Annotated in this window: 92 protein-coding genes, 3 tRNA genes and 1 pseudogene (2 of these 96 cut by a window edge); 44 read left to right on the top strand and 52 right to left on the bottom strand. The window is 54.0% G+C overall.

What is annotated here, in order from left to right; translation table 11 throughout:
* On the top strand, positions 1-222 hold the 3' portion of the coding sequence (locus tag IEX01_RS13055) for a capsule polysaccharide biogenesis protein (protein ID WP_024559977.1). 969 nt of this gene lie to the left of the window's left edge; only the last 222 of its 1,191 coding nucleotides appear in the window; the start codon falls outside the window, past its left edge; it ends in the stop codon at positions 220-222.
* Here IEX01_RS13055 and IEX01_RS13050 read toward each other — a convergent pair.
* The 6 genes from IEX01_RS13050 to IEX01_RS13025 all read right to left on the bottom strand — a co-directional run bounded on the left by IEX01_RS13050 (position 219) and on the right by IEX01_RS13025 (position 9,165).
* On the bottom strand, positions 219-1,442 hold the full coding sequence (locus IEX01_RS13050) for an accessory Sec system protein Asp2 (RefSeq protein WP_188724000.1): 1,224 nt from the start codon (positions 1,440-1,442) through the stop codon (positions 219-221). The two genes, IEX01_RS13055 and IEX01_RS13050, sit on opposite strands and share 4 nt — an antisense overlap.
* A gap of 60 nt (positions 1,443-1,502) precedes the next feature.
* Positions 1,503-5,231, bottom strand: coding sequence for a CDP-glycerol glycerophosphotransferase family protein (locus IEX01_RS13045; RefSeq protein WP_229701852.1), 3,729 nt, complete (start codon positions 5,229-5,231; stop codon positions 1,503-1,505).
* Between the two features lie 48 nt (positions 5,232-5,279).
* Entirely contained in the window at positions 5,280-6,419 is a 1,140-nt protein-coding gene (locus IEX01_RS13040) for a stealth family protein (protein ID WP_188723999.1), read from the bottom strand.
* 19 nt (positions 6,420-6,438) lie between these two features.
* Positions 6,439-7,104: an ABC transporter ATP-binding protein gene (locus IEX01_RS13035; RefSeq protein WP_188723998.1), complete on the bottom strand. Its 666-nt coding sequence runs from the start codon at positions 7,102-7,104 to the stop codon at positions 6,439-6,441.
* Positions 7,101-7,877, bottom strand: a complete 777-nt coding sequence (locus IEX01_RS13030; RefSeq protein ID WP_024559972.1) for an ABC transporter permease — start codon at positions 7,875-7,877, stop codon at positions 7,101-7,103. The genes IEX01_RS13035 and IEX01_RS13030 overlap by 4 nt, the downstream gene beginning before the upstream one ends.
* A gap of 382 nt (positions 7,878-8,259) precedes the next feature.
* The gene (locus IEX01_RS13025) at positions 8,260-9,165 is read right to left on the bottom strand and encodes a LysR family transcriptional regulator (RefSeq protein ID WP_024556405.1); all 906 of its coding nucleotides are present in this window, start codon (positions 9,163-9,165) and stop codon (positions 8,260-8,262) included.
* A gap of 118 nt (positions 9,166-9,283) precedes the next feature.
* Between IEX01_RS13025 and IEX01_RS13020 the strand changes: the two genes are divergently transcribed.
* Positions 9,284-10,285: a zinc-binding alcohol dehydrogenase family protein gene (locus tag IEX01_RS13020; RefSeq protein WP_024556406.1), complete on the top strand. Its 1,002-nt coding sequence runs from the start codon at positions 9,284-9,286 to the stop codon at positions 10,283-10,285.
* Between the two features lie 108 nt (positions 10,286-10,393).
* Here the strand turns inward: IEX01_RS13020 and nadR are convergent, their stop codons facing one another.
* From nadR to serB, 3 genes are all read right to left on the bottom strand, one after another.
* A complete protein-coding gene (gene nadR / locus IEX01_RS13015; protein WP_024556407.1) occupies positions 10,394-11,626 on the bottom strand; it encodes a multifunctional transcriptional regulator/nicotinamide-nucleotide adenylyltransferase/ribosylnicotinamide kinase NadR in 1,233 nt (410 codons plus the stop codon).
* 105 nt (positions 11,627-11,731) lie between these two features.
* Positions 11,732-13,114, bottom strand: coding sequence for a DNA repair protein RadA (radA, locus tag IEX01_RS13010; RefSeq protein WP_024556408.1), 1,383 nt, complete (start codon positions 13,112-13,114; stop codon positions 11,732-11,734).
* 11 nt (positions 13,115-13,125) lie between these two features.
* On the bottom strand, positions 13,126-14,097 hold the full coding sequence (gene serB / locus IEX01_RS13005) for a phosphoserine phosphatase (RefSeq protein WP_024556409.1): 972 nt from the start codon (positions 14,095-14,097) through the stop codon (positions 13,126-13,128).
* Positions 14,098-14,203: 106 nt separating this feature from the next.
* On the opposite strand from serB, the gene IEX01_RS13000 reads away from it, so the two are divergent.
* Both IEX01_RS13000 and lplA read left to right on the top strand, forming a co-directional pair.
* Positions 14,204-14,866 (top strand): YtjB family periplasmic protein, encoded by a 663-nt coding sequence (locus IEX01_RS13000; protein WP_024556410.1) that lies wholly within the window; start codon positions 14,204-14,206, stop codon positions 14,864-14,866.
* 75 nt (positions 14,867-14,941) lie between these two features.
* The gene (gene lplA, locus IEX01_RS12995; RefSeq protein ID WP_188723997.1) at positions 14,942-15,958 is read left to right on the top strand and encodes a lipoate--protein ligase; all 1,017 of its coding nucleotides are present in this window, start codon (positions 14,942-14,944) and stop codon (positions 15,956-15,958) included.
* A 179-nt stretch (positions 15,959-16,137) separates the two neighbouring features.
* On the opposite strand, the gene deoD is transcribed toward lplA, so the two are convergent.
* From deoD to IEX01_RS12935, 12 genes are all read right to left on the bottom strand, one after another.
* On the bottom strand, positions 16,138-16,857 hold the full coding sequence (gene deoD / locus IEX01_RS12990) for a purine-nucleoside phosphorylase (RefSeq protein WP_004857662.1): 720 nt from the start codon (positions 16,855-16,857) through the stop codon (positions 16,138-16,140).
* A gap of 59 nt (positions 16,858-16,916) precedes the next feature.
* Positions 16,917-18,140, bottom strand: a complete 1,224-nt coding sequence (gene deoB, locus IEX01_RS12985) for a phosphopentomutase (protein WP_024556412.1) — start codon at positions 18,138-18,140, stop codon at positions 16,917-16,919.
* A 52-nt stretch (positions 18,141-18,192) separates the two neighbouring features.
* Entirely contained in the window at positions 18,193-19,515 is a 1,323-nt protein-coding gene (gene deoA, locus IEX01_RS12980; protein ID WP_024559968.1) for a thymidine phosphorylase, read from the bottom strand.
* A 55-nt stretch (positions 19,516-19,570) separates the two neighbouring features.
* Positions 19,571-20,350 carry a deoxyribose-phosphate aldolase gene (gene deoC / locus IEX01_RS12975; RefSeq protein ID WP_048887749.1) on the bottom strand — a complete coding sequence of 260 codons (780 nt, stop codon included), beginning with the start codon at positions 20,348-20,350 and terminating at the stop codon, positions 19,571-19,573.
* Positions 20,351-20,781: 431 nt separating this feature from the next.
* Positions 20,782-21,564 carry a TatD family hydrolase gene (locus IEX01_RS12970; RefSeq protein WP_024559967.1) on the bottom strand — a complete coding sequence of 261 codons (783 nt, stop codon included), beginning with the start codon at positions 21,562-21,564 and terminating at the stop codon, positions 20,782-20,784.
* Complete coding sequence (locus IEX01_RS12965; RefSeq protein ID WP_024559516.1) at positions 21,561-22,628, bottom strand: patatin-like phospholipase family protein; 1,068 nt, start codon at positions 22,626-22,628, stop codon at positions 21,561-21,563. Before IEX01_RS12965 ends, IEX01_RS12970 begins: the two co-directional genes overlap by 4 nt.
* A gap of 110 nt (positions 22,629-22,738) precedes the next feature.
* The gene (locus tag IEX01_RS12960) at positions 22,739-22,900 is read right to left on the bottom strand and encodes a DUF1328 domain-containing protein (RefSeq protein WP_002437547.1); all 162 of its coding nucleotides are present in this window, start codon (positions 22,898-22,900) and stop codon (positions 22,739-22,741) included.
* Positions 22,901-23,027: 127 nt separating this feature from the next.
* The gene (gene osmY, locus IEX01_RS12955; RefSeq protein WP_188723996.1) at positions 23,028-23,642 is read right to left on the bottom strand and encodes a molecular chaperone OsmY; all 615 of its coding nucleotides are present in this window, start codon (positions 23,640-23,642) and stop codon (positions 23,028-23,030) included.
* Positions 23,643-24,070: 428 nt separating this feature from the next.
* The gene (gene prfC, locus IEX01_RS12950; RefSeq protein ID WP_188723995.1) at positions 24,071-25,660 is read right to left on the bottom strand and encodes a peptide chain release factor 3; all 1,590 of its coding nucleotides are present in this window, start codon (positions 25,658-25,660) and stop codon (positions 24,071-24,073) included.
* Positions 25,661-25,754: 94 nt separating this feature from the next.
* Positions 25,755-26,432, bottom strand: a complete 678-nt coding sequence (gene yjjG / locus IEX01_RS12945) for a pyrimidine 5'-nucleotidase (RefSeq protein ID WP_188723994.1) — start codon at positions 26,430-26,432, stop codon at positions 25,755-25,757.
* A 21-nt stretch (positions 26,433-26,453) separates the two neighbouring features.
* Positions 26,454-26,897, bottom strand: coding sequence for a ribosomal protein S18-alanine N-acetyltransferase (gene rimI / locus IEX01_RS12940; protein ID WP_024559512.1), 444 nt, complete (start codon positions 26,895-26,897; stop codon positions 26,454-26,456).
* Entirely contained in the window at positions 26,866-27,276 is a 411-nt protein-coding gene (locus IEX01_RS12935; protein WP_024559964.1) for a DNA polymerase III subunit psi, read from the bottom strand. Before IEX01_RS12935 ends, rimI begins: the two co-directional genes overlap by 32 nt.
* Positions 27,277-27,381: 105 nt before the next feature.
* Between IEX01_RS12935 and rsmC the strand changes: the two genes are divergently transcribed.
* From rsmC to IEX01_RS12915, 4 genes are all read left to right on the top strand, one after another.
* Positions 27,382-28,410 (top strand): 16S rRNA (guanine(1207)-N(2))-methyltransferase RsmC, encoded by a 1,029-nt coding sequence (gene rsmC / locus IEX01_RS12930; RefSeq protein WP_024559510.1) that lies wholly within the window; start codon positions 27,382-27,384, stop codon positions 28,408-28,410.
* A gap of 131 nt (positions 28,411-28,541) precedes the next feature.
* Positions 28,542-28,628 (top strand) — tRNA-Leu (locus IEX01_RS12925).
* Positions 28,629-28,655: 27 nt separating this feature from the next.
* Positions 28,656-28,741, top strand: a tRNA-Leu gene (locus tag IEX01_RS12920).
* Positions 28,742-28,771: 30 nt separating this feature from the next.
* Positions 28,772-28,857, top strand: a tRNA-Leu gene (locus tag IEX01_RS12915).
* 52 nt (positions 28,858-28,909) lie between these two features.
* Here IEX01_RS12915 and IEX01_RS12910 read toward each other — a convergent pair.
* Positions 28,910-29,182: a DUF1435 domain-containing protein gene (locus IEX01_RS12910; protein WP_048887750.1), complete on the bottom strand. Its 273-nt coding sequence runs from the start codon at positions 29,180-29,182 to the stop codon at positions 28,910-28,912.
* 210 nt (positions 29,183-29,392) lie between these two features.
* On the opposite strand from IEX01_RS12910, the gene IEX01_RS12905 reads away from it, so the two are divergent.
* Both IEX01_RS12905 and fhuF read left to right on the top strand, forming a co-directional pair.
* Positions 29,393-30,457, top strand: coding sequence for a diguanylate cyclase (locus IEX01_RS12905; protein WP_188723993.1), 1,065 nt, complete (start codon positions 29,393-29,395; stop codon positions 30,455-30,457).
* Between the two features lie 129 nt (positions 30,458-30,586).
* The gene (gene fhuF, locus IEX01_RS12900) at positions 30,587-31,375 is read left to right on the top strand and encodes a siderophore-iron reductase FhuF (protein ID WP_188723992.1); all 789 of its coding nucleotides are present in this window, start codon (positions 30,587-30,589) and stop codon (positions 31,373-31,375) included.
* Between the two features lie 29 nt (positions 31,376-31,404).
* Here fhuF and IEX01_RS12895 read toward each other — a convergent pair whose 3' ends face one another.
* A complete protein-coding gene (locus IEX01_RS12895) occupies positions 31,405-32,757 on the bottom strand; it encodes a PTS sugar transporter subunit IIC (RefSeq protein WP_024559506.1) in 1,353 nt (450 codons plus the stop codon).
* 13 nt (positions 32,758-32,770) lie between these two features.
* Positions 32,771-33,076 (bottom strand): PTS sugar transporter subunit IIB, encoded by a 306-nt coding sequence (locus IEX01_RS12890; protein ID WP_024559505.1) that lies wholly within the window; start codon positions 33,074-33,076, stop codon positions 32,771-32,773.
* Between the two features lie 213 nt (positions 33,077-33,289).
* On the opposite strand from IEX01_RS12890, the gene IEX01_RS12885 reads away from it, so the two are divergent.
* Positions 33,290-33,748 carry a YbaK/EbsC family protein gene (locus IEX01_RS12885; RefSeq protein ID WP_024559962.1) on the top strand — a complete coding sequence of 153 codons (459 nt, stop codon included), beginning with the start codon at positions 33,290-33,292 and terminating at the stop codon, positions 33,746-33,748.
* 104 nt (positions 33,749-33,852) lie between these two features.
* Here the strand turns inward: IEX01_RS12885 and bglJ are convergent, their stop codons facing one another.
* The 4 genes from bglJ to pobA all read right to left on the bottom strand — a co-directional run bounded on the left by bglJ (position 33,853) and on the right by pobA (position 37,671).
* Positions 33,853-34,506, bottom strand: coding sequence for a DNA-binding transcriptional activator BglJ (gene bglJ / locus IEX01_RS12880; protein WP_024559961.1), 654 nt, complete (start codon positions 34,504-34,506; stop codon positions 33,853-33,855).
* Entirely contained in the window at positions 34,482-35,189 is a 708-nt protein-coding gene (locus IEX01_RS12875) for a helix-turn-helix domain-containing protein (protein WP_024559502.1), read from the bottom strand. Before IEX01_RS12875 ends, bglJ begins: the two co-directional genes overlap by 25 nt.
* A gap of 356 nt (positions 35,190-35,545) precedes the next feature.
* Complete coding sequence (locus IEX01_RS12870) at positions 35,546-36,436, bottom strand: helix-turn-helix domain-containing protein (protein ID WP_024559960.1); 891 nt, start codon at positions 36,434-36,436, stop codon at positions 35,546-35,548.
* A 50-nt stretch (positions 36,437-36,486) separates the two neighbouring features.
* Complete coding sequence (gene pobA, locus IEX01_RS12865; RefSeq protein WP_188723991.1) at positions 36,487-37,671, bottom strand: 4-hydroxybenzoate 3-monooxygenase; 1,185 nt, start codon at positions 37,669-37,671, stop codon at positions 36,487-36,489.
* Positions 37,672-37,967: 296 nt separating this feature from the next.
* Between pobA and IEX01_RS12860 the strand changes: the two genes are divergently transcribed.
* From IEX01_RS12860 to IEX01_RS12805, 13 genes are all read left to right on the top strand, one after another.
* Entirely contained in the window at positions 37,968-38,744 is a 777-nt protein-coding gene (locus IEX01_RS12860; RefSeq protein WP_024559378.1) for a threonine/serine exporter family protein, read from the top strand.
* Complete coding sequence (locus tag IEX01_RS12855) at positions 38,735-39,208, top strand: threonine/serine exporter (RefSeq protein WP_048887754.1); 474 nt, start codon at positions 38,735-38,737, stop codon at positions 39,206-39,208. The genes IEX01_RS12860 and IEX01_RS12855 overlap by 10 nt, the downstream gene beginning before the upstream one ends.
* A 112-nt stretch (positions 39,209-39,320) precedes the next feature.
* Positions 39,321-39,962, top strand: a complete 642-nt coding sequence (locus IEX01_RS12850; RefSeq protein WP_024559380.1) for a TetR/AcrR family transcriptional regulator — start codon at positions 39,321-39,323, stop codon at positions 39,960-39,962.
* 44 nt (positions 39,963-40,006) lie between these two features.
* Positions 40,007-40,462, top strand: a complete 456-nt coding sequence (locus IEX01_RS12845; RefSeq protein ID WP_024559381.1) for a MarR family winged helix-turn-helix transcriptional regulator — start codon at positions 40,007-40,009, stop codon at positions 40,460-40,462.
* Between the two features lie 98 nt (positions 40,463-40,560).
* Positions 40,561-40,989, top strand: a complete 429-nt coding sequence (locus IEX01_RS12840; RefSeq protein WP_024559382.1) for an organic hydroperoxide resistance protein — start codon at positions 40,561-40,563, stop codon at positions 40,987-40,989.
* Between the two features lie 210 nt (positions 40,990-41,199).
* Positions 41,200-41,745 (top strand): primosomal protein DnaT, encoded by a 546-nt coding sequence (gene dnaT, locus IEX01_RS12835; protein WP_024559957.1) that lies wholly within the window; start codon positions 41,200-41,202, stop codon positions 41,743-41,745.
* A 2-nt stretch (positions 41,746-41,747) separates the two neighbouring features.
* Positions 41,748-42,485 carry a replicative helicase loader DnaC gene (gene dnaC, locus IEX01_RS12830; RefSeq protein WP_024559384.1) on the top strand — a complete coding sequence of 246 codons (738 nt, stop codon included), beginning with the start codon at positions 41,748-41,750 and terminating at the stop codon, positions 42,483-42,485.
* Between the two features lie 40 nt (positions 42,486-42,525).
* Positions 42,526-42,651, top strand: coding sequence for a hypothetical protein (locus IEX01_RS21710; protein WP_268237270.1), 126 nt, complete (start codon positions 42,526-42,528; stop codon positions 42,649-42,651).
* 132 nt (positions 42,652-42,783) lie between these two features.
* Positions 42,784-43,293 (top strand): YjjA family protein, encoded by a 510-nt coding sequence (locus IEX01_RS12825; protein WP_024559385.1) that lies wholly within the window; start codon positions 42,784-42,786, stop codon positions 43,291-43,293.
* A 322-nt stretch (positions 43,294-43,615) separates the two neighbouring features.
* The gene (gene opgB, locus IEX01_RS12820; protein WP_188723989.1) at positions 43,616-45,904 is read left to right on the top strand and encodes a phosphatidylglycerol--membrane-oligosaccharide glycerophosphotransferase; all 2,289 of its coding nucleotides are present in this window, start codon (positions 43,616-43,618) and stop codon (positions 45,902-45,904) included.
* A 102-nt stretch (positions 45,905-46,006) separates the two neighbouring features.
* Complete coding sequence (dsdA, locus tag IEX01_RS12815; protein WP_188723988.1) at positions 46,007-47,323, top strand: D-serine ammonia-lyase; 1,317 nt, start codon at positions 46,007-46,009, stop codon at positions 47,321-47,323.
* A gap of 114 nt (positions 47,324-47,437) precedes the next feature.
* Positions 47,438-48,256: a DeoR/GlpR family DNA-binding transcription regulator gene (locus tag IEX01_RS12810; protein WP_188723987.1), complete on the top strand. Its 819-nt coding sequence runs from the start codon at positions 47,438-47,440 to the stop codon at positions 48,254-48,256.
* Complete coding sequence (locus tag IEX01_RS12805) at positions 48,222-48,608, top strand: VOC family protein (RefSeq protein WP_024559389.1); 387 nt, start codon at positions 48,222-48,224, stop codon at positions 48,606-48,608. Before IEX01_RS12810 ends, IEX01_RS12805 begins: the two co-directional genes overlap by 35 nt.
* Before the next feature lie 56 nt (positions 48,609-48,664).
* Here the strand turns inward: IEX01_RS12805 and IEX01_RS12800 are convergent, their stop codons facing one another.
* The 6 genes from IEX01_RS12800 to betC form a co-directional block, all read right to left on the bottom strand.
* On the bottom strand, positions 48,665-49,879 hold the full coding sequence (locus IEX01_RS12800; protein WP_229701851.1) for a YsnF/AvaK domain-containing protein: 1,215 nt from the start codon (positions 49,877-49,879) through the stop codon (positions 48,665-48,667).
* A gap of 41 nt (positions 49,880-49,920) precedes the next feature.
* Entirely contained in the window at positions 49,921-50,331 is a 411-nt protein-coding gene (locus tag IEX01_RS12795; protein WP_024559391.1) for a YsnF/AvaK domain-containing protein, read from the bottom strand.
* Positions 50,332-50,730: 399 nt separating this feature from the next.
* The gene (gene tsr / locus IEX01_RS12790; RefSeq protein WP_029591313.1) at positions 50,731-52,398 is read right to left on the bottom strand and encodes a methyl-accepting chemotaxis protein; all 1,668 of its coding nucleotides are present in this window, start codon (positions 52,396-52,398) and stop codon (positions 50,731-50,733) included.
* Positions 52,399-52,516: 118 nt separating this feature from the next.
* A complete protein-coding gene (locus tag IEX01_RS12785) occupies positions 52,517-53,059 on the bottom strand; it encodes a hypothetical protein (RefSeq protein WP_048887758.1) in 543 nt (180 codons plus the stop codon).
* 147 nt (positions 53,060-53,206) lie between these two features.
* The gene (gene choX, locus IEX01_RS12780) at positions 53,207-54,154 is read right to left on the bottom strand and encodes a choline ABC transporter substrate-binding protein (RefSeq protein ID WP_200864106.1); all 948 of its coding nucleotides are present in this window, start codon (positions 54,152-54,154) and stop codon (positions 53,207-53,209) included.
* Positions 54,154-55,698 carry a choline-sulfatase gene (betC, locus tag IEX01_RS12775; protein WP_188723986.1) on the bottom strand — a complete coding sequence of 515 codons (1,545 nt, stop codon included), beginning with the start codon at positions 55,696-55,698 and terminating at the stop codon, positions 54,154-54,156. Before betC ends, choX begins: the two co-directional genes overlap by 1 nt.
* 98 nt (positions 55,699-55,796) lie before the next feature.
* Here betC and IEX01_RS12770 point away from each other — a divergent pair, with 98 nt between their 5' ends.
* The 9 genes from IEX01_RS12770 to IEX01_RS12730 all read left to right on the top strand — a co-directional run bounded on the left by IEX01_RS12770 (position 55,797) and on the right by IEX01_RS12730 (position 65,483).
* The gene (locus tag IEX01_RS12770; RefSeq protein WP_024559396.1) at positions 55,797-56,729 is read left to right on the top strand and encodes a LysR substrate-binding domain-containing protein; all 933 of its coding nucleotides are present in this window, start codon (positions 55,797-55,799) and stop codon (positions 56,727-56,729) included.
* 99 nt (positions 56,730-56,828) lie between these two features.
* Positions 56,829-57,665: an ATP-binding cassette domain-containing protein gene (locus IEX01_RS12765; protein ID WP_024559397.1), complete on the top strand. Its 837-nt coding sequence runs from the start codon at positions 56,829-56,831 to the stop codon at positions 57,663-57,665.
* Positions 57,666-57,672: 7 nt separating this feature from the next.
* Entirely contained in the window at positions 57,673-58,503 is an 831-nt protein-coding gene (locus IEX01_RS12760) for an ABC transporter permease (protein ID WP_024559398.1), read from the top strand.
* A 2-nt stretch (positions 58,504-58,505) separates the two neighbouring features.
* Positions 58,506-59,741 carry an anaerobic sulfatase maturase gene (locus IEX01_RS12755; RefSeq protein WP_024559399.1) on the top strand — a complete coding sequence of 412 codons (1,236 nt, stop codon included), beginning with the start codon at positions 58,506-58,508 and terminating at the stop codon, positions 59,739-59,741.
* Positions 59,742-59,858: 117 nt separating this feature from the next.
* Entirely contained in the window at positions 59,859-61,553 is a 1,695-nt protein-coding gene (locus IEX01_RS12750) for an ABC transporter substrate-binding protein (RefSeq protein WP_188723985.1), read from the top strand.
* A 57-nt stretch (positions 61,554-61,610) separates the two neighbouring features.
* Positions 61,611-62,570, top strand: a complete 960-nt coding sequence (locus IEX01_RS12745) for an ABC transporter permease (protein ID WP_028019942.1) — start codon at positions 61,611-61,613, stop codon at positions 62,568-62,570.
* On the top strand, positions 62,570-63,517 hold the full coding sequence (opp4C, locus tag IEX01_RS12740) for an oligopeptide ABC transporter permease (RefSeq protein ID WP_188723984.1): 948 nt from the start codon (positions 62,570-62,572) through the stop codon (positions 63,515-63,517). Before IEX01_RS12745 ends, opp4C begins: the two co-directional genes overlap by 1 nt.
* Positions 63,514-64,518: an ABC transporter ATP-binding protein gene (locus IEX01_RS12735; protein WP_029591320.1), complete on the top strand. Its 1,005-nt coding sequence runs from the start codon at positions 63,514-63,516 to the stop codon at positions 64,516-64,518. The genes opp4C and IEX01_RS12735 overlap by 4 nt, the downstream gene beginning before the upstream one ends.
* Positions 64,515-65,483: an ABC transporter ATP-binding protein gene (locus IEX01_RS12730; RefSeq protein ID WP_024556524.1), complete on the top strand. Its 969-nt coding sequence runs from the start codon at positions 64,515-64,517 to the stop codon at positions 65,481-65,483. Before IEX01_RS12735 ends, IEX01_RS12730 begins: the two co-directional genes overlap by 4 nt.
* 46 nt (positions 65,484-65,529) lie before the next feature.
* Here IEX01_RS12730 and IEX01_RS12725 read toward each other — a convergent pair whose 3' ends face one another.
* From IEX01_RS12725 to IEX01_RS12695, 7 genes are all read right to left on the bottom strand, one after another.
* Entirely contained in the window at positions 65,530-66,471 is a 942-nt protein-coding gene (locus tag IEX01_RS12725) for an oligopeptide/dipeptide ABC transporter ATP-binding protein (RefSeq protein ID WP_188723983.1), read from the bottom strand.
* On the bottom strand, positions 66,464-67,450 hold the full coding sequence (locus tag IEX01_RS12720) for an ABC transporter ATP-binding protein (protein WP_188723982.1): 987 nt from the start codon (positions 67,448-67,450) through the stop codon (positions 66,464-66,466). Before IEX01_RS12720 ends, IEX01_RS12725 begins: the two co-directional genes overlap by 8 nt.
* On the bottom strand, positions 67,450-68,343 hold the full coding sequence (ddpC, locus tag IEX01_RS12715; RefSeq protein ID WP_024556527.1) for a D,D-dipeptide ABC transporter permease: 894 nt from the start codon (positions 68,341-68,343) through the stop codon (positions 67,450-67,452). The genes IEX01_RS12720 and ddpC overlap by 1 nt, the downstream gene beginning before the upstream one ends.
* Positions 68,340-69,362, bottom strand: a complete 1,023-nt coding sequence (locus tag IEX01_RS12710) for an ABC transporter permease (RefSeq protein ID WP_024556528.1) — start codon at positions 69,360-69,362, stop codon at positions 68,340-68,342. Before IEX01_RS12710 ends, ddpC begins: the two co-directional genes overlap by 4 nt.
* Positions 69,363-69,407: 45 nt before the next feature.
* Positions 69,408-70,868 (bottom strand): ABC transporter substrate-binding protein, encoded by a 1,461-nt coding sequence (locus tag IEX01_RS12705; RefSeq protein WP_229701854.1) that lies wholly within the window; start codon positions 70,866-70,868, stop codon positions 69,408-69,410.
* A 116-nt stretch (positions 70,869-70,984) separates the two neighbouring features.
* Positions 70,985-71,569: a D-alanyl-D-alanine dipeptidase gene (ddpX, locus tag IEX01_RS12700; protein WP_024559735.1), complete on the bottom strand. Its 585-nt coding sequence runs from the start codon at positions 71,567-71,569 to the stop codon at positions 70,985-70,987.
* A 14-nt stretch (positions 71,570-71,583) separates the two neighbouring features.
* Positions 71,584-72,450, bottom strand: a complete 867-nt coding sequence (locus IEX01_RS12695) for a MurR/RpiR family transcriptional regulator (RefSeq protein ID WP_188723981.1) — start codon at positions 72,448-72,450, stop codon at positions 71,584-71,586.
* Between the two features lie 410 nt (positions 72,451-72,860).
* Between IEX01_RS12695 and symE the strand changes: the two genes are divergently transcribed.
* The 8 genes from symE to IEX01_RS12655 all read left to right on the top strand — a co-directional run bounded on the left by symE (position 72,861) and on the right by IEX01_RS12655 (position 82,369).
* On the top strand, positions 72,861-73,205 hold the full coding sequence (gene symE, locus IEX01_RS12690) for an endoribonuclease SymE (RefSeq protein WP_029697670.1): 345 nt from the start codon (positions 72,861-72,863) through the stop codon (positions 73,203-73,205).
* A 131-nt stretch (positions 73,206-73,336) separates the two neighbouring features.
* The gene (locus IEX01_RS12685; protein ID WP_024556533.1) at positions 73,337-74,137 is read left to right on the top strand and encodes a hypothetical protein; all 801 of its coding nucleotides are present in this window, start codon (positions 73,337-73,339) and stop codon (positions 74,135-74,137) included.
* Between the two features lie 142 nt (positions 74,138-74,279).
* Positions 74,280-76,073: a DUF262 domain-containing protein gene (locus IEX01_RS12680; RefSeq protein ID WP_188723980.1), complete on the top strand. Its 1,794-nt coding sequence runs from the start codon at positions 74,280-74,282 to the stop codon at positions 76,071-76,073.
* 220 nt (positions 76,074-76,293) lie between these two features.
* A complete protein-coding gene (locus tag IEX01_RS12675; protein WP_024556534.1) occupies positions 76,294-77,574 on the top strand; it encodes a DUF445 domain-containing protein in 1,281 nt (426 codons plus the stop codon).
* A 352-nt stretch (positions 77,575-77,926) separates the two neighbouring features.
* The gene (locus IEX01_RS12670; protein WP_024556535.1) at positions 77,927-78,922 is read left to right on the top strand and encodes an autoinducer 2 ABC transporter substrate-binding protein; all 996 of its coding nucleotides are present in this window, start codon (positions 77,927-77,929) and stop codon (positions 78,920-78,922) included.
* Between the two features lie 48 nt (positions 78,923-78,970).
* Positions 78,971-80,455 (top strand): sugar ABC transporter ATP-binding protein, encoded by a 1,485-nt coding sequence (locus IEX01_RS12665; protein ID WP_188723979.1) that lies wholly within the window; start codon positions 78,971-78,973, stop codon positions 80,453-80,455.
* Positions 80,448-81,419, top strand: a complete 972-nt coding sequence (locus IEX01_RS12660) for an ABC transporter permease (protein WP_188723978.1) — start codon at positions 80,448-80,450, stop codon at positions 81,417-81,419. The genes IEX01_RS12665 and IEX01_RS12660 overlap by 8 nt, the downstream gene beginning before the upstream one ends.
* Entirely contained in the window at positions 81,416-82,369 is a 954-nt protein-coding gene (locus tag IEX01_RS12655) for an ABC transporter permease (RefSeq protein WP_024556538.1), read from the top strand. The genes IEX01_RS12660 and IEX01_RS12655 overlap by 4 nt, the downstream gene beginning before the upstream one ends.
* A 64-nt stretch (positions 82,370-82,433) precedes the next feature.
* Here IEX01_RS12655 and IEX01_RS12650 read toward each other — a convergent pair whose 3' ends face one another.
* From IEX01_RS12650 to IEX01_RS12635, 4 genes are all read right to left on the bottom strand, one after another.
* On the bottom strand, positions 82,434-83,345 hold the full coding sequence (locus IEX01_RS12650) for a restriction endonuclease (RefSeq protein WP_188723977.1): 912 nt from the start codon (positions 83,343-83,345) through the stop codon (positions 82,434-82,436).
* A gap of 610 nt (positions 83,346-83,955) precedes the next feature.
* Entirely contained in the window at positions 83,956-84,993 is a 1,038-nt protein-coding gene (locus IEX01_RS12645) for a hypothetical protein (RefSeq protein ID WP_188723976.1), read from the bottom strand.
* Between the two features lie 108 nt (positions 84,994-85,101).
* Positions 85,102-85,878: an ABC transporter substrate-binding protein gene (locus IEX01_RS12640; protein WP_024559729.1), complete on the bottom strand. Its 777-nt coding sequence runs from the start codon at positions 85,876-85,878 to the stop codon at positions 85,102-85,104.
* A gap of 14 nt (positions 85,879-85,892) precedes the next feature.
* The gene (locus tag IEX01_RS12635) at positions 85,893-87,071 is read right to left on the bottom strand and encodes a M20 aminoacylase family protein (RefSeq protein ID WP_188723975.1); all 1,179 of its coding nucleotides are present in this window, start codon (positions 87,069-87,071) and stop codon (positions 85,893-85,895) included.
* A gap of 881 nt (positions 87,072-87,952) precedes the next feature.
* Here IEX01_RS12635 and IEX01_RS12630 point away from each other — a divergent pair.
* Positions 87,953-88,897 carry a hypothetical protein gene (locus IEX01_RS12630; RefSeq protein WP_024556543.1) on the top strand — a complete coding sequence of 315 codons (945 nt, stop codon included), beginning with the start codon at positions 87,953-87,955 and terminating at the stop codon, positions 88,895-88,897.
* Positions 88,894-89,166 carry a hypothetical protein gene (locus IEX01_RS12625; RefSeq protein ID WP_024556544.1) on the top strand — a complete coding sequence of 91 codons (273 nt, stop codon included), beginning with the start codon at positions 88,894-88,896 and terminating at the stop codon, positions 89,164-89,166. The genes IEX01_RS12630 and IEX01_RS12625 overlap by 4 nt, the downstream gene beginning before the upstream one ends.
* An 11-nt stretch (positions 89,167-89,177) precedes the next feature.
* Here IEX01_RS12625 and IEX01_RS12620 read toward each other — a convergent pair whose 3' ends face one another.
* Entirely contained in the window at positions 89,178-89,525 is a 348-nt protein-coding gene (locus IEX01_RS12620; RefSeq protein ID WP_188723974.1) for a helix-turn-helix domain-containing protein, read from the bottom strand.
* Positions 89,526-89,560: 35 nt separating this feature from the next.
* Between IEX01_RS12620 and IEX01_RS12615 the strand changes: the two are divergent.
* A pseudogene (locus IEX01_RS12615) lies at positions 89,561-90,605 on the top strand (IS3 family transposase).
* A gap of 196 nt (positions 90,606-90,801) precedes the next feature.
* Here IEX01_RS12615 and IEX01_RS12610 read toward each other — a convergent pair.
* The 6 genes from IEX01_RS12610 to IEX01_RS12585 form a co-directional block, all read right to left on the bottom strand.
* On the bottom strand, positions 90,802-92,919 hold the full coding sequence (locus tag IEX01_RS12610; RefSeq protein WP_188723973.1) for an ATP-dependent helicase: 2,118 nt from the start codon (positions 92,917-92,919) through the stop codon (positions 90,802-90,804).
* Positions 92,916-99,257 (bottom strand): DEAD/DEAH box helicase family protein, encoded by a 6,342-nt coding sequence (locus IEX01_RS12605; protein ID WP_188723972.1) that lies wholly within the window; start codon positions 99,255-99,257, stop codon positions 92,916-92,918. The genes IEX01_RS12610 and IEX01_RS12605 overlap by 4 nt, the downstream gene beginning before the upstream one ends.
* On the bottom strand, positions 99,257-104,179 hold the full coding sequence (locus tag IEX01_RS12600) for a DNA methyltransferase family protein (RefSeq protein WP_188723971.1): 4,923 nt from the start codon (positions 104,177-104,179) through the stop codon (positions 99,257-99,259). Before IEX01_RS12600 ends, IEX01_RS12605 begins: the two co-directional genes overlap by 1 nt.
* Before the next feature lie 2 nt (positions 104,180-104,181).
* Positions 104,182-107,040: a DEAD/DEAH box helicase gene (locus IEX01_RS12595; RefSeq protein ID WP_188723970.1), complete on the bottom strand. Its 2,859-nt coding sequence runs from the start codon at positions 107,038-107,040 to the stop codon at positions 104,182-104,184.
* Between the two features lie 224 nt (positions 107,041-107,264).
* Entirely contained in the window at positions 107,265-113,591 is a 6,327-nt protein-coding gene (locus IEX01_RS12590; RefSeq protein WP_188723969.1) for a motility-regulating DEAH-box RNA helicase, read from the bottom strand.
* Positions 113,591-115,343, bottom strand: partial view of an STY4851/ECs_5259 family protein gene (locus tag IEX01_RS12585; RefSeq protein WP_188723968.1) — the 3' portion only. The gene runs 1,607 nt beyond the window's last position; 1,753 of the gene's 3,360 nt are visible here — the last part of the coding sequence; its start codon lies beyond the right edge, outside the window; it ends in the stop codon at positions 113,591-113,593. Before IEX01_RS12585 ends, IEX01_RS12590 begins: the two co-directional genes overlap by 1 nt.

Below are 115,343 nucleotides of genomic sequence, written 5' to 3'. Positions count from 1 at the left end.
AGTACTGCGGGTATCTCTGCGTTGGTACATAAAAAACCCCTGAAGGTCATGGGCCGCGCAATGTATAACATAGACGGCTTAACCTTTCAGGGGCACCTGGACGCGTTCTGGACGTCAGACTTCAAACCCGACGGCGAACTGTTTTGCAAGTTTCACGCTTATTTGAAAACAAGCACACAGATAAATGCGGTTTTTTATAGCAAGTCACGTTGGCCTTATTAACTTTTCTTCCATAAATAAACATGGCCATTTTGACTGTACACGTCAATAGATTCACTTGAAGCAAGTATTTTGTTATCTGCGCCTGCATCTACCTCTAACGCTTTACGGGCATAGTGCTCCTGACAAGTGATATCTAAAAGAATACGATACCGACCCGCGGGAAGCTCTTGTACATTAAGCCCTTGAAATTTTGCAGTGCAAAACCAGCCTTTATCATAATTGACGAAACCTTCTGCGTATAGCTGTCTGGTTAAAATGGAACGATGAGCTTTAGCTATCCGGAACACCTCTTCAAGTCCTTCATTTTTAAATATTAAATCAATTTCAATATCCTGGTATTCACCGCAACTTACCCCTTTAAGCACAGCTATTCCTTCAGGAAAAATTAACGTATCCATAACAGCTATCTTCTTTAAAATAGCGACAGGCTGCGGCTTTACCGGACGTGACACTAAAGTATTATCGGCAATTAGCTCGCAATAACCATAGTGAGGAACGGCCCCCTGGGATAAGGAGTAAAAAATACCCAGCAATAGCGGCACATGATACGAGGTGACTTGATTATGCTCCCTTATCAACTGAGAGGTAGCCATCAACAGGTTAAAATTACGATATTTTCTGAAGCCGTCAAGATAAGGTTTTATCTCTTTTTCATATTGATAGTCCGCCTCGGATGTCAATAAATAGATGTTTTTTTCTATAGATCCATCATCACGTAACAACTGGGGCAATAATGTATCCAGCACAAAGATAGAATTTTCATTTTCTGGATCTGCCATGTGTTTGAAAACGAGGGGCCATTCTCGCTTTGCAAAAGTACCAATATGAAATTGTGGTACAGTTGAAACAATATTTATGAAGTGATATTTAAGGCCATAATACAATGCCGCAGTGCCACCTTTTGAAAAACCAGCTAGTGTACAACATGAACGATCGAGGCCATAACGCGCCAACATACTTTCAATAAAAGTAATAACGGCTTGCTCTATACTGTAGTTCATATTCTGACAAAGGTAATAAGCGCAGCAATCATTAAAGTCATCTTTAATCCATACAACATGAGCCGGGCAATCCTGTAAGGCATTCTCAAAATCATAAGTAAACATGCTGGCACTGCCGAACCCACAAAAAACAAATATTATATGCTGCGTATCATATTTTCTTTGCTTATACTTATACTTAATCTGAACTCCGTTTATTACTTCTTTTTGTTCCACCATATCAATCCCTCAAAAAAAACAGACGCAAATAAGCGCCTGTTTTTGACAATAACATTACTTTTATTCAACGGATTGCTTCAATGAAAGCTCGCTTAATAACTTTAAACTTTGCAATGTCTCAGCGGCATTTTCTGGGAGATTTTGTGGATAGTGACGTAATAAACTTAGCCAACAATTATAGGCTTCATCCCAGTGTTCGCTTAGCTGAGCCAGCTCGCATCTTAACATCCACGCTTTTTGGGTGTACCGGCTTATCTTGTGACGAATCACCGTCAGCGCCTGATTAAAACGGCCAGCATCTTTAAGTGCGTTGGCATAGATGAGATAAAATTCATCATCTGGCTTATCGGTTTTTTCAAAAAGCATAAATACTTCCGCTATCTTATTTAATGCAAGACAGGCTTGGGCATAAATTTTCACTAAGCCAGCACTGTTTTTTATTTCACTCTTCAGATTTTGATAATCATTATAAATCTCACCATATTTTTCTGTATGAAGAAGCGCCATGAAATAATAATATACGTGCTCATCTGGCAAGTGAGTTATATCGGAGCAAGCCTTATTTAACTGCGTAATGATTTTTTCCCAGTTCTGCCTCAGGAAAGCCAGTCGGGCAATTTTTAAGCGGCACTGTGGATCGTTTTCAATATATTGCTCGTAAGTTGCCAGACAACGATGCGCATCGTTTAGCTTATTCATTTGCTGATAGCAGTAGGAAAGCGTAATCAAAAGCTTGTTGTCCAGGCTCTCTTGCGAAGTGACATCAACGTCCTGCTCCTTAACATATGCAACCGCTTCTTGCCATTGTTTCCTGGCCAGGAGCAAACAAAAGCGAGCGTAGCTGAAACCCGTTACCGGCTGGGATTTTTTACATAGCGCTTCCAGTGCGGAAATCTGACCACTACGATAAAGGCTGTAACAATAACGGGCATTGTCGGCATGCGCCTGACCTGCCTCTTGCCAGTAAAACGCGGCCTGCTGCCAGTGATGCTCCGCCATTTCCAGCAGAGCCATGCTTGCCAATAACACCGGATGGGATTGTTTCGGATACCGCTCCTGCCACCGACAGATGGTATTGTGTGCATCAATCAGTTTGCCTTGCTTGCGCTGAGCTTCTGTAAGACCAGCATAACCCTGCGCCTCTTCTTCCTGAGTAAGCGCAAGCGTCAGATAAGCTTGCCAACGCTGTTCTGCAAGCGCCCAGCGGCGGGCCTCTGCAGCCTGCATCGCATATTGCTGATAAATTTCCGCATCTGCGAAGCCAGTGGGTAAAGGCTTATCCAGCGAAGCAATAGCCTGATAAGTACGTTCACAGTTAAAGCCATCGCGGAAAGGAAACGTTTCGCTGATACGCTTCAGAATTTTAGCGGAAGGTACCGCGTTATTTTTCAAGAGGGTATTAAGCTCTTTAAAAAGCTCTTTTTCAGATTCCACTACCGGGCCAAAGCCATGCTTCCGATAATCAAAATAGCCTTTCGAATAAATGTGCGCACCGCTAAAACATTCCTTCGCATCAAACTGATAATAAATTACCGGCTTGTTTTGTACCGCCATCTCAAATGCGACTGACGAGTAGTCGGTCACCATTAGCGAGGCTCGCTTGAAAAGATTCTGAATCGAACCCTGTGCATGGGTAATAATTTCTATGTAATCAGGCACCTGAAACTGTGACAAATAAGGCTGAATATTAGCATGGGGGAAAAATGCCACTTTAAAATCATATTTTTCCGCAAATTTTTGCAGTAAGGGTGAATGTAAAACGTTGTACCAGCACTGCGCGAACTGAGTTTGCATAAATAATGGGTTGAGCGCCCTCTCTTCCCCATCACCCACCACTGGCCCAACAATAGTCTGCCGCCAGGTTGGCATAATAATTATCAACCGTTCTTTATTATCATTAACAATCAATTTATCGTGGCGTGGGAAACCTGTCAGCACGACTTCCTTTTTAGTGTAATAATAGCGGCTGCCATCTTCATGGATTGACTGGTATTCATAAGGCGATGCAGTGACAAAACAGTTAATATCCTCCTTACTATTAAGCCAGCCAGAGATATCATCTTTAGTTACGCCATGTTGCAAAAAGATGTAGTGCTTACCGGCTAACATCTTAGGGCCCAACAAATTGGTAACGTAGCGATTAGCGTGAGAGCTAATAACTTTACTACAGGACCCAAGCGCAAGCTTATGCTCCTGGGAGCCAAACTCCAGTAGTTTAAAACCTTCCTGTTCGAGTCGAGACCAGTCGTGTGACGACTTTTGCAAGACAAAAAAGATTTTCTGTTGAGGATAATTGTCGCGCACATAACGATAAAGATGTTCAGCATTGTCATCCGCCTGGGTATCCCTATCCATAAAGATCCATGCCTGATGATACTCTTTTTTCGTTTCGTAACGTGGTTTAAGGCTAGCAAAATGTTGAACGATATTAGTAACCTTTATGCCCTCCTTATTCTGTTTTCCACCTAATGAAAGACGTGTAGGCAGCTGACAAACTTTAATATTAATTACTTGAGCATCACCAAGTTCTACCCATAAACGTCGCTCAAAGATTAATGTTTCATCCATAAAATCGTGGCGAATGGTTTTGGCGTAAGCCGGGATAACATCCCGGCCATCCAATGAGATTTGCTCAAGTGCTACAGATTTGGTGAAATACCTAAGTTGCGCCATATGCTTAAAAGCATCATATTTTTCAATATAAACAATTTGAGCATCAGGTTGTTGTTCTTTGAAAAAAGCAAGCATGGCAATCTTGTGAAAAAACCACGCACCTGCCAACTCGAAATCAAGAATCTCTTTCTTATCAAGAAAGGTGAATATTTCTTTTAATTTATTAATGAACGCTGTTTTTTCTGCATGGCTTAAAAAGGCCGCTTTTTCACTGTGATTGAGCAGATGCTTAACGTACCATACCATTTCATAAAGCACAGTTCGCTGAATATAGACGGGAACATATCCTTTAGCCTCTTTAAACTTTCGCAACATATCCAGATAGCCAAATTCGGGAACGTTAAGAAAACGCTCTGGTTTGGTCCATGAGGTATCCAGTGTAGAAGTACCGTCTTCACGCTTGCGGTAATAATATTTGCTATCCTTCAGAAAACCTACAGAACCGCCTTTAAGATTCAAAAGATAATTAGCAATGAAATGGCCATCTTCAAAGTTAGGTTTAACTCGGTTATCAAACATTAAATTATTGCTAGCGATCTCCTCGGTTTTGAAAAACGCCGTGCTGGCAGAAAGCTGCACTTCCTTTTCCAAACTATTGAGCGAAATAAGATGATTACCGTTTTTAAAACGATAAGCTAAAGGATGATTGTCTCTAAAAATACTTTTAGATTCAATATAAAAAATAATATTACAACCTAAGAGCTTTATGTCTTTGTCATTATTATTATTGATAAAATTATCAACGTTATAAAAATAATTGCAATCCAGAAAATCGTCCGGATCAATAAAAGTCACCCATTCACTTTTAACGTGCTGTAAGCCAAGATTTCTGGCGCACGACTGCCCAGCATTCTCCTGGTAGAGATAGGTAATGTTAGCAGGGTATTTTTTTTGCCATTTCTTTATAATGAAAGCAGAATCATCAGTTGAGCCGTCATCTACCATCACCAGATGAATATGCTTTTTGAAATTCAGTTTCTGCCTGACAATACTGGCAAAAAAATCATCCAGATAGCGGCCTACGTTATAGACTGCAGAGACGACGGTATATTGATAATGGCCTTCTACTTTCTTGACGTAGACTTTACCAAGCTTTCTCAGCTGGTTGGCGGCCATATCACTAAAAAACAGCCCAGGTTTTTAATTAGCTTCCGTAGCTTTCCTTTAAACATACTTCTTTTTTCCATTTCCATAATAGCTATTTAAAAATTTCTCAAGTAAAGCGTGATGATTGGCTAAAGCATTCTTCGATGAAGAAAAGTCGTTAGCACAAAAAGAGTGTGGTGAACTACCGTTCATTTTTGATTTAAGCAAAGCTTCATAATGTGTTCTGGCAGAGGGCGAGCGAATATTAAAATAATGACAAATATCCCGCTGCGGCGTTGCTAATCCTTTAATGTACGCCAGCCATGGCACCAAAAAGGTCGCCAGATTAAGATCGTTGTTAGTTCTGAATTTTGATGAAGTAAATGCGGCGATCTCATCATCATATTCTTTCCAGGCGAGAGTAAACATGCTTTTACGTAGCGGTACATAGGTATGGACCAGAGGAGAATCAATGGCCAACCCGTAGCGAGCCATAAGTAACTCTACCGCTTTGCATGAAGCAGAGAGAGTAGGTGTATTTATCCCTTTGCGCGCCATTGCCCTAAGGCTTTTATCTGCTAAAAATAATGAAGCATGGCCATTTCCTTTGAAAAAATGGCTCGCCGGCAATGGACGTGCAACGAAAACATCGTCATTAAAATAGATAAAATGTTCGGCAAGCCCTGGAATATTATGTAAATGCGCCTCGATAACATGTGAATTAAAAGTGGGTAACAATTCTTTTGAGATAATATCCCGGTGATCGATAACTTTTACCTTTTCAGAAACATCAAGCGCCTCAGGAATTTGATTATCGGTGACGATAAAAACTCTCCTTACCCAAGGCATGAATGTAATGACGCTATTAATGGCAAAAATTATTTCATTATTATTGTTATAGCGAGCCGGGTCAAAATCATACTGCGTGCCATCTCCATGCAGATGTCGCTGATAATAATAGAACTTTTCTTTCCAGACTGGATCTTTATCATTTACCCACGTGAATACCACATCTATTGGCAAATCGACCTGAATTTTACGCTCTATATTCAGATCGTTTTCAATAAGAATGGCTTCCTCTCCAATCGAGCATCTTATTTCATTTAATACCAACGGATATTTGCGATTAAAATAATCGCGAAAAAAAAGCCCCGGAGAAGACAAAAGCCTCCGCGTTTTTCGATAAAGCGATGCATTAAGCTTTCGACTACTATCCATAATAATTCGTAGCCTCGTTCTATAAGTGCTCTTGTTCTTTATATTTATTTAGGGCTTCATCGATATCCTCATAAAGTTCCACCAGGTTATCCCTTCCAAGCAGAATGGCAATATCACAATATTGCTTAAGTGAATTGAGATTATGGGACACCATAATAAAACTGGATTCCTGATGCCGCTCATTAAAGACGGCATCACACTTCATCCGAAACCTCGCATCCCCAAAAGACGTCACTTCATCGACCAGATAATAGTCAAATTTAAACGCCATGCTCAGTCCAAAACTGAGCCGGGAACGCATGCCGGACGAATAGGTTCTAATAGGCATATCAAAGTAGTTGCCAAGCTCAGCAAACTCCTCGACAAAAGCCACCTTCTCTTTCAGCTCCGCTTTACTGGCGTAGAGGCGAGCCACAAATTTTACGTTTTCTCGCCCTGTCAGGCTTCCCTGAAAACCGCCGGAAAGCCCCACCGGCCAGGAGATTGAGCGTTGGGAAACAATGCGCCCACAGTCAGGCTTATCAATACCGCCTATCATGCGCAATAAAGTGGATTTACCTGCCCCGTTGCGGCCAATCAGCGCCACACTTTTCCCGGCGGGCAGTTCAAGGTTGAGATCTTTAAATACATAGTGCCTGCCGTTCGGCACGCGATAAGACTTGGTGAGGTTTTCAATTTTAATCATGAGGTCAACATCGCCTCTTCACGGCTGCGGTAAAGCAGTAGTCCAACAAACAGTACAATCAGCGTGCTAAAAGCGAGATAAGCGAGGCTTGCGCCCTCGCTCTGGTAGTTAATAGCCAGCGACTCGCGGGCAAGCTCCACCACATGAAGCAACGGGTTCCAGAGAAGCCAGCCCCAATACTCTTCAGGCACCGAATTCAGCGGAAACATAATGCAGGAGATGAAATAAAGCGGCTTGATAATAACAGGAAGAAATTTTTCCATTTCTGGAAAAGCATTACCCACGACCATGACGATTAACCCCAGGCCGAAAGAGAAGACAACCAGCAGAAATCCTACGGTGCAAAGCTCAATAAGATTAATTTTATCAATAACTTCCCCGTTCAGCAGCAACAACGCCATTAACAGAAAATACACCATGGTATAAATAAATGTTTCAAGAACAGCGCGTGCAATGACAGTATCGACAGGCTTTACCGGGCGATAGTTGAATAACCCCTGGTTTGCCTCAAAAGCATTAATGGACCGCGTGGCGATGTTGCTGAACAAGAAATAGGGAATGAGCCCGTTAAGCAAGAAAACGGGGAAAGAAATATCGGACATTGCCCGTTGCATCACATAGTCAAAAACAACCCATAGTACGAACAAATGCAGGACGGGCTCCAGCAATGCCCAACAGTAGCCGAGTCGGTATTTACCGAAACGGGTTTTAATCTCACGCAAAAATAGCGCAATCACTGTTGATTTCTGAATGTGAAATCCTTTTCTTATCATAAACATAATCCGTATTTAAGAAGGGCCACGCAGGCTACCGCACAGGCAATGACGCATCCGCCACCGCCTGCAGGCAATGAATTAAGTCAATTTTTCGTTAAGAGGAGTAAAACTGCGCCTGAGGAGTTATGCTGCATTGCGCAACATTCATAAATAAAAAATATAACCCATGGGGTTATATTGATTCACGCAATATTCATTTCCGCTATGCGGGCAAAAAGATAACGCTAATCCTTTATTCAGGCAATAACTAAGAAGAGTCTTATTCACCTGAATGATTAATAATAAACAAAGCAGAATATAACCCTGGCAAAAAAATATAAACACCAAGCCATGGCGTATTTATTTATCAGGATCTGCCTTTTTCTATCCCCTATTAAAATTAACTATTTATTTCCATATAAAAATGCCTTACTTCATCGGAGCGCAGGACAAAATCTATATAACGCATTAATGCCGGCGAATTGAGCTTACGCCCTGGATAGATAAGCCAGAGATCGTTGCCCGCGACCTGCCACTGCGGCAGTACAGGCGTCAGCAGCCCCTTCTCAAGGTTATCTTCCAGTAAGAAAGCGGGAAGTAACGTTATGCCCGCTCCGGCAATGGCGCTGCCGCGGGCATAAAGCAGGTTATCGGTCTGGTGAGCGGGGTTCAGCAGGCAGAGATAGTCTTCGTTTTCTCGCTGAAACAGCCATTGCGACCAGGCTTTATGCACAATGCAGCGGTGTTCAACCAACTGGCTCGGGTGGGTAATCGGCGCGTAGCGAGCCAGATAATCGGGCGAGGCGAGCAGATAGCGCGGGCAGTGGCCAATCATCCGCCCCACCAGCGAGGAGTCCTGCGGCTTACCGGTCCGTAAGGCCACATCGAACCCCTCTTCCACCAGATCCAGCACGTCATCCGAAACGCACACGTCCAGCGAAACATCAGGATAGCGGGCCTGAAACTGCGCGTTCATGTGCGCCAGCAGCGTAGCGCCAATTCCCGCCGGACAAGTGATGCGCAGCCTGCCGCTTGGGTTATCGCGCAGGCGCTGCACCGCCAGTTCCGCCCGTTCGCTTGCCGCCAGCATCTCACGACAGTGCACCAGATAATGCTCGCCCGCGAAAGTCAGGTTGAGCTTGCGGGTGGTTCGGTTGAGCAGCCGCAGCCCTATCTGGCTTTCAAGCTGACTGATGCGCTGGCTGACGCTCGACTTAGGCAGCCCCGCTTTGGCAGCCGCTGCGGTAAAACTGCCGGTTTCCGCCACCAGGGCAAACAGGGCCATATCCTGCAGCTGTTTAAACATAATTGTTCATCCTGTATGAACACTTCGTTCGGGATTGTCCATCTTATCACCCGCATCGTCGGCGCGTAGTCTACATTCATCAAGTCACGTACTTCACCGTCTCTATGAGGAGTTCCTTATGTCTGTTAAATCCATTGCCGTTAACCCGCAGGATCCGAAAAGCTTTATTGAAATCACCTCCGGGATGCCGCAACCTGGCGACTACGATCTGCTGGTTGAAGTAAAAGCGGTATCCATCAACCCGGTGGATACGAAGGTTCACGCCGGTCTGCAAAAAAATGGCCTGCAGGAACCGCGCGTGCTGGGGTGGGATGCCAGCGGCATCGTGAAAGCCGTGGGCAGCAAAGTGAACGGTTTCAAAACCGGCGACGAAGTCTATTACGCAGGCGATATTACGCGCCCCGGCAGCAATACGACGCATCAGCTGATTGATGCTCGCATCGTGGGGCATAAACCGGGCACGCTGGACTGGGCGGCTGCCGCATCCATCCCCTTAACCGCGCTGACAGCCTGGGAAGGGTTGTTTGAACGCCTGAACATTCAGGACGCGGCGGAGGATAAAACGCTGCTGATTATCGGCGGCGCAGGCGGCGTGGGTTCGCTCGCCATTCCCTTTGCCCGTCACCACAGCAAAGTAAAAATCATCGCCACCGCCTCACGCGAAGATTCCGCGCAGTGGTGTCGCGACCGCGGCGCCGATCTGGTGGTGAACTATCACGATCTGCCGGGCGAGCTGGCGAAACATGAGATTAAGTTCGTCGATTATATCTTTATCCTCAACGATACTGACGGCCACTGGGAGGCAGTAAGCCAGCTGATCGCGCCGCAGGGCCATATCTGCACCATTGTTGAAAACAAACATCCGTTAAATCAGGATGCGCTAAAATCGAAATCCGCAGCGCTGCACTGGGAGTTTATGTATACCCGCAGCATGTACCAGACCGCCGATATGGCGCGCCAGGGCGAGATTTTAGATAACGTCGCGAAGCTTGTGGATGAGGGTGTGGTGGAAAGCGCGCTGAGCGAAACGCTGCACGGGCTTAGCGTGGAAAGCATCGCCGAAGCGCATGCGAAAGTGCTCGAAGGCCATATGCGCGGCAAGGTCGTGGTGGCGTTTTAAGGTTCAAAAAATAAGAGCCCGCCCTGTTTAAAAGGCGGGCTCTATTTTCAGATGGCGGGTGATGCTTCGCTTACCCGCCACAGGAAAGCCGGACGGCGTAAAGCGCCGCTATACTTGCTCACCCATGAGCTGCTTAACCAGTTCGACGCAGCGCAGAAAACGGGCGTCATAATCCGCTTCTTCAACATGCACAAAATCGACATTGTTCGCTTCCAGCATCGACACCAGCATGGTCTGAAACTCCTTACGGTCTACCGAACTGCCAAGGCTTCTTAACCCATCGGCCACCCACGGAGTGTTGTTTTCCAGCAGGATAACCAGGTCGAAGCGGTACTCGTCTATCAGCGCCTGCACAAAGGGGTGCTCCCTCCCCTCATATTTCTTACAGAACGCCTGCGTGGTGACGAAATCCGTGTCGACAAACGCCACCTTGTTGGCGTATTTCACTGCAAAATCAATGTACTGCGCGTGGCCGAGGGCGATTTTATCGTAATCGGAATATTGCAGCGCCATCTCGTCGCCGCCCAAATGCGAAAAGACATAATCGCGGCCATACTCCCAGGCGCTGGTGGTGTTGAAAATATTGGCTAGCTTATTCACCAGCGTCGATTTGCCGCTTGATTCCCCGCCCAGTATCGCCACCGTGCGCACGAAGAAAGGTTTTACCTCGGTAGGAATGTATTCCCAGTAGCGGAACGGGTTTTCGCGGATCTGCGCGCCGCTGATGTTCATAAACGTGCGTTTCGGGTCGATAAGCACCGTCTCAATGCCAAGGTGCTCGCGATACTGCGGCGCATCCGCCTCTTCAGAGGTGTAAACCCGGTCGGGATGGATGCCCTTTTCTTCAAGAAACGCCTTAATGCCGTTGCTCCAGACATCCCAGCCGTGCGGGTACGGCTCCATGTCCTCTTCGTTAAAGGCGTGAATGCGAATATTCTTTTGATACTTGAAGGTTTGCAACAGCCAGCGCAGGCGGTCAGGCACGGTGGGCTGTTGCGACATGGCGCTCTCTTCGAACAGCTGACGGTCGCGTTTTTCGTCAAAGCCCATAATGATGTGCAGCTCATCCACCTGGCTACAGGCGCGCTGGATAAGATAAATATGGCCGGTATGCAGCGGGTAAAACTTACCGAAGACCACACCGACACTTTTTTGCAGGCGGGGAAACTCCAGCCCGAGAAAGCGATGCAGCGCCTCAAGCTTTTGGGCGCTGGGGCTTTTGATTTTGGCGTTCAGGAGCTGGCTTAAATAACCCTTGGTCATGCCGCAAGCTTCCGCGACTTCCTGCAAGGTGCAGCCCTTTTGACGGATCGCGGTTTTAAGATAGTCGAATGATGACACAAGAGCCTCCTGCTGAATGGTCGTGCCGGAAAATAATGGCTGAATATACAGAACGCAGTAAGGCGGGTCAGCAACATGCCACCCGCCAAAACATGAGCTTATGGATTATAGGTCGTCGAAGACGGCTAATGCATCCGACAGTTTTTTCACGCCAAAGATTTTCATCCCTTCCGGCACTTTTTTCGGCACGTTGGCCGCGGGCACAATGGCGCGACGAAAGCCGTGCTTCGCCGCCTCGGAGATGCGTTCCTGGCCGCTCGGCACCGGGCGAATTTCGCCCGCCAGCCCCACTTCACCGAAGACCACCAGGTCCTGCGGCAGCGGACGGTCGCGCAGGCTTGATACCATCGCCAGCAGCAACGCCAGGTCGGCGCTGGTCTCGGTGACTTTTACGCCGCCCACCACGTTGACGAACACATCCTGGTCCGCCATCTGCAAACCGCCGTGGCGGTGCAGCACGGCAAGCAGGATAGCCAGACGGTTTTGCTCAAGCCCCACCGCCACACGACGCGGGTTACCCATCATTGAGTGATCCACCAGCGCCTGAATTTCAACCAGCAGCGGGCGCGTGCCTTCCCATACCACCATCACGGAGCTGCCGGACGTCACTTCATCGCCGCGGCTTAAGAAGATGGCGGAAGGGTTGCTCACTTCGCGCAGCCCCTGCTCGGTCATGGCGAATACGCCAAGCTCGTTCACCGCGCCGAAGCGGTTTTTATGGCTGCGCAGGGTGCGAAAGCGGGAGTCGGCGTCGCCATCCAGCAGCACTGAACAGTCGATACAGTGCTCCAGCACTTTCGGACCCGCCAGCGAACCATCTTTGGTAACGTGGCCGACCATAACAATCGCCACGCCGCGCGTTTTCGCAAAGCGCGTCAGGTAGGCTGCGGTTTCGCGCACCTGGGCAACGCTGCCCGGCGACGACTGAATGTCCGCCATGTGCATCACCTGAATGGAGTCGATAACCATCAGCTTCGGCTGCTCTTCTTCCGCAATCTGGCAGATGGTTTCGATGCTCGTCTCAGAAAGCATATTCAGGTTAGTGGTCGGCAGGCCCAGACGGTGGGCGCGCATCGCCACCTGCTGGAGCGACTCTTCGCCAGTCACATACAGCGTTTTCATCTGCTCAGCGAGCTTGCACAGCGTTTGCAGCAGCAGCGTAGATTTACCCGCGCCGGGGTTGCCGCCAATAAGAATGGCGCTGCCGGGCACGACGCCGCCGCCAAGCACACGGTCGAACTCTTTAAAGCCAGTGGAGAAGCGCGGCAGCGCCTCCAGGCTGATTTCAGAGAGCTTCTGGACTTTGGCCGAGCCCGCGCTGCCCGCATAGCCTGCCAGCCGTTCATTGCGCGCCGCTTGCGGCGAGGCGGCGATACGCACTTCCGTGATGGTATTCCAGGCATGACAGGCGCTGCACTGTCCCTGCCAGCGCGGATAGTCCGCACCACACTCATTACACACAAACGCGCGTTTTGGAGCTTTCGCCACCTTTTACCTCTTTATTTCTGGTTCAGGCTGCCTGAAAGAATGCAGAACACCCCCATCAGGTCAGCGTGACGGATAGTCACTTCCGTCTTTTCGTTCACTTTCGGTTTGGCGTGGTAGGCGATGCCCAGCCCCGCCGTCTGGATCATCGGCAGATCGTTGGCGCCGTCGCCAATCGCCACCGTTTGCGCCATCGGGATCTCATACTGCTCTGCCAGCGCTTTAAGCGTCTGCGCTTTAAACTGCGCGTCGACTATCTGGCCGATAACTTCACCCGTCAGCTTGCCGTCGCGGATCTCCAGCTCATTCGCCACCACGGCGGTCAGATGGAGCTTCTCGCGTAAATAGTCGGCGAAGAAGGTGAAGCCGCCGGAAGCGATAGCCACTTTCCAGCCGAGCGACTCAAGCTTTAACACCAGCGACGTCAGCCCCGGCATCAGCGGCAACACGTCGCGCACCTGACGCAGGATATCGGCGTCCGCCCCTTTCAGCGTGCCGACGCGGCTGCGCAGGCTGGCGGTGAAATCGAGTTCGCCGCGCATGGCGCGCTCGGTCACTTCCGCCACCTGGTCGCCCGTGCCGGCAAGCTTTGCAATCTCGTCGATACATTCAATCTGGATGGCGGTGGAATCCATGTCCATCACCAGCAGGCCTGGCGTTTTTAAATGAGGAATTTTACCGAGCGGCGCAACGTCGAAACCGGCTTCGTGCGCAAGGCGGGTAGCGCGCGGCGTCAGCGAACCGGCCAGACGGATCACCTGATAATCTTCCACGCACCAGGCGGTGACGATAACCATCGCCGCGCCCAGTTTACGTTGATATTGGGTCAGCGACTGCTTATTTAAACCCCGTCCATACAGGAGCCAGCCGCTGCGGCCGGCATGATAATCGAGCGGCATCACTTCGTCGCCGCTTAAGGAAAGCGGCAAGCCGGGCCAGTGGGATACGTCGTTCGGCAGGTCGCACCAGGTCAGACTGTTCGGCATTCAAGCTCCTGTAAATATAATCAGGTCGGGACAAAACAACGCATGAGGCTACCTTGTCCGCAGCGCTTCTGGCAACATTAAGATTCACATTTTAAGCAGGTAAATTATGACCCGCGCAAAACTAAAATTTCGGCTGCATCGCGCAGTCATCGTCCTTATCTGTCTCGCCCTGCTGGTGGCCTTAATGCAGGGCGCCTCCTGGTTCAGTCAGAGCCACCAGCGGATGCGCAACGTGCAGCTTGAAGAGCTGGCGCGCACGCTGGCCCGCCAGGTGAGTTTTAGCCTCGCACCGCTGATGAAAGGGGAAAACCCCGACGAAAAACGCATCACCGCCCTGCTGCGCCAGCTTACCGAGGGAAGCCGCATCCTGGATGCAGGCGTCTATGATGAAGAGGGCGAACTTATCGCCCGCGCCGGCGAAGGCGTGGAGGTGCGCGACCGCCTGGCGCTGGATGGCAAAAAGGCGGGCAGCTACTTTAACGAACAAATCGTCCAGCCAGTACAGGATAAAAGCGGCCCGATTGGCTATTTGCGCATTACGCTTGATACCCATACCCTGCCCACCGAAGCCAAGCAGGTGGATAACACCACCAACATCCTGCGTCTGATGATGCTGCTCGCGCTGGCGATTGGCATTGTGCTGACGCGAACGCTGCTGCAGGGCAAGCGCACTCGCTGGCAGCAATCTCCTTTCCTGCTTACCGCCAGCAAATCGGTCCCGGAAGAGGAGACCAGCGAGAACGATTCGCCGCCGCGCGGCGGCTCGTAAAAGGCCCTTTTTCGCACCGCCCGCGCCGCGCGGGCGTGATAACCTTGCTTTTCATCTTCACGAATGGATATCGCTATGTCTTCTTTGCGTCTGCTGATTTCAGATTCCCACGACCCCTGGTTCAACCTGGCGGTGGAGGAGTGCATTTTCCGCCAGATGCCTGCGACTCAGCGGGTGCTGTTTCTGTGGCGCAATGCCGATACGGTGGTTATTGGGCGCGCCCAGAACCCCTGGAAAGAGTGCAACACCCGAAGAATGGAAGAGGATAACGTGCGCCTGGCGCGACGCAGCAGCGGCGGCGGCGCGGTCTTCCACGACCTCGGCAACACCTGCTTCACCTTCATGGCGGGCAAGCCGGAATATGACAAAAGCGTCTCCACGGCGATTGTGATTAACGCACTGGCGACGCTTGGCATTCCGGCGAGCGCTTCGGGGCGTAACGATCTGGTGGTGGCGACAGCGGAAGGCGACCGCAAAATCTCCGGCTCCGCCTACCGGGAGACGATGGATCGCGGTTTCCACCACGGCACGCTGCTGCTGAACGCCGACTTAAGCCGTCTCGCCAACTACCTGAACCCGGATAAGAAAAAACTGCAGGCCAAAGGCATCACCTCGGTGCGCGGGCGCGTGGCGAACCTCAACGATCTCTCTCCCGGCATCACCCATGCGCAGGTTTGCGAGGCGGTAACGCAGGCATTTTTTGACTACTACGGCGAGCAGGCGGCGGCGGAAGTGATTTCTCCGGACGCCGCGCCGGATTTGCCCGGCTTTGCGGAAACCTTTGCTCGCCAGAGTAGCTGGGAGTGGAACTTCGGCCAGGCACCCGCGTTTACCCATCTGCTTGACGAGCGGTTTACCTGGGGCGGCGTGGAGCTGCATTTCGATGTCGAAAAAGGCCACATCACCCGCACGCAGGTCTTTACCGATAGCCTTAACCCCGCGCCGCTGGAGGCGCTGGCCAATCGTCTGCAGGGCTGTGTTTATCGGCCAGAAGCGCTTAAGCAGGAGTGCGAAACGCTGATTGGCGATTTCCCGGCGCAGGAAGCGGAGTTACGCCAGGTCGCGGAGTGGATTGCGCAGGTGGTGCGCTAGATTTTCACCTTCCCCCCTTAAAAGGGCGCTGGAGAAAACCGCGGGCGGGTGCGTTCCGCTTTCCCCTGCAAGGCTACAAATCACGCTTTTACCTCCAGGGCAGCTAAACGGAGCGCCAGTCGTTATCCCGCACCCACAAAAAAGGGCGCCGCAGCGCCCTTTTCACTTCCAGTAAACGCTTACTCTTTATCGCCCAGCAGTACGGATTCCAGCGCGATTTTGATCATATCGTTGAACGTGGTCTGACGTTCAGCCGCCGTGGTCTGCTCATGGGTACGAATATGGTCGGAAACGGTGCAGATAGTCAGCGCTTTTGCGCCGAACTCCGCCGCCACGCCATAAATGCCCGCTGCTTCCATCTCCACGCCGAGGATGCCGTATTTTTCCATGACGTCGAACATGGACGGGTCCGGCGTGTAGAACAGATCTGCGGAGAAGATATTGCCCACGCGCGCGTCAACACCCAGCGCTTTCGCCGCGTCCACCGCATTACGCACCATGCCGAAATCCGCAATCGCGGCGAAGTCATGGTCTTTAAAACGCAGACGGTTAACTTTGGAGTCGGTGCAGGCGCCCATGCCGATAACGACATCGCGCAGCTTCACATCCGCACGCACCGCGCCGCAGGAGCCGACGCGGATGATTTTTTTCACGCCGAAATCGGTTATCAGCTCTTTGGTGTAGATGGAGCAGGACGGAATGCCCATGCCATGGCCCATCACAGAGATTTTGCGGCCTTTGTAGGTGCCGGTGAAGCCCAGCATGCCGCGCACGTTGTTCACTTCACGCACGTCTTCAAGGAAGGTTTCTGCAATGTGCTTCGCGCGCAGCGGGTCGCCCGGCATCAGCACAACGTCAGCGAAATCGCCCATCTCTGCATTAATGTGTGGGGTAGCCATTTTTTATTTTCCTTAACGTTTAAAACAAAAAGCAGGGCGGAATAATCCGCCCCGTTAAATCAGAACATCGCCTTGCCATATTCCATATCAGAGAGGCCAAAGTATTTGGCGACGGTCTGACCGATATCGGCGAAGGTTTCACGGTGGCCGAGCGAGCCCGGTTTCACTTTCGGGCCGTAGATCAGTACCGGAATGTGTTCGCGGGTGTGATCGGTGCCTTTCCAGGTCGGGTCGCAGCCGTGGTCGGCGGTAAAGATGATAATGTCATCTTCGCCAACGAGCTCCAGCAGCTCCGGCAGACGGCGGTCGAACAGCTCAAGGCCGCCCGCATAACCCGCCACGTCGCGACGGTGGCCCCAGGAGGAGTCAAAATCCACAAAGTTGGTAAAGACGATGGTATTGTCGCCAGCGTCTTTCATCTCTTTGATGGTGGCGTCAAACAATGCGTCAAGACCGGTGGCCTTCACCTTTTTGGTGATGCCCATGTTGGCGTAGATGTCCGCAATTTTACCTACGGAAACCACCTGGCCGCCCTTCTCGTCCACCAGCTTTTTCAGCACGACAGGTGACGGCGGTTCAACCGCCAGGTCGTGGCGGTTACCGGTGCGCTGGAAGTTACCCGCTTTGTCGCCGACAAACGGACGCGCGATGACGCGGCCAATGTTATAGCCGCCTTCGGTCAGCTCTTCACGGGCGATTTCGCACAGCTTATAGAGCCTGTCGAGGCCAAAGGTCTCTTCATGGCAGGCAATCTGGAAAACCGAGTCGGCGGAGGTGTAGAAAATCGGCTTGCCGGTTTTCATATGCTCTTCGCCCAGCTCATCCAGAATCACGGTGCCGGAAGAGTGGCAGTTGCCGAGATAACCAGGCAGATCCGCACGCTCAACCAGTTTGTCGAGCAGTTCCTGCGGGAAGCTGTTTTTCTCGTCGGTGAAATAGCCCCAGTCGAACAGCACCGGCACGCCGGCGATTTCCCAGTGGCCTGACGGGGTGTCTTTACCGGAAGAGAGTTCATGCGCCCAGGCGTAGGCGCCGGTGATTTCCGCTTCGCCATCCATACCCGCGGGGATAAAACCGGTCGCGCCTTCATGCGCCTTCGCCAGACCCAGTCTGGTCAGATTCGGCAGGTAGAGCGGGCCCTGGCGGCCTTTATCCGCCTCGCCCTTCGCGCAGGCCTCGGCGATATGGCCGAGGGTATCGGAACCCGCGTCGCCAAAGCGTTCCGCGTCTTCCGTTGCGCCAATTCCGAAAGAGTCCAGCACCATAATAAATGCACGTTTCATATGTTCTCCGTACCTTTTGCGCTGTAAAAAAGTGATCAGATCAGTATGCCACTTATTGGCTGATTCTGCGATAGACAACCGGCGAGCTTTCCGGTGCGGCATCGTTAATTTTGATTGCCGCTTTTACCGCTTCCGCCGCCTGTTTCCAGTTCGCTTCACTGCTGGCGTGAATGATAGCCAGTGGACGCTCGCCATCGACCTTCTCGCCAAGGCGCGCCATGTCGGTGAAGCCGACGCTGTAGTCAATGCGGTCTGAGGCCTGGCGACGACCGCCGCCCATGGCAACCACCGCCATACCGAGCGCGCGGGTGTCCATTTCGCTGACGAAACCGGCGCGATCGGCGTAAACCGCTTTGCTCAACATCGCGGTCGGCAGGTAGCGATCGTAATTTTCAATAAAATCGCCCGGCCCTTTCTGCGCCGCGACCATACGGCCGAAGATTTCCGCCGCGCTGCCGTTATCCAGCACCGCCTGAAGCTTGCCGCGCGCATCGGCTTCGTCTTTCGCAAGCTGGCCGGAGATGAGCATTTCCACGCACAGCGCCATGGTCACTTCATACAGACGGGGATTGCGGTACTCGCCGGTCAGGAAGCGCACCGCTTCACGCACTTCTACCGCATTACCGGCGCTGGAAGCCAGCACCTGGTTCATGTCGGTAAGCAGCGCCGTGGTGCGCACGCCCGCGCCGTTGGCAACGCCGACAATCGCTTCCGCCAGCTCTTTTGAGAGCTCCCAGGTCGGCATAAACGCCCCGCTGCCGACCTTCACATCCATGACCAGCGCGTCCAGCCCTTCGGCGAGCTTTTTCGCAAGGATAGAGCCAGTAATAAGCGGAATAGAATCGACCGTGGCGGTAATGTCGCGGGTGGCATAAAAGCGCTTGTCGGCAGGCGCCAGCGAGTTGGTCTGGCCGATAATCGCCACGCCGACCTCTTTAATAATCTGACGGAAGCGGTTGTCGTCCGGGAAAATATCGAAGCCCGGAATGGCTTCCAGCTTGTCGAGCGTGCCGCCGGTATGGCCAAGGCCGCGCCCGGAAATCATGGGAATGTAGCCGCCGCAGGCCGCCACCATCGGGCCAAGCATCAGCGAAGTGACATCGCCCACGCCGCCGGTCGAGTGTTTATCAACAATCGGGCCATTCAGGTTAAGGCTCTTCCACTCCAGCACGGTTCCTGAGTCTCGCATCGCCATGGTCAGCGATACGCGTTCCGGCATCGTCATATCGTGAAAGAAAATGGTCATCGCCAGCGCGGCGATTTGCCCTTCGGAAACCGTATTATCGCGAATGCCGTTGATAAAAAAACGAATCTCTTCATCGCTCAGCGGCTGGCCATCGCGTTTTTTTCGAATAATTTCTTGTGCGAGAAACAAGGTAACCCCCTGACGTCATCAGGTTAAAAGCGGCGGTGGCCCGCCGCAGAAGAGATTAGTACTGGCTGGCGCTTTTGCCGTCGCCGTGGCCGAGCGCTTTCAGCAGGCTCGCCAGCAGGCTGGAAGCGCCGAAACGGTAGTGACGGGCATCAGCCCAGTCAGCGCCGAAAAGCGCATCCGCCACCGCCAGGTATTTAGCCGCGTCTTCCGCCGTGCGCACGCCGCCCGCCGGTTTGAAACCTACGCTGTCCTGAACGCCCATATCGCGGATCGTTTCCAGCATAATGCGGGCGCTTTCCGGCGTGGCGTTAACCGGTACTTTACCGGTAGACGTTTTAATGAAGTCGGCGCCCGCTTTGATAGCGATTTCTGACGCTTTGCGGATTAACGCTTCTTCTTTCAGCTCGCCAGTTTCGATGATGACTTTCAACAGCACGTTAGCCGCCGCGCACGCGTCTTTACAGGCTTTAACAAGGTCAAAACCCACCTGCTCATTGCCAGCGATAAGCGCGCGATACGGGAACACGACGTCCACTTCATCCGCGCCATACGCGATGGCCGCACGGGTTTCCGCCAGCGCTATCTCAATGTCGTCGTTGCCGTGCGGGAAGTTAGTCACGGTTGCGATACGAATATCCGGCGTCCCCTGCGCTTTCAGGGTTTTACGAGCAATCGGAATAAAGCGCGGATAAATGCAGATGGCGGCGGTGTTGCCAACCGGGGTTTTCGCCTGATGACAAAGCGCAATCACCTTTTCATCGGTGTCGTCATCATTCAGGGTAGTGAGATCCATCAGTTGCAGCGCACGCAGGCTGCTTTTGGTCAAATCAGTCATAAAAATCTCCAACAAAAAAACGTATCTCAGAGGAGAAACTCAACACGTTGGAGCGGGCTTGGTTCCATGAAGAGGCGTGGCGCTAACCGCCAACACGTTAAGATCCTTCTCACCGCCGTTCACCACAGGGGATGTTAGAATTTTAACATCAGCGCTGAAGATGATTTTGTGTCGCGTTTCACAATTTGAAAAGCATGGATTGCATTCGTACAACCATTATATGTGATTAACATAACACTATAACAGCCTGTACCCGGGCCATGTATTAAAAATAGCGTGCTCGCCTGCGTCAGATTGAGGCGACGGCAAATGTTATAATAGTAACATATGCTACAGCAGCGAGCGGTTTATCGCCGTTAGAGTGAAGCGTAGCAAACCCGCGTTACGCGCAGGCGAACACTCTTCACAGGAGAGAAGAAAAACGCCAGATTTCAGGCGGAAAAATCGAACAGCTGCAGGGTATTTTGCAAAATGGTGTCGGCAATCAGTTCAGGCGGCTCAGGGCGCAGCTCACAAAGGACGTCAAACACGCCGTTTACTCGTTCCGGACGATTCGGCTGCCCCTGAAAACCGTTGAGCGGCATATCAGGCGCGTCGGTTTCCAGAAGCAGCGCTGAAAGCGGCAATTGCGCAATGACGTTGCGTGTTTTACTGGCGCGGGGATAGGTGATAGTGCCGCCCACGCCAATACGATAGCCCATCTCGACAAAACGCTGCGCCTGTTGCAGGCTGCCCGCGAAACCGTGCACCACCCCTTTACGCGGCAGGTCGTGCCGCTTCAGATGCATCGCCAGCTTATCGTGAGTGCGACGGGAGTGAAGGATAACCGGCAGTTCATAACGTTTCGCCAGCTGCAACTGCGCATCGAGTATCGCTTCCTGGCGCTCAAAAAGCGGGTTCTCCATATAGAGATCGAGGCCAATCTCCCCTATCGCCACCATTTTCTGCGGCCGGTTTTGCAAGTGGTGTTCGAGCAACGCCAGCGCCGCGTCGTTATGTTTGTAAATCACGATGGGATGCAGACCGAGCGCGGCATGGATGCCTTTATGCTCCTCAGCAAGCGACAGCACAGTAGCGAAACGCTCGGCTTCAATGGCGGGTAAGATTATCTTCTCAACGCCTGCCTGTGCCGCCTGCGCAAGACTTCTCGCCTCGTCGCCGGGAAAAGGCGCAAAATCAAAATGGCAATGGGTGTCGATAAAGCGCCGCATCAGGCCAGATCCTCGTTATCAAAAGCCGCATCGTTAGCCTCCGGCGCAAAAAGCGGCGTCGTCGCGACCGCGTCGTTGGCAACGGTAGCTGGCGGCACCACGAGCGTAGGCGGCGTCGCCACCCGATGGCGATGCAGCGGCGGCTTCGAGGTCAGAAGCTTACCGACTGTCGCCAGGAAGTAACGCCCGCACAGACGGCCAGTTTTATAATCCGCCATCAGCGCCGGCAAACGGCTGCCAAGCGCCATGCTCATCAGCGGCTTAGGCGGGTAGATTTCAAAAATACGCAGCTTGCCGGGGGGCTTTTCAATAAATTCCTGAATGGCGCGATAGCTGGTTTCATGGTGCTGCACCAGGTTTAATAGCGGCTGCAGGCTGCTGTCAGTGAGCCAGCGCTCCATGCGCTTAAACCACTGCGGAGTGTAATACATTTGCGAAGGCACGGTGCGGATAACCACAAGCGTGGTTGCCCCTCTGCGCGCCGCTTCCTGCACCGGGATAGCGTCGCTGATGCCGCCATCCTGGTAGCTTACGCCATCCAGCATTACGCCTGTGCGATAAAAGCCCGGTATGGCGCTGGACGCGCGGATAATATCAAGCCATGTCTGGTTTTGCGGCGCAAAGTAGCCGGGTGAGTAATCGTCGCTTCGACAAGCGCACATGTAAAATTCTTTACCGGCGTCAAACAAACGCGCCGCGCTGTCCATCGCCAACGGCATTTTGCTTGAAGTCGCCTCCACCAACCAGTCAAGGTCGATAAGGTTGCCGCCCCGTACAAAACGAACGGGATCAAAAAATTCGCGGGTTGTGGTATAGCGTGTAATGACGCGCCGGGCATAGCCGGGCTGGTTACAGACATAAGCAGAGAGATTTTGGGCGCCGGCGGAAGTGCCGTAGAACGCGTCGAAGGGGTTAAATTCAGCGCGCATGAACTCATCCAGCACACCGGCTGTGAAGATCCCGCGCTGCCCGCCGCCCTCGCATACGATAGCCAGCTTGCCGGGACGAAACGGCTTTAACGCCAGCGGCGCAATGTTGCCGAGCGTTACCGGAATACGTTGTCCCACCCTGCCACCTACTTTTTATTGCGCCCTTGAAGGCGCTTATTTTGCTCCCAAAGCGTGAAAGCCAGTCATAAAGACTGGCCTTCCCGTCTGCCTGTTACAGTTTTATCACACTATGGACGACGACGGCCCATGAAAAGACTGACCAGGAACAGAATAATACCCACAACGAAGACGATCTTCGCAGCGCCTGCTGCCGTACCCGCCAGGCCACCAAAGCCCAGAGCGGCGGCGATTAATGCGATAACCAGAAAAATAATGCCCCAACGAAACATAAGACTCTCCTTTACCATAGTTAAACTTTACCGCTTCTTAGTGAGCGTCTGACCCACTGACGGTGTTTTCTTGGTGGTCATACTTACCTTCTCTCCCGGCCACATCCGGGAGAGTGGGTCTGGGGTGTTACGACTTCACTTTCAGATCGTTTTTGACGCTTTTCACGCCATCAACGGCTTTAGCGATGCTTTCGGCCCGGTCAGACTGTTTCTGAGAATCCACGGTACCGGAGAGCTGAACGACGCCGTCAGTGGTTTCCACTTTAATCTTACGAGACGGCACAATGTCATCAGCCAGAAGTTTAGCTTTGATTTCGCTGGTAGTCGCTGCATCACCTGCGTAACCTTTCACCGACTGGTCTTTACCATCGCGAACATGCAGTTTGTCGCTGACAGACTGTACGCCTTCAACGCCTTTCGCGATTTTGACCGCCTGTTCAGCCTGCCCCTGGCTTTCTACGAAGCCGCTCAGGGTGACCACGCTTTTCTCGGTTTTCACGGAGATATCGGTGCTCTTGATGTTTTCATCGTCCACCAGGGCCGCTTTTACTTTTGCGGTGATGGCGCTGTCATCCATGAAATTACCGACTTTATTCATAGAGCTATCGATTTTTTGCCCTGCGGTATCGGCAGTGGATTTTGTTTTGTCCGCAACGGAGCTTTCAGCGTGAACCGCAGAAGTCGCCATTACAGAACCCAACACAACGGCCAGCAGAGTTTTCGAAATCTTAGTCTTGTTCATCGATTCATTCCTGTAGTTTGCTCAGAATTTGAGCCTTAAGCCATAACGACACTGGCTTTTCCTAAACAGCAGGGCTTGTGGCCTTGCTCAAGGTTGCTCAGACAGTGAAGCGTTCTGTCAACAGCCTCATGCTATTGCAGTAACTCTCGCCACACCGGCTTAAGTCAGTTATTAATATCAAACAAGTGATAAGTTCGCGGTTTAAACACTGCCAAACACGCATTGAATGGTTGTTTAAACCAGCGACCTTGTCATCACAGTGTTAAATATAGATCACTCTCTCAAAAACGCCTGGTGGCGAAGGCGAAAAAACGGCAAAACGGCAAAGAAAGCAGGAATTTAAGAAATTTCCGCAAGCGGGAAAACAGAGGGATAAAGCGCGGAAAAAAGAGGCGGGGCGCGGCTTGCGGCGCGCCCCGAAAGAAAAATTAATGCTCGCGTGTTTTACGGAAAACGACGTCAGGATAACGCTCCTGAGTCAGGTTCAGGTTGACCATGGTCGGCGCGATGTAAGTCAGGTTATCGCCGCCGTCCAGCGCCAGCTGCACTTCGTTTTTACGCTTGAACTCTTCAAACTTCTTCGCGTCTGCGCATTCAACCCAGCGGGCGGTTGCCACGTTTACCGATTCGTAAATCGCTTCAACGTTGTACTCGCTCTTCAGGCGCGCCACGACCACATCAAACTGCAGCACGCCTACTGCGCCTACGATCAGATCGTTGTTAGCCACCGGGCGGAAAACCTGCACCGCACCCTCTTCCGAAAGCTGCACCAGCCCTTTCAGCAGCTGTTTCTGCTTGAGCGGATCTTTCAGGCGGATACGGCGGAACAGTTCCGGCGCGAAGTTCGGAATGCCGGTGAACTTCATCATTTCGCCCTGGGTGAAGGTATCGCCAATCTGAATAGTGCCGTGGTTGTGCAGACCGATGATGTCGCCCGGGTAAGCTTCTTCAACATGAGAACGGTCGCCCGCCATAAAGGTCAGCGCGTCAGAGATAACCACATCTTTGCCGATACGCACCTGGCGCAGCTTCATACCCTTCTCGTATTTGCCGGATACCACGCGCATGAAGGCCACGCGGTCGCGGTGTTTCGGGTCCATGTTGGCCTGGATCTTAAAGACGAAGCCGGAAAACTTCTCTTCTTTCGCTTCGACTTCACGGGTGTCGGTTTTACGCGGCATCGGCGCAGGCGCCCATTCCACAAGACCGTCCAGCATATGGTCAACGCCGAAGTTACCGAGCGCGGTGCCGAAAAAGACCGGCGTGATTTCGCCGCTCAGGAACAGCTCCTGGTCGAATTCGTGCGAAGCCCCTTGCACCAGCTCAAGCTCGTCACGAAGCTGCTGAGCGAGATCGTCGCCTACGGCTTTATCGAGATCCGGGTTATCAAGACCTTTAACGATGCGCACTTCCTGAATGGTGTGGCCCTGCCCTGTCTGATAAAGGTAGGTTTCATCTTTATAAAGGTGATAAACGCCCTTAAAGAGCTTGCCGCAGCCAATCGGCCAGGTGATCGGCGCGCAGGCGATTTTCAGCTCGCTCTCCACTTCATCAAGCAACTCCATCGGGTCGCGGATGTCGCGGTCGAGTTTGTTCATAAAGGTCAGGATCGGCGTATCGCGCAGGCGGGTCACTTCCATCAGCTTGCGGGTGCGATCCTCAACCCCTTTCGCGGCGTCGATAACCATCAAGCAGCAGTCCACCGCCGTCAGAGTGCGGTAGGTATCTTCGGAGAAGTCTTCGTGGCCTGGGGTATCAAGCAGGTTTACGAGGCTCTCTTTATAAGGGAACTGCATCACGGAAGTGGTAATAGAGATGCCGCGCTGCTTTTCCATCTCCATCCAGTCTGATTTCGCATGCTGGCTGGAGCCGCGGCCTTTTACCGTACCGGCGGTCTGGATAGCCTGTCCGAACAGCAACACCTTTTCGGTGATAGTAGTTTTACCGGCGTCCGGGTGAGAGATGATGGCAAACGTGCGGCGTTTGGCCACCTCTTGCAAATAAGGAGACAACGTCATAGTCAAAATCTTCTGTGTAAGCGCGTGGCAAGGCGCCCCGCGGCGTGTGAGTCGAAAAATGCGGCTATTGTACCCATCAGTGGCGGGCAGACAATTATTGTTTACACAGCAGTTGCTCCAGTTCGCTCAATGAGGTGACCTGATAAAGCGGGGCGATATCTTCCGGCAGCGTACGCCCATGGTGGTTTAGCCAGCAGGTCGCTATCCCGGCGTTAATGCCGCCAAGAATATCCGACTCCGCCGTATCGCCCACCATCAACACGCATTCGCGCGGCGGGTTGCCCATGCGCTCCAGCGCATAATCAAACACGCGCGGGTCCGGCTTCGCCACCCCTACCTCTTCCGAAATCACAATGAGATCAAAATAGTCACGCAGCCCTGTGCGTTCAAGACGAATTTGCTGCAGCGCGGTAAAGCCGTTGGTAATGATGCCAAGCTTCGCCTTGCCTTTAAGCGAATCGAGCAGCGACACGGCGCCCGGCAGCGGCGCGCAAATTTCCGCCATCGCGTTGAGAAAAGCGCGGTTGAGGTCGCTTGCCGGCACGTTAAGACGCTCGGCCCAGCTTTCAAAACGCTGGTGTTGAAGCTGCAAAGCCGTGATGGCGCCGTTCTGATAATCGACCCAGAGCGGCTTATTGATGGCCTGGTAGTCCTGATAATCCTCGGCGGTGAAGGTCACGCTGTAGTCGAGAAACATCCGCTGTAAGCCGCCGAAAGCGTCAAAGGTAAACAGCGTTTCGTCAGCATCAAAGAGTATCCAGTCCCACTTCATTACATCACCTTTTCTTTGTTATCAGCCCAGCGGCAGGGCCATGATTATCGCGTCTTCGCGCCCCTCTTTGGTGGGGTAGTAATTACGGCGGATAGTCGCCTCGTTAAAGCCCAGGCTTTCATATAGCGCGATGGCGGCCACGTTAGAAGCCCGCACTTCAAGCCAGAGCGTGAGCACGCCGCGGGTTTCCAGCTCGCTGATTAAATGTTCGAGCAGCTGACGGCCAAGCCCGCGCCGCTGATAAGCGGGGTCGACCGCGATATTAAACAGGGTTGCTTCGTCGAGCACGACCTGGGTAATGGCGAAAGCCGCCATCTTGTCCGCCACATCCAGGCGGTAATTGAGGTAGCGTTCGCCCTGATTGCTGGCGAAAGTTTTCTCGCTCCAGGGAAAGGCGTGACTTCGCGTCTCAATGGCGTAAGCCGCCGCGAGATCAGTCGGCTGCAGGGAAGAAATCGTCATCATTTTCGCAAATTTGTTGCCACAAAGCGGCGCGAGCGGCGCTGCTGCGCCGAAGCCCTTCCAGCCCCGGCGAGACCAGCTTCGCGCCCGGCAGCGCAAGAGGCTCCGTCACGCCAAGACACCAGCTGTTGCAATGCCCGTCGTGCAGCATCGCCACCCGATCCGGCGTAAGCAGCATAACCTCATCGGGACGCAGCTTCAGCGTACGCAGCACATCCTGAATAATCGGCTCGCTCAGCGCAGGAAGTTCTTCCGCCACCATGACCAGACGGACATGAGCAGGCAGCGCGATAGCAATTTCGCCCAGCAGCGCGGCGGGGCGACGTAATACCCACTGGGTGATGCCCAGCTGTTGTAAACGCCAGTCTCGTCGGGATGTCATAGCGGTGCCTGAGTGAATGCCGGAGGGGCGCAAATATAGCAAATCCGTCGAACATGCGCCAACAAACCACTATAATCGCCCCTCAAGTTTCCAAAGGAGTTTTTCATGTCCGCTTTTTCCCCGGCAAGCGAAGTCCTGCTGCGCCACAGTGATGATTTTCTGGAAAGCCGCGTGCTGTTCGCCGGCGATATGCAGGATGACCTGCCCGCGCGCCTCGAGACGGCGGCAAGCCGCGCGCATACGCAACAGTTCCACCACTGGCAGGTGCTCAGCAAGCCAATGGGAGAGCGGGCGCAGTATGGCCTGACGGCTGACGCTGAACTGGTTGGCGACAGCGACACGCTTATCTACTACTGGCCGAAGAACAAACCCGAAGCGCAGTTCCAGTTGATGAACCTGCTTTCCCTGCTGCCGGTAGGAAGCGATGTGTTTGTGGTCGGCGAAAACCGCAGCGGCGTTCGCAGCGCCGAACAGATGCTGGAAGAGTACTGCCCGCTGACTAAAATCGACAGCGCCCGCCGCTGCGGTCTTTATCACGGTCGCCTTGAAGCCAAACCGACGTTCGATAAAGACGCCTGGTGGAACGAGTATCAACTGGACGAACTGACCATCAAAACGCTGCCGGGCGTTTTCAGCCGCGACGGGCTTGATGTCGGCAGCGATCTGCTGCTCGCTACCCTTTCGCCGCATACCAAAGGCAAAGTGCTCGATGTGGGCTGCGGCGCCGGCGTGCTGGCGGCAGTGCTGGCCAGCCACTCGCCGAAGGTGCGTCTGACGCTGTGCGACGTGAGCGCGCCTGCGGTGGAAGCAAGCCGCGCAACGCTTGCCGCGAATGGTTTTGAAGGCGAAGCTTTCGCAAGCAACGTCTATTCTGAAGTGAAAGGCCGCTTCGATATGATTATCTCCAACCCGCCGTTCCACGACGGGCTGCAGACCAGCTTTGAAGCCGCTCAGACGCTGATTCGCGGCGCGGTTAAGCACCTTAACAACGGCGGCGAGCTGCGCATAGTCGCGAACGCTTTCCTTCCTTACCCTAATTTGCTTGACGAAATGTTTGGCAACCATGAAGTACTGGCGCAGACCGGGCGCTTTAAGGTTTACCGCGCGGTCATGGGCCGTAACGCAAAGCGTTAATCGCTCCGCGTCACAAAAGTGCCGCTTTTTGCACCATTCAGAAAAGCGGCACGCAATTAACTGTTGACGAAGCCCAGAAAACATCTAGAATGCGCCTCCGTGGTTGCAATACTTCCCGGTATTGCTGGTATGCGAAGGTGGCGGAATTGGTAGACGCGCTAGCTTCAGGTGTTAGTGTCCTTACGGACGTGGGGGTTCAAGTCCCCCCCCTCGCACCAAAGACCACATGATATTGCTCTCACCGGGCGAAGGTGGCGGAATTGGTAGACGCGCTAGCTTCAGGTGTTAGTGTCCTTCGGACGTGGGGGTTCAAGTCCCCCCCCTCGCACCAACGAGGCGATATCAAGATTCAGAATACAGTGCGAAGGTGGCGGAATTGGTAGACGCGCTAGCTTCAGGTGTTAGTGTCCTTCGGACGTGGGGGTTCAAGTCCCCCCCCTCGCACCACTTTCTGAATACCTCTTCTCTTTTTCTTTCCTTGAGTTGCCTTCCTTAAGCTTTACCCTTTCAGGTTCATTACCATCAGCATGAGTCCGCTTGCGAATGCAATGCACGACGGCAGCAGCAGGAAATGGCGTAACCGTTTGTGAAAAAGCATTAGTGACGTGGAAAGCAGCGCCAACACCACAATCAAGCGCCACTGCGCAAAGCTAAGATCGCTCAACGCCAGCAGCATCACCAGGATGCCGGGCACGATAATTCCCCATCCGCTTTCCAGCCGCTTTTGCAACATGTCTCTGTCTCTCGCATCGATAATGATAAACAATATCATATGATATTAATTCTCATCTGTCAGCGTTTACAATGAAGCGGGTTATCCTTTGCGCATGGCTAATGACATGCCTGCGCTAAGGTGATAAATTGGACATCATTACAGCAGCATTAAACTCTTATTTAACTTTTGCGAAACTATTGTTTCGCCCGTTATTTCTTTCACCTGGCTTTTAAATCTGTTACGGCGCTGATAAATAACGACTTATATATGACAGCTCAAACCTGGCGAGCCCTGCTTAAAGAGAAATATCAACTCTCTCTACGCTTGTTTCTGTTTCTTAACGCTTTCTCCGCACTGTTTAGCATCGTGAGCCCGCTCTATGCCGCTCAACAAGTTACACTGCCTTTAACTGGCGTGCTTGTCGGCAGTACAGGGCTGCTTATCTGGCACGCGCTGAACAGCCAACGACGCATTAATATTAACCTGGTATCTTTACTCTTCGGGCTGATGTGGGCTGCGCAAATCGCCCTTAAATTCACGGTGATTCCGAAACCCGACCTCTCGTACCTGCTGGTGGCGTTGCTCACCGTACTGTTTATCGGCTCGTTATCTTTTATCAATAACCTCATCGCTTTTACCTGCCACTGCCTGCCGGTTATCGTCACTGTTATCTGGCTTGATCAGGCACAGCATTTGATGCGCATGGCTTATGCCGTCGCGCTGCCAATGCTCGGCATCGCCATTCAGCACCTCATTCAGAAACGCAGCGACACCTTTTCGCAGGGTCTGATGTTAAAGCTGCTGGAAGAAAAAGAGACGCTGACTGATTTAAGCATGATGGACCCGCTTACGGGTCTTTATAACCGACGCGGCTTTCAGAACCGGCTGGAGCATGTGCTGGCGCTCGGCACCGGCCAGCATTTCGTCATGCTGATGGATATCGACCATTTCAAAGCTTATAACGACCACTACGGGCATATGATGGGCGACCAGGCGCTGACGCGGGTTTCCGCCGCTATTCGCGATTCGGTGCGCTCGCGTGATATCGTTACCCGTTACGGCGGCGAAGAGTTTCTGGTGCTTCTGACGAATTCCGATCCCCAGAGTGCCCGCCAGGCTGCGGAGCGCATTCGTCAACGCGTTTATGATTTACGTATCCCACATATGTTTAACGAAAGCGTGGCGACCAATGTGACGCTAAGCATTGGCATTGCGCCACTGGAAAATCAGGATATCGATTCGGCGCTGCGTCAGGCGGATGCCGCGCTTTATGAAGCTAAAAATCAGGGACGTAACCACATTCTTTTCTCTGAATCTCGCCACGCTGCCTGAGCATTTTGCGTCAGGCTCCACATCTTGAGGAATTACGGATACCCGCTTCGGCGAATCCGCTTGCTATCGGCTCCGCCTATAGTTAGGATTGGCAATCATTATCATTTAGATTTGCTATTAAGCAGGGTCATGGCTTACCACTCCTTTCACATTGCTGATGATCTTATCTGGCGCGCCCCGCTTTACCGGCCCTCTTCTGAGCTGGCGGAGGCGTTACGCGAAGCATTTACCACCCATCGCGCGCATTTTCATGACATCATTCGATTGAATGAGACGCCGCCAGACGCGGCGATGACGCTGGAACAATGGGCGCATCCCACCCGCCTTGCTTCTCTGATGGCTATCTATTCCGATCATATCTATCGTAACCATCTTACGCAGCCGCGTGAGGCCAAGCCGCTGGTTTCGCTCTGGGCGCAGTGGTATCTGGGTTTACTGGCGCCGCCGCTCATGCTGGCGCTACTGACGCAGCCGCAGGCCATCGCCGTTACGCCTTCGCATATCCATGTTGAATTCCATGAAACCGGTCGAGCCGCCTGCTTCTGGCTGAACGTGCAGGAAGATCACCTCGCCAGTGCGTTATCCGCACGCGAACGTATTGAGAAGCTGGTGACAGAGTGTTTGCAGCCGGTTGTGAAAGCGCTTGAGGCGACCGGCGATATCAACGCGCGGCTTATCTGGAGCAACACAGGCTACCTGATCAACTGGTGCCTTGGCGAGTGGAAGGGGTTTCTTGGCGAAGAGACGGTAAACGCCCTTCGCAAAGCCTGCTTCTTTGAAAAACAGCTACGCAACGGGCAGGATAACCCACTTTACCGCACCGTTGTGCTGCGTGAAGGTTTGCTGGTTCGCCGCACTTGCTGTCAGCGTTACCGTCTGCCGGACGTGCAGCAATGCGGCGACTGCACCCTGAAATAGATAACGGCGGGTCTCCCCGCCGTCTTTAATTACGCCACCTGGCGCCCCTCGGCTTCCGCCTCTTTTTGTGCATCCGCTTCCGCCGCTTCCTGCGCCAGCAGCTGTTTTTCATACACTTTAAAGAACGGGAAGTAGATGACGGCGGAAATGACCGCCAGCACTACCACCAGGATAGCCGCACGAAAATCCCATCCCAGCCCCCAGGCGGCGCCAATAGGCGCAGGCGCCGTCCACGGCACGACCGAAATGACGCGCCCAATCAGGTCAAGCTTCATCGCCGCCCAGGCAATGATAGCGTTAACCATCGGCGCCAGCAGGAATGGGATAAAGAAGACCGGGTTCATCACGATAGGCGTACCGAAAATAACCGGCTCGTTGATGTTAAAAATGCTTGGCACTACGCTCAGACGGCCAATCGAACGCAGATGCACCGAGCGACTGCGCAGGTAGCAGAGCACCAGTCCCATGGTTGCGCCCGAACCGCCCACCACGATAAAGAAAGTCCAGAAAGCTTCCATAAAAATATGCGGCAACGGCGCGCCCTGCGCCAGCGCGCTCTGGTTCATCCCAAGGTTTGTCAGCCAGAACATCTGCAACATGCCTGAGACAATGGCTGCGCCGTGAATGCCGGCAAACCAGAGCAGGTGGCCAATCAGCACCGCCAGCAGGATCGCAGGCAGCGAGTCTGCTGCTGAAACCAGCGGTTTAAAGAGGGACATGATCGCCTGTGGGATCAGCATATCGAACTGCGTCTGGATAAACAGGCTCAGCGGATAAAGCGTCAGCACGACCACCAACACCGGTATCAGCAGGTCGAAAGAGTTTTTAATCATCGGCGGCACCTGATCCGGTAAACGTATGCCGATGTTGTGCGCTTTCAGAAAACGCATCATCTCTACACAGTAAATCGCCACCAGAATGGCAGTGAAAATGCCGGTACCGCCCAGGCTATCGACGGGTAAGGTGCCTTTGGTTTTCGGCGCCGCAACCAGCAGAAAAGCCATCAGCGACAGCATGGCGCACATAAAGGGATCGAGCTGATGGGATTTAACGTAATGTTTGCCCAGGTTATAGGCGATAGCGGCGCAGATATAGATAGACATAATGCCCATCGTCATATCAAACGGCGTCAGGATTTGCCCTTCAAATTGCTTTGCGAGATCAAGCCAGCTGCGCGCGAACCCCCAGGTGGTGTCCGGCGAAAAAGGCGGATAGGCGAAAACCAGTAAAAATGACCCGACAATCATAAACGGCATGGCGGAAATAAAACCGTCACGAATGGCCATTACGTGACGTTGGGAAGAGATGCGCCCAGCAATAGGGCTAACATAATTTTCTACAAAGCGAAAAATCACATTAAAGGCGGCATGGTTGGCAGACATAGCGGCTCTCCTGTCAGGCTAATAACGCGAGTGCGTCAGCGAGAATTTTGTCGCCGCGCATCATTCCATAGTCCATTGAGTTAATTACAGATACAGGTATCTGGCTGGTGGCTGCCTGTGCCCTGCATGCCTCAAGATGTGTTTTAACCTGTGGCCCCAGCAGGCAACAGTCATAACGGGAAAACGACTCCGTGAATACGTTAATGCCCGCCGCGTTAAGCTCCACAGCGATATTCTGCTGCTCTGCGGCCTGCCTCATACGATTCACTACCATGCTGGTCGACAAACCAGCGGCACAGCATACAAGGATACGTTTCATAGACGGCTCTTATTATTTAAGGGATACAGAGGGTGGTTACGGAACCAGTATTAATCGCCCGGAGCCGGGCTGCAACCGGTTACAGTAACCGGTTTCTGTGATTGTGAAGAAGATCCAGAAAACACCGACTTGTTACCGGTGGGTTAATCAATAACAATCATCAGCCCATTCTGGTTTATATCAGCAAAGGAAAGTCTTCAGCAGGAGAAACACATGAGTCTGGAATCTGTACGGCAGTTTTTCGCCGAGAAAGCCCCCGACATCGACATTATTGAACTCAACGAAAGTACGGCGACCGTCGCGCTGGCCGCCGCCGCGCATAACGTTGAACCAGGACAGATAGCCAAGACCCTGTCGTTAAAGGTAAGGAACGAGATTATCCTTATCGTGGCGAAAGGCGATGCCCGACTGGATAATAAAAAGCTCAAAGCCGCCTTTGGCGCTAAAGCGCGTATGCTGAGCAGCGATGAAGTGATCACCTGGACTGGCCATCCGGTCGGCGGCGTTTGCCCTTTCGGCCTGGAACACCCGCTTGCGGTCTATTGCGATGTATCGCTTAAGCGTTACCAGGAAGTGTTACCCGCCGCTGGCGCCATTCATAGCGCCGTGCGCATCTCCCCTTCTCGCCTTGCAGAACTGACCGAGGCGCAGTGGATAGATGTCTGCCAGTAAAAAACGATGTTGCCGCGCAGCCTGATCCTGAACCCTTCTGAATGGGCAGGAATAAAAGTGGTGAGAAAAAAGCTCCGGTCAGATCCCCTGCCGGAGCCTGAAAATCAAAAAGGGGTAGCGCGATGAAGCAGCATATCTGCCGCGTTAAGCAGGCCAGCATCTGTATTGACGCCGAGTTTGAGCATAGCGTTGAACTTATGAGCGCGAATCGTCTTGATGTTACGCTCCAGCTGAGAGGCAATTTGTGAAATAGAGTAGCCGTCTGTCAGATAACGTAAGATTGTACGCTCTGTTGGGCTTAAAAGGCGCGGTGCCGCTTTTACCGGGTTAGCCTTATTAGCGCCTTCACTGTTTTTGGGATTGTCACCCAGCGCTGCGAAAATATTTTCTGCAAAGCTATTAAGCGGCACGGATTTATCCAGTACGCCATGAAATGAGGTTAAGGAAAGTTGGTTTATCAGCCGCGCTTCCGCTTCGTTGTTCGCCATCACCAGCCGCTTGACTTTCGGGTGGTTTTTTACCATTTCACCAAAAAAGGTAAGACATTCGCGCCGATGCTCACGCGTACCCGGTAAAGAGAAGATAACGGCGGAAAAAGATTCTGCTTCTTGCGCCGCAAGAAATTCTGCCGGCGTCGTAAAAGTGAAAACCTGATAACGCGGCCTGCGATTTTGTTGCAGCAATACACTGACCCCCGCTGCGCTCATCACGCAGCTTTCAATAAGGGCGATTTTCACTTCTGATGTGATAAATTCCATTCTGCCTGTTCCTTTTGCAGTGAAAGCAAATTCAGTTCTTTGACGCCCTGAAAGCTATTAATCCAGGCGTACATTTCCGCATTACCTTTTAGCGATAAGCGTTTCATAGCGCTGTTCTTCTGAGCGCTGATGGTTTTATTACTTTTCTTAAGCAGTTGGGCTATCTGGTTAATACCCCAGCCTTTTCCCAAAAGGCGTAATACTTGTCGTTCTGAAGAGGTTAAAGTACAGGCCGTACTAACTTGACCAGATATTTTTACCTCGTGAGGAGAAAGCAATAACTGACTGATACGTTCTGCGCGCTCGCTGCCAAGACGTATAGCTTCAATCAAGCCTTCAACCGATTCCGTCGTCGCCAGCAGCGTAGTTTGAGGACGCATTAAATACTCTACCGCCAGGCTGAATACGTTCTTCGGCACCATAAAAATCCAATGGATGCCCGGCAGTTGGGCGATAAGCCGATAGCAGGCTTCACATTCCGCCCGGGCATCGTCTGCTACTGGCGGGATTTCCTGAATAATCAGGTTGGCGCACCGCATTACCAACGGAGAAAGCCCACAACTGCTCTGATAATGATGTAATTCCATGTCAGGGAAATGGTGGGTAATAATGGCTTTAAGCCCGTTATGCATAACGGGTAACGCGCTGATAATAATTCCCTGCTTGCAACGTCCTGGTATCATATATCCTCCGGCTAAACCCTTCCGGCAAAAGCATGACGACTAACTAATAACAACGCTTATAATAATGAGATGATTAAATATAAAAAGAAAAGCCATTAGGCGTTATTGTTAATAAAACGCGCCAGGGCTTTTATTCAAAACAGACAATTAAAATTCATCCGGGATGAGCGTCAGTAGTTTATGAAGCCTCCAGGTGAGTGTCAATGCGTTAAAAATAACAAAACCGCCCTTCTCTACACACTGATATACTCTTATTTAAAATAGTCAAAACCATGTGGATTAATACACATTAAAAAAGGAAAGTTTTAATAAGTAATATCGCAATTAGATTATCTAAAACAGAGTTTTTAGTTTAATTATTTCTTTAGCAAAGCGTTTACCGCGCCCGCATCGCGAAACGCCTTCGGCGTAACGCCAACCGTACGGCGAAAAAAACGGGAGAAATAGGTGGCGTCGCTAAACCCCAGATAATCTGAAACCTGGCTTATCGTCATGCTGGTATAAAGCAATGTGCGGCGGGCTTCCAGCGTGAGGCGCTGGTGAAGAAGATTTAACGCGCTGGCGCCATGAAACTCGTGACATAACGTATTGAGGTGCGTGACGGAGAGCCCAAGCTTTTGCGCATATGCCGTTACAGGCCATTGCTCACGGTAGTGGCGTTCCAGCAGCTTTGAGAACTGGCGCATCGCCGCCTTGTTGCGTTTGGGCCGCTCCGGCAGCGCCTCGCTCTGGGCGCACTGTCGATTTAGCCAGACCAGCAGCGCGCTGATAAGCGAATGCAGCATCATCTCGCGCGCCAGGTTGTCGCCTTCATATTCGCTCTGCAGCGTGCTGAATAAAGCATTAATGCGATGGCGCGACGCTTTTACCGGCAGACAGCGCGGCCGGGTAAGCACTTCCAGCGGTTGTCCGAAACGTTGCTCAAAAAGCGCGACCAGCGGAGAAGAAAAGGAGAGCGAGTAACCCTGCGCGCCCGGCGAAAATTTAAAGCTATGCACGCAGAGCGCAGGCACGACCTGAATACAAGCCTCAGAAACGCGCCGCTTTCCTCCCTCAATTTCGATTTCCGCACTGCCTGTATGCAGATAAAGCAGTTGAACGATATCCGCATGCTGATGGATGCGGATATGCCATTCATAAAGGCTGCTGCGGCTGTGAATGGATTCACAGTGCAGCAGATCCGGCGTTGGCCAGTTAAGGCTTTCGCCATAAAGCGTAAATACGGGAACCGGCGTTACAGGCTTCATGTTCTGACTTCTTCGCTCATTTTTAAAGAGTGTAGAAAAGATCCTGCCGATCACCGCACCGCTTCAAACGGCAGCCCCACGTAGTTTTCAGCGATGGTGGTAAGCCCGGCCTGCGATCCCAGGAAATAGTCGCGCTCAGCCTGTTGCATCCGGCGGTCAAAACCGCTTTGCTCCTGAAAATCATGCAGCAAACGCGTCATAAACCAGCTGAACCGCTCCCCCTTCCATACCCGACGCAGCGCCAGTTGCGAGTAACAAGCCAGCAAGTCCCGCCTTCCCTGATGGTAAACGCCGCATAAAATGCGGTAGAGATAATTAACGTCTGACGCCGCCAGATTTAGCCCCTTCGCCCCTGTCGGCGGAACGATATGCGCCGCGTCGCCCACCAGAAACAGCGAGCCGTACTGCATAGGCTCCACCACAAAACTGCGCAGCGGCGCAATGCTTTTCTCAAGCGAAGGGCCGGTAACCAGCTTACCCGCAAGATCTTGCGGCAGGCGGCGCTTCAGCTCATCCCAGAAGCGATCGTCGGACCAGGCTTCGGCTTTATCGGTAAGCGGCACCTGCAAATAGTAGCGGCTGCGCGTTAGCGAGCGCTGGCTGCAAAGCACAAAACCCCGGTCATGGTGGGCGTAGATAAGTTCATGGTGAATGGGCGGCGTATCGGCAAGCAACCCCAGCCAGCCGAACGGGTAAACGCATTCATATTCCCGCAGTACGTCTGTGGGTATCGCTTTGCGCGAAACGCCATGAAATCCGTCGCAGCCGGCAATGTAATCGCAATCAATGCGGCACGGTTCGCCGTCCTTACTAAAAGTGACATACGGCTTATCACTTTTAAGGTTATGCAGCGCAACGTCACTGACATTGTAAAACGTTGGCGCGCCGGCTTCGCTTCGCGCCTGCATCAAATCACGCGTGACTTCAGTCTGGCCGTAGACCATGACCGATTTGCCGCCGCTCAGGGCTTTGAGCGGCACCGGAATACGCCTGCCCTCGACCAGAAATTCAACGCCGTCATGCACCAGACCTTCGGCGTCCATACGCTGATGCGCGCCCGCTTCCCGCAGCAGCTCGACAGTGCCGCTTTCCAGAATGCCGGCGCGAATGCGGCTAAGCACATAGTCCGGGGTCTGGCGTTCAAGAATAATGTTGCTGATGCCAGCATTATGCAGCAACTGGCCAAGCAGCAGGCCGGACGGACCGGCGCCAACGATCAGAACCTGAGTCTTCATAGGGTCGCTCGCCTCGGAAAGGTGATTGAAATGTTATTTTTATGTTTCACAAATGAGTGAAAATGCATTTTTCACCGTTCTCCATGCGAAAAGAAGGTCAATTTCGGGTTAAAAGTTGCACTTTTCGACACTCACACAATTTTGCGGACGGGTTCAAATTTTCCACCTCCAGGTAAAAACATCTGCAACCCGCTGAAAATTTGATCTGCCTGCGCCCGTGCCGTTTCAGCCCTGTGCTACAACCTTTTTTCGCCTTTTCGCGCCCCGGGCGCCTTACTTAACGGCAAGGGTCAACTATGGAAGTTGAGTCTTCATCGCAACGCGATATCACCCGCCTCTGTATTGAGTGCGGACTTTTCCTTTTACAGCACGGCGCGGAAAGCGCGCTGATAGATGAACTCTCTACCCGGCTTGGGCGCGCGCTCGGCATGGATAGCGTCGAGAGCGCCATCTCAGCGAACTCCATCGTGCTGACTACCATTAAAGACAACCGTTGCTTAACGACCACCAGAAAGAATGTCGATCGCGGCATTAACATGCATGTGGTAACCCAGGTGCAGCGCATCGTCATCCTGGCTGAACATAAACTGCTGGATTATCGCGATGTGGAAAAGCGCTTCGCGCAGATTAAACCGCTGCGCTACCCGCGCTGGCTGGTCGTGTTGATGGTAGGCCTCTCCTGCGCCTGTTTTTGCAAAATGAACAACGGCGGCTGGGACGGCGCGCTGGTCACGTTGACCGCCAGTTCCCTCGCCATGTACGTTCGTCAGGTGCTGACCAGCCAGCACCTGCATCCGCAAATCAATTTCTGCATTACCGCTTTTGTCGCCACCACCGTATCGGGGCTGATGCTACGGCTGCCGCTTTTCGCCCAGGTGCCGACCGTAGCAATGGCGGCCAGCATCCTGCTGCTGGTGCCCGGCTTCCCGCTTATCAACGCGGTAGCGGATATGTTTAAAGGCCATGTGAATACCGGACTTGCGCGCTGGGCTATGGCGAGCATGCTGGCGCTGGCGACCTGTATTGGCGCGATAATCGCGCTGGCCTTATGGGGGCTGCCAGGATGGGCATAATAAATATTGCGCTGATTCTGCTGCAGGATATGGTGCTGTCGGCAATTCCCGCGGTGGGCTTTGCGATGGTATTTAACGTGCCCTTGCGCGCGTTGCCGTGGTGCGCGCTGCTCGGCGCTATTGGCCACACGTCACGTACGGCGATGATGCTTTGCGGCCTCAACATTGAGTGGAGCACTTTTCTCTCGGCGATTCTTGTCGGCAGCATCGGCATTCAGTGGTCCCGCTGGTATCTGGCGCACCCGAAAGTCTTTACCGTCGCGGCGGTGATCCCGATGTTCCCCGGTATTTCCGCCTACACGGCGATGGTCTCCGCCGTTAAGCTCAGCCACTTTGGCTATGACGAGGTTTATCTTATCGCGCTCGTCACCCACTTTCTGAAGGCGTCGTCCATTGTCGGCGCGCTTTCCATCGGTCTTTCGTTGCCGGGTTTATGGCTTTATCGTAAACGTCCGCGCGTGTGAGCCGCCCGACTCTCTTTTTGGTTTAACGCAGAGAATTGCCATCGCGGGCTTGTGCATCGCGCCCGCGCTGCCATAATCGCCCTGCTCATCCCTGCGGGACCAAGGAGTTGTAGTGGAAAATCATGATGTTTACCTGCCCACGCGCTTTGACGAAGCGAGCCTGAAAGAGAAGATTTTCTTCAGCGCCATTGAGCTGTTTGCCGAATACGGCCTTAACGGCGCGCGCATGGAGCAAATTGCCGAAAAGGCGGGCACCACCAAGCGCATGGTGGTCTACCACTTTAAAACGAAAGAGCGGCTCTATGTGCAGGTGCTGGAGTATGTCTATACCCAAATCCGCGCCAGCGAAAAAGCGTTAAACCTGTCGGCAATGCCGCCGGTTGAAGCAATGGTGCAGTTGGTGGAAGCCAGTTTCGACTACCACGCCGCCCATCCGGATTTTGTTCGCATCATTTGCATGGAGAACATGCAGCGCGGCCGTTATATGCGAGAATCGGCCTGGATCCGTGATATCAACCGCAGCGCCCTGACGCTGCTGGAAGAGATCCTGGCCCGCGGCCAGGCGCGCCAGCTCTTCAGCAAACAGGTTAACGCCCGCGACGTTCATCGCCTGATAAGCAGCTTCAGCTTTCATCACGTCGCCAATAGCTATACTTTTTCTATGCTGTTTGAAGAAGAGACCGACAGCCGCGCCCAGCTCGACTATTACCGGGAGATGGCCGTCCAGGTCGTTCTGCGCTACATCTGCCCGTAAAAAATAACTTGCAATTAAATTGTGCGCTATCTATATTGAAAACCATGAAAACGACATTACCTGCTGACGAAGAGACAACGCTCCGGCTGGATAACCAGCTCTGCTTCGCGCTTTACTCCGCGAGCCTTGCGTTAAATAAGCTGTACCGGCAATTGCTGGCGCCGCTTGGCATTACCTACCCGCAGTATCTGGTGTTGATGGTGTTGTGGGAGCAGGATGACATTACCGTCTCGCAGATTGGCGAGCGACTGTTTCTGGACTCCGCTACGTTGACGCCGCTGCTGAAGCGGATGGAAAGCGCGGGTTTGTTATTGCGCCAGCGCTCACGCGAAGATGAACGCCAGGTCGTCGTCACCCTGACCGGGAACGGACGCGACCTCCAGGCGAAAGCGCTATCGCTGCCGGAATCGGTGCGTTGCGCCGCGAACTGCGACATTGATACGCTGGTTAGCCTGAAGACCCAGCTTGAAACGTTCCGTGACAGCCTGAATAAAGCTTAACGCCCTCCTGCGGGAGGGTTTTAAAAAAAACACATGTATAGCGCGCTATTTTATAGCTCGATATTTTTGCCCTAAAACGAAACGACGAGGAACCTGCCATGTCATTAGAAAAAGTGATCTACACCGCTAAAGCAAAAGCCACCGGGGGCCGTGACGGCCGCGCCACCTCCTCTGACGGCGTGCTGGACGTGAAGCTTGGCGTGCCAAAAGAGATGGGCGGTATGGGTGGCGACGTTACCAACCCGGAACAGCTTTTTGCCGCCGGCTACTCCGCCTGTTTCCTGGGCGCGATGAAGTTCGTTTCTGCGCGCGACAAAATCGCCATGCCGAAAGAAGCGTTTATTGAAGGTGAAGTGGGCATCGGACCGCTGCCGACCGGCTTTGGCATCGAAGCGAAGCTGAATATTCACCTGCCGGGAATGGACGCAGCGGAAGCGAAAAAACTGGTCGATGCGGCGCATATTGTTTGCCCTTATTCCAACGCGACCCGCGGCAACATCGACGTTACGCTGAACATCATTAGCTAACTCGCTGCATTACTTTAAAATACTGCCCTGCCGGGGAAATACAGGCGCGTAAGTCGACTTGCGCGCCTGCGTTTTTTTTCAGCATATCTGCCCTTTCCTGCGCCTGCGGCCTCAAACACGCAGCCCGACTGTGCTACTATGAAGCCATAAACGCTATGATGCGTTCCCCCTCAAGCGAATCTTAGCTAACCCGTTGATTGAGATAGTTTTATGTCTTCCAGAGTATTAACCGCAGACATCGTCGACATTAACGCCTTCCGGCGCGATCCCGACAGCGTGCTGGCGCAGGCCGAACGCGGCGCCGTGGCGGTTTTCGATAACAATGCGCCCGCTTTTTACGCCGTTACGCCGGAACGCATGGCGGAACTGCTGGCCAAAGAAGCGCAACTTGCCGCGCCGCAAACGGATGTCGTCCTGGATGCGCAGCTGTATGAAGAGTTTGTCGACCCTGCGCAGCCTGTCCCTGCGCCGGCGGGTAAATTTCGCATGTACCTGGGCTGGCAGCCTGACGCGGAGTTCCAGCGCATGGCGGCGCTATGGGGCATCCCGCTTGCTCAGCCAGTCACGCCGCAAGAGCTCGCCTCTTTCGTTACCTACTGGCAGGCGGAAGGCAAAGTGTTTCACCATATCCAGTGGCAGCAGAAGCTGGCGCGCAGCGTGCAGATGAACCGCGCCGCCTCTGGCAATGGAGCGCGACGCGATGTGAATACCATCCCGCAACCAGACGACCACATTCCTGACGGATTCCGAGGTTAACGATGAAAAACGTCACTGACCTGATGGCGCGTCTTAAGCGGCTTATGCCGCCTGACGTGACGCCCGCGTTTAAAACCGGCGAAGAGCTACTCGCCTGGCAGCAGGAGCAGGGACGTCTTCGCTCAGAAGCCATCGAGCGTGAAAACCGGGCGATGAAAATGCAGCGTACGTTTAATCGCTCCGGCATTCGCCCGCTGCACCAGAACTGCTCCTTCGACAACTACAGAGTTGAAAATGAGGGGCAGATGAATGCGGTTAACAAGGCGCGCCAGTATGTCGAGGCGTTTGATGGCAACATTGCGAGCTTTGTGTTTGCAGGCAAGCCAGGAACCGGTAAAAACCACCTTGCCGCTGCTATCTGCAATGAGCTGCTGCTGCGCGGCAAGTCGGTCATGATAATCACGGTGGCCGATATTATGTCCGCGATGAAAGATACCTTTGGCAATCGTGAAACCAGTGAAGAACAGCTGCTTAAGGATCTCAGCAACGTTGACCTGCTTGTCATTGACGAGATAGGTATGCAAAGCGAATCGCGCTACGAAAAAGTAATAATCAACCAGCTTGTGGATCGCCGTTCCTCCTCCAAACGTCCCACCGGCATGCTCACTAACCAGAACATGGAAGAGATGACCAAGCTTCTGGGTGAGCGCGTGATGGACCGTATGCGCCTTGGCAATAGCCTGTGGGTGAATTTCAACTGGGACAGCTACCGCAGCCGCGTCACCGGCAAAGAGTATTAATTTTTACGCTCCCGCCCACGCCTGGCGCTTATCCCCCCCGATGTCGCTGAATACGCTTCGCCCGCACCGCCCGCTGCCCGCGGCGGGCGAAGGCGTGAGTATCAGCATCGCTCTGCGCGAAGCCGATGACCAGCGCCGTTTTGGTAAAACGCGCCCTGCCGCCTAAGAAAAAACTGGAAAGTGCCGTTGTGCAGGCCGTTTTGCGAATTAGCGCGCAGTGAGAGCTTATTTACGCCGTCAGCGTCGTTATACTCGGGCCAGTTTTCCGGCGTTATTGCCATAAAAGAGAGTAAGCGTGATGAAAGCAGTGAAAAGTATTTGCCTTGCGGCGATCGCCGCTGGCTTTATGTGCGGCAATGCCCAGGCCGCCAGCTGGCAGGAATCCCTTTCCAGCGCCGCCAGTCAACTCAGCCAGCAGAGCAGCAGCGGCGCAACCGCCTCCACGACCCAGCAGGGCGGCCTTTCGCTCTCCTCGCTCACCGGCCTGCTTAACGGCGGCGCCTCAACGCTGAGCGCCGAAACCATGCCTAACGCGGCAGGCATTCTGCAATATTGCATTAAGCAGAAGCTGGTCTCCGCCACCAGTACGGAGAATATTAAAAATCAGGTGATGGAGAAGCTTGGCATCACGACGCCGCAGGAGCAGCAGCAGGAGCCCGATTTCCTGCAGGGCGCTCAGGGCCTGCTTGATACAGGCGACGGCCAGCCTTTAAACCTGAACAACATCGGCACCACGCCGCTTGCCCAGAAGGTGAAAACCAAAGCCTGCGACATCGTGCTAAAACAGGGCGTGAATTTCCTCTCCTGACGCCTCTTCCGGCGCGCGTCGCCGCGCCGGGTTCGCTTTTTCTCCCCTCGCTTATCTGGCTTACCACGCGTCCTGAAGCCCCTGCTTATTTCGTATTGACCGCATGGTGCAAACCGCCAGACAGGAAAAAGGCTAACAGGCGGCAAAACGCCGCCGCACAGCGATGCGATACGCGTCAAAAAATAACGTATCTAAACCAATTCCGAACAACAGCACAAAACCATGACACTAGAATTGCAGGAGCGTGACAGCAAAGTTAGATTGTAGCGCTAAAAAAGTGGAATTAAGCCTGTCGGCGTGAGCCGTCTGTGAGGGTGCGGTAGTGTCAGAATTGCTTTCCGTGGTCTTTTTTCTCGCCTCCGTGGCGATTTACGCGCTAAAAGCGGGCCGCAATACCTGGTGGTTTGTCGCCACGCTGGTGGTGTTAGGGCTGTTTGTCATCCTGAACATTACGCTTTACGCCAGTAACTATTTTACCGGCGACGGCATTAACGACGCGGTGCTTTACACCCTTACCAACAGCCTTACCGGCGCAGGCGTGACCAAATACATTCTGCCCGCCGTCGGGCTTATCGCCATCCTGGTGGCGGTGTTCGGCCTGCTCGCCTGGATATTGCGCCGCCGTCGCCATCCGCATCACCTTGGCTATAGCCTGTTGGCACTGGCGCTGGCGCTCGCCTCGGTGGACGCAAGCCCGGCGTTTCGCCAGATAACCGAACTGGTGAAATCGCAAAGCCGCGAAGGCGACCCTGATTTCGTCACGTATTATAAAGAGCCGAATAAAACGATCCCCGACCCGCAGTTGAACCTGGTGTATATCTACGGCGAAAGCCTGGAGCGCACCTATTTTGACGATCAGGCGTTCCCGCAGCTTGCGCCGGAACTGGGCGCGTTGAAAAACGAAGGGCTGGATTTCAGCAAAACGATGCAGCTCCCCGGCACCGACTACACCATCGCCGGTATGGTCGCCTCCCAGTGCGGCATTCCGCTTTTTGCGCCGTTCGAGGGCAACGCCTCGGCCTCAATGTCGAGCTTCTTCCCGCAAAATATCTGTCTTGGCGATATCCTGAAAAACTCCGGATACGAAAACTACTTTATGCAGGGCGCGAATCTGCGCTTCGCCGGCAAAGATGTCTTCCTGAAATCCCATGGTTTTGACCACCTGTACGGCGCGGAGGAGCTGAAAGGCGTGGTGGCGGACCCGGCCTATCGCAACGACTGGGGCTTCTATGACGACACGGTGCTCGAGCAGGTCTGGAAAAAGTATGAAGAACTGTCGAAAGCGGGCAAACGCTTTTCCCTTTTCGCGCTGACGGTGGACACCCACCATCCCGACGGCTTCGTCTCGCGCACCTGCCAGCGTAAAAGCTACGCGTTCGAAGGCAAACCGAATCAGTCATTCAGCGCCGTAACCTGCAGCCAGGAGCATATCGCGGCGCTTATCAACAAAATCAAAGCCTCGCCGTACTTCAAAAATACGGTCATCGTGGTCTCTTCCGACCATCTGGCGATGAACAACACGGCTTATAAATACCTGAGCAAGCAGGACAGGGAAAATCTGTTCTTTATCCTGCGCGGCGATAAACCGCAGCAGGACGTGGTGGCGGTGAAGCGCAGCACCATAGACAACGGCGCAACGGTGCTGGATATCCTGGGCGGCGACAACTTCATCGGACTGGGGCGCAGCAGCATCTCCGGCCAGTCGCTCTCGACCGTGTTCCTGAACATGAAAGAGAAAGTGCTCGCCTGGAAGCCGGACATCATCCGTCTGTGGAATTTCCCGACCAAAATCGATGACTTCACGGTCGATCAGCAGAAAAAAACCATCGCGTTCTCCGGCAGCCGCTTCCACTTGCCGCTGCTGCTGCGCGTTGCCGATAAGAAAATAGAGCCGTTGCCGGAGAGCGAATACTCCGCGCCGCTGCGCTACCAGCTGGCGGATTTCGCCCCGCGCGATAATTTCCTGTGGGTGGATAACTGCTACAAGATGGCGCGCCTCTGGGCGCCGGAACTGGCGCTCTCTACCGACCTCTGCGTCTCGCAGGGCCAACTGGGCGGCGAGCAGAAAGTGCAGCGGGTGGATAAAGCCATCTGGCAGGGCAAAGCGGCGTTTCGCGACACCGTCATCAGCACCGACCACTACCAGCGCAACGTCGACCTGCTGAAAATCGTCGATAACGATATTCGCTACAAAGCCGACAGCTTCGTCTTTAACGTGGCGGGCGCGCCGGAAGAGGTGAAGCAGTTCACCGGCATTTCGCGTCCGGAATCCTGGGGGCGCTGGTCAAACGCGCAGCTCGGCAATGAAGTGAAGATTGAATATAACGCGCCGCTGCCGGAGAAATTCGACCTGGTTATCACCGCGAAAGCCTTCGGCCCGAACGCCAACAAACCGATTCCGGTGCGGGTGGGAGACAAAGAGCAGACGTTGACGCTTGGCAACGATGTCTCAACCACCACGCTGCATTTTGAAAACCCATCGCGCAGCAACACGCTGGTCATCGTGCCGCCGGACCCGCAAACCACTAACGAGGGTAATATCCTCGGCCACTCGCCGCGCCAGTTGGGTATCGGCATGGTGGATATCAAAGTGGTGAATGTCGAAGGGTGACAGACCGCGCCGCTGGCCCTTTACGCCAGCGGCCTGACGCCGTTTCTGCCTCGCCGCACATGCTGCTATGCTGCTCTTTTCCTTTTCGTACGCGAGAACGCCATGACCACGCCTTCCCCTGCCGAACTGGCCGCTGCTTTTCCCTTACTGAACGATCTTATCGCCCTGCGCGAAACCGCCTGGTTTAACCCCGCCGCCACTTCCCTTGCTGAAGGGCTGCCTTACGTCGGGCTGACGCAAGCCGACGTGCGCGACGCCGAAGCGCGGCTGGCCCGCTTTGCGCCTTATATCGCCGAGGTGTTCCCACAAACGCGCGCCACACAGGGGATCATTGAATCGGAGGTGGCGCCAGTGCCCGCCATGCAAAACGCGCTGGCGCAGCGTTACGGTCAGCCGCTGCCCGGCGCGCTGTGGCTGAAAAAAGACAGCCATCTGCCTGTCTCCGGCTCCATTAAAGCGCGCGGCGGCATCTATGAGGTGCTGGCTCACGCCGAGAAGCTGGCGCTGGAGGCGAAGCTGCTTAGCCTTCAGGATGATTACCGTAAACTCGCCACTCCCGCCTTTCGTCAGTTTTTTAACCAGTATCGCATCGCGGTAGGCTCTACCGGCAATCTGGGGCTGTCCATTGGCATCATGAGCGCAAAGCTCGGTTTTAACGTGAGCGTGCACATGTCCGCCGACGCCCGCCAGTGGAAAAAAACGCTGCTGCGCGAGCATGGCGTAGAGGTAGTGGAATACGAGCAGGATTACAGCGTGGCGGTCGAGCAGGGGCGCAAGGCGGCAGAGCGCGATCCGCGCTGCTTTTTCATTGATGATGAAAATTCCCGCACGCTGTTCCTTGGCTACGCGGTAGCAGGGGAAAGGCTTAAACAACAGTTTATACAACAAGGCGTGACCGTGGACGCCGATAACCCGCTATTCGTCTACCTGCCCTGCGGCGTGGGCGGCGGCCCAGGCGGCGTCGCCTTTGGTCTGAAGCTCGCTTTTGGCGACAACGTTCACTGCCTGTTTGCCGAACCCACGCACTCTCCGTGCATGCTGCTTGGCGTGCACACCGGCCTGCATGAGGCGATTTCCGTTCAGGAACTGGGCATTGATAACGTCACGGCGGCCGATGGTCTTGCCGTTGGTCGCGCCTCCGGCTTCGTGGGGCGGGCGATGGAACGGCTGATAGACGGTTACTTTACGGTAGCCGACGAAACGCTGTTCGCCCTGCTGCGCCAGCTCCATGAAGCAGAACATATTACGCTTGAGCCTTCCGCGCTGGCGGGCATGCCAGGCCCATGGCGGCTGACGGCGGATTACCTCTCCCGTTTCACCACGGCGCAGCTTAACAACGCCACCCATTTGGTCTGGGCCACGGGCGGCGGCATGGTGCCGCAGGCTGAGCGGGAAAAATACCTGCAAGGCCAGCGTTAAGATCATCACGCGATCCTGGCGGTGTAGCCGGGATCGCGTTTTTTATCGCCAGCAATGTACATTTGTATTCATTGATGTACATTCATGAACATTCCATACCAATGAAATGGCGATATGAAACTCTTTCCTGATGAACGGCAGACCATCATTCTTAACATCCTGAAAGAGGATGGCAAAGTGATGGCCGCCGACCTGGCGCTGCGCCTTGGCGCCACCGAAGCGACCATCCGCCGCGACCTGCGTGAGCTGGCCCGCCAGGGGAGATGCAAACGCACCTACGGCGGCGCGCTGCTTCCCTCCCCCGCCAGCGGCACGCCGCAGATGCGCCTTGCGGTAAGCGCAGATGAAAAGCAGGCGCTGGCGCAGGCGGCGCTGCACATTCTCTGCCCCGGCCAGCTGCTCTATCTCGATGCGGGCAGCACGCACCTGCTGCTGGCGGATTTGCTGCCGCGCGACAGCGACCTGACTGTCGTCACCAACAGCGTCGATATCGCCGCCCGGCTGCTGGCGAAACCGGGTATCCGCACCATCATGCTGGGCGGAGAGCTGAACGAGCAGGTCGGCGGCGCGGTGGATATTCGGGCGCTTGAGCAACTCAGGCCCTTTCGCTTTGATGTCGCTTTTATCGGCGTCTGCGCCTTTGAAACGCAGAGCGGCTTCGGCGCGCTGCATTATCAGGACGCGCAGTTTAAGCAGCAGCTTCTGGCCCATACAGGAAGCGTGGCGGTGTTGTGCAGCAGCGACAAACCCGGCCGCTTTGCCCCGTACCATTTCATGGGCGCAGCCGATGTCGATTACCTCATTACCTCACGCAACGCGCACCTGGAGATGGAGCTGGACGTTCGCCAGCACGGCGGCGCGGTGCTTCATGCCCTCTTACCTTCGGGAGAAAATGTGAATGAAAATCGCCCATGTCGCACTGTGGACAACTGATCTCGACGCGCAGGCCCGCTTCTGGGCCGACTGGTTCCATGCTGAAGCAGGCGAGCTTTACGTCAGTAAAAACCGCCCGGGCTTTACCTCGCGTTTTGTAACGCTGTCGGAAGGCGCCACGCTTGAGTTGATGTCGCTGCCCGCGCTCCCCGACGGGCCTGCCGATAAAGAACATGGCGGCTGGGCGCATATCGCGCTGGACGTCGGCGATAAACAGGCGGTAGACCGGCTGGCGCACCGGGCGAAAGAGGCGGGCATTCTGCTGAGCGGGCCGCGCATGACCGGCGACGGTTTTTACGAAGCGGTATTGAAAGACCCGGACGGCAACCTTGTCGAGATCACCGCAGGCTAAAGACAATAAAAAACCCGCGCTGCGGGGCAGCGCGGGCCGGTTTTGCTGAAGCAAGATTATTTGCGCAGCAGCGGATCGTCATCCTCTTTCAGACGGTCGCTATCGGTATCGGAAAGGCGGTCGGCGCCAGATTTATCCACTTCCACCTCCTGGCGGCGCACCGTATCTTTCACCGTTTCTACCCGCTCGTTGCCTTCGGTGCGCAGGCCTACTTCTTCACGCACGCGGGCGGTTTTGTTCACCGTCGGCACTTCATGAGACTCTTCCACTTCGATGGTTTTTTCCGACCAGTCAACGTCGTTCAGGTAGGCGGGTTCGTCTACCGCATGGCGGAATACGTCGGCATGCTGATCGAAAAGCGAAATATCCTCCGAGACATCTTCTTCCACGGTGTAACGACGCAGACGCACGACACCATCGCTCACGCGTCGTTTGCCAATTTCCACCTGCTCTTCTGCAAGCTTCAGCGTCTCATCGCGGTCGGCACCGCTTATCGCGCCAGCCGCTGTCGGTACGGCGCTGCCCGGCGTGCCGTAGCCGCGGTTAGCAATATCGTCATCATCCGCTATGCCTGTGCGGCCAGTCAGATCGCGGTTGCTAATGTCATCATCATCCACCAGCCCCGCGCCAGTACGGCCCGTGACATCGCGATCGCGCAGGGTATCGTCATCCACGTAATCCGCGCTGCCCTGGCCGGTCAGGGTGCGATCGCGGGTTAAATCATCCGCATCCGGCACCGTATCGTCGCTTGTGCCGGGCACTTTTTCAGACGGATCGTTAATGGTGCCGCCCGCCACGCCTGCGCCTGCTGCGCCGATGCCCGCGAGGCCGCTGTTCAGGCTGCCCGTCGTGCGGCCGGTGCCGGTCACATCATCGGTTTCGCCCATAAATTCGCGGTCGCGGTCGGCATTTTCCGGGCTTTTACCCACGCCGTAGCCGCCGTAAGTGCCGGAGGAAGCATAATCAGATGAATATTCATCCAGCAGCGCCTCAATACGATCTGCGTCATCTTTATCCACGCGCGCTGTCAGCAGCACGCCGCCCGTACGAATCGCCTGGTTGTACTCTTCTGCGTAATCATCATCCACGTCGTCGCCAAACAACCGCTGCCAGAAGCTTGGGTGGCGTATTTCTTTGTCTTCAACCCGCAGCCGTTCACCTGAGATGATATCGATGTTGTGTTCCGCGATACCCTCTGCAATCAGTTTCTCTTTTGCCACTTCCGCCTGCTGAAGCTGTTTAAAAGCAGTAACGATTTTCTCATGTGCCATAACAGATTCTCCTCGTGCTTCGGTTTTGGGTTACGTTCCGTTTATTCCTCATCCGTGGAAATATCAAACTCCTGGCGTCGTAAAATCACTTTTTCCTGATAAGGCTCGGTCGTTTTCACTTTGCGAATATGAACTTCCTCTTTCAGGACATAACGCCTGATAATTTCGACCTGCTCTTCTATTACCGGGATAATTAATGTATCCCCCTGCTCACGAACCTGCGGAATGTTATTTTCATCAACGGGTTCATTTTTTATGACATGCTCGATGAATACCTGTTCCTGAGATAATTCCGTTTCAAGCATTTTCTCTTCTGAGTGCGTAGTTCGGGTTAAGCGAATACGGCGATCCACAACTTTCGTTTTAGTGATTTCCGCCTGCTCTTCGGCCAGCGTCAGCGCCTGCTCTGCGTCCGGCTTTGTCGTTTCGTTATCATCATGTTTATCTGACATAGCGTTTCCTGGCTCTGGTCGATATTCCCGAACAATATTCGCGTAATAAATAGTCATTATTCAATCACATAGTTATAAGCATAGACTACGGCACGGGGGAAAAATAAAAGCGGAGCGAAAGAAATTGTTAATAAATATAAAAACGCTGTTAGCTTACGTAATTAATAAAAAATCAGAGGGGAAATTTTATTTTTATCGGCACGGAAGGCGAGATTTTACCGCCACGCTTATACATTAATCCGCACAAAAATAAGCGAAGCGAAGAAGCACGCTGTGTGGAAATTATTTCAACGAAACCAGAAAAGCGGCTAAGAATATTCCGGCAATAGTTTTATCGCTGGGCTGAAAAAAGAAAACCCCCGTCACAGGACGGGGGTTGATGGACTTAGCTGAGAGGAATCAGAAGGTTTCCCAGTTGTCACCGCCATCGGCCACTACCGGCTTGCGCGGAGCGACCGGGGCGACAGGCGCTTTGGGCGCAGGCGTCGCCTGAACCGCTTCACGGGCGTCCTGCTTGATGCGGAACACCGTGACAGCCTGCGTCAGGCGGCTCGCCTGCTCTTCCAGCGCCGCCGCAGCCGCAGCGGACTCTTCCACCAGCGAGGCGTTCTGCTGGGTCACGCGGTCCATTTCAGACACCGCCAGGCCGACCTGGTCGATACCGCGGCTCTGCTCATCAGAAGCAGAAGCGATTTCGCCCATGATGTCGGTTACGCGCGTCACCGCGCTGACGATTTCACCCATGGTTTCGCCCGCGCTTTCCACAAGCGTTGAACCCACGTCGACTTTGCTCACGGAGTCGTCGATAAGGCCTTTAATCTCTTTTGCCGCCTGAGCGCTGCGCTGCGCCAGGTTGCGCACTTCGCCTGCGACCACCGCAAAGCCGCGGCCCTGTTCGCCCGCGCGCGCCGCTTCTACTGCGGCGTTAAGCGCGAGGATGTTGGTCTGGAAAGCGATGCCGTCGATAACGCTTGTGATGTCGGCGATTTTCTGCGAGCTGCCCGCGATATCGCGCATGGTCTGCACCACATTATCCACCACTTTGCCGCCTTTCTGCGCCGTTTCAGAGGCGCTCAGCGCCAGCTGGCTCGCCTGACGGGCGTTTTCGGCGTTCTGCTTCACGGTTGCGGTCAGCTGCTCCATGCTGGCTGCAGTCTCTTCCAGCGAAGCCGCCTGCTGCTCGGTACGGGAGGAGAGATCGTTATTGCCGGCGGAAATTTCGCTGGCGCCGCTATAGATAGCGTCCGCGCCGGTGCGCACCACGCTTACCGTGCGTACCAGTTCGCCCTGCATATGGCGCAGGCTATCGGCCAGCTGGCCCATTTCGTTGGTGCCTTCCACGTCGATACGACGCACCAGGTCGCCGCTCGCGATATGGCGAATGCTCTCAATCAGGCTGTGAAGCGGCGCCAGCAGCGCTTTCTGAATGCCGAACCAGACCGCGATAATCACCGCAAGCACAACCGCCAGCACGCCAATCAGGATCCAGATAGCCAGGCTGTAAGAGCCGTTATTGCCATCTACGGCCAGCTGATAGAGGCTGTCGTTCTGCTGCATGTAGTCGTTATATTCTTTCTCGAAGCCATCCTGGTATTTCTGGGTCGGCTGATCGAAGAAGTCATTAATTTTGCCCGCGCCCAGCAGCTGGATAAGCTCGGCCAGCGCGCCGTGATAGATATCGTAGTTGCGCTTGATCTCCACCGCCGCCTGCTCGCTCTGGCGAGGGTCGCGCGGCAGCGCCTGATAGGCCGCCCACTTCTCTTCCGCCTGCTTAAGCGAGGTGGTGGCAATCTGCATCAGTTCGTTAACGGTCGCCCCGCTGCCCATGTTGTTGGCGTCCATCATGTAGCGGATGCCGGCGCGGTTCAGGGTGTTGCGGGTCTGGAGCAGGGCCACCCAGCTGGCATTCAGCGTAGACTGCTGCTGGCGGATGGTTTGCAGAATTGTGAAGTTCTCTTTGTCATTTTTGATGGCATTGAAGAACAGACCACCGGAAGCCATTTGTAAAATCCCAAATAGCCCCAGCACAAATAATAAGCTGGTAACAACTTTGACTCGGTTTAACATGGTTTCTCATTTCCGGTACGACAGAATCACTGGTTTCGGCACATACCGGGAAAACTTTATACAAAATGAAGGGTTTTCATGACGTATCGCCTGTGGTCAGGCCTGTAAACAACCGCGTTCAGATGACGATATAACAAAATGGCGTATCTTCAATGGGTTCCAGCAGTACGTGCCTGTCCCGGCTTTTCGTCTGGTAGTACTTATCTATCAGGTAGCGATCGATTAGCGTTTCCAGCCTTTCGCGTTCAATCGTACGGGTAATGCCAAGCGTCCAGAAGCTGCGCAGATCGATTTCCGACGCTTTGATGCGCGCGCTTTTCTCAAGGTCGAGCACCATGTTGCGCACGCAGCTGGTCGGATCGTTATTCTGCTTAATCTCCAGCGCGATATAGCTGTCCAGGGTCCAGCCTTTCTTGCGCAGCAGGAAGTCGGTGCGCAGCGAGTTGCGTACCGGGTTTTTACGTAAATCGGCGTTCAGCGTTTGCTCGCGCCACCACTCATGCCCGGTGGAAACCAACAGGCTCGAAAACTCAATCTGCAGCCAGACTTCCCAGCCGGTAATGTTGTTCTGGTCGATAATATTGAGCTTCTGGCGAATATCTTCGCGGATAAAAAACGGGTGAAGAAGCGTGCAGAGGTGGTCAAAATCGCGGTTAATCATTTTACTTTTCTGCTGTGCTGATAAAAAACAGCATGTTACGAGCCCAGACTGACAGCGAAAAGCGCGGATAAACCCCTGGCGTTAATAAGCCATCTTCCTCTTCCCTGAGGAAAATTTGCCTGACGATATGCTAAAAACCGCCGCAGGTTAGATCCCCAGCGCTTTTTTCACCGCCGGCTCCGCAGGTTTCCCGTCGCGGGTCGTCACGCCGTTAAGCCAGCCGGAGAGCAGTTCCGGGCGCTTCGCCAGCTCCGCTTTCGCCGCCTCGTTCACATCCTGTTTGTCGTCCAGCACGCGGGCGATAACTGCGTTTTCCAGCGCGACATCGAACTTCAGCTGGGTAAAGAAGCGGTTAAGGTTCGGGCACTGCGTCGCGTAGTCCTTGCGCGTCACGGTGTTTACGGTGGCGCTGCCGTAGTTCGGGCCGAAATAAGCATCGCCACCGCTCAGGTAGGTGAGCTTAAAGCGGGTGTTCATGGCGTGCGGCTCCCAGCCAAGGAACACCACCCACTGTTTGCGGTTCACGGCGCGGGTCACCTGCGCCAGCATGCCGCTCTCGCTCGATTCCACCAGGTTCCAGCCCTGCAGGCCAAAGTCGTGTTTATCGAGCATCTTTTTGATGTTCTGATTAGCGGGCGCGCCGGGAGCGATGCCGTAAATCTTATGGTCGAACTTATCGGCGTTTTTTTGCAGATCGGCAAAATCCTTCACGCCAGCGGCGGCGACATAGTCGGGAACCGCCAGAGTAAATTTCGCGGCAGGCAGGTTCGCGCCTACCACCTTAACCGAGCCATCTTCGGTAAATTTGCTGATAACCGGCTGCTGGGCGGGCATCCAGTTGCCAAGAAAAACGTCGAGCTGGCCGGTTTTTAGCCCCTGATAGGCCAGCGCCACGGAAAGGTTCTGCACCTTCTGCTCGTAGCCCAGCGCTTTCAGCACCGTGCCGGAGAGCGCATTGGTCGCGGCGATATCGGTCCAGCCCGGGTCAGACTGACTGACGGTGGCGCAGCTTGCCGGCTCGGCGGCAAAGCCCGGGAAAGCGGTGAGCAAGGCGATGCCAGGCAACAGCATGGCGGCGAGTTTTTTCATTTTCATTATTTGTCCCCGGCTGGGTGGGTGTAAGGACGCGGGTAGCGGGCGAAAGCTTCCTGCTCGTCCAGCGTCTGGTGGTTGCGAATATAGCGCTCTGAGGCTGCCCTGAAGGGCTGAAAGTCCCATTTCGCAATGGCGTCGCGGCCTGCTACGCGGGTTAAAAACAAACGCTTCTTCTGGCTTGCCAGCACCTGCTGGTTCAGATCTTCCACGTTCCAGTGCGCGGCTGCGCGCGCGGCGAACTCGCGAACGACGTCCTGATGCGAAGCCTTGCCGGCAAGGTTGTTCAGCTCAAACGGGTCTTGCTCCAGGTTGAAAAGCTGCGGCGCGTCGCTCAGCGAATACATGTATTTCCACGGACCGCGACGCAGCATCAGCATCGGCGCGATAGCGCCCTCCGCCAGATATTCGCTCACCGCCCCGTCCGGCCCCGGCTTGCCGCGCAAATGCGGCACCAGGCTCTGGCCGTCCAGCGGCGCGACAGCCTCATCGCGGCGGTCTTCGCCGCTCGCAAGCTCCACAAGCGTCGGCAGCAAATCTACCAGCGACACGCTCGCTTTTATGCGCCCCGGCGCAAAGCGCGACGGGCTGTGGACAATAAGCGGGATGCGCGCCGCGTTCTCAAAGAAAGACATCTTGTACCAGAGGCCGCGCTCGCCGAGCATTTCGCTATGGTCCGAGATAACAAAGACCACGGTGTTATCCGCAAGCCCCGTCTCCTCCAGCGTGCGCAGCACTTCGCCAAAGCAGTCGTCAACGTAAGCCAGCGCGCCGTAGTAAGCGTGGCGGGCGCGTTTGATTTGCTCTTCGCTCAGCAGCCCCTCTTCTGACTGGTACATGGCGCGCAGCCGCGCCGAGTGCGGATCGTTTTCTACGTCCCGGGCCTGAACCTGCGGCAGATCGATATCGTCTTCCCTGAACCGGTCGAGGTAGCGCTTAGGTATCGCGAAAGGATCGTGCGGGTGCGTCAGCGAAAGCGTCAGCAGGAACGGCCGCTCGTCGGGCTGGCGCGCGGCGTCGTAGAGCCGCTGGCGCGCCATAAAGAGCGCCTCGTCGTCAAAATCAAGCTGGTTGGTGCGCACGCACTCGCCCGCCTCCAGCACTGAACTCATGTTGTGATACCAGTCGAGGCGGCGCTCCGGGTGTCGCCAGTCCGGCGTCCAACCGAAATCGGCAGGGTAAATATCGGTGGTAAGCCGCTCGTCAAAACCGTGCAGCTGGTCCGGGCCGCAAAAATGCATCTTGCCGGAAAGCCAGGTGCGGTAGCCCTGTTCGCGCAGGTAGTGGCAGAAGGTGGGCGAATCGGCGCGAAACTCAGCGGCGTTATCAAACACCTTGTTGCGGGAGATAAACTGCCCTGTCATCAGCGAAGCGCGTGAGGGCGCACAGAGCGGGCTGTTGCAGTAGGCGGATTCAAATACCACACCTTCACGCGCCAGCTTATCGATATTCGGCGTCAGGCTGACTTTATTTCCATAGGCGCGCAACGCGCTCGCAGTTAACTGATCCGCCATCAGAATAACGATATTCGGTTTATTTATAAGCATTATTAACTCGCCACAGAAATAAAAACATGGCAGGTTTATCACACGCCATTTTCATTCTGTGAAGAGGCTATTTTATTATCATGACATAAGGTCAGTTTATGGCAGGTAAATTACAGCTTCCGCCTTTACAGGTATTAGTCGTATTTGAAGCCGCAGCCCGTCACGGTAATTTCACCGCGGCGGGAAACGAGCTTGGACTTTCGCAACCGGCGGTCAGCCAGCGTATTCAGCTGCTGGAAAATCTGCTCAACGCGCCGCTATTTGAACGTCGTCATCGGGGGGTGCAGCTGACCGAGGCGGGCAGCGGGCTTTACCAGATAGTGCGCGCAAGCCTCAACGAAATAAGCGAGCAGATTGAGCGCACGCGCTACCAGCGCAGCGTGCTTCGCATCGACACCGATATGGGCTTCGCCAGCTACTGGCTGCTGCCGCGCATGAACGCCCTGCAGGCGCTGATTCCGGGCGTGGAGGTGCAGGTATCCACCTCGCCTAACGACTATAACTTTCGCGACAGCAACGCCCATCTGGCTATCTATTTCGGCGCGGGGAACTGGCCGGGAACCCAGGCGCAGCGGCTCTTTCCTGAATCGGTCATTCCGGTTTGCAATCAGAGCCTTGCACAGGAAATCGGCGGCAACCCGACGGCGCAGCGGCTGCTTGATTTCCCCCTGCTGAAGCTTCCGGAAACCCGCCCGCAGCGCTGGCTTAGCTGGGAAGACTGGTTTCGCCACCACCAGATCAGGGGCCAGAGCCACGGCGCGTCGCGCACCTTCAACGCCTACTCGCTGGTTATCCAGGCGGCGATTGAAGGACAAGGCGTGGCGCTTGGCTGGCGGCCTCTGGTTACGCCGTTTCTGGCAAGCGGCCAGCTTCTTCAGTGCGGGCCGGAAGTGCGTACCGAGCGCGGGTACTATTTAATCTCCGCCAGCGGTAAACCTTTATCCGCACAGCAGGAGAAAGTCCGCGCCTGGTTATTAGATGAAGCCTGGCATTTTCACCTGAACCATAATCCATTGCCGGAATATAAATAAGCTAATGCGGAAATTGTCTATTGCCTGCATTAAAAGCATTAACTTTATTTTGCTTTTTTAATGTAGGGTGTAAACATTGCTGAAAAAGATAATTACGCCATGTCTGAACCGATAATTGAATTACGCGGGGTAAATAAACATTATTACCCAACGGCGAAGCGCGCATTTTTTTCACGCCCGGAAAACGCGCAGCCGGTAAAAGCCCTGAATGCGGTTTCGCTGTCGATATTTCCCGGCGAGATTTTTGTCATTGTCGGCCTTTCCGGCTCCGGCAAATCTACGCTCTTGCGCACGCTTAACTACCTGATACCGCCGAGCAAAGGCGCGGTGCTGTTTCAGGGGCGCGAGCTTGGCTCGCTGACGGCCGCGCAAACTGTCGCTCTGCGCCGTGAGCACATCGGCATGGTCTTTCAGTCTTTTGCGCTTTTTGATGAGCGAAGCGTGCTGGACAACGTCGCCTTCGGGCTGGAAGTGGCAGGCATGGCGCGTGCAGAACGCCACGAGCGGGCGCGCGCCATGCTTGCGAAAGTAGGGCTTGGCGACGTGGCGAACCAGTACCCGCACCAGCTCTCCGGCGGCATGCAGCAGCGTGTGGGGCTTGCCCGGGCGCTGGTGGTGAACCCTTCGGTGTTGCTGATGGACGAGGCGTTCTCGGCGCTCGACCCGATTATCCGCCGCGAAATGCAGTCGCTGCTGCTGACGCTTCAGGCCGAATCTCGCCGCACCGTTGTTTTCGTTACCCATGACATGGAAGAGGCGCTGCGCCTCGGTACGCGCATCGCCATTATGGAAAAAGGCGAGCTGGTGCAGGTGGGCGCGCCGGAAGCGCTGATCAACGCCCCTGCCACCCCTTATGTGCGCCATTTCTTCTCCGGCGTGGACACGTCCCGCTGGCAGATGGCGGAAACCTACACCGACATCTGGCAACCGCGCTGAGGAGCTTATGACCTACCCGCTTGATTTCAGCCGCCAGATTGACGAGGCCATCCACTCGCTGCTCGCCCACGCGGGCGGCTTTTTTGATGCGCTGGCGGTGGTGATTGATACCTTCGCCGGCGGCCTTGAAACCGTGACCGCCTGGCTCACGCCCTGGGGGCTGGTGATACTGGCGACCGGCATCGGCGCCTGGCGCATCGGCAAGGGCTTTGCGCTTTTCGCCCTGCTCGCCACGCTCTACATCATTTACAGCGGCTACAGCGAGCACGCCTCAATTACGCTTGCGCTGACGCTCTCCTCCACCTTTTTCAGCCTGCTTATCGGCATTCCGCTTGGCATCTGGAGCGCCCGCCGGGCGCGGGTGGGAAGCGTGGTGCGCACCCTGCTCGACTTTATGCAGACCATGCCCGCCTTCGTTTACCTTATCCCGGCCACCATTCTGTTTGGCCTTGGCAGGCCGCCGGGCATCTTCGCCACCATTCTTTTCTCTATGCCGCCGGTGGTGCGCCTGACCGATTTGGGCATTCGCCAGGTCAGCGCCGCGCGCCTTGAAGCGGGCATCGCTTTTGGCTGCACTCCCTGGCAACTGCTGTGGAAGGTGCAGTTGCCCGCCGCACAGCCTTCCATTATGGCGGGCGTGAACCAGACCATCATGATGGCGATGTCGATGGTGATTATCGCCTCGATGGTCGGCGCAGGCGGGCTTGGCAACGATATTCTCAGCAGCATCCAGCAACTGGATATCGGCCTTGGCTTGCAAAGCGGCATTGTGGTGGTGCTGATGGCTATCCTGCTCGACCGCCTCTCGGCGAGCTTCGCCCGCCGCAGGGAGAGATAAAAATGAAAAAAGGCTTTCACCTGATGGCCAAGCCCGCCAGCTTTCACTGCAACCTGGCGTGCGATTACTGCTTCTACCTGCCGAACGGCGAAACGGTGCTGCACGGCCAGCCGCCGTCGCGGGCGATGTCCGAACCGGTGCTGCGCCAGTTTATTAAGCGCTATATCGAAAGCTCGCCTGGCAATGAAGTGGCGTTTACCTGGCAGGGCGGCGAGCCGACGCTCGCGGGGCTGGACTTCTATCGCCGCGCCGTGGCGCTGCAAAAGCAGTACGCGGGCAACAAGCGCATCACCAACAGCATGCAAACCAACGGCGTGCTGATTAACGACGAGTGGGCGCGCTTTCTGGCGGAACATCATTTCCTGATGGGCATCTCTGTAGATGGCCCGCAGCCGCTTTACGACGCCTACCGCAAAACCCAGTCGGGCGGCAGCGTTTTTCACAAAGTGGTCGACGCTATCGGCCACCTCAAGCGCCACGGCGTGGCGTTCAACCTGCTGGCGGTGGTCAACGACGTCACCGCGCAATACCCGCTGGAGATCTACCGCTTTTTGACTCAGGAGTTAGGCGGCCAGCACCTGCAATTTATCCCGGCGGTGGAGCCGATGCCGCGCGCGGCGCAAGCGGCCCGCTTTGGCGAAACCATCGCGCTGGAGCACGGCAGCGCGGTGGCGCCGTGGTCGGTCTCCGGCGAAGCGTATGGCCGTTTTCTGATAACGCTCTTCGATGAATGGGTGCGCCGCGACGTAGGCCGCGTTTTCGTGCAGATGTTTGATAACACGCTGACGGCCTGGACCGGCAACACGCCGGAGCTGTGCGTGATGCAGCCAACCTGCGGCGCGGCGCTGGTGGTGGAGCAGAACGGCGATGTCTACAGCTGCGACCACTTCGTCGCGCCCGAACACCACCTCGGCAACATCCTGCGCGACGCGCCGGACAAGCTGGTCGCCAGCAAGCAGCAGCGGCGCTTCGGCAATGCCAAAACGCCCACGTCGCCCACCTGCCAGCGCTGCGAATACCGCTTCGCCTGCCAGGGCGGCTGTCCGAAGCACCGCCTGGCGCGAGACGGCAAGCACCGGCAAAACCACCTGTGCAGCGGCTACTACGCCTTTTTCCGCCACGCCGCGCCTTATATGACATGGATGGCGCAGCAGCTGGCCCGGCGCCAGCCGCCGGCAGAGATTATCAACGTCGCGCCGTTTATCGCGGCAAAGCAGCGTGAGCGCGACCAGGCGTAAGCCATTGGCGCAAAACGCTATAAGGCCTGTTTTTTCACTGTCAGACAAAGCAGAAGCCCCTTTTTATGCTCGGGCTGTTTACGAAAACCTATAACTATTTCACGAGAGGGATCGATTTTGGCAAGGTTAATCAATGTATTACAACTCGCTTCGCCGTCTTTTCTGAAGGCGGCGCTGGTCGGCGGCGCGGTCGTGTTTTCCTCGCTGAGCCTCGCGGACGATGTGCTCAAAGAGGGCATTACGCCCGCGGCAGACGCAAGCCAGCTCCCCGCTGCGGCAAAGCTTCGTAAAGACACGGTGGTGGCGGGCATCTCTGAACCGCAGGGGATCTTTAACCCTTACTTTTTTGTTAACGGCTGGGATGAGAACGTGACCAACGTCATTTTCTCGCGCCTTATCGACTGGGACAGCCAGGGCAAACTGGTGCCGGGACTGGCCGAAAGCTGGACGGTAAGCCCCGATGGCAAAACCTATACCATCAAGCTTCGCCCGAACCTCGCCTTCAGCGACGGCTCGCCGCTCACCGCCGAAGACGTGGCGTTCACGCTCACGCTTTTGCATGACCCGAAATATGACGGCGACACCGACATCACGCTTGCCAATATTGAAGGCGGCGCAGACTACAAAGCCGGCAAGGCGCAGCGCGTCAGCGGCCTGAAAGTGCTCGACCCGCTGACCTTGCAGGTCACCACCACCCAACCGGGCGCCACCACGCTTGCGAAAATCGGCGGGCCGGTGCTCTCGAAGGCGTATTACGGCAAAGGCTACCAGCCCGGCCAGCTTGATTATCTGCGCACGCTGCACGTCAAGCCGCTCGGCAACGGGCCCTACGTGTATGAAAAATACATCCCCGGCCAGGAGATCCGTTTCCACGCCAATACCCATTTTTATCGCGGCACGCCGCCTACCCCGCGCTTTATCTACCGTGTGACTAACCCGTCCACCAACTTCCAGCTGTTCCAGACCGGCGAGACGGATTATGACGCCTTCACCTCGCGCCCGGATGACATCGAACAGCTCAAGCTGCTGGGCTTCGCTAACATCAACCTTTATGGCTCAAGCGACTACAGCAAGGTGGAGTTCAACCTCAAGCGCCCTGCCCTGCAGGATGTAAAAGTGCGCCAGGCGCTGATCTACGGGCTGGATCGCCAGAAGCTGATTGACGTGGTCTACCAGGGCTACGGCTCGGTAGCCATCGAACCCATCGCGCCTATCTCCTGGGCCTACGACACAAGCGGCGTGAACCCGTATAAATATGACCCGGCGCAGGCGAAAAAGCTGCTGGAGGAAGCAGGCTGGAAGCCCGGCCCCGACGGCATTCGCGTGAAGGACGGCAAGCGTCTGGAGCTGAGCCTGCTGGTGAGCAAGAAGGTGCTGAACGACGCGCTGGTGCCTGTCGCCAAAGAGAACTACCAGCAGATTGGCGTGCTGCTCAAGCCGCAGGTGGTGGACTTCAACGCCCTGATGGCGGCGCGCAAAGCGGGCAACTATGACCTGGCCTCTTTCAGCACCAGTACGCTGAACGATCCGCACGACGGCGTCTGGGATTATTACAGCAGCGAGGCGGCCGTGCAGGGCTACCACAACGCCGAAGTCGACAGGCTCATCACCGAAGGCAACGCCACGCTGGAGGTGGAAAAACGCAAGCCGATTTACCACCAGCTCTACAAGGTGCTGGCGGAAGACCCGCCGGTTATCCTGCTCGGCAACCGCAAAATTTTGTCGGCCAGCAGCGCCCACGTCACCGGGTTTAAGCCCGACATTTATAACGGCCTGACCGGCAGCCTGCCGGATGTGAAAATCGTTAAGTAAGATCCGTTGAACCCCCGGCCGCCGCGTCTTACCGGGCGCGGCGGCGCTGAGAACGTCATGAGAAACTTTATTCTGCGCCGGCTGCTGCAAACGCTTCCGATGCTGTTCTTCGCCTCGTTCATTATCTTTCTGCTGTTCGCTAAAACGCCCGGCGATTTTATTGACGGCAACGTGACGCTGACCGCCCAGCGTGCCGCCGAGCTGAAGGCGCTCTACGGCCTCGACCAGCCGCTGCTTTCGCGCTATCTGCACTGGCTGGGCCAGCTGCTGCGCGGTGATTTAGGCTTTTCGCTGCAATACCAGATCCCGGTCAGCCAGCTGTTGAACCAGTACATCTGGAATTCCTTTCTGCTGGCGAGCATCGCCATGATCCTCTACTGGGTTATCGCGCTGGCGGTGGGCATTATCTCGGCCATGAAGCCCGGTTCGCTGTTCGACCATCTGGTGAGCGTGGTGATTTTCGCCGCGATGTCTTTTCCCACCTTCTTTCTCTGCCTGCTGCTGATTAAGTGGTTCGCAGTCGATCTGCACTGGCTGCCGGTGGGCGGCATGACCAACACCGGCAGCGATGCGACGGGCTGGGCGTGGGTCGCCCAGGTCGCGGCGCATCTGGCATTGCCGGTGCTGGCGCTGGTGATGCTGCAGGCGGGCAGCCTGACGCGCTATTTTCGCGCCAGCCTGCTTGATGTGGTGAAGATGGATTTTATCCGCACCGCCCGCGCCAAGGGGCTTCGCGAGCGTACGGTTATCCTCAAACACGCCCTTCGCAACGCCCTGCTGCCCATCATCACCCTGCTCGGCTTTGAACTGCCGGGGCTTTTCTCCGGGGCGTTGATTACCGAAAAAGTATTTAACTGGCCCGGCGCCGGGCATATTCATATCGACTCGCTGGCCGCCCGCGACTACCCGGTGCTGATGGGCTTCACGCTGTTTCTGGCGGTGTTAACCATTCTTGGCAACCTGCTTGCCGACGTGCTTTACGCGTGGGCCGACCCGCGCATTCGGGTGAGGTCGTGATGCTCAATTCGCTTTTTTCCACTCAACGTCGCCTGCGCAAGGCGGGGATCCCGGCGCTGGCGCAGGCCGCGCCCTCTCCCTGGCGCCAGGCATGGCAGCGGCTTAAGCGCAACCGGCTGGCGATGCTTTGTCTCGCGCTGCTGGCGGTGATGGCGCTCTGGTGCGTGCTGGGGCCGCTGTGGTCGCCCTGGCGCAACGACGCCACCGACGCGCTGATGATCAACAAAGCGCCGAGCGCGGCGCACTGGCTCGGCACCGATTTTCTTGGCCGCGACATTTACACCCGCCTGCTGCTGGCCGGGCGCATTTCGCTGATAGTCGGGCTGCTGACGATGCTGCTCTCCGTCACCCTCGGCTACCTGCTGGGCGCGCTTTCCGGCTACGTGGGCGGCGTGACGGACAAGCTGATTATGCGCTTTGCCGACCTGGTGATGACCATCCCCAGCCTGCCGCTGTTAATTGTGATGGGAGCCATGCTCTCGGAACTCGATTTCTCCGCCGATGCCCGGGTTTATATGGTGATTATTATGCTAAGCCTGCTGGAGTGGCCGAAGCTGGCGCGGCTGGTGCGCGGGCAAATTCTCTCGCTGCGCGAGCGGGATTTTATGCAGGCGGCGAAAGTGCTGGGCTTAAGCGCCCGCCGACGCCTGTTCGGCCACCTGCTGCCTAATACGGTGCCGATTCTGGTGGTGATGGCGACCATGGCGGTGGCCAACGCGATTCTCAGCGAATCGGCCTTAAGCTACCTCGGCCTTGGCGTGGTGCCGCCTACCCCTTCCTGGGGCAACATGATGGACGCCGCCAACAGCCTTATCGATTTTCAACGTCGCCCGTGGCTGTGGATGCCGCCAGGCGTGGCTATCTTGCTCACCGTTATCGCCATTAACGTGCTGGGCGACGGTCTGCGCGACGCCCTCGACCCAAAAATGCAGCGGAGGATCAGATGACCGAACCGCTTATTCGCTTTAATCAGCTCTCCCTTTCTTTCGCCGCCGACCACGGACGGGTGCGGGCGGTGCAGGAGGTCTCATTCGGGGTGAAGGCGGGACAGATTGTCGGCATTGTCGGCGAGTCCGGCTGCGGCAAGAGCGTCACGGCGATGTCGCTGATGGGCCTGCTGCCTCCCCAGAGCGCGCGCATCGACGGCGGAGAAATCCTTTATCAAGGCAGCGATCTGCTTAAGCTGCGCCCGTCTCAAATGGCCGACCTGCGCGGCAACCGGCTGGCGATGATTTTCCAAGAGCCGATGAGCGCGCTCAACCCGGTGCTGACGCTTGGCGAGCAGTTGGTGGAGCCGCTTATCCGCCACCGGGGCGAGTCGCCTAAGGCCGCCTGGCAACACGCCACGCAGCTTCTTCGCGAGGTGGGGCTGGCGCGGGCGGAAAGCCTGATGGAGAGCTATCCCCACCTGCTTTCCGGCGGCATGCTGCAACGGGTGATGATTGCGATGGCGCTTAGCTGTAAGCCGCAGTTGCTGATAGCCGACGAGCCCACCACCGCGCTGGACGTAACCGTGCAGGCGCAGATCCTCCGTTTGCTGCGCGATCAGGCAAGGCAGCAGCAGATGGCCTTAATGCTGATCACCCATGATCTGGGGGTGATCGCCCAGATGGCGGAGCATGTGGTGGTGATGTATGCCGGCCGGGTCGTGGAACAGGGGCCGACCGCCGACGTGCTGCGCCAGCCGCAGCACCCTTACACCCGCGGGCTTATCGCCGCGCGCCCGGTGCCGGGCACGCGACGCCGCCGCTTAGGGTCGATTCCAGGTCAGGTGCCGGATCTCGCCGCCCTCCCGCCCTGGTGCGCCTTTGCGGACCGCTGCGCGCGCGCCACCCCGCGCTGTCGCGAGGGCATTCCGCCCTTAAGCGGGCAACGACAGCAGGCGGCCTGCTTTTATCGCGGTCAACTTTCCCCTCAGGAGCAAGCGGAACAGGAGGCGCGCCCGTGAGCAACGATTATGTAATTGAAGTCGAAAACCTGGTGAAGCACTTTCCCGTCTACGACGGTCTTTTCGGCGCGGCCACCGGCCAGGTGCGGGCGGTGGACGGCGTAAGTTTCGCGATTCGCAAAGGAACGATTTTCGGGCTGGTGGGCGAATCGGGCAGCGGGAAAACCACCGTGGGCCGCACCCTGCTCGGGCTTTATGCGCCAACGGCGGGCAGCGTGAAGTTTCACGGCGAGCCGCTGCACGCCTTAACGCCCAAAGCGCGCAAAGCGTTAAGCCCGAAGCTGCAAATGGTGTTTCAGGACCCGTACAGCTCGCTCAACCCGCGCATTCGCGTGGGCGACGCCATCGGCGAGGCGATGCTGGAGCATAAGCTTTGCAGCAGAGCGGAGCTTGCAGGCAAGGTGGCGCAGGTGATGCAAATCTGCGGCCTGCCGGCGCAATACGCCAGCCGCTTCCCGCATGAGTTTTCCGGCGGCCAGCGCCAGCGCATCGGCATCGCCCGGGCGCTGATTTTACAGCCGGAGTTTATCGTCGCCGACGAGCCGATTTCCGCGCTGGACGTGTCGATCCAGGCGCAAATCATCAACCTGTTTGCCGACCTTCGCGATGACTTAGGCGTGACGTTTCTTTTTATCTCCCATGACCTCGGGGTAGTCGAACACCTGTGCGACGACGTGGCGGTGATGTACCTGGGGCAGCTTGTGGAAACCGCAAGCCGCGACGCCCTCTTTCGCCAGCCGCTGCACCCCTACACCCAGGCGCTGCTCGCGGCGGTGCCAACGCTTGACCCGAACAGCGAGCCGGTGGCGGCCGTCCAGGGCGATATCCCGGACCCAACCCGCCCGCCGCCGGGCTGCCGCTTCTCCTCACGCTGCCCCAACGCCACCGACCTGTGCCGGCGCGAAGCGCCGCTTTTGCGCGACGTCAACGAGCCGGGGCACCGCGTGGCCTGCCATCACGTGTAGCGGTTTTACGCCACCGCGCGCTTTCCGCTTAACGCATCGAGTCGCCTTACTCGACGGCCCGCCAGCACCGCACCGCGCAGCCGCCCTCGCCTTCGCGCAGCGCCTGGGGTTGTTCGCAGCCGCTTGCCGCCATGGGGCAGCGGTCGCGAAAATAGCAGCCCTGGGGCAACCGGCGGTTGCCAGGAAGCTCGGTTTTGCGCGGGGCGTCGTCCAGCAGCGGGCGCCCGGCCTGCGGTACCGACTCCAGCAGCAGCCTCGTATAGGGATGCTGCGGCGCGCCCAACACCTGCTGCGCCTGGCCCAGTTCGACAATCTGCCCGAGATACATCACCGCCACCCGGTCGCTCATGTGGCGCACCACCGAGACGTTATGAGAAATCAGCACATAGGTGAGGTTGCGCTGCTGCTGAAGCGTCACCAGCAGGTTGAGGATTTGCGCCTGCACCGAGATATCCAGCGCCGACGTGGGTTCGTCCAGCACGATGATATCGGGCTCGGAAGAGAGCGCCCGGGCGATGGCGATGCGCTGGCGCTGCCCGCCGGAAAAGGCGTGCGGCAGCCGGTCGAGGTATTCCGGGCGAATGCCCACCTGCAGCGCCAGCTTCTCCGCCAGCGCCCGACGCTCGTTTTCGCTGTTGTGCTTTTGGATCCACACCGGCTCGGTGATGATGCGCCATACCGGCAGCCTGGGGTCAAGGGAAGAGAGCGGGTCCTGAAACACCATCTGCATGCCGCTGCCCGCCCAGGAGTTGGGGCCGCGGGCGCGGCTGCATTCGCCCGAACTGGGTTTCAGCATGCCCATCAGCAGCTGCGCAAGGGTGCTTTTGCCGCAGCCCGACTCGCCGACGATGCCCAGCGTTTCGCCGCGACGAATCTGCAGGTCCATCCCGTTTAGCGCATGAACCCGCTCGGTGACGCGCCCCAGCCAGTTGCGGCGCGCCGGGAAATTCACATGCACATTATCAAGTTCCAGCAGCACGTCAGACATGAGTTACCTCCCCTTGTGGATACCAGCAGGCGGCCTGTTGACCGGGCGACGCGCACGGGCGCAGCGCGGGCTTTTCGCCGCAGCGCGGTCCCGCCGCGAAACAGCGGTCGCGAAAGGCGCAGCCGGCGGGCAGTTGAGTGAGATTAGGCACCGTGCCGGGAATGGCGGGCAGCGGCGCGCGCGGTTCGCCATTCTCCGGCGCGCAGCGCAGCAGCCCCAGCGAATAGGGGTGCGTGGGATGTTCAATTAGCTGCGCCGTCGGGCCGCTTTCAATCACCGCCCCGGCGTACATCACATACATACGGTCACAAAGCTGCGACACCACCGCCATATCGTGGCTGATAAACAGCACCGCCGTGCCGCTCGCTTTCGCTTTTTGCTTCAGCAGGCGCAGCACCTGACGCTGCACGGTCACATCAAGCGCGGTGGTGGGCTCATCGGCGATAATCAGCTGCGGCTCGCAAGAGAAAGCAAGCGCAATCATTACCCGCTGGCGCATGCCGCCGGAAAGCTCGAACGGGTAGCGGGCCAGCGCCTGCTCCGCGTCCGGGATCTGCATCTCGTCGAGCAGGGAAATCGCCTTTTGCTTCGCCGCCTCGCGGGAGAGCGATTGATGCTGGCGGATCACTTCCACCATCTGTTTGCCGATGCGCCGCGTCGGGTTCAGCGCCGTCATCGGCTCCTGGAAGATCATCGATACCCGCGCGCCGCGCCACTGGCGCAGCTGTTTCTCGCTCGCGTTCAGGATATCTTCGCCAAGCAGCGTGACGCGCCCGCCGCGAATGCGGTAGCTCTCCTCCGGCAGCAGGCGCATCGCCAGCATCGCGGTCACGGATTTACCGGAGCCGGATTCCCCCACAAGGCCCACTATCTCGCCGCGCTTCACCTCAACCGAGACGCGGTTGAGGGCGCTTACCTCGCCGCGCCACACCGGAAAGCTCAGTTGCAGATCGTCGATGTGCAGTACGGTATCGCTCATCAGTGTCGTCCTCCCGCTTTCGGATCCAGCAGGTCGCGGATGCCGTCGCCAAACAGGTTAAAGCCCACGGCGGTGATAAGGATCGCCGCCCCCGGAAAGGTGCAGTACCACCACTGGTCGAGCACGTAGTTGCGCCCGATGGCCACCATCGCCCCCCACTCCGCCGAAGGCTGTTGCGCTCCCAGGCCGATAAAACCGAGGGTGGCGGCCATTAAGATGGCGCTGCCGATATCGAGTGACGCCTGCACCACCAGCGGCGGCAGCGCGTTGCGCAGAATATGCCAGCTGATGAGGTGCCAGCGCGATGCGCCGAAGGTGCGGCTCGCCTGCACGAAGGTGAACTGACGCACCACCAGCGTCTGCCCCCGCGCCAGGCGCACGTAAAACGGAATGCGCACAATGGCGATGGCGAGCATGGCGTTGAACAGGCTCGGCCCGAGCGCCGCCGCCAGCGCCATGGTCAACACCAGTGACGGAATGGAGAGCATGATATCCATCAGGCGCATGATGGCGGCGTCACCGCGCCCACCGAGCACGCCGGAGAGGCAGCCCAACAGCGAGCCGAGGCCGCCCGCAATCACCACCACCACCAGCCCGGCGGTGACGGACTGCTGGCTGCCCACCAGCACCCGGCTGAAGAGATCGCGCCCCACTTCGTCGGTGCCGAACCAGTGCAGCGCCGAGGGCGGTTGCAGCCGGGCGGTGAGATCCAGCGCGTTCGGATCGTAAGGTGTCAGCCACGGCGAGAAGATCATCAACAGCAGCATCAGCGCCATAATGACGCCGCCCGCCAGCGTCAGCGGGCTGCGTCTGAGCAGCCAGAAGGTTTTCGCCCAGTCGATGCGGCGACGGCGCGACGCGATCGCAGCCGGTCTCTCTTCGGTCATCATCATTGCGTCTCTCCCCGACCGATGCGCGGATCGATCCACAGATAAAGCAGGTCCACCAGCAGGTTAACCAGCACGTACGCGAACGACACCACCACGGCGAACCCCATCACCGCCGGGAAATCGAGCGCCTGAATGGAAGCCACCACGTAAGCGCCCATTCCCGGCCAGGCGAAGACGGTCTCTGTCAGCACCGCGCCGTAGAGCAAGTCGCCCAGCGCCAGCCCGAGCACCGTCACGGACGGGATCAGCGCGTTCGGCAGCGCATAGCGCAACACGATGTACCAGCCCGGCAGCCCGCTCGCTTTGGCGGTGCGGATGTAATCTTCGCTAAGCTGCTCCAGCATGGCGGAGCGGATCTGCCGCGCCACTATTCCTAAATGGACGAAGGCCAGCGTCAGCGAAGGCAAAATCAGGTGCTGGAGGGCGTTAAAAAAGACCTCGCCATCGCCCGCCAGCAGCGAATCGATAAGATAAAACCCGGTCACGCGCGCGGGGGGATCGAGCCAGTCATCCAGCCGCCCGCTGCCCGGCAGGATCTGCCAGTGGCCGTAGAACAGCACGATGACGCCAAGCCCCAGCCAGAAGGCGGGGGTAGAGATCCCGGTGATCGCCATCAGCCGCACCAGGTGATCGAGCCAGCGGTTGCGGTAAACGGCGGAGAGAATACCAAGCGGGATGCCGATGACCATCGCCAGCACCAGAGAGCAGAGCGCCAGTTCAAGCGTCGCCGGGAAAAAGGTTTTGAGATCCGCCAGCACTGGCCGCCCGGTGCGGATAGACGTACCCAGATCGCCCTGAAAAAGATCGGTCACATAGCGATAAAACTGGATATAGAGCGGTTGATCCAGCCCCAACTGCTGGCGGATGTGCTGCACTATTTCATCCGTCGCTCTGTCGCCCGCCAGCAGGCGCGCCGGATCGCCTGGGATCAGATGCGAAATAATAAACGTAATAACGCACACGCCCGCCATTACAAGAACAAGCCCCCAGCTGCGCTGGCGCAAAATGGTCCAGAAAGTCATAGATCCCCCTCGCGGAGCCGCTGCTTCGGCCCCGCGTTTCAGTGCTTACTTGCTCATGGTGGCGACATTGAAGACCTGCTCCAGCATCGGGTTGAAGACGAAGCCCTTCACCTCTTTGTTCATCGCCAGCTGGTAGTTTTTCTGGAACAGATAGACATAGGCCGCCTCGTCGATAACGGTTTTCTGCGCCGCTTGGTAATCCTTCGTGCGCGCCGCCTGGTCAGTGGTGGCGAGCGCCTGTTGCAGCAGCTTGTCCACCTGCGGGTTTTCATAGAACGAGCGGTTGCCCGGCAGACCTTTTTTATCCGACTCGAACCAGTAGTTCATAAACATGTACGGGTCGGCGAAGTCCGGGCTCCAGTTGCCGATGGCGATGTCGTAGTCGCCCTTGCCGACGCGGTCGCGCATGGTGGCGTTGGCGAGCTTCTCAAGCTTCACGTTAATGCCAAGCTTGCTGAGGCTCGCCTGGGTGGAGAGCGCGATAGGTTCCCAGTTCGGGTCGTTGTCGGAGTAGAGGAAGCTTAAGGTTTTCGGCTTATCCGCCACTTTCTCGAAGGCCGCTTTCGCCTTCGCTTCATCGAACGTGTACTGCATCGCCCCAGCGTCATAGCCCCACATCCCTTCCGGGATAGGCCCGCGCATCTGCTTGCCGTTGCCGCTCAGGATGCCTTTCACCATCCCCTGATAGTCGGTGGACCAGGAGATAGCGCGGCGCAAATCCGCCTGGTTCAGCGGCGCTTTGCTGTTGTTGAGATAGAGATAGGTCACGCGCAGCGCCGGGAACTCCGCCACCGCGACCTTGCCCTCCTGCTTCAGCGCGGTGAGCTGATCTGTTGGCAGAGAATCCGCGATATCAATATCGCCGCGGGAAAGCTGCAGGCGACGCGAGGCGCTCTCGCCGATAATCTTCACCGAAACGCGCTTAAAGTTGGGCTTCGGCCCGGCGTAGTGCGGGTTCGGCACCAGCACCAGCTGCTGCCCTTTCTGCCAGCTTTTCAGCATAAATGGCCCGGAGCCGGCGGTGTTCTCCGCTAAAAAGCCGCGGGCGTCGTCCGCCGCGTGCGCTTTTAATACCGCCGGGTTGATGATGGAGGCGCCGTCGTTGGCCAGCGTGTAGAGAAACGGCGCAAATGGCGTCGCCAGCGTGAACTTCACGGTGTGTTCATCCACCGCGTCCACTTTCAGGTCTTTGGGAAACGCCTCTGACGGCCCCTGGTTGATTTTCAGCAGCCGCTCGAATGACTGTTTCACCGCATCAGCCGTCACCGGCGAACCGTCGGCGAACTTCGCGTTTTTGTTAAGCGTAAAAGTCCAGGTTTTCTGGTCTTCCGAAGCCTGCCAGCTTTCCGCCAGGTCCCCTGTCACCTCTGTCGACCCTTTGCCCCCGTCGGTTTTGTACTGCACCAGACGCTGGTAGGCGGGATAGGTAATCGTCCAGTCGTTGTTGTCGATGGTGACCGCCGGGTCGAGGGTTTGCGGGTCCGCCGCTTTGCCGATAACCAGCATATCTTTCGGCACCGCCGCCTGGGCTGCGGGCAGGCAGAGGGCGATAGCGGCGGCAATCAGGGCCGGACGTAACAGCGAAACGCAGGTGTGTGTTGTCTTCATCACAAAGCTCCGGATCAAAGGGGAAGTGTCGTTATGGTTTTTGGCGCATAGCAGCCGAACAGGTCGTTCAGCAGTGGATAACTGGCGGCGTTGGGCAGCTCAAAGTGCCACCATTCGCTTTCGATGCCGACAAAGCCGCCGCCGTACATGATGGCGTTCAGCAGCAGGCGGTTGCGCTGGGCGGCGGGCGGCACGGAGGGGTGGTACGCGTGCGAGCGGTCGTGCATTTCGTCAAAGCCCGCGCCCATATCGAGAATGCGGCCCTGCTCGTCCATCAGCGTAAGGTCTATCGCGGTGCCCCGGCTGTGGTTGGAGCCGATATCCACCGCGACGACATATTCCGGGTTCGGGCAGGCCTGCCAGAGCAGCGCCTGCGCCTGCTGCGGGCGATACGCGTCGTAGACCATCAGCCGCAGCCCCGCCAGCGCGGCGATGTGGATGCTTTTTGAAAGCGCCTGCGCGGCGTCCGGATGCAGCAAACAGCGGGCTTCGCGATAGATTGGCGCGCCGGTGATGTTATCTGCGCTGGCGTATTTCAGGTCGATACAGAGCGTCGGGAAAACGGCGTCCAGTTCGACCAGTTCATATGGCTGAGTCATAGCACCTGTCCTGTTTAGCGTTCAAATTGACCAAATTCCTGCTGCAGCTGGCGGTTCGCCGCAAGACGGCCCGCCAGCCGCTCGCCCAGCTCATCCACCACGGCGGAGAGCAGCAGGTTGAAAAGACAGCTCACCGGCGCGAGGGAATCCCAGAAATGGCCGGTGTCGGTTTTGACCTGCAGCAGATCGAGCTCAAAATCCCGCGCCCAGGGGCACCAGAGATCGGTGACCAGCGCAATCCCGATGCCGCGGCTGCTCGCTACCCGACAATACTGGCGAGCCACGGTTGAGTAAGCGCGGGTGTCCGTTACCACCACATAGGGGCGGGCGTATTCGGAGTTCAGCGACTCAAGCCAGCTGCCGGAAAGCCCTTCGGCGTAGCTCACGCGGGGGCGCAGGTATTCCAGATGGCTAAAGAAGGCGTTGGCGATGCCGCGCGTGGACTGAATGCCAAGAATAAAAACCGCATCAGCACTGGCGAGCCGCCCCGCCACGCGGCGAAACGCCTCGCCCTGCGCCAGCTGGTAAACGTGATTGATGGCGTCGAGTTCCAGCGCCAGCGACTGGCGAGCGCGGTCCGGCAGTCCGCGCTGCTGCTGCCAGGAGTCGAGCCGCTCGTTGATGCCCCACGGCTGATAGGGCGCCTGCGGCTGCTCGCGCAGGCTGCTTTTCACATCTTCCAGATTGCGGTAGCCGAGCTTGCGCAAATAGCGCCCGACGGTAATGCCGCTGGTGCCGGTGGCGCGCGCAATGCTGTCTGCCGTTTCAAACGGGATTTGCGCCGCGTGGTTGAGCAGCCACCCCGCCACGCGTTTGCCGCTGGGGGTTTGCTGGCTGAATGTCGCTTCGATTCGGGCAATCAGTTCGGGTTTGCTCGCCATTACCGCCTCGATGTTATTTCGCTGTCATCGCTCGTCACGCTGTTACATGACTAACAATGCACGGCGTGTGCCAGGTTTACGCCGAAGGCAAAAACGGCGCGCTGCAGCGGGCTGGCAGGGTCATAAGAAATACTTCTGGTTAACAAAAGATCAACAATTGTGCAGCATAGTGCAGTTTTGGTGCAGATAAACGGCAAGGCGCAGGTTTCGTCGGCGGGGTCACGGTTCAGGCCCGGGCGAAGCAAGAAGAAGTGATGAAGGCGGCAAAACGGACGCGCTGTAAGCGTTGTTTCGGATTATATAAATAGTCCGTTAAATTTAACTGTATATAATCACAGTATTTTAAGGGTAAGCCGCAGCTCGTTTTGCAGCTTACCCGTACCGCAAACCGCTTCAGGAGGGAAAGGATGATGTCAGTGGATGGGAATAACATAACGTCAGAGCCGGGCGTGGAAGAGGCTTCGCTGCATCGGATTAAAGTGAGCTACGCCACCCGCCACAGCGACCACGTGCCTGTTCCGGCGCTGAACCTCAAAGGCAAATGGCTCGAAGCCGCCGGATTTCCCACCGGCGCCGAAGCGGATATTCGCGTTATGGCGGGCTGCCTTGTCATCACCGCCCGTCCCGCCGCGCGGGAGCCGGAAGAGCCGGAGCTGATGAAAGCGCTGCGCAAGGTATGCAAGCTTTCGGCGCGTAAGCAAAAGCAGGTGCAGGAGTTTATCAGCGTGGTGACGGGAAGCGCGGCGAGGAAATAAACGCGGAAGCGCGTTTTACAGGTCGTGCCCTGCCAGAATATGGCGTATTAAACCTAAAGCGAATTCTCTAAGATGACGCTTTTAGCCGGGCTGCAAAGTCCGGCACGCCGCGCCGTTAAGGGAATGCCCGAATGAAAAAACGCTATGTTCTTTTGCCTACCGTAGCCATTGTTGTTATCTGGCTGCTGGTTTACATCCTCTCTCGTTATATTGCGATGTCGGATGTCAGCGAACCCACAAATACCCTCTTTAATATGTTTAACGTGCTCTTTACGGCGCTTGCCTTTACCGGGGTGATTGGCTCTCTCTATTACCAGACGGCTGAATCCCGACGCGCCTCTAAAGAGTTGGTGGAACGCTCCATTCTAGAGCTTTTTACGCTTTATACCGCCAGCGATTTTCAAAAAACAAAAGACAATGCTTTTTTCTGTCTGCTATTGGCGGTGAAAGACAGCCAGTATGCGCGTTTTCTTACCAGCCGACTTTTCCCGATTGAACGCAAACCGTTTCCGGATTCGGTGCTGGCGCATTACAGGGCATTTAAACCGGAGCTGGCGACTAAAAGCCGCGAAGAGATCATCGACTATGACCGCGCCGCCCGGCTGAAGCTCGACGATGCGCTTAACTTTTTCGCCATGCTTTCCCACAAAGAGGCGGCGAAAGAGGTCATAAAACATGTCGATTTCGCTTATGACTGGTGGCGTCCTACTCTCTGGCTGATAGCGCAGTTGCAAAAAGAGAACCGCGAACAGCATGCGTCTATTCAGCGATATTGCCGTAACCCGCTGCTGCACGTCACGCTAAGCCAGCTCGATGCAATATACGGCTACCCTCTCCTCACTACAGAGGAAGAGATCTATGGCTATCTTCGCGCCCACCCGTGGTTGCAGGAACAACATATCGACCCGGCGTTTTTTGCAGGAAGACCGTAAGAAGAACCGGTAGCATTGCCGTTATATTTAAAGGCTCAAAAAACTTATTACAGCTAATGGTTTAATCCGGATGTGCTGTTTAGCATCTGAGATCAATAACAAGAGTTCCCTGTAAATTTAAACACGCAGCAAGGACGTTCCTATGTCGACTTTCGATAGCACTAAGCTCCCGCTGAAAGATCTTCTTAAAGAGATTGTGAGCGGCAAAATACAGTTACCCGACTTTCAACGCGGTTGGGTGTGGGATGACGAACATGTCCGCAGCCTGCTGGTAAGCCTTGGCCGCTCGTTTCCTGTCGGGGCGGTAATGTTGCTCGAAACCGGCGGCGAGGTGCGTTTTCAGGTCCGCCCCGTAGAAAATGTTCCGCCGCAAGGGCTTGCTGCTCCGGAAAAACTGATTCTGGACGGACAACAGCGCTTAACCACCCTGACGCAAGTTTTGAAGCTTTCAGGCCCGGTAAAAACCACAACGGAAAAAGGAAAACCGGTCGACCGCTATTATTACATTCATATTCCAACGGCGCTGGCGGGGCCGGACAGACTGGATGACGCCCTGATAGCGACTGACGGCAGCCGCCAGATCCGCAGCGATTTTGGCCGCAACATTGTTCTCGATCTTTCCACGCGAGAGCTGGAATGCCAGCAGCTTTATTTCCCTTGCGCGGAAATTCTGGAAGCTATGGGATGGCTACAGGATTTGTATCAAATGAATAGCGCTGCTGTACCGCAATTCTTTGAGTTTAAATCGCAGGTGCTGGACGCTTTCAACGATTACCAAATCCCGCTGATCGTGCTGAAAAAAGAGACCAGCAAAGAAGCGGTGTGTCTGGTATTCGAAAAAGTGAATACTGGCGGCGTACCGCTTTCCGTCTTTGAACTGGTGACGGCAAGCTACGCTGCCGATGGCTATAACTTGCGCGATGACTGGTACGGTAGCGAACTACGCAACGTTTCATCCCGCCGGCAACGGCTTGCCGTTGAGCCGCTCCTGCGCGGCGTGGAGAATACCGACTTTCTCCAGGCCATAACCATGCTCCACACGCTGGAAAAAAGAAGAGCCGATCTGGCAGCAGGCAAAACGGGTAAACAAGTGTCTCCCGTAAGCGCCAAGCGCGCCTCCGTACTGGAGTTGCCGCTTTCAGCGTATCTGAAATGGACGGATACTGTTGAGCAAGGGTTCCTGCGGGCAGCCAAGTTTCTGCGCCAGGAGTGTTTTACATCACAACGGGACTTGCCTTACCGCACACAGCTGGCGCCTCTTGCGGCCGTGCTGGCGGTCATGGGCGATAACGAACGGTGGCGCGAACCACAAATTTACCAGAAGCTGGCGCGCTGGTACTGGTGCGGTGTTTTAGGCGAGCTTTACGGCGGCGCGGTTGAAAGCCGTATGGCTAACGATGTTGAAGAATTACTGGGCTGGATTGAACACGCAGGAGATGTGCCTCGTACCATTAATGATGCCACATTCCAGATCGATCGCCTCAGTTCTCTTACCTCTCGCTTAAGCGCGGCTTATAAAGGGATTAATGTTCTTGTCTTAAGAGAAGGCGCGCACGATCTTTTCTGGAAATCGCAGATCCGCAATCTTGAAGCGGATGAAGTCGCATTAGATATTCATCATATTTTTCCTAAAGACTGGTGCGAGAAAAACGGCATTACACGACGCCTGTACGATTCGATCATCAACAAAACGCCGATCTCTTATAAAGCGAACAGAATGATTGGCGGCTCGGCTCCTTCGGTTTATCTGGCGGCGCTGCAATCCCACCCGCAAGTTCAACTGGACGATGCCTCTATGGATAAGCTGCTGGCAAGCCATCACATGCCGGTTGCCCCATTGCGTGAAGATGATTTCATCACCTTTTATGAACTGCGCCAGAAAGCGCTATTAGCCCTGATTGAAAAAGCGATGGGCAAGGCGTCTAACCCAGCGTAGAAGTGGTTTTTCCTGCAAGTGAAGACCGGCCCGGCAAATTACTCATGCCGGGCTGCTGTATATCCTTCTGGTTCACTGCTGTTTTTCTCTATGCGCTCATTGCCCAACCTGAACGAGAGGGGGTTTTGCTTTACTTTGCGCTCTGGCAAAACCGGTCTGCCGGGGTAGCCGTACATTTCCCCCTTTGCACCATCCCCCCCTTCGCCTCTATGCTTACCCCATGGAAAAATTAGCTGAACTCAAACGAACCAAGCGCCTGGCGCTTTCGCTGCTGCTGGTCGCGATAGCGACCTTTATCACGACCCTCTTTCTGCCGCCAAACTTCTGGGTGAGCGGCCTGAAGGCGATTTCAGAAGCGGCGATGGTCGGCGCGCTGGCGGACTGGTTCGCGGTGGTGGCGCTGTTTCGCCGCGTGCCGCTGCCGTTTATCTCTCGCCATACCGCTATCATCCCACGCAATAAAGACCGCATTGGCGACAACCTCGGGCGCTTCGTGCAGGAGAAGTTTCTCGATACCCAGTCGCTGATAGCCCTTATCCGCCGCCACGAGCCGGCGAACATTATCGGCGCCTGGCTCAGCCAGCCGGATAACGCCCGGCGAGTGGGGCAGCAGCTGTTGCAGGTGATGAGCGGCTTTCTTGAGCTGACTGACGACAGCCGCATCCAGGGGTTGTTGCGTCGGGCGGTGCACAAGGCGATTGATAAAGTGGATCTCACCCACTCGAGCGCGCTGGTGCTGGAGAGCCTGACGAAGAATAACCGTCACCAGGTGCTGCTGGATGCAATCATCGCGCAACTCATCAAGCTGATTCAGAAAGAGAGCTCGCGTGAATTTATCGCCCGCCAGATTGTGCACTGGCTTAAGACCGAGCATCCGCGTAAATCCAAAATTCTGCCTACCGAGTGGCTGGGCGAGCACAGCGCCGAACTGGTATCGAGCGCGGTAAACTCCATGCTCGACGACATCAGCCAGGATCAGGCCCACCAGCTGCGCCAGGCGTTTGACCGCGCCACCCTGAAGTTTATCAACAAACTGAAAAGCGACCCGGAGATGGCGGCGCGCGCGGAAAGCATTAAAAGCTACCTGAAAGAAGACGAGGCGTTTAACCGTTATCTGGGCGAACTGTGGGGGGACCTGCGAAACTGGCTGAGGGCGGATATGCACAGCGAAGATTCGCGCACCCGCCAGCGCATCGCCGACGCTGGCCAGTGGTTCGGCGAAACGCTGGTGAACGACGCCACGCTTCGCGCTTCGCTGAACGAACACCTTGAGCGGGCCGCCACCAACGTCGCACCGGAATTCGCCGCGTTCCTCACGCGCCATATCAGCGACACGGTAAAAAGCTGGGATGCGCGGGATATGTCGCAGCAAATCGAGCTGAATATTGGCAAAGATCTCCAGTTTATCCGCATCAACGGCACGCTGGTTGGCGGCGCGATAGGGCTGATGCTTTATCTGCTGTCGCAAATACCGCTGCTGCTGCGCATGGCGGGCATGTAAAAATAGCGTGACCCTGCGCCGTTTTATTTTCCTGACTGCATTACGCGAGGCGAAAAGGAATTAAGTAAATCCTTTTCGCCTTTATTTTTGCGGCGTAATCCATTTTATAAAAAATGCCACCATGCATTTTCATGTCTTATCGATAAGCCGTTGCACAACCCCGTGTGAATCCAGTCACAAACGGGGAAAACAGGTTTTTTATCCATATCTGTAGCAGCTTATTAACTATCTCTGTTATAGCGGCCTGTTTACTCTCAAATATATTCATTAAAAAAATCTTATAGATACCCCTGGAAGCGGGACGTTATTTCCCCCCGCACCTCTGCTCCCTGATAAATCACGAGGCAACGCCATGAATAAACGTTTGGTTGTGAACACGGTTTCCTCTTTATTACTCGGCATTGCGTTTGCCTCTGCGCCTCTTTATGCAGCGGAAAACGCGGCGCAAAAAACGGTGGTGAATATCTCCAAAGTGGACGGCATGCCCTGGTTTAACCGCATGGGCGAAGGCGTGGTTGAAGCGGGCAAAGAGTTTAACGTCAACGCCTCGCAGGTTGGCCCCGCCAGTACCGACGCCCCGCAGCAGGTGAAAATTATCGAAGACCTGATTGCCCGCAAGGTCAACGCTATCACCATCGTGCCGAACGACGCCAACGTGCTCGAACCGGTCTTTAAGAAAGCGCGGGATGCGGGCATCGTGGTGCTGACTAATGAATCTCCCGGCCAGCCGAGCGCCAACTGGGATGTGGAAATCATCGATAACGAGAAGTTCGCCGCCGAGTATGTGGAACACATGGCGAAGCGCATGGGCGGCAAAGGCGGCTATGTGATTTACGTCGGCAGCCTGACGGTGCCGCAGCACAACCTGTGGGCCGACCTGCTGGTGAAATACCAGAAAGAAAAATACCCGGAGATGCACGAAGTCACCAAACGCATGCCGGTGGCGGAAAGCGTGGACGACTCGCGCCGCACCACCCTCGACATGATGAAAACCTACCCGGACCTGAAAGCCGTGGTCTCCTTCGGCTCTAACGGCCCGATTGGCGCCGGCCGCGCCGTGAAAGAGAAGCGCGCCAAAAACAAAGTGGCGGTTTACGGCATGATGATCCCGTCGCAGGCGGCGTCGTTAATCAAGAGCGGCGACATCACCGAAGGCATTACGTACGACCCGGCGACCGCGGGCTACGCGCTCACCGCCGTGGCCAGCACGCTGTTTAAAGGCGAAGAGATCAAGCCCGGCTTTGAGCTGAAAAACCTCGGCAAAGCGGACGTGGATACCGACAAGCGCATCATTCGCTTCCACAAGGTGCTGCTGGTTAACAAAGATAATATTGATTCACTCTATTAATCCATTTTCGGGGCGGGCGACCGCCCCGCGCTAACACCAGGGGATGCCATGGAACCTTTCCTTTCCCTTCGTCACGTCAGCAAAACCTTTCACGGCACCCGCGCCCTTAATGATGTCTCGCTCGACTTTATGCCGGGCGAGGTGCATTGCCTGGCGGGGCAGAACGGCTGCGGAAAATCGACGCTGATTAAGATTATCTCCGGCGTTTACCAGCCGGATAACGGCGCGCAGATAACGCTTGGCGGCAAAAGCTGGCCGCGCCTGCACCCGGCGGCCTCTGTCGCGCAGGGCATTCAGGTGATTTACCAGGACTTATCGCTGTTCCCGAACTTAAGCGTCTGGGAAAACATCGCCATTAACCATTATCACCACGGCGTGCTGGTGAAGCGCCGCCAGCTTCGCCAGACGGCGCAAGAGGCGATGGCGAGCATCAATGTGCATCTGCCGCTGGATGCGCCGGTGGAGTCGTTGTCCATCGCCCGCTGTCAGCTGGTCGCCATCTGCCGGGCGCTGGCGCAGGACGCACGGCTTATCATCATGGACGAGCCCACCGCCTCGCTCACCCACCAGGAGGTGGAAGGCTTGCTGCACGTGGTGCGCCAGCTTCGCGAGCGCGGCATCTGCGTGGTGTTCGTCAGCCATCGCCTTGAAGAGGTGATGGCGGTGTCAGATCGCATCTCGGTGCTGAAAGACGGCAACCTGGTCGGCACCTGGCAGGCAAGCGAAATCACCACCAAACGCCTGGGCTTCCTGATGACCGGCATGGAGTTCGAGTACCAGGTGCGCGAGTTGCGCCAGGGCGCGCAGAGCACGCCGGTGCTGGAGGTGCGCAACTTAAGCCGCCGCGGCGAGTATGAGGATGTGTCGCTGAAGGTCGAGGCGGGGGAAGTGGTTTCCATCGTCGGGCTGCTGGGCGCGGGGCGCACCGAGCTTTGCCTGAGCCTGTTCGGCATGACGAAGCCCGACAGCGGCGAGATCCTGATTAACGGCCACCCGGTGCGCTTTCACAACAACCAGGACGCCATCCGCCACGGCATCGGCTACGTGTCGGAAGACCGCATGTCGCGCGGGCTGGTGATGAGCCAGTCGATTGAGAACAACGTCATCAGCACCGTGTTTCACCAGGTGAAGGGGGCGTTCGGGCTTATCAGCGAGTCCAGAACCCGCGCACTGGTGGACAGGCTGGTGAAGGCGCTGACCATCAAAACGTCGGACACCGGGCTGCCCGTCAACACCCTTTCCGGCGGCAACGCCCAGCGCGTTTCCATCGCCAAATGGCTCGCCATCACGCCGAAACTGCTTATTCTCGACAGCCCCACCGTGGGGGTGGATATCGCCAACAAGGCGGGGATTTATCACATCATCAGTGACCTGGCCTCGCACGGCATCGCGGTGCTGATGATTTGCGATGAGATTGACGAGGCGTGGTATCAGAGCCACCGCATTCTGGTGATGCAGAAGGGGCGTATTACCCACAGCTTCCTGCCGGACCAGAGTTCACAGGAGCAGATTGCCGGGGTGGTGAATGGCTGAACTGAGAAAAAGGCATGAAGTCTGGCTGGCGTTGCTTATCGTCATCCTGTTCGCCGCGCTCGCCTGGCGCACCGATGAGTTTCTGACCTTCGGCAACCTTTATGATCTGGTTAACAACTACGCGATGCTGACCATCCTGGCGTGCGGGCTGTTTGTGGTGCTCATTTCCGGCGGCATCGACATCTCCTTCCCCGCCATGACCATCATCGCCCAGTACGGCATGGTGCTGCTGTTGCAGAAGATTGGCGGCAACTTCGCCGTGGCGTTTGTGATAGCGGGCGGCATTGGCGTGCTGCTCGGGCTTATCAACGCGCTGCTGGTGAACCGCCTGCGGGTGCCTTCCATCATCATCACCATCTCGACGCTGAACATCTTTTACGGGCTGCTGCTGTGGTTCAGCAAAGGGGTGTGGCTGTATGATTTCCCGCCCTGGTTTGAGCAGGGGATCATGCTGTTTAAGTTCACCGACGCGGACGGCTACGACTACGGGCTGGGGTTGCCGCTTATCGCCATGATTGCGGTGGTGGTGCTGACCGCCTTTATCATGAACTTCACCGCCGTGGGCCGCCAGATTTACGCCATGGGCGGCAACCGGGAGTCCGCGAGCCGCATCGGCTTTAGCGTGCTGAAGCTGCAGCTCTTCGTTTACGGCTACATGGGGCTAATGTCTGGCGCGGCGGGGGTGGTGCAATCGTGGACGGTGATGACCGTGGCGCCCGATTCGCTGCTCGGCTACGAGCTGACGGTGCTGGCGGCGGTGGTGCTCGGCGGCACCAGCCTGATTGGCGGGCGCGGCACCCTCACCGGCACGCTGCTGGGGGTGGTGCTGCTCGCCGTGATGCAGAACGGCCTCAACCTGCTTGGCGTCTCTTCCTACTGGCAGACGCTGATTACCGGCGCGATCATCGTCTTTAGCATCAGCGCCACCGCATGGAGCCAGCATCAGAACCGGAGCCTGTTATGAAGCGATCGTGGCGTAATAACGTTGAAACTTACCTGATTGGCCTGCTGGTGCTGGTGGTGATTGCCTTCAGCATCACCATGCCGGATGTTTTCTGGTCCGCCAGCAACTTTCAGTCTATCGCCTCGCAGATGCCGGTGCTGGGCATTCTGGCGCTGGCGATGGCGGTGACCATGCTGTGCGGCGGCATTAACCTGTCGATTATCGCCACGGCCAACGCCTGCTCGCTGGTGATGGCGTGGGTCGCCACCAGCTATCCGCCGGGCGTTGGCACCGCCATCGCCACGCTGCTGGCGGGCGCCGGCGCGGCGGTGATCATTGGGCTTTGCAACGGCGTGTTGATTGCTGGCATTCGCGTATCGCCGATTCTGGCGACGCTTGGGATGATGACGCTGCTGAAGGGGGTGAATATCCTGATAACCGGCGGCAGCGCCATCGCCAACTACCCCGACTGGGTGCTGTGGCTGAACGGCGCGCAGTGGTTCGGCATCCCGCTGCCGATGTGGCTGTTCGCAGTAGTGGCGCTGGGGCTGTGGGTGCTCCTTGAGAAAAGCCCGCTCGGGCGCGCCATCTACCTGATTGGCGCCAACGAGCGCGCCACCTGGTACTCGGGCATTAACACCCGCCGCGTGCTGATTTGGGTTTACGTCATCTCCGCCCTGCTCTGCTGCGTGGCGGCGTTTCTGATGATGTCGAAGCTTAACTCCGCGAAAGCGTCGTATGGCGAATCTTACCTGCTGGTTTCGATTCTCGCCGCGGTGCTTGGCGGGGTGAACCCGGATGGCGGCACCGGGCGCATCGTCGGCATGGTGCTGGCGCTGTTTCTGCTGCAAACCATTGAGAGCGGTTTCAACATCCTCGGCATCAGCCCGTACCTGACCATGGCATTGTGGGGGATACTGCTGCTCTGCTTTATCCAGGCGAGAGGGATGCTGGGGCTGGAGCGGGTTTAAGGTAAAAGATCCGGGCAGGATGGAACGTGCCCGGTTTATTTTCGAAAGAAGTTACTGAAGAGGCTCATTCAAAATAATCGATATCCAATTTTGGAACACGAAGTAGACGCGACGATACGCCTACTTCGTTTTCAATCATAAGATGAACCAGCCGCTCTCCATCTACCAGCACCACACCTTCTACTGAATGCGCGAAGTCGCGAGCCTGAGCGGTAAAACCCGAGGTCGTGATAAAAACGCCTCGCTTAGCTTTTTGCCCCGCCAGCGCGCCGTAAAAAGCCTGCAGCTCAGGACGGCCGACGGTGTTCTGCCAACGTTTAGCCTGTACATAAACTTTTTCCAGCCCCAGTTTGTCGAGGGAAATAATGCCGTCAATACCGCCATCCCCCGATCCACCCACACGCTGCAGGTCGTCGCGATGACCGCCATAACCCAGCCGATGAAGGACATCCAGAACGATAACTTCAAAGCGCGCGGGCGTAACCTGCAACAGATTTTCTAAAAGCTCATCAGCAACGGCATCACGCAACTCTTTTAAAGCTTGATCCAACCGATCGTCCGGACTGCTTTTGGCAAGATCCTCCTGAGCAAGCGGCGCAGGTTTCGGATCGAGATCAACTGCATCAGGCTGTTTTAATTTGACGTTCATAAAATCAAAAGCCAGATGGTTAACTTCTTCCTCTGTCAGAGGCTGAGGATGCGCATTAACCCAATTAAACCCTTCCGGCGTCAAACACCATTTTCCTCTGGATAAGCTTTGCGACAACCCTGCGCGCTTAAGACGGTCATGCGCCCAGCCTGCTCGGTTTTTATAAACAAGCTGACCGCTGGCGATAACTTCCGAACGCTGATTTTCATCAAGAAGTAATGTATCCGCTGCCGCTTCGTGAGCGTCGCGTGCAGGTACGCCATCGGGTTTGTCTGCGAGATATCGTAAAACTGGCTCAATAAATTTGTCGTATGTCGGCACCGTCATAATATGTCCCTGAATATGTTTGGTTGTTGACCATTTACCGTCCGTATGGCTCTTGATTATACCACGCGTTAATATTCAACAATATCTTATAGATTAATACTTTACTGGCTAATATCGCATTGGTCATTATCTGTAGCAGGCTCTTTTTTACAATGATGTGTTAGATGCCTGCGTAGTTATTATTTTGAAAGTTAAGCCGCCCGCCTTTTCTGGCTCAGACAATTTCGCTTTTTGCAGGAAACTAAGCGCGTTTAATTCAGGCAGATAAAAAGGCGCGACGATGCGATTCGCTCAGGCTTTTAACATTGACTATGAAGTTAACCTGTCTTTCAAGGTGCTGGTTTTTTTGTTACCGCTTTCTTACTGCTTCGGTGGAATAACGAATAGTCAGAACCCTGCCGGTGAATAAGCTGGCAACGCTCTGTATAACTGAAGTGGATCTGGGAGCCTTTTCTGTTATAGACGACCCGAACACGAAAATTAAAATAAGCGACGGCGCGATCCATCTCACCGTTCGCGGGAACATTTATCAGTTCCGCAATTTTCCATCGTATCTGTCCAGCGGCGTAGCGTACGCCCACCATCAAAAGCCAGCGATGCTGGCTTTTGCTTATTCCTGACGCGTTAAGATCTTCTCCAGATAGTCATCCGCAAGATTGTGCTTTTGCAGGTAGGCGGTCACTTCCCGCGCCCAGGCTTCGCCGTTGCCTAAAATGGCGCGGCTGTGGGTGGGGGCGTAGAAGTAGCGGTTGTCGTAGAGGTTCATCAGCGTCTGGTTGATGCCGTCGACGTTGTACTGCGGGTTTTTACGCTGCTGCATCTCGAGCGAGCGCAGGATGCGCGCCTCGTGCTCCGGGTCGAGCGGGTAGTTGTGCTCGCCCAGTTCGCTCAGCACCAGGAAATCGGGCGGGATGCCCTCTTCTATCGCCGCCTGCAAGCGGTAATGGCCGTCCAGCACCACGAACGACGCGAGGCCCGCGATATACCAGACCAGCACCGGCGGCAGCGTCCCTTCGCGGCACTTCTTGCGCCACCACTTCAGCCGCCCCGCTTCAGGCGTAATGGCGTAGCGCCCCAGCAGCAGGTTGCCGCCCCACCACCAGTCTACCAGCTTCACCTTTTCAGGTTTGGTCAGGTCCGGAAAATCTTCGCCGTAGAGCGTCCAGTCGCACCAGATGTGCTGGCTGCTGGCGGGCGAGTTAAAACGCCACTGCGCCAGCGGCAAAGCGGTGTTCACCACATAAGGCGCGGTGGGCTTCACCTGCGTCATCGGACGCAGCAGCCAGCGCCGGGCGGGCAGCAGCGCGGCGGGGGAGTCTATCAGGCGCTGTGTGAAGTAGCGGCACCACTGCGCAAGCCAGGCCTCCTGCCCCGCTTTTTTGACGGCTTCGACATCCGCCGACGTCACGGGCGGCAGCAGCGCCTGCGCGCACGGGTTATTACTATTGAACACCAGCCAGACGCCGGAGTGGTCTTCCAGCACCGAGGCCCAGAACAGCGGCGTGCCGTGGGCGGTGAGCGCCATCCGACCATAGTGGCCGCTCAGCATCTCCATGGCGAGCCCCGTGGCGGGGTTATCCTGAATCGTAAATTCCAGCCCCTGCCAGCTGTTGTCTCTGTCGAGAAGATTTTTCCAGTAACCCGCCATCTATTATTCCTTTTATTCAGTTACGGGAAGTGTAAAGCAAGCGGAGGGAGAGCGACATTCATCAATTCAGGGAGGGGAATAAGCGGCCCGTAAGGCCGCCTGATGTCATTACGCGCCGGAATAAATATCGAAGCTGAAATATTGCGAGGCCAGCTTTTTATAAGTGCCGTCCGCCAGGATCTCGGCAATGGCGCCGTTAATCGCCTCGCGAAGCGCGGCGTCGTCTTTACGCAGGCCAATCGCCGCGCCCGCGCCGAACAGGTCGTTATCCTGCAGCGCGCCGCCCACGAATGCGTAATCTTTCCCCTGCGGCTTTTTCAGGAAGCTGTATTCCGCCATCACGCCCGAGAGCACGGCGCCGTCGATACGCCCGGACTCCAGGTCCTGAATCACGCGGTCTGCGCCCTGGTAGGCCACCACGTTCACGCCCGCGTTGCGCCAGTATTTATTGGCATAGGTTTCCTGGGCGGAACCCTGCTCCACGCCGATGGTTTTGCCTTTCAATACTTTCACATCCGGCGCGGTAAACGCGCCCTTGCGCGCCACTAAAAATACCGGGCCGTTATAAAGCTTGTTGGAGAAATCAATTTGCTCTTTGCGCTTATCGGTGACGTACATGCCGGAGAGAATGGCGTCGAACTTACGCGCCTTGAGCGCCGGAATAATACCGTCGAAGTTATTTTCCACCCAGACGCATTTCGCCTGCAGCTTCTGGCAAATGGCGTTGCCTAAATCGACATCGAAACCAATTACCTTGCCGTCGATATCTTTCGATTCAAACGGCGCGAAGGTTGGGTCCACCCCAAAACGAATCTCTTTAATATTGTTCGCAAGCGTGGGCGCGCTGATTAACAGCGCGAGCAGCGGCAGCATAAACGTTTTCATAGCAACATCCTGTATTAGCGGCAGTAAGATTCAACCAGGCGCGAGAAAAAGGAGGCGCCGGTAGAGATGATTTCATCGTTAAAGTCGTAGCCCGGGTTGTGGACCATGCAGCCGCCCTTCTCCCCTTTTTCGCCATTGCCCAGCAGAAAATAAGTGCCGGGGCGTTTTTCCAGCATGAAGGCAAAATCTTCACTTCCCGTGGAGGGGTGGATTTCATCCAGCACCGCGTCGGCGCCGAACACCTCCACCGCCAGCGCGCGGGCGTACGCCGTCTCTTCATCGCGGTTAATCAGCACCGGGTAGGAGTCGTACACTTCCACATCACACGTCGCGCCATAGCTTTTGGCGGTGAGCTCGGCGATTTCCTGGATGCGTTTGATGAGCAGGTTGCGCACGTCTGGCTTCATGGCGCGCACGGTGAGCTCCATGACCGCGCTTTCCGGGATGACGTTCGAGGCGATGCCGGACTGGAAGGTGCCGACGGTGACGATGGCCGTCTCGCCCGGCGTGACGTTGCGCGAGACGATGCTTTGCAGCGCCATGATGATGGCCGCGCCGGTGACTATCGGGTCTACCGTGCGGTCCGGGTGCGCGCCGTGGCCGCCGTAGCCGTTCACGGTGAGCTTCACCGTATCCGCCGAAGCCATAAAGTTGCCGGCATAGAAGCCGAACTTGCCGACTGGCAGGCCGGGCATATTGTGCAGGCCGAAGACGCAGTCGCACGGGAAGCGCTCGAACAGGCCGTCTTTGATCATGAGATCCGCCCCGCCGATGGCCTCTTCCGCAGGCTGGAAGATAAGGTGCACGGTGCCGTTAAACTGACAGGCGGGCGACGCGATGTATTTGGCGGCAGCCAGCAGGATGGTGGTGTGGCCGTCGTGGCCGCAGGCGTGCATTTTGCCAGGCGACGTGCTGGCCCACGGCAGGTTGGTGGATTCGAATATCGGCAGCGCGTCCATATCCGCCCGCAGACCGATGGACTTGCCGCCCGCGCCTTTGCTGAGCGAGCCGACGACGCCCGTTTTGCCAAGGCCGCGCGTCACGTTATAGCCCCACTCTTCAAGCTTACCGGCGACCAGTTCGCTGGTGTGAAACTCTTCCAGACTTAATTCTGGGTGAGCGTGCAGATGATGACGGATGGCAATCATTTCATCTTCAGACGCTTTTATTTCTGGAATAACGAAATCAGTCATGCAGGTCTCCGGCTGGATTTATTTTTTAGCGCAACAGGTAAATTATCTTTATCGGTTATTTATGCAAGCAGGATTTCTTATGACGAGGCGGTAAATTATCGGGATTATTAATGATGCAGTTAAAAGTGCATAACGTGCATTTTAAATAATTTTTTACTTCCTCCTTAATTTACGTTGTGTTTATTTTGTTTATTCTTTGCGTGTGAAATTTTGCAGAGGTAACGGCTGACCTGATGCAAATTCGACGTTGTTTCAGAGGCATGGGCAGGCGGTGTTTCCTGGCGTGGAAAATGCATAAACAGCTGAAGGCGAATGATATCACAATGGAATAATAACGCTGCGTAAAAGTTAATGCTGCACAGGTAAACCTTGTTAATCAAATAGCCTGCGTCCGGCTTCTGTGAGCTCAATCAGTAATTGCAGAGTGGATAACGCGCCTTCGTGATGATTCAGTTTTATACAGGCTGGCGCGATAGCGTTCGGCAGGAACCCGAGCCCTCATCCGGGAAACAGGTAAAGAAGGTAAACCCGGTTAAATCCACTACCAGCGATTCGAAATACTCTTCAGCTTCCTTCGCCAACACGGCGATTTTTCTGGTGCTAAGCGGCGCGTTCCCCTCCATTTTCGACAGGTGCTTTTTTATTAGCGTGCGGACGGCTTCGGCTTTGGTGATATCGGGGTTCCGGATAGTGGGCGATGGAAAAGGTTATTAAGAGGATACAGGATCAATTATTAAGGTATGCGTTAAAATTTAAAGCTTAGTAATTCTGGTTACATAAAAGCGTAATTGAAGAGGTCTGGAAAAAGGCTTGCAAAAGAATTAACCTAAACTAATCCCTTTTAAGGTTCGAGCTCTCAGGGCTTTCAGGAAGGTATTTATATGGATGTACAAAATTTAGATTTACAGGCACGGCTTCGGGTTGTTCTCACTAAAACAGCAGCTTTACTGCCAGCCGACATTGGGCAGCAGCTACTGGCTATTATCTCCCCGCAATCGCTGGCTGTTATGGCTTCAGTTATTACTATTTGGGCAGGAGCCCATTTCTTTGGCATCGGCGAAATCGCTGATCTCATTTTGCTTATAGTGGGCTGGGCGGCAACGGGAGGAATAGCTCTGCAAGCAGGACAAAAACTCTACAGCTTTGCCATCAAAACGAATGAAGCGCATACAGAGGCAGAACTCGATATTGCGGCCAGTGAACTTGCTGAAGCCATTACGCTTATTGGTGTTAATACTTTTCTCGCGCTTTTGCTTAAAAAGAAACCAAACGACACGTTTAAGAAGCCTTTTCGAGGCGTGTCCATGCCTACTTACAGTAAATCAATCGCGGCTCGTATGAACCTGCCGAAAAATGGAGGGTGGCGATATACCCCAACGATAAAAATAAGCAAGCGCAAAGATGTCAATCAGGGGGCAACTAAGCCCTGGGGTGATGCGGTTGTCGGACGTAATTACTACCCTGCTGCTATGCCGAAAGATGAAGCTTATCTGAAGATGCTTACCACGCTTTATCATGAGCAGGTACATATGGCCCTAGCGCCAAAATTCTATTTGTTACGTGAATTGCGCGTATTCCTGAAACAGAGTGGATACAACAAGTCTTACCTGCTCCGTTACCTTGAGGAAGCTTTTGCAGAAACGGTTGGTTTAATGCGCGCAAGAGGTATGAGCGCTCAATATATTATTGAAGGCTTTAAATTTCCCCTGGGCAATACTTACGAGATTACCTTTTCCTTGTTGAGGCATGAAGCGGCTGGCATTCTTCTTGGGCCGGTTGTTGTCGGTGGATTGATGTATAACGTGTGGTATGGGGTGCAGAGATGATTACGAAACAACAGGCCTTAGCCATAGCCAAATCTTGGGCGGAAACGAGTGGCAGAGGATGGGATGAGCATTTCCATGAAGCCACAGCCATAACGTTAGAAGGCGAACCGGTATGGATGATTGCCACGTCAGCTATTGCTTACTCAACAGAGCTTCCCTGGATGATAGAAGAAATGCCTGAGCCTTCTTACTATTACATCAGTATGGTTGAAGGAAAATGCATAGCCGTAGGGTCAAGGCAACATGAAATACAGCGCGTTAAATCTTAGTGCTCATTAATTTAGCGAACAATGAGCTTGAAGATAGCGTCTTTTGTTTGCTGATCGAGCTGTTTCCAGTGAAGCAGTAGCGTGGCCAGCTCATCATCTTCAGTATAAAAGTAGGCAAGCGGAACATTCAGAACGTCCGCTAGCTGTTGTGCAACTTCAATACTCGCCTGATGCACACCTTTCTCGTAACGGTTTATACGTGTACTCGCGACGAACTCATCTATCCCGGCGAGTATGCCGAGTTTCTTTTGAGATAGCCCTTTCGCCTCACGTGCCGATTTCAGACGCAGACAAAAAATTTGAGGGTGACTAGTCTGTAAGTATCCTGCATATTCGCGCCATCCACATATAGAGATCATCCGGCATAATCAATCTGCCAACGAATGAGATCGCTATGCGTAAAGCCCGTTTTACTGAGCATCAGATCATCGCCATGATTAAGTCGGTTGAAGTCGGATGAACTGTTAAAGATTTTTGCCGGGAGGCCGGTATCTCTGAAGCCACCTGCTATAACTGGAAGTCCAGATACAGCGGCATGGAAACCTTTGATATTAAAAAGATCAAGGATTTTGAGGATGAGAGCCAGCGCCTCAAACAGAGGTTTGCCGACCTGAGCCTTGAGAATCGGGATCTGAAAGACGTTATCGAAAAAAGCTTTAAAACCAGGCGTTAAGCGTGAGCTGATCACTCATCTGATAACGATATTCGGTTTCAGTATCCGTCAGGCCTGTCGCAGTCTGAATCTGAGCAGAACAGTTTACCATTACCGCCCAGCTACCACGCGTGATGAACCTGTTATTGCCGCCCTGCAGGCGGTGGCTGAACGATACCCACGGTACGGTTTTCCGAAACTTTTTAGGTTGTGCGACGGCAGGAATATTCGTGGAATCACAAAAGGCCCACCGTATTTACTGTCTGCTGAAGCTGAATTTTCGCCGTAAGGAGCAAACAACGGTTGCCGGTGAGAAATCCCTCACCACTGGCCACGCCGGAAGCGCTGAACCAGAGTTGGTCTGTCAATTTTATGCATGATACTCTGGCCTGTAGTCGTCGTTTTCGCACGTTCAATGTCGTTGATGACTCTAACCGCGTGGCGTTGTCGATTGAAATCGATCTCAATCTGCCAGTTCCGCGAGTGGTCCGTGTACTCGACAGAATCGCGGCAAACCGCGGCTATCAGATCATGCTGCGCATGGATAATGGTCCAGAATTTATCTTTCTGGCGCTGACTGAATGGGCAGAGAAACATACAGTAAAACTGGAGTTTATCCAGCCAGGGAAGCCGACGCAGAACGCTGAATGAAGTGCGGGAAATGACGGGAAAATGGTTGTCAGAATATAACTGTGAACGCCCGCATGAATCACTGAACAATATGACACTGAAGGAATACCGGCAGCACCATTATTTGGCCGGCATCTCAAAAAATGCATGGAATTGAAACGGGTCTATTTACAGACTGGCAACACATGACAAATGCCTGACAGGCCCCCTCCCTTTGCTTCTCATCTTTTAATTTTATGATCTTATATCTGTAAGGTTAAAGTAACTAAAAAAACTATTAAGAATAGCTGATCGCATAAGAATTGATATGCGGGCCAGGAAAGTTTACCCCTCATAGCCCATACAAAAAAATATTACTCCGCTGTTAATAATGTACTTGGTACGCCGTACGAAGAAACAAACAGCCCTTTTACCGCACGGGTTGCTGCAACATGGAGTAGCGCACGTTCATTAAATAATGCATCACGTTGTTCAACAGGATCGTCAGAGGATATGGCTTTCACTTCCGGCACGACGCCATCGTTGATACCCGCAAGGAACACATACTGGAACTCTAGCCCTTTAATGCGGTGCATTGTTGCAATGCGAACACCGGCCCGTTGATCACTGTCGCCACTATCATTCCCTAAATTAAAAGTTTCAATTCCCGCTTCATTCAGAGCTGACGCATAGCGCTCATTCGTATGCCTCGTGCGGGAAGTAATGCAGATATCCTGGGAACGGACATCATTGGCTAACAACGCCTGAATTTGCTTGATAATCGTCTCAGCCTCTTCCTTAAAATCTGAAGCATGAGTAATCATGGGTTTTTCACCATGAAGCAATGATAAATAATCGTTGCAGGAATCAGTTTCACCATCAAGGTTGTCAACCTTAACCCCGGTTAATAACCCGACAGCAAACTGTCGCGTCTCTTCTGTAGTCCGGTAGTTAATTTTCAGTTTTTTACTACGACGCCCACGAACATTAATCCCACACTGACCGAGCACGACTTTATTGCGGTAAATACGCTGATGTCCATCACCCACGATAAAGAGATCGTTAGGAGACTCAGGAACCAGGCTACGAATAAGGGTAAAAGCCGGTGCGCCTATATCCTGAGCTTCATCGACTACGATACTGCTATAAGGCAATTGCACCTGTTTTTCTTTAAACAGAATGATAGCCTCATGCATGGCATCACCCATCTCTCGCAGTTTGGCTCGCGCCATTTGTGCCCGGAACTCTTCGAACACAGGCCAGATTTTCGCACGCTGAATACGGGATAACGCCGTGCCACGACCAATACGGCTCACCTTCAGATATTCTTCACGGCTGTAAACCGCATTCGGCTGAACAACACGTTGCCACTCTTCAGAATAAAAGTTATCCGGTAATCCCAATTCAGCAGGGACTTGCTGCAAGGCATAGTTCCAGCATTTACGTCGCCCTTCATCGCTGTCATAGACCACGCGGAAATCATATCCATGGCGTTTAAGCTGCTCGCTCATCCAGGCATCAATGTTAACAACTTCAATACGCGCCATCTCCTCACGGCTACACAAACGCTGGAGGTTGGCGCGAATATCCGCCGCTAGGTTACGGGTGAAGGTTGTGAACAGAACTTTTTTACCGGGTTTATCGGCCAGGCGTTGGGATAACCAACGTGCACGATGCATCGCAACAACTGTTTTACCCGTACCTGCACCACCTAATACTCGCACCGGACCATTTGCCGGAGACTCCACCAGTTTTCGCTGGCTCGGGTGCAGGAATACACGCCATTTTTCCAGTGGCGCATTGAGCATTTGCAGTAGCTCCTGTTCATTTTCAACGACATGGAAACGACGTTTACTTCTCTCAATTGCCTCAATAAAGTCGTTGGTATCAACAGGCTCATCACGGTGATCGTTAAACTCCTCCAGCACTTCCTGGTAATCCAGACCTTCTGCCAGCCAGTGTAGGGGCTCCCAGGCTTCTGCAGGCATCACGCTTTCCAGCTGATTCAGCCCTGTGGTATCCACAAGAGCCATCACCTGCTCAATAAACACAGGAGGAACACCCAGCGCGAGGATCTGCTCTGCCGTATACGCAGCAAAGAGTTTGGGTTTATCAACAACAGTCGGCTCGGGGGTAGGTTTGATATAGCTGGTATCAATCACCTGAATCGCACCGGTTACCGGGTGAATCGCACATTCGTGTCGCCGCGCCCAGTCGTAGGCTTCGTCGTGCTTATCCACCCACATCAGCATATACAGAGCACCCTGCTCAGGTTTCAGGACGATCCCCCGGTAGGTTTGGTCTATACGCACGGAATGCACATTATTGCTGCGTGCATCGTGGATCTTTTCGTAGTTCAGCCCATTACTCGTCGGATCCTGGCGGAACTTAGAGATGAATTCCTGGACCTTTTTTTGCTGCGCTTTAGGAATCCGCGCAAAAGCCCCCAGAAAACCATCAGAAAGTGCCACCTTTGGCGTTGGAATCGTCATTTGTCACCTCCGGACAGATGCTGCAATGTATTTTCGTCAATTGGCCCGAATGCAACGTGCCAACCCTTACTTGCGAATAAAGCAGTAAACTCCTGATTATCAATAATCAAGGCTTGCTTTTGTAATGGCCAGGCGAGATCGGCTTCTGCAATAATTTCGCCATCGTCATCCTGCAATTCATATCCAACCGTCGGTGCCGGTAGTGATAACGACTGAAGCAAAGCGATTTCTTCTGCGCCCAATAAGCCAAACTCAAGTATTTCTGCCCAGCTCTCGTCAGGCTGAATATCCACTACAACCGAAGTCTGCATTTTTACCGTTTCAGCCTCCTGCGGTAAATGAACCGCTTTACGGCTGGTAAATGTCATATCTGGCAGGAACTGCAGTAAATTCACCATCCACCAGAAACCGTTAAATCCGGCTTCATAGCCATCATCCTGGGAATAACGATCGTCAAAGCAAATATGCAGCCTCAACCAATTTCGCATTTGTTCAATGCTTGTCGTTGATTTAATGGCTTTTTGCGGTACAACAGCTGCCAGCTCAATGAACTGTTGTGATGAACTACAGCTATCCAGTAAACCACCAAATACAAAAGGTTCATCAGGCAAAAGTGCATTCAACCGATAAGCGGGAGCGTTCTCCTGCATTTCATAGGCGTACTTTTGTTTGGCTCCAGTATCCTGCGACTTTTTAGGATCCAGCCACACCCAGGCAAAGGCAGCGGCCATTTTCTGCCATAGCATAGTTTTATTACCGGGATCAGAGAGATAATCGAGTAGCAGTGCAAAACTGTTTCTCTCCCGGAATGAACCTTCAAGCGTAGCAAAGTTTGTATCATGGAACAGGTTATAAAACTTAGGCTGTTTCATATCCGGATTATGGCCAAGCCCCATAACATTCTGTACATGTTTAATGCCTTGTTCTTGAAGGTCAGCCCAGGTCAGTGTCCATACCCAAAAATTACCGCTGTCTTTAATCGCCTGCCGTTTTTGGACATCATCCGACACGCTATCTTTATGAAAAGCAAAACCATCCAGGAAAATTGCTACCGGTTTTATCTTTTCTGACTGCATCAGAGGGTAGAGCACATAATCTGGTCGGCTAAGGATGCCAACCCCTTCTTTAACCCCTAAATCAATCTGTGCTTTGAGATGCCAGCTCATCGCCGGTTCTGTACGGGTATTAATAATCCAGCCTGCATTCTGATGGGCATAACTCCGGCTCACGAGAAGATTTTTGTTATCCTGCAGGCAGTGAATGAACCGTTTTTCCAGTTCACTCCCCATCATGGCATCAAGCGAAATGTTTTTGATGGAATCAATAACGCGTATAGCAGCACTGGCCTTCAGGATTTTCGCCAGTAAGAGACGCGCCTGATCTCTTGATACATACTTCATACGCCCGCGGTCACGGTAAGCGTAAACACAGCGATAGCAGCCGTCTTTATGCGTATCATGGTTGCAGCTGCATTCCACTAGCGCCTTGTAGGCCAGCTCAAGTAATTTCAGAAGGTTGTCAGGTGTACGCATCAATTCTTTGAGTGAGCCAGTCCCCCCTGGTACGGTGTCGTAAATCACCAGATACTGACGCCAGGATTCGCCCTCATTTTCCGGCTCGCGATACACCACGCCTTTCAGATGATCCACGTTACCTTTGAAGTAATGTTTAAGCCCAAGCTGAATGGCTGCACCCAGGGAGGCTTCCACCACGCGATCGTTGCTGTAGCTGGTCACTGGCAGCAGGATACGCAATGCCTCAGATTCCAGTTGGCGATAAAGGTAGAGATAATCTTCAAACTTCGCTTTTTCGGGTTCAGCGCGATATTTACAGCTCAGGTCATGACGAGGTTCATGATCGCGAGGGCGCTGCACCATGCCGCAGCCGAGGCAAACTTTAAACCCGGTGCGTTTCTTTGCCTCTCCTGCGATCATCAGTTCATTGGCATCATCCGCCATTTTGCCAAAGTTGATATCTCGCAGAGTCACTTTGCTCAAAAACTCAAAGCCAAACGGGATTTCTCCTTCATCAATGGCATAAGCGGCCGATACATCCTCTTTTTCGAAGCTGACCAGCAGCTGTCGCTGGAAGAATGCCGGTTCTCGGCTATCGCTCTCATCACTGATCTGGCTGTCCCGGGCGCTTGAGCGGGCATAAACCTGGCGAAGCTTCAGTAACGTCGTTTTTTGTCCGGCATCAGCCCAACCTGGTGTGCCGCATTTAGGGCAGTATTTATGCTGATCGCCGGTCTGATCGATATTCTCGCTGTAGTTACAGTGGCTGCAAATACGCCAGTTTTCAGGCTCAGACAATTTAAGATCAATCTGTTCGATTTCAACTTTATGCCCGCCCGCATAGAAGTTATTCAACGGGGCCAGTTCAGCCAGCGCCGTTGATGCCGGACGTTCGTATTCGTAGGTCGTGTTCTGATACTCACGCGTCTCCCTACCGTCTTTACGCCGCCACAGCACAGAACGCAGCGTAATACCGGCCTCCGGGAAGGCATAGTTGGGAAGTAATCCTTCATCGGTGAGGAAATTAAGCGTTTGCTTGTTATTGATCTGGTTCACCAGGGCCATCAGCGCCTGACGTTCCGAAGTCAACTCGCGCATATCGCTGTCAAAGTTTTGATCGTGCGGATCGCTCTCCAGCTTGTCGATACTGCGCTTGAGTTTATCAATCCGGGAACGCAACGATTTGCGATCTTCCACCAGCAGTTTTAATGCTTGTTCGATACGTTGAACCAGAGAACGCTGCCCTGATGCCCCTTGCAAATATGACAGTAACTGTAGACGAGTGTCTTCCGTAAGATCCGGGAAGATGGACGAGAACTGCTGAGCAATATCCGCATGATGTTGTTCAACATAACGCAGGAAGTTATAAGGGAACCCAGACTTGTGTCCAAACTCCAGCTCGTCCAGCATCTGCTTCACGTTTTTGCTGATAGCAGATGCCGGGACGCCGGTTTTCACCCAGTTGTCCATGCAGAATGCGGCCAGCTGACGCTCCAGGATAGCCGTTGCGTTCAGGAACACACCAGGGGCCTGTACCTGCCCTTGCATCATCTCCAGAGGCTCTTCAAAGAAGAACTGATCGTGCGGGTTCCCCTCAGCCACCGTGATGTTAAGTGCATTGCCGTCTTTACGCCCGGCACGACCAATACGCTGTAAGTAATTAGCCTGCGCGGGTGGAACAGAACAGAGTAATACCGTAGAAAGGTCACCCACATCGATACCCATCTCCAGCGTCGGTGTTGCCGAAAGCAGGTTTATATTCCATGGCTGATTACCGCGGTAGAACGATTGTTCCGTAGCCTCACGATCTTCACGGCTCAGTAATCCGGTATGCTCTGCCCCCTGAACACGAGCGATGTCCATATTATCCCAGTGCCATGTCACTGTATTTTCAGTTTCCTGATAGCGGCCTTCACAGCGCAGAGAAAGACATGGAGCGTTTCGCCAGTGCCACCCCTGATCGGCCGGTGCCCGAACAACCTCACGACAGCAAGAGCAGTTTAGCTGAACAACATCTCGGCTCACTACCAGCGCTGAAGGTACTAGCCCCCAAGCTTCTTTGCCTTTTGTGTCAAAGTCTTTTACCAACCCGGCCATTTTTAGTGTCGCAAACAGACGTCGTAAAACCGTCTCGGCCAGGCTGCTGATAAACAGATTATTGCCGTTGCTGAGCGTTCGGTTGATCCAATGCTGATACCAGCTGGGGTTGGATTTCGCACCAATCAGGCGATGGAAGCCATTTATTTTTTCAAACGAGGCATAGGCCGGTTTACGCGTTTTCGGACCAATAGATGGCATATAGCGTGAAGTTCGCTCCTTCTGCGTCATCATAAAGGTCTTGCCCTCACGACGATAACTTTCGAAAGCCGGATGCAGAACAGCTCCCGCCTGCCGCTGATGCCAAAGAACGCCAATCACCAGGTGTGCCACCTGCTCAACGCTGACCCCAACCATTTCATCACCCAGCTCTTCGACAAGCTGTTGGTGAAGCGCCGTTATCGCTGAATTGAAACGTGCAACATCAATTCCTGCAGCTGCGTAACCGGTGGCCTCCAGCGTACGTCCAATTCGTGCGCGTAGGGTAAATTCGCTGTATACCTCCCAGTCGAGACGAAGAGAAACCAGCTCCGGTAAATCGGAACTCTCTGCCAGCTGGCCTTCGTTCTTCAACGTCTGGTAATCGTTCATCCACTGCATGTTGGGCGCGATGAAGCTCGCGGCAAAATGAGCATCATCCGGTGAACGTTCACGCGTCTGCTGGCAGACACGTGCCGCAAAGGCATCCAACGGTAACGTTTCTTTTTCACCCAACACGCTGGCGATTTGTCCGCGTACCATCAACGGCCAGGTTCGGGCGGTAAAGAAACTGGCGCGGTGTGCGGCATCCTGTACCGAGTCAGAAAACGTAATCAGTTTTTTATGTTCGTTGAACTGGCTGCCATAAAGCTGATGGATCATCACCGCCGACAGGCTGGCTGCCTGTGACCCAAGAATCGAAATACCCTGTTTGCTGTTGCAGTACGGGCATTCGTTGGCAAATTCCAGCTCATCCTTACGCTCTTTGTGCATATCCGGGATAAGTACTTGTAGCAGACCAGTATGGCCACAATGCCCGCACTGCACGTTAGATTGCTTATTGAGCTTTAAACAGGAAGGGCACAGCTTCTGGTGAACACCGCTGACAGGTTTATCGTTGTTATCCGGGAAGGCCAATACAATAGAACGGCCTTTTTCGAAGAACTGACGATAAATACCGTCCAGATCAGTTTCGAGTTGAACGCTCTGACCATGGCGCAGGCTCGCCCACCCGGTAGCATGGCAGTCACGACAGTGAATAACGGGAAGATAATGTTCGCGATCTTCCACCGCGACATCATCAGCAAAAACAAGCTCAGGTGTTTTTGACACGCTGGCAACCAGGCGGCGCATCTCGCGCAACCACAGCTGAGAACGTAGTTGCACAAAAGGCAGTACGGGCCGCGCTTTGTTCACCTGTAGGCGCTTTTCCCGATCTTCCTGTTTTTCTGGAACCTCCAGGCGTGCCTGGGCAATTAGTGCCAAAATGCTTTGCAGCACGCGGGTTGCATGCCCGGCGCTTTCCGCCAGCATCACCTGGAGATTTTCCAGGCACTGCTGTTCCGACAAAATTCCCCCCTGCAAATCCTCAAGGAGTACGTGCAGGATGCTGTGGCGACGTAACAATGAGCCCAACTCAATACGCTTTTCACGTCCGAGATCGCTGTCCAGATCGGCAGGTAATTGCAGTGAACTATCCGGAAACCATAGTGGAATTTGTCCGTTCAGATAATCTACCGGGCTGGCGTACGTTTGCGGATCCAGCGCAGCGCTGACATCCTGGCCCGGATACTGACTGTACTCGATGGTATAACCTTGCAGATATTCCGCCGCCGTGTAGCGATCTTCGCGAATAACCGCGTCATCGCTAAACGGCTGATCAAAGATCGTTTTCGCATAATCGAGTAGTTGTCCCAGTTCGTCACCTACGGTAGCCGACGTCCCCACACAGGCAAAACGCTTGTCATCGACACCAATATGATGCTTTAAGCGACGCACCAGACAGGCCAAATCCGACCCCTGCGCACCATCAAACGTATGCAGTTCATCCACCACCAGATAACGCAGTGACCCAGGCTGGTTATAGCGCCAGAGCTTCTGATCGCCGGGGCGCATCAGCAGGTAATCCAGCATCTTATAGTTGGTTAGCAGGATATCCGGCGGGTTCTCACGCAGGGTATGTTTGCAGGTGATGACTTTATCCGCAGACATCTTTTTGCTGGGTTCGATTTCACTGTCGCCAACAAACAGGCCGACGGTCACTTTGCCATGCAGTTGCGGATCGCTGGCGATGGTTTTGGCGAAACGGCTGGCCTGATCGGTTGCCAGGGCGTTCATCGGGTAGATGATGATCGCTTTAACACCGGCCTCTGATGCCCCAGCACAATGGTTAAGCAGCGGGAACATAAAACATTCCGTTTTACCGGAACCCGTACCGGTCGCCACCAGCGTCGGCTGAGGCGTCTCGATACCCAGGCGCTGAAACGCCTGCGCCTGATGCGCGTGCGGTGGGAATGGCAGCGTCAGGTTAGGGAAGAAGTTCAGGGATAAATCACTTTTACGAAACGGCAGCTGAGCGGAAAGATACGGTCCTTTCAGCAACGTTTCCGGCTGGGCCAGAAATTGCTCCAGCATCGAGACGTTATTATTTTCTTCACCATTAAACAGCGGGCTGTTAAGCGGGAAGGCTGCCCGTAAAAAGGAGGCAACGCTGTCGGCAACCTGCTGACTGACAACGGAAGGCAGCATCAGGCGCTCTCCTTATCTTGTACAAAGAATGACCAGGCGACTTTATAGTCGTCTTCACGGTCAGGTTTGATAAAAGGTGCCTGCCAGGTGACGGTTCGGCGCTCGCCTTCGTCGCTGCGGGTATAGTCATCAAAAGTGACGCTGACGGTACCGGTTTGCAGATGCTTGACATCATCCCAGCCGATGGCTTGATCGGTACAGTCGCCGCCGGTCCAGTCTGGGCTGCCGACGTTAAAGACAAAACCATTTTTCAGGTCCGCTTTACGCGCGGTACGCGGCAGGCCAACGCCCACCAGGCCTTTACTTGGGGTAAAGATAATGCGGCCGTTTTGATCGTACCAGGTATCGGCTTCATACTGGCGCATGACCGGGAACTGAACGCGATAGATAGTAAGCAGTTCTTCGAGGGTTAAACCCAGTGCCTGTGCCACCAGCACGTCGATTTCCACCAGCGCCTGACGGCGACTGTAGTCGGAGCGTAAAGCGCAGTTACGCTGCCACTCTGGGGTCAGGTTGGCGAAGAAATCTTGGGGTAGTTGTGGGAGATTGCGGCTCCAGCGCTGAGTGTTGAAATCTGGGGTATAGCAGGATTGCCAGAGCTCGGCGTATTCACTTGAAAGAGCATTTAATAATAAGGTCCTTATTTTTACACCAAATATTTCTGTATAAACGAACCCACCGAGTTGCGCACCATACAGATCTGATTTTCCAGTTGATTTCAAAATGAAATCATAAACAATTGAATGTGAAAGGCCGGTGAAATTAACCAGAATATTAGTTGACTCAAACGCTGTCGCGACACATGTGTTGATGTTTGCAAATCCCTTGGGAAGAATTGTAGAGATAAAAGATCTCTCAGAAGACCCACCAAACATTCTCCTGTTAACAAAACGATAATAATCCGTCACCTTTCTCGGTTCATCTTCACCCGGGTCAGTCCATGTAACGCGTGGGGTACGTTTGGCATACTCCTGCACATCACATGCCGGAATATAGTTAGTACGCGGCAGGTAATCGTCGGGCAAAGTTAGCAGGTCCAGGCAGTCATAATCGCTGTTTAACGTACAGTTTTCTCGTGGCGTCTTGTAGAACGGTGTTCCAACAAAGAAGTGCGGGCCAGACAATACCCATTGTGATGCATCCTCAGGGAACTGCGTCTTACGTTCAATAGTGCCGTCTTTCTGCTGGTTTGTTTCATGCCACATTTCCAGGGATAAATATTGCCCCTGTAAATCACCCAATCTCTTCGGCTGATTAGCAAACTTTTCCAGTACAGCAACAAGTTGTTCTGCGTGTAAAGCTGGCAAACGAGCCTGCCAGGCTGGCGTTCCTTTGCTGTCATAAAGACGAGCAAATAATTCTAGCTCATGAGTGGCGATATTTATCAGCCGAGAACGGTGGCCAGATGTGTTCCATACAACTTTTAATTTTCCCTCGCTCTCAATCTCGTCTTTGAGACCGGGAATGTCCCCACTACCAGAATGTTCAAAACATGCATCAATAGTTTGCGGAGCATACAAATTAGATATGTGTTCAAATCCCACAGAGCCAGGGCTAGCAGAATAAATATTGCTGCTGAACTTCGCATGGTGATCAACTTCAACAAACAAATTTAACTCATTCTGAAATTGAAAATGCGCCCTCAGCCTCGGATATACCGACGCACGCAGTTGCCCACCTTTCGGATCGTCATAAATCCCTTCCGGGTGCAGGAAACCTGCCACGCCATTCTGCGATCCTAAACGCCATGCCTGCGGCAGGAAGCATTTATACAGGTTAGTCTGCACACCACGCAGTACCGGGTAGTTCTGCTGCGCATTCAGGAAGTTTTGCATCCCTTCACAACCTTCATACTCGCTGCGCCAGGCCGCTTCCAGCGCCGGAATCTGATTAAAGGTATCAACACGCAACATCGCCAGCTTCGAGGCGCTCAGCTTACGCAGCATAAACTCCGGCTCGTAGTCGCCCAGCACGCCGGCTTCCTGCCATTCCACTTTCAACCACGGCGGGTTTCCGAGCATCAGGTCAAAGCCGCCACGCTCGGCGAACAGATCGCAGAATTCCAGATCCCAATGGAAGAAACGGTGCTGCTTCTTCAGCGCATCAACAATCGCCAGACGCGGCAAATGACGGAACAATACTTCAGTTTTCAGGCGGCCTGCACCGGAAAACAGCGAAGATTCTTCACGAACAATATCCTCGTCGGCAAACAGATTGCCGGTGGCCTGCTCTGCAACTTCAGTGACTCTTTCCGTGACGACAATACCGTCGATCAGCGTCTCCATCTCCATCAGCCACATACCGCGGTCCGGCAGTTCATCCGCTTTGTCGATCGGCCAGAACCACAGCGCGCACCAGTAGTCCATCACCCAGCGCAGTTTCTGATAGGTACTGTTATCTTCGAGGCGACCGCTGAAGGTTTCATCTTTGCTGCTTAAAGAAGAGCGGACTTGAGCCGTATTTTCCGCAGGCCATACCGGGTAATTGTCGGCGGTTTTCTGGCGCTCGGCTTTCAGCTGCTGACGAAATGTGTTCCAGAGCGCTTCCACTTTGCCGCTAATGCGCTGCACATCAGCAATCTCATGCGGTGCAAAACTTTTGGTAAACTCTTTGCGCCAGCTGTCCAGCGCTTTGAAATCATCCGGATAGCGCTGTTTGACGGTTTTGTCGCTGTAGTTGGCCATGCCGCTATCCGGCAGCAGGAAGTGGAAAATCTGCTTCTCTTCGCGCGGCGTATTCATCGCCAGCTCGGCCGGTTCGCTGTTAAGCCAGCTCGGATCTTTCGCTTTTTTGTAGGTCAGCTCGCTCTTGTTGAACACCTGACGGCGTGCCCCCACCAGCGAGTTGCCGCAGTGCAGCTGGTAGCCAAACCACGGCACAAATGCATCGCCGCTGATGGCGTTCAGCCACAGCGACACTTCCGCCAGCTCCACCGCCACCGGGTTTAAGTCCACGCCGAATACGTTGTTGTCGGCAATGTACATCTTCACACGTTGCAGCTCCTGGGTGTAGCGATCCTGAGGAATGCGGCGACCTTCCGCCTGCTGTTTGTGGAACAGGTAAGCTTCCGCGAGCTGATTGATGGCTTCGTTAAGGAATGCCGCGCTGCCCATCGCTGGTTCGCACACGGTGAGGTTTAATATGGCGTCGGCTTTGGCGTGCGGATCGGTAATCGGATCAATTTGCTCATTAAACAGCTCTTTCAGGGCATACTTGACTAACGAGCGGGTCAGCACTTCTGGAGTGTAGTAAGAAGCGGATTTTTCGCGGTCGCGCCCGGCCATGCGATAGATAAAACTGCCTTTACGGTGAATACGCAGGCTGCCGTCTTTTTCGTAAACCTTCTCGTCTTCATTGTATTTGCCGATCTCGTCTTTGCTGACGAAATAGCCCGTCTCCAGCTCGTTAAACTCTTCTCCGGCTTTTTTCACCTCGTAGAGATCGTCGCTGGCGAAGAATCCGCGGTAGGAGAGCAGCGCTTCATACACTGCACCTAACTGGTTGATACCCAATTGGCGATAGGAGATACGCCCCCGGCGATTAAAACGTCCTTTACCCGGTCGGCTTAACGACATCGCCTGAATAATTTGTTGCAGGGTTTCGTTGCGGAACACCACACGGTTAAGAATACGGGTGTTATTCGCTTCAAACAGATGGCTTTCAAGGCGCGGTACGCTGAACTGATGGCTATGAATAGTGATCCGGTCGCCGCTCTCCAGGTCGCCCTGCATTTTCACGCCGCCGCTGTAGCCGTCACGCACCAGTTTGAACAGCATATTCAGGCTATCGTGAAAGTAGCGCCCGTTGCGATCTTCTTCGCTGGTCAGCGGGATCATCTCCAGATCGCGCAGCGTTTCCAGGCTGTATCCCTGCAGATAGGTTTTGGCGGTCATCGGCGCATAGCCCAGTTCCGGGCGCGCTTCGATATAGAACAGGAATAACAGGCGATACATATACCGCAGGCATTCGCGGCTCAACTCATCCGGGTTAATAGCTCGTTTCCCGGTGTAATAAGCCAGCTCGTTGTTGATGAGATAACGCATCGCTTCATTACCCAACAGCTCAATGCTCTCACGCAGGGCATATTTCAGATCTTCCGACACGCCAAACGCATGTTTGTGCGAATTGTCATCCAGCGAATCGAGGTACGGCGCACCGCTGCCTGGCAACAGCGAATCTTTGTGTAGCAACACCGACGTCGCTTTCAGGGTATCTATCTCGCGACGACTTAAAATTTCTTCAAAGTCAAAGCGCAGCAGACGGTTTTGCGCCCACTTAGTACGATCCAGCAATAACAGCTGGCGGTTACCGAGCAGCAGCACAAAACGCGGCGGTTCATTTTGTGTAAAGACCACCGTGGAGAGCAGATCCTGCCAGCTGCGGTATTCGCCGTTCGCTTTTTTACGCAGGCTGTCGCGCTTATGTTTATCGGTATCTGCCGGGAACTGCGCGGTCAGTAGCGACAGCGCCAGCGGATCCAGCGTTCCTTCATCCTGATCATGTGCTTCAACAATCCACAGCCACGGGCTGCCGTCGGTACTGTTGTAACGAGCCAGTACCGGCAAAGGCGTATCGTCATCCAGCATCTGAATGTGCGGATTGAGTTCATAACCCAATGCCTTTAACAGCGGCTGCCAGCGACTGCGCTGATCGGCTAGACGCAGCGGGATCTGGCGCTGTTTTTCATGTTCAGTGAGTTTACGGAAAAACTCTGTCGCCAGGCTGTTAAGCTGGTTCCACGGTGCGCGGTAGCCCGCCTCAACCTCTTTGCCCTGTTCACGGGCTGCGCGTTCAGCTTCGCGAGCGGCATTTTCCTGCTCAATCCAGGGTTCCAGTACATCGCGAATATCGCTGGTAAAGACTTCGCCCAGATAGTGGTTAGAGTAAAACTCGTTTTCGTTATTAATACCGACCAGCGCCATGATTAGCCCTCCGCTCCGGTGATTACAGCAATAACCTGGATGTAGGGCTCTTTTTCGGTGGTCATGGTGTCCTCAATCCATTGTATGTAGCTGTCAAAATTGTGTTCGATTTCGCGCTGACGTTGTTCTTTGCGACTCTGTTTCACTGAAAGCTGCTGTTTATTATCGGCAAAATCCAGCTCCAGTTGATTCAGCTGACGCCCACGCAGAACGTCCAGCTTTTGCAGATGCTCATTGAGCTGCTGATTGATATGCTCCTCAAAAGCATTTCGATCGTGAACAAACACATCCCGCGCATGTACGATTGCCGCTTCCAGCAGATCCTGCTGGCGCTGGTGGTTACGATCTTTACCGCCACTGTTAGTCAGTTTGCTTCTCAGTTGCGGATGTCGTTTCAGGAACTCAGCAAAAGGCAGGCTACCGCTTAACGTTTCGCGGTTAAAGCTCACCACCAGCCACGGGTTCACCATCGGGTGCGACTTACGGTTCGGGAACAACCCGGAAAGGATGAAATGATCTTCATCAGGCTCAAACAGGTGCGGCAGGCGCATCACCGGAGCCTGGTGGCGACCAAAGGCGGACTGAATTTTGTCGTCTAACCATTGCACGACCGGGTTAATTTGCCAGAGATACTGCACATCGGGCCAGGCGTGTTGTTCACCACGCGCACGCGAAATGGCCTCTGCGATAACCGTTTTGTCCTGACTTAGATAAAGCTGCCAGTTTTCCGGCACGATTTCTGGCGGTAACTGGTTAAAGCGACGACGTAACTCCTCCGGTGCGACCAGCGATAAGGTGTTATCAGGCAAGGTATCGTATTGCACGGTCTGGCCGCAGGCCTTCAGATAGCCCAGCGCTTTTTCGCAGTATGCCTGCTCATTATCAAACAGACTAATGTCGCTTTCGGTCACGGTCGAAGCATCGCTGGACACTGCGCTACAGATTTCGCCAAACAGGTCGTGTTCAGAATTTTCAGTGACATTGCTATTCAACAGATCATCGAACAGGCTGGCACCATCGTCTTGCATCATGAATTCAGCAACCTGCTCTTCTTCCTCTTCCTGGGTAAATTTGCCGGTAAATTCGGAGCTGTCTCCGATATTCTTCTGCGCCTGTTCGTCTTTATTGATCAGCACTTCCAGCACGCGCATATCGCCGTTGATCTGCGGTTCACAGGCTTCAGTCAGCAAGTAACGGATCTGTGGCTGGTGTTTTTGCCCGTAGCGGTCAATACGTCCGTTACGCTGCTGGAATACCATCAGCGACCACGGAATATCGAAGTGAATCATTTTATGGCTGAGGTGGTGCAGGTTGATACCTTCAGACGCGACATCCGAACAGATGAGCAGGCGAAGCGGAGACTGGGTTTTACCAAACGCTTCGACGGTCTCCATGAGAACTGTATCGCCCTGATCGCCTCGCAACGTGGCAACTTGATCGTCTTTCAGCTTGAGATCGGAGCGCAATTGCTGCTCAAGGAACTCGAGCGTTTTGATACTCTCGGTAAAGATCACCAGACGATCTTCCGTGTTATTCGCTTTCCAGCGGAGATCGTTACGGATGGTCTCCAGCAACAATTGATACTTGCTGAACTGGCTGGCATCAATATTATTGAGCGCCAGCAGCAGTGACTCTAATTCGTTAATCTGGCTCTGACTGTTTATTTCTTTGCGGTTCTCAAGCCGCTTCAGGCGGTTAGCCACCACGCTGGCACATGCCATTGGACTGGAGAACAACGCTTTTTCGAGCGTAATTTTGAACAGGCGGCCTTTATTTGACCGCGAGTCTTCATCATCATCGTCACGGAACTGACTCTCAACCAATCGGCGGTAGGCTTCCTCTTCAGCTCCGGTTGCCGGGCGCATCAATTTGACGATATTACGTTCCGGAAACTCGCCAGCCATCTGATCTTTTACGTCTTTTTTGAAGCGACGCACAACCAGATTTTTATCGGCAAAATCGGCGTATTCATACTCTTTCGGATTGGCAATGGCCGTCGGGTCGAGCATGTTCATCAGGCTGGCAAAACTTTCAGCCTTACCGTCATGCGGCGTAGCTGAAAGCATAATCAGCGTATCGCTGCGCCCGGCGAGCAATTTTGCCAGTTTGCTGCGCAAAGAGCTGGTCCCACGTTCAGCAACATTATGCGCTTCATCGATAACAATAATATCCCACCAGGCGTTTTCCAGGTGATGGCGATATTCGATGTCCTGTTTCAGGGTATCGATGGAGATAATGGTCTTATCGAAATAATGGAACGGATTGTGGTTGGTTGGGATGCGGTTACGCACCTTTTGTAAACCAGCGGAGTCAAGCCGCGTCAACGGAATAGCAAAACGGCTCCAGAACTCTTTCTGGAATTGCGTGAGCATGGATTTAACCGCCAGCACCAGAATGCGTTTGCCACGTCCACGACGAATCAGCTCTGAAACCAGGATACCGGCTTCAAGCGTTTTACCCAGCCCTACCGCATCAGCAATTAATATCCGCTGGCGCGGCTGCGCCAGCGCCATGCGCGTGGGATCGAGCTGAAATGGCATGGAGTCCATCGCAGCCTGATGTCCAAAATGGACTTTGCTGTCAGTCGGGACGCGTTGGCGCAGTTGGCTCTCTATGTACAACTGAGCCGCCTGGTAATTGGCTGACTCATCTTCCATCAGATTTGTTTTTGCAGGATCGAGAATATCGACTTTTTGTTCCAGCTTTGTCAGAAATAGCCCTTCTTTACCGCGCACAAGCTCCGAAATACCATCACAGGTCAGCAGGTTGCCACCATCTCCGCTGTCATCCGCCCGGCGAATGCGCCACTCTGCATCACGAATAACCACCCGCATTCCAGGTGCATAATTTTGCTTATTCATCGGTTTTTCTGTCTGAATGAGGCAGTGGTGATAACACTATCCCGAGCGATATGTCGCTGCACACTGCGATAAAAAAGAGGGCTTTAAAGATAACATGAAGGGTGGCGTCAAGGGGGATAAAATGGAATGTAATACGCAGAAATAACGCATAAATTTCAAACAGCGATAGTTAAAAAGTGAGCCGGGTCAACTCCCCCACCATGAGTCGGTGGGGGAGAATTCGTTTAGCCTGCGATGATATAACTCTTCAATCCATTATCCGGGGCTATAACCAATGCCCGGCATGTTGCCAGGCGCTCGACCTGATTCGGTATTCGTCCTGAAAAATCGAAAAATGTGTCACCCGTACAACGCCAGTAACTTAGTCCCATATCGAGCAACACATAATGTTCACTGCCATCGCTGAAGGTCACGGTCAGTTCACGTCCGTGATCGGTGTTCTGATTATCTCCTGCTAACCATGAGATTTTCCCTGACCAGGCTGGCCCAAGGTAGCCCTCTTCCAGCAACGTGGTCATAACTTGCTGGCGATCCTGCTCATCAAGCCATGCGTTATAGAGTGAATCGTGTTGGCGAGAACTGTACTCTAACTTTTTAACTGAAACAGTGAGTTCGGCGCGTTCTGCCAGCCCCTGTTCAACCAGTTCCGTCAAAATTTCACCTAACAAACGTACAGTAAACGGGCTATTGAGATAACGATCACTATAATGGACGTGAGTAATTTCGCGTCGATTAGCAAAAACCTTCTTCCAGCCAGCATGCTGCTGAGCTATCAGTTCCCAGAAACGCGAACCGAAACCTTCCACCTGACCGTCAAGTTGTTGGCTGAGATTGATGCGTACCGCCCCGGCGGGCAATGCTGGCAGTAAGTCTTCTGCACTCAAAGTCTGACCCGAGAATGTTTTTCTGGACGCCCCTTTAATCGTCACTACCGGCGATGCTGAACTTTGTCCCCATAATTCACCGGGCGAAACGGTGGCACTGTCGGCAGCGGCCCACTGTTGGGTTTGCCCCTCACGAGTGACCTGTGCCAGTAAGTGCCCTTTCCCTTGCACAAGTTGCGCAGTGGCTATAGATTTCACTTGCAAGCGTTCACCCGGTATCGCCGCTAGCGCGGAAAGCTGATGTCTGGTGCTATCAGCTAAGTTTTCCAGCTGCGTGGCAATCAGCAACTCAACATTGCCCCCAGAGGAAGCAAACTGGAGTAACTCTTTAAATAATGGCCATTGCGCAAAACTCCACTGTTCCTGCGACCCAGCAAGAACCAACGAGCAAGAATCATAAACCTCGCTGTTCAGGCATTGCACAATACGCAAACTGAGTGGGTTGGTTTCAACCCGACTACTTTCCCCGAAGTACTGATATTCTGGCGCGAGATTAAGCCGCTGTAGACGAAGATTAGTGAGCAGGGTTAATGCCTGGTGACGATCTAATTTACCGACATAATGCTGACTGTCGTAGCTGAGCAAGCAGTGGTGACAGAATTTATCACAGCTGCAATCGAGCAATTTTCTGGCGTAATTAAAGACATCCGACCAATTATCGATCAATTGCACTGCATAACCCGCACCACCAGCATTATTATCGTAAATAAAGATAGAATATCCAGTGAAGCCATCGATATCGCGCGCTTGCTGCGTCGTCACGCCCAGCTCAGTATTTTCGATACCCAATTTATGCGCTAATCCTTCACGCAAAGCAACCGCAAGGGAACGCGCGGCAACATCATCCCTGATCAATAAGCCACTATCATCACTGAGTTGCAGCTCAACCATATCTGTACGGCTGCTATATCCCAACCACAGATCTTTATGAACATGACCGTGGCACAATTTATTGTTCCCCTGCCGATCATTACTACCACCTCTCAACAGGTAGTGTGTATTTTCCTTCTCCGGGTTCTTTAGATTCTCCGGAGTACGCTGGGGCTGGGTTTGAGATTCTGCCCGGCCACAGGAAAGACAAATTGCGTAGCCATGACCAAATTCCCCCTCACTGAAGTGGAACAATTCCCCGCTATGACTAAAACGGTAACGCCCGAGTCCAGCATCGGGTAAGGAGACCCACACCGAAGAAGGTACAAGAACACGAGGATCTTTCCAGGGAAGTTGCGCAGGCATGGATACATCATTATGTGCCTGATAACGAATGTCTGTCGCAAAACCGACAGGCTGTAAATACCGCTTCACATCAAGCGGCTGTAGATCTGCCTTGCAATGACTACATTCGATAGGGCGGGTGGCGCTGGTCGCTCCCGCGCCGCATTTACGGCAATGCCAAAACCACGGAATATGATGATCGCCAGACAGCTCCTGCCCGCTGGCAAGTACTTTACCAAGCATAATACCCGAGGAACGATACACTTTTCCGCCCAATACCACATCAGCACCAGGAGCATATTCACGTAATGCTGTGGGCAGGTCACGGCTGGGCAGTTTTTCAATGCGGCGAGAAAAGTTTTCTCCCCCTTCATTAGGGTCAGCCTGAGTGGCTTTTATTGCGCGACGTTTTTCCAGTTCATCCGCGGTCAGATAATTGAAATTGACCACGCCAACCGGGAAACCATGACCCGGCAGGAACGCTTCACTGATGAGTTTAGAAAACAGATAAGCACCGCGATAATCACGAAGCTGATAAGTGATTGCTTTACCTGCTGGCGTTTCTTCCCACGCGCTGTTATCTGCTTTCAACGCTTCGATGTTTTCCAACAGTATGGCAAGTTGGCTTCTCCAACGAGTATCAACCAGCTGCATCATCGTTTGCGTACGAGTCAAGAGCTGTGTCGGCGTCAATGACATCAGAACAGTTCCCTGGGTAAGGCGTTTAAGTTTATCCGCCAGCTGATCGGCCTGATGATTTAACCAATGGAGAAAACGAAGACACTGGCTATCATCACCTTCAAAGAACCATTTACAACTCAGTTTTGTCGCATCAGGAACTTCAGCTCGTAAAAACGCACCTAAAACCAATGCGTTAACATGCCGCTGAACAATACTACTGCTACCAAAACGAACCCGTGGGGCACTCGCAACGGTGTTGAATGCCCAGAGGGGGTCTTTGAATACCTCCATTCCATGCGCGGTGTTTTTACATAACGTAATGGCGGCAGATGCACTCTCACCACGACGCCCCGCGCGGCCAGCACGCTGCAGATAATTTGCCGGGGCTGGAGGGACGTTGTTCATTGCAACCAAACTCATACCGCCAATATCCACACCCATTTCCATGGTCGTGGAACAGTTCAACACATTGACTTTCCCTGCTTTAAATTGTTTTTCATTGAGCTGGTTCTTCTCAGGTGTTCTCTGCGCTGAGTGTTCCTCCAGACGATACCAGTTATCTTTCAGGGCCAATCTATCGCTGCGAGTTGACCATACCCCCTCCTCCCGAGCATGTTGAATTAGCTCATTACTTTCCAACCAGTGCAGGCGCTCTTCTCGCGCCATTTCTCCACCACCGGATAAACGCCAGTGACGCACAGGAAGCTCGGGCATTTCAATCACTACAGCTTTTTCAGGTGCTATCTCTTTGCTACCTGGTAAATACGGAGAATAACCCAATAAAGTGACATCTAACGCACGGCGAGTATAGGGGCAACGCCAGACTTGCTTTGGACTGTAAAATTCAGCTTGTTGTTTAATGTCCAGTTGATAACCAGATTCAAACTGACGCAGACATGGTCGAATAGCTTCCCAGACTTCAATCATTAAGTAATTAACCAACGCTTTCCAGTGAGCCTGCTCAGGCTGTATTGCCGGAAAGACGGCAATTAAAAGCTTAATTACCCGGTTATAATGGCGATCGCGTATTTGTGGCCAAAGTTGATCACGTTTCTGCCCTTTGTATTTTTTATCTGGTCCCTGCAGCATTTTTACCGGAAAACGTGCCCCCATCCAGCGAGGGTACTCCTCGTTTTCGTAAAAAACGGCACTGTTTTCACGGATAAAGAAATCAAGGGTAATCTTCAATAAATTACGCCATTCCGGTAATTGCTTATCGGGGTCGGGTAATAATGTTTTCCAGTCCTGCGGGCAGGTTTTGACTTTATCAATGAATGGATAGTAAATGGCCACCAGCCCCAGACTTTCGAGGGTCCAGGCATTTTTAGGGCGGCGACCAAACTCACTGTATAAACAAAAATCAGCAAACTGTTGTTTAGTAAGCTCAAGTCCAGACAAGTCTTTAAAACTGCCTCTCATTCTGTCCGCAAGGTCCACACTGCCAACAAGTTGTTCAGACAGAGTTTGCCACGACATGGTTTTCTTCTGCTGATTGCCTGAATTGACGAGGAGTATTTGCATCGCTTCAGCATGTTCCTGACTTAAGGAACTAACCATCGGCTCGATAATTCTAAGCGCCTGAACATCTGCAGGGCTAAGCTTCTCATTCGAAACCATCGCTTTTCTCAGTGCGTCGATGGAATTTTTTAAAGGAGGGATAGAAAACTGGCTAATAAAACTCTCTAACAATGCACAATGTGACGGACTGAGCTTTACTGATGGCTCATTAATATTTGCCAGTTCCTGATAACAAAGGGTTCGTAACGTAGCTTTATCTGCGTCCTGCTGTAATCGGGCAGAGATACGGGCGGTTCCCTGACGTGAATCCGTAAAGGTGAGCAAGCGTCGACCATTAAACGGTCCTAACTGCTCTTCTCTTGTTTGCGGTAAAGGCGAAAATTCAAGCAGAGTAGGAATAATTTCATTTAAAAAAAAGGGCGCACCGAGTCGAAGCGGACGGAACAAAGGATTATTTTTCCGTTGGGTGTCACCACAACAAACACAAGCAAAGGAATTATTGCGTCCCTCACCTCGAGATTCAGGTCTTATCAGATTTAACTCATAGTGCTTTTGCGCCTCGCGGTCGATTTTACCCGCCGTCGCTTCCTCCAGTGAAATGATATATTTTTCACCATCGCTCGCTATAAGACGATCAAATTGGGAGTTATTTTCTAATTCGTTGTTATCTTCATCTTCAGAATAAACATCGAGATCAAGAGCAAATTCATCCTCTTCGGCAGCAGCAGGTTGCGCCACCAACCAGTTCGTTCCATCACCGCGCACTTCCTCTTTGGCAGACAAATAAGCTGAACCGCACCCTGAGCAACGTAAAACTTCAAACACAGGCGCACCGCAGTCGCAATATTGGCGTTGTTCAAACCATACCTGACCAAATGGCCAGTCACTCTCACCTAATTCACTCGCTTTATGTGCGCATTGTTTATTTGAACATGCCCATAGGCCCGCGAGTGTTCGGATAAACCCATGCATACGTAATGGTATAAAAGCTAGTGAAAATTTAGATTCACCCTCTCGCGATTTCGCCATCAGATCGAGAAGCTGCAACAGCTCACGGTGATTAATGTCTGGCCAGGTTCTTCTGGCAACATTGAGCAGTTCTCTCAAACGTACCGCCTGGCATCCAGGGCGAGTTAACGCCTGACGCAATTGCTGGGCCACCCGATAATGACAAAGCTGTTGGTAAAGTTCCTGAGAACTCAGTGAGTTAAGCGATGCTAAAGAAGTGGGATATTCATGACGAATAAGCGACTCCGATATCGACGGTATTTGTCTATAGCCGCGAACTACTTTTACATCACGTTCTGTGACGCCCGCGAGATCGGCAACAAATTTAGCAAGTTCTTTATTACCTTCAGGAGAATCTTCACCAATGGTGGCCGAAGTTGCAATGATTTGCACAGGTTTATCTGTACCAGGTCCAACATTGAAGGCCTGCATGACGCGACGTAAAAGCAGCGCCAACTCAGCTGCCTGAGAGCCAATATAACTGTGAGCCTCATCAAGAACGATATACTTCAGCATTCCCTGGGACTTTTCAATGATAGGGGCATCTTTGCGACGAATCAGCATATATTCCAGCATCGTGGTATTCGTCACCATGATGGATGGTGGGGCTTCATAAATGGCTTCCCGACTCAATGCCTGTTCAGGTGCTTTGAGCTGGTCTTCCTGAACTTCAAATTTGGTATGCCGTGTTTCGCCATTATATAGTGCGAAACGTATTTTTCCTTTAAACCCGCGAGTCAACTCGCGAAGCCGCTCCTGCTGGCTATTTATTAACGCATTCAACGGATACAAGAAAATAGCCTGCGTCCCTGTTAGTGACTGTCGGGTCAAATTTTGCTGACGAATAAGATCTTCCAGCACCGGCACCATAAAACATTCTGTTTTTCCTGACCCTGTACCACTGCTCACTAATAGGGACTGCTTGTCTTCAAGAATCGTTCGCCACGCAGTTAGCTGATGACGAAACGGCACTGGCGCATTGCTCAATGCATCAACTAGCGGGCTGGATATCAGTTTGTCACGCAAATCCTCCATTGTTTCATCCGCAGGCATCCAGCCAAACGTGCTTTCAAATACCGGATCTGCAAGCAGTGATCCCCCCTGACCTGGAGGCTGGAAATATTGAGATTCCAGATATTGACTCAACGACTTGCTCCGCAATGCCAGCTGACTTGCCACCGACCTCACCGCACGCTGATGAAGCTGATTTAGAAGTGGCGCATAATGCAGTTGCTGAACGTTCATCAATGACATACTCCTGCTTGTTCAAAATAATACTGATAAATAACCCCCAATTGCTGCGGGGCTTGCTGATAGTGAAATTCAAAAAGCGCAGTTAGCTGATGCATAAGTTTATTGTTTCTTTGGGAGAGCAGCGCCGCGACTAACATCAAATTAAACCGTTTTTCAAAACGAGTGTGATAAGTGTTTTCGATCCAAAATTTATTAAAAAAAGATTTAAGATCTGGAGCAATAGCACTATCCCAAAGCTCTTTAGGAAAAATAGTGACACGTCCAAAACTATCTGGGTTTCTTAATAGCATCTGTTTGGCATCATTAAACCGCTCACGGCTTACCGATGGCAATACAGTGCAACCTACAGGTAATATTTCACTATGTGTTAGCAACATATTAGCGATGGGAACTAATCGGCGATCGATATGCGCTCGATGATTTATAAATGCAATAAATGGCTGTAGTATATTTAATGCAAACGCTTTATCATTAATCTGATTTTCTAGAGAATACCAACACTGTTCAAAGACGTCTTTCCATATCGAAACAGGAATCCACCCCCATGAGAAGGGCAATTCCTCCTGTATATCATAAATAGTATCACTATCCCCAGAAAGACATGCCGATATTAGCAACTGAACAACCACGCAATAATTACTCGAAATCTCTCTAAATAAATCCAGTTCAAGTAAAGGCAAGTTATTATTCAACTTGTATTTTTTAATGTATTCAACCAACAAAGAACAAGAGTTTTGCAAAGGATTATTCTTCACTTCCAAAAACAGAGCATTATAATATTCCTTACGTTGTTCTGGCTCTGTGTTGCATATAGCATTTAGAAATAAATCATCTGTCTGTAATGTTGGTAACATCCATTTAATCACTGGTGCAATACGAATTGCATCATCAATTTTACCCACAATTAGCCATGGGCCACCTTGAATATTCAACATCGAGAAATCATAACCAGACTCATCTTTGTTCAGCAGGACTGTGCATAAGTCAGGAGTAATAAGAGAAACGGCTTCAATAACCATGTCGTCTATTTTATGGTAAGGTAAAACAATAGAATCTTTTATATCAACCAGCAATCTTTCATCGCTCTCAATAAAACAGCCATCGTAGCGTTTAATATTGAGTGTCGTTTTGTCCTTACCAAATCTGTCAGAGTAAAAATCAACACGTAATGTACTATCATTTTTCCATGCACATGCAAGCATGGCGCTCAGCAGATTATAATTCTCATAAAGTGAAATTTGTTGCAACTTTTCATTACGGCCAGATAGCAATGGAATATCCGCATGTAAATAATGAAATTTTTCAGACATCGGGTTTTCATCCAACAACTCGATATTAAGATATCCTTTCCCGGCACAACATATTGTTAACAGCTCAGCGTCCACGCCATGCAAATGTGCTATAGATGCAACACCGCCAAAATGAACAGAACCATCATTACTTACAAACCGTCCACCGCTAACGGGCTTAGGTAATAATAATTTAAAATTAGAACCATCTTTCCAGGATACTCGTAAATTGATGGTGCTCTCTAGCATCTGTGATGAATTACAATCAATAACACACTCGTTTTGCAAATAATCTGATTTAAGTGTTACCTTTTCATTGTTTGAATATTTATCAACTCTTGCATCCGTTATACCAGAGAGTACAATAACGCCTTGCTGAGCAGTCTCGGGAATAATTTGAATATCGAAATCTGCTGGCAAAATCACAACTTTACCGCTAAATAAAACTTCACCA

Origin of the sequence: Franconibacter daqui (assembly GCF_014644275.1) — a bacterium.
In the GTDB taxonomy this organism is placed as follows: domain Bacteria; phylum Pseudomonadota; class Gammaproteobacteria; order Enterobacterales; family Enterobacteriaceae; genus Franconibacter; species Franconibacter pulveris.
The sequence above is the reverse complement of the archived record's forward strand: the minus strand, read 5'-3'. Positions and strand labels throughout refer to the sequence as shown.

Bases quoted from the DNA above. Each gene is read 5' to 3' on its own strand.
- IEX01_RS13050 (WP_188724000.1), bottom strand. From the start codon at position 1,442: ATGGTGGAACAAAAAGAAGTAATAAACGGAGTTCAGATTAAGTATAAG.
- IEX01_RS13045 (WP_229701852.1), bottom strand. From the start codon at position 5,231: ATGGCCGCCAACCAGCTGAGAAAGCTTGGTAAAGTCTACGTCAAGAAA.
- IEX01_RS13040 (WP_188723999.1), bottom strand. From the start codon at position 6,419: ATGGATAGTAGTCGAAAGCTTAATGCATCGCTTTATCGAAAAACGCGG.
- IEX01_RS13035 (WP_188723998.1), bottom strand. From the start codon at position 7,104: ATGATTAAAATTGAAAACCTCACCAAGTCTTATCGCGTGCCGAACGGC.
- IEX01_RS13030 (WP_024559972.1), bottom strand. From the start codon at position 7,877: ATGATAAGAAAAGGATTTCACATTCAGAAATCAACAGTGATTGCGCTA.
- IEX01_RS13025 (WP_024556405.1), bottom strand. From the start codon at position 9,165: ATGTTTAAACAGCTGCAGGATATGGCCCTGTTTGCCCTGGTGGCGGAA.
- IEX01_RS13020 (WP_024556406.1), top strand. From the start codon at position 9,284: ATGTCTGTTAAATCCATTGCCGTTAACCCGCAGGATCCGAAAAGCTTT.
- serB (WP_024556409.1), bottom strand. From the start codon at position 14,097: ATGCCGAACAGTCTGACCTGGTGCGACCTGCCGAACGACGTATCCCAC.
- IEX01_RS13000 (WP_024556410.1), top strand. From the start codon at position 14,204: ATGACCCGCGCAAAACTAAAATTTCGGCTGCATCGCGCAGTCATCGTC.
- lplA (WP_188723997.1), top strand. From the start codon at position 14,942: ATGTCTTCTTTGCGTCTGCTGATTTCAGATTCCCACGACCCCTGGTTC.
- deoD (WP_004857662.1), bottom strand. From the start codon at position 16,857: ATGGCTACCCCACACATTAATGCAGAGATGGGCGATTTCGCTGACGTT.
- deoB (WP_024556412.1), bottom strand. From the start codon at position 18,140: ATGAAACGTGCATTTATTATGGTGCTGGACTCTTTCGGAATTGGCGCA.
- deoC (WP_048887749.1), bottom strand. From the start codon at position 20,350: ATGACTGATTTGACCAAAAGCAGCCTGCGTGCGCTGCAACTGATGGAT.
- IEX01_RS12960 (WP_002437547.1), bottom strand. From the start codon at position 22,900: ATGTTTCGTTGGGGCATTATTTTTCTGGTTATCGCATTAATCGCCGCC.
- osmY (WP_188723996.1), bottom strand. From the start codon at position 23,642: ATGAACAAGACTAAGATTTCGAAAACTCTGCTGGCCGTTGTGTTGGGT.
- prfC (WP_188723995.1), bottom strand. From the start codon at position 25,660: ATGACGTTGTCTCCTTATTTGCAAGAGGTGGCCAAACGCCGCACGTTT.
- yjjG (WP_188723994.1), bottom strand. From the start codon at position 26,432: ATGAAGTGGGACTGGATACTCTTTGATGCTGACGAAACGCTGTTTACC.
- rimI (WP_024559512.1), bottom strand. From the start codon at position 26,897: ATGATGACGATTTCTTCCCTGCAGCCGACTGATCTCGCGGCGGCTTAC.
- IEX01_RS12935 (WP_024559964.1), bottom strand. From the start codon at position 27,276: ATGACATCCCGACGAGACTGGCGTTTACAACAGCTGGGCATCACCCAG.
- rsmC (WP_024559510.1), top strand. From the start codon at position 27,382: ATGTCCGCTTTTTCCCCGGCAAGCGAAGTCCTGCTGCGCCACAGTGAT.
- IEX01_RS12910 (WP_048887750.1), bottom strand. From the start codon at position 29,182: ATGATATTGTTTATCATTATCGATGCGAGAGACAGAGACATGTTGCAA.
- IEX01_RS12905 (WP_188723993.1), top strand. From the start codon at position 29,393: ATGACAGCTCAAACCTGGCGAGCCCTGCTTAAAGAGAAATATCAACTC.
- fhuF (WP_188723992.1), top strand. From the start codon at position 30,587: ATGGCTTACCACTCCTTTCACATTGCTGATGATCTTATCTGGCGCGCC.
- IEX01_RS12895 (WP_024559506.1), bottom strand. From the start codon at position 32,757: ATGTCTGCCAACCATGCCGCCTTTAATGTGATTTTTCGCTTTGTAGAA.
- IEX01_RS12890 (WP_024559505.1), bottom strand. From the start codon at position 33,076: ATGAAACGTATCCTTGTATGCTGTGCCGCTGGTTTGTCGACCAGCATG.
- IEX01_RS12885 (WP_024559962.1), top strand. From the start codon at position 33,290: ATGAGTCTGGAATCTGTACGGCAGTTTTTCGCCGAGAAAGCCCCCGAC.
- bglJ (WP_024559961.1), bottom strand. From the start codon at position 34,506: ATGGAATTTATCACATCAGAAGTGAAAATCGCCCTTATTGAAAGCTGC.
- IEX01_RS12875 (WP_024559502.1), bottom strand. From the start codon at position 35,189: ATGATACCAGGACGTTGCAAGCAGGGAATTATTATCAGCGCGTTACCC.
- IEX01_RS12870 (WP_024559960.1), bottom strand. From the start codon at position 36,436: ATGAAGCCTGTAACGCCGGTTCCCGTATTTACGCTTTATGGCGAAAGC.
- pobA (WP_188723991.1), bottom strand. From the start codon at position 37,671: ATGAAGACTCAGGTTCTGATCGTTGGCGCCGGTCCGTCCGGCCTGCTG.
- IEX01_RS12860 (WP_024559378.1), top strand. From the start codon at position 37,968: ATGGAAGTTGAGTCTTCATCGCAACGCGATATCACCCGCCTCTGTATT.
- IEX01_RS12855 (WP_048887754.1), top strand. From the start codon at position 38,735: ATGGGCATAATAAATATTGCGCTGATTCTGCTGCAGGATATGGTGCTG.
- IEX01_RS12845 (WP_024559381.1), top strand. From the start codon at position 40,007: ATGAAAACGACATTACCTGCTGACGAAGAGACAACGCTCCGGCTGGAT.
- IEX01_RS12840 (WP_024559382.1), top strand. From the start codon at position 40,561: ATGTCATTAGAAAAAGTGATCTACACCGCTAAAGCAAAAGCCACCGGG.
- dnaT (WP_024559957.1), top strand. From the start codon at position 41,200: ATGTCTTCCAGAGTATTAACCGCAGACATCGTCGACATTAACGCCTTC.
- dnaC (WP_024559384.1), top strand. From the start codon at position 41,748: ATGAAAAACGTCACTGACCTGATGGCGCGTCTTAAGCGGCTTATGCCG.
- IEX01_RS21710 (WP_268237270.1), top strand. From the start codon at position 42,526: ATGTCGCTGAATACGCTTCGCCCGCACCGCCCGCTGCCCGCGGCGGGC.
- IEX01_RS12825 (WP_024559385.1), top strand. From the start codon at position 42,784: ATGAAAGCAGTGAAAAGTATTTGCCTTGCGGCGATCGCCGCTGGCTTT.
- dsdA (WP_188723988.1), top strand. From the start codon at position 46,007: ATGACCACGCCTTCCCCTGCCGAACTGGCCGCTGCTTTTCCCTTACTG.
- IEX01_RS12810 (WP_188723987.1), top strand. From the start codon at position 47,438: ATGAAACTCTTTCCTGATGAACGGCAGACCATCATTCTTAACATCCTG.
- IEX01_RS12805 (WP_024559389.1), top strand. From the start codon at position 48,222: ATGAAAATCGCCCATGTCGCACTGTGGACAACTGATCTCGACGCGCAG.
- IEX01_RS12800 (WP_229701851.1), bottom strand. From the start codon at position 49,879: ATGGCACATGAGAAAATCGTTACTGCTTTTAAACAGCTTCAGCAGGCG.
- IEX01_RS12795 (WP_024559391.1), bottom strand. From the start codon at position 50,331: ATGTCAGATAAACATGATGATAACGAAACGACAAAGCCGGACGCAGAG.
- tsr (WP_029591313.1), bottom strand. From the start codon at position 52,398: ATGTTAAACCGAGTCAAAGTTGTTACCAGCTTATTATTTGTGCTGGGG.
- IEX01_RS12785 (WP_048887758.1), bottom strand. From the start codon at position 53,059: ATGATTAACCGCGATTTTGACCACCTCTGCACGCTTCTTCACCCGTTT.
- choX (WP_200864106.1), bottom strand. From the start codon at position 54,154: ATGAAAATGAAAAAACTCGCCGCCATGCTGTTGCCTGGCATCGCCTTG.
- betC (WP_188723986.1), bottom strand. From the start codon at position 55,698: ATGCTTATAAATAAACCGAATATCGTTATTCTGATGGCGGATCAGTTA.
- IEX01_RS12770 (WP_024559396.1), top strand. From the start codon at position 55,797: ATGGCAGGTAAATTACAGCTTCCGCCTTTACAGGTATTAGTCGTATTT.
- IEX01_RS12765 (WP_024559397.1), top strand. From the start codon at position 56,829: ATGTCTGAACCGATAATTGAATTACGCGGGGTAAATAAACATTATTAC.
- IEX01_RS12760 (WP_024559398.1), top strand. From the start codon at position 57,673: ATGACCTACCCGCTTGATTTCAGCCGCCAGATTGACGAGGCCATCCAC.
- IEX01_RS12755 (WP_024559399.1), top strand. From the start codon at position 58,506: ATGAAAAAAGGCTTTCACCTGATGGCCAAGCCCGCCAGCTTTCACTGC.
- IEX01_RS12745 (WP_028019942.1), top strand. From the start codon at position 61,611: ATGAGAAACTTTATTCTGCGCCGGCTGCTGCAAACGCTTCCGATGCTG.
- opp4C (WP_188723984.1), top strand. From the start codon at position 62,570: ATGCTCAATTCGCTTTTTTCCACTCAACGTCGCCTGCGCAAGGCGGGG.
- IEX01_RS12735 (WP_029591320.1), top strand. From the start codon at position 63,514: ATGACCGAACCGCTTATTCGCTTTAATCAGCTCTCCCTTTCTTTCGCC.
- IEX01_RS12725 (WP_188723983.1), bottom strand. From the start codon at position 66,471: ATGTCTGACGTGCTGCTGGAACTTGATAATGTGCATGTGAATTTCCCG.
- IEX01_RS12720 (WP_188723982.1), bottom strand. From the start codon at position 67,450: ATGAGCGATACCGTACTGCACATCGACGATCTGCAACTGAGCTTTCCG.
- ddpC (WP_024556527.1), bottom strand. From the start codon at position 68,343: ATGATGATGACCGAAGAGAGACCGGCTGCGATCGCGTCGCGCCGTCGC.
- IEX01_RS12710 (WP_024556528.1), bottom strand. From the start codon at position 69,362: ATGACTTTCTGGACCATTTTGCGCCAGCGCAGCTGGGGGCTTGTTCTT.
- IEX01_RS12705 (WP_229701854.1), bottom strand. From the start codon at position 70,868: ATGCTGGTTATCGGCAAAGCGGCGGACCCGCAAACCCTCGACCCGGCG.
- ddpX (WP_024559735.1), bottom strand. From the start codon at position 71,569: ATGACTCAGCCATATGAACTGGTCGAACTGGACGCCGTTTTCCCGACG.
- IEX01_RS12695 (WP_188723981.1), bottom strand. From the start codon at position 72,450: ATGGCGAGCAAACCCGAACTGATTGCCCGAATCGAAGCGACATTCAGC.
- symE (WP_029697670.1), top strand. From the start codon at position 72,861: ATGTCAGTGGATGGGAATAACATAACGTCAGAGCCGGGCGTGGAAGAG.
- IEX01_RS12685 (WP_024556533.1), top strand. From the start codon at position 73,337: ATGAAAAAACGCTATGTTCTTTTGCCTACCGTAGCCATTGTTGTTATC.
- IEX01_RS12680 (WP_188723980.1), top strand. From the start codon at position 74,280: ATGTCGACTTTCGATAGCACTAAGCTCCCGCTGAAAGATCTTCTTAAA.
- IEX01_RS12675 (WP_024556534.1), top strand. From the start codon at position 76,294: ATGGAAAAATTAGCTGAACTCAAACGAACCAAGCGCCTGGCGCTTTCG.
- IEX01_RS12670 (WP_024556535.1), top strand. From the start codon at position 77,927: ATGAATAAACGTTTGGTTGTGAACACGGTTTCCTCTTTATTACTCGGC.
- IEX01_RS12665 (WP_188723979.1), top strand. From the start codon at position 78,971: ATGGAACCTTTCCTTTCCCTTCGTCACGTCAGCAAAACCTTTCACGGC.
- IEX01_RS12660 (WP_188723978.1), top strand. From the start codon at position 80,448: ATGGCTGAACTGAGAAAAAGGCATGAAGTCTGGCTGGCGTTGCTTATC.
- IEX01_RS12655 (WP_024556538.1), top strand. From the start codon at position 81,416: ATGAAGCGATCGTGGCGTAATAACGTTGAAACTTACCTGATTGGCCTG.
- IEX01_RS12650 (WP_188723977.1), bottom strand. From the start codon at position 83,345: ATGACGGTGCCGACATACGACAAATTTATTGAGCCAGTTTTACGATAT.
- IEX01_RS12645 (WP_188723976.1), bottom strand. From the start codon at position 84,993: ATGGCGGGTTACTGGAAAAATCTTCTCGACAGAGACAACAGCTGGCAG.
- IEX01_RS12640 (WP_024559729.1), bottom strand. From the start codon at position 85,878: ATGAAAACGTTTATGCTGCCGCTGCTCGCGCTGTTAATCAGCGCGCCC.
- IEX01_RS12635 (WP_188723975.1), bottom strand. From the start codon at position 87,071: ATGACTGATTTCGTTATTCCAGAAATAAAAGCGTCTGAAGATGAAATG.
- IEX01_RS12630 (WP_024556543.1), top strand. From the start codon at position 87,953: ATGGATGTACAAAATTTAGATTTACAGGCACGGCTTCGGGTTGTTCTC.
- IEX01_RS12625 (WP_024556544.1), top strand. From the start codon at position 88,894: ATGATTACGAAACAACAGGCCTTAGCCATAGCCAAATCTTGGGCGGAA.
- IEX01_RS12620 (WP_188723974.1), bottom strand. From the start codon at position 89,525: ATGATCTCTATATGTGGATGGCGCGAATATGCAGGATACTTACAGACT.
- IEX01_RS12610 (WP_188723973.1), bottom strand. From the start codon at position 92,919: ATGACGATTCCAACGCCAAAGGTGGCACTTTCTGATGGTTTTCTGGGG.
- IEX01_RS12605 (WP_188723972.1), bottom strand. From the start codon at position 99,257: ATGCTGCCTTCCGTTGTCAGTCAGCAGGTTGCCGACAGCGTTGCCTCC.
- IEX01_RS12600 (WP_188723971.1), bottom strand. From the start codon at position 104,179: ATGGCGCTGGTCGGTATTAATAACGAAAACGAGTTTTACTCTAACCAC.
- IEX01_RS12595 (WP_188723970.1), bottom strand. From the start codon at position 107,040: ATGAATAAGCAAAATTATGCACCTGGAATGCGGGTGGTTATTCGTGAT.
- IEX01_RS12590 (WP_188723969.1), bottom strand. From the start codon at position 113,591: ATGAACGTTCAGCAACTGCATTATGCGCCACTTCTAAATCAGCTTCAT.